Raw genomic sequence first — 115,343 nt, 5'->3', positions numbered from 1 at the left:
GCGCGTCGGAGATTTCACCCAGCGTGGCGCGAACGCGGGCGGCGTTGACGGCAGCAGCCAGCAGGTTTTCATTATGCTGCGCGGCGTGGGTCAGTGCCGTGAGCGCGGCTTTAACGGCATCGTTGTCGCGGGTGGTGCGGATATGCTGCAGCGAGGCAATCTGCTCGTTGCGCACCTTCACGTTGTCGATCTCCAGTACCGACGTCTCGTCTTCTTTATCCAGCTTGTACTTATTGACGCCGACAATAACGCGCTTACCCTGGTCGATCAGCGACTGTTCACGCGCGGAAGCTTCTTCGATCATCCGTTTAGGGAGCCCGGCTTCGATCGCTTTCGCCATGCCGCCTGCCTCGTCAATCTGTTTGATGATCGTGCGTGCCTGCTTCACAATTTGATCGGTGAGTGACTCGACGTAATACGATCCGGCCAGCGGATCAACGGTGCGGCAGATCTCTGATTCTTCCTGAATGATGATTTGCGTATTACGCGCAATACGGGCGGAGAAATCGGTGGGCAGACCGAGCGCTTCATCAAAGGCGTTGGTATGCAGCGACTGGGTGCCGCCAAGCGTAGCGCCGAGTGCTTCAATAGTGGTTCGTACCACGTTGTTATATGGATCCTGCTCGGTCAGGCTCCAGCCAGACGTCTGGCAGTGGGTACGCAGAGCGAGAGATTTCGGGTTGGTCGCGCCAAAGCTGCTGACCGCTTCACTCCACAAATAGCGCGCCGCGCGCAGCATGGCGACGTTCATAAACAGATCCATGCCGATACCGAAGAAGAACGACAGGCGCGGGGCGAAGTCATCAATTTTCAGTCCGGCGGAGAGTGCAGCTTTGATGTATTCAATACCGTCTGCCAGCGTAAACGCTACCTGCTGCACGCAGTTCGCTCCGGCTTCACCCATGTGATAGCCGCTGATGCTGATGGTGTTAAAGCGCGGCATGTTGCCGGAGCACCAGGCGATGATGTCGGCGATAATGCGCATGGACGGTTTTGGTGGATAAATGTAGGTGTTGCGGCACAGGTACTCTTTCAGAATATCGTTCTGAATGGTCCCGGTGAGTTGTTCCGGCGTTACGCCTTGTTCTTCTGCAGCGACGATATAAAACGCCAGCACAGGTAGAACCGCGCCGTTCATGGTCATCGATACTGACATCTTATCCAGCGGGATCTGGTCGAACAGTATCTTCATATCTTCGACGGTATCGATCGCCACGCCCGCTTTGCCGACGTCACCCGCCACGCGCGGGTTGTCAGAGTCGTAGCCACGATGGGTGGCAAGGTCAAAGGCGACGGAAAGCCCTTTTTGCCCGGCGGCGAGGTTGCGGCGGTAAAAGGCGTTGGACTCTTTGGCGGTAGAGAAACCAGCGTACTGACGAATGGTCCACGGCTGCGCGGTATACATGGTGGCGCGCGGGCCACGCACGTAAGGCGGCAGGCCGGGAAGGGTGCCCGTGACTTCCAGATTATCGAGGTCTTCTTCGGTGTACAGCGGCTTGATGGCAATCCCTTCCGCCGTCTGTCTTTCCAGCGACTCGACGGTTTTTTCCCGTCGACTGAGTTCTTTATTGGCGAGTGTTTGCCACTCCTGCACGTTTGCCATTTTTTGCTCCGTATTACGCAATAAGTTGAATCTTTGCGAATACGGTGAGCTTTTTCATTTGGCTTGTCGCCAGCAAAAAATAGCCAACAGGGCGTCGTTTTTTGCCGCGTGGCGTGTTTGATTTTGTGATTTATTTCAAAGACGTGGCGGGAATAGCATGAAAAGAGGGTAAAAGGCTTGTTGGCCGGATAGGGCGTTACGCCACCATCCGGCACTCTGAGGTTATGAGCGGTTTAATCCTGACGCAGTACGTTGTGACCATAGGCCAGCAGCGCATCGGTGACGTTGCGCATCATGCGGCTTTCCGGTGCAAAACGGTGCCAGTACAGCATCCGGCGCTGGAACAGGCCCGGTGTTAAGTCGATAAGCTCGCCGCTTTCCAGTTCTTTCTCAATCTGCAAGTGGGGGATCATGCAGCAGGTCGTTCCCTGACGCGCCAATTGAACAAAGGCTTCAGACGAGTTAACGATATGGCACGGCACGCTGCCCGGTGGCAGGTCGAAGTTTTGTTGCAGGAACGCCTGGTGCATATCATCAAGATGGTCAAACGCTACCGCTGGGGCTTTCAGCAGGGCCGAGCGGGTGACGCCGTTAGGGAAATAGCGCTCGGCGAAAGGTTTAGAGCCAACAAACAGGTAGTCCAGCGCGCCGAGTTTATCCACCAGACAGCTTGGCAGCGCCTGATGCTGAATACTCACCGCACCGACCACCTCACCACGACGTAGACGCTCCTGAGTGCGCGTTTCATCCTCAACCTGCAGGTTCAGCCGAATCGGCGAATTGGCCAGTACCGGAGCCAGCGCAGGAAGTAACCAGGTCGCCAGACTGTCGGCGTTCACCGCCAGTGAGAGCAGCAGTGGCGTCGAGCCGGTTTGTTCATCACCCAGCCACTCGTCTTCCAGCAGTTCAACCTGACGCAAAAGCGCCAGTAGTTTCTGCCCCTGTTCGGTTGGGCGTGGTGGTACGGTACGCACCAGCAGCGGTTGTCCGAACATATTCTCAAGCTGTTTTATGCGCTGTGAAACCGCGGATTGCGTGATGCACAGCTTTTGCGCCGCGCGCTCAAATCCTCGTTCACGAATAACCGCATCCAGTGCTTGTAGTGTTCTGTAGTCCGGACGTTTCATTGCTTTGACGCACTCCTGAAAATTTTGCTTGTTCTGCACTATGACACAAATTTAGGTTGGGTAAAGACGAAATCCGCCGCTTGCGAGCGGGTGTGGGGACATTTTTCTGCACAATGTTCTATAATGCGCGTGAATTTTCCCACCATATTCACACCACAGGCGAAACGATCATGACGCAGGATGAACTGAAAAAAGCAGTAGGATGGGCGGCACTTCAGTATGTACAGCCCGGTACCATTGTGGGCGTAGGTACAGGTTCAACAGCCGCACACTTTATTGATGCGCTGGGCACAATGAAAGGTCAGATTGAAGGTGCGGTATCCAGTTCGGACGCTTCAACCGAAAAACTCAAAAGCCTCGGTATCCACGTGTTCGATCTTAACGAAGTGGACAGCCTCGGCGTATACGTTGACGGCGCGGATGAAATCAACGGCCACATGCAGATGATCAAGGGCGGCGGCGCAGCGTTGACCCGTGAAAAAATTATTGCTTCCGTGGCGAAGAAATTTATCTGCATTGCCGACGCGTCCAAAGAAGTCGATATTCTCGGTAACTTCCCGCTGCCGGTTGAAGTGATCCCAATGGCGCGCAGCGCTGTGGCTCGCCAGTTGGTGAAGCTGGGCGGTCGTCCTGAATACCGTCAGGGCGTAGTGACGGACAATGGTAACGTGATCCTTGATGTACACGGTCTGGAGATCCTCGATGCCATCGCGATGGAAAACGCCATCAATGCGATTCCGGGCGTGGTAACCGTCGGTCTGTTTGCCAACCGTGGTGCGGATGTTGCGCTGATCGGTACGCCAGACGGCGTGAAAACTATCGTAAAATGATCTGACGGGAGTGTCTTCTCCCGTTAAAAAAATTTTGGCAGGGCAAATTTGGTGACTTGTGTCACGTTTATAATATTGTCCTGCCGATCTCTCCAAAGAAAAAGTTATCGCCAGTATTTTCCTCTGACATTTCTCTCTGAATGACATTTCTTCAGCACGGCGACGCAAACGTTCATATTGCCGCAATATTATTTTTTGATATGTTGAAGAGACGGATGAAAATCCCACACACAACACATCAGTTTGAACAAAAAAAGACAGGGTCGGGGAAATGGCAAAGGTATCACTGGAGAAAGATAAGATTAAATTTCTGCTGGTTGAAGGCGTGCATCAAAAAGCGCTCGAAAGCCTTCGTGCAGCAGGTTATACCAACATCGAGTTTCATAAAGGCGCTCTGGACACTGAACAACTGAAAGAGTCCATCCGTGATGCCCACTTCATTGGCCTGCGATCCCGTACCCATCTGACTGAAGATGTGATTGACGCCGCAGAGAAACTGGTCGCGATTGGCTGCTTCTGTATCGGCACCAACCAGGTTGATCTCAGCGCTGCGGCAAAGCGCGGTATCCCCGTGTTTAACGCACCATTCTCTAACACGCGTTCCGTTGCGGAACTGGTGATTGGCGAACTGCTGCTGCTGCTACGCGGCGTACCCGAAGCTAACGCCAAAGCACACCGCGGCGTGTGGAATAAACTGGCTACCGGCTCGTTTGAAGCGCGTGGCAAAAAACTGGGGATCATCGGTTATGGTCACATTGGTACTCAGCTAGGCATTCTGGCGGAATCGCTGGGGATGCACGTCTATTTCTATGATATTGAAAATAAACTCCCGCTCGGCAACGCCACGCAGGTGCAGCATCTTTCCGACCTGCTCAATATGAGCGACGTGGTCAGTTTGCACGTACCGGAAAATGCCTCCACCAAAAATCTGATGGGCGCGCGTGAGATTGCGTTGATGAAACCAGGCGCGCTGCTGATTAACGCCGCACGCGGTACAGTTGTTGATATTCCTGCGCTGTGCGACGCGTTAGCGACCAAGCACCTGGCAGGGGCAGCAATCGACGTATTCCCAACCGAGCCGGCAACCAACAGCGATCCTTTCACTTCGCCGCTGTGTGATTTCGACAACGTGATCCTGACGCCGCACATTGGTGGTTCAACGCTGGAAGCACAGGAAAACATCGGTCTGGAAGTGGCTGGGAAACTGACCAAGTATTCCGACAACGGCTCTACGCTGTCTGCTGTTAACTTCCCGGAAGTTTCGCTGCCGCTGCACGGCGGTCGTCGTCTGATGCACATTCACGAAAACCGTCCGGGCGTACTGACTGCGCTGAACCAGATTTTTGCCGAGCAGGGCGTCAACATTGCCGCGCAGTATCTGCAGACTTCCGCACAGGTAGGTTACGTGGTTATTGATATTGAAGCGGATGAAGATGTGGCAGAGAAAGCGCTGCTGGCGATGAAAGCCCTTCCGGGAACCATTCGCGCTCGTCTGCTGTACTGATTTCCTCTACATGGGCAGGCGATGACCTGCCCATCTTTCCTCTGATTTCCCGGCCTCAAAATCTCTTCCTGTCACGCATACATTCTGTTTTCGAGCCTTGCCGCAATTGGTAAAAAAGCTACCACTCCCAGATTTTGGACGGCGTCACCACCGCAGGCAGCGGGATATCCCATTCTTCGACAGGTAGCTTTTCCACTCGCTGACAATCGTGCGCGTAGCCTACGGGCTGGATCTTATGCTGCTGCCAGTTTTGAAGCGTCCGATCGTAAAATCCGCCGCCCATACCCAGGCGTTGCCCGACCTCATCAAACGCCACTAACGGCGTAATCAGTACATCCAGCTGTGAGAGCGGCAATACGTCACGTACATCAAGTCGTGGTTCCTGGATCTTTAAGCGATTGGTTACCAGGTCGCTGTGCGGATGATAATGCAGGAACAGCAGGTTGCCAGGGCTGAAGGGATGAAGAACCGGAAGATAGACGCGCTTGCCCGCTCGCCACAGCTGATCTATTAGCGGCTGGGTATCGAGTTCGCCATCGAACGAGAGGAATACCGCCACGGTATGAGCGAGTACAACAGGGGGAAAGCTGAGCATTCGGGTTGCGGCTTGCTGACCGTATTGTCGTTGCTGTTCGGAGGTAAGCGCGCGACGACGCTGCCGAATCAGTTGACGGATTTCATGCCGGGATAAAGGGAGTTCTGAAAGTAATGTCATGGCTGTTGCCAGGTAGAAGGGAATCTCCGAGATGCCGCCGCAGGCTGTAACCCTTGAACCCTTGGTTCAAGGTGAATGCGTCGTCACAGTTTTAAGGCTTCTCGGACGGGCCGAGCATGCTCACCAACCGTGGAGCGCCACATTCTTGTGGTATGAAATATCGGCTCAGGGGACTGGCCCGCTTGCAAACATCTCAGAGAAATTTTGTCTTCACGGTCACTCTACCACAGTAAACCGAAAAGTGTTATTCAAAGTTTTGGCCCGTTTTTTCGGTTATGCGACCCTGATCAAGCAACGCCTGTTCGATGGTCTGTTGTAGCATCCGAATACGTTGTTCCATGCTCGCCGCGTACTCACGCGTCTTCGCTTTTTCCTGAGTTAATTCATAGCTGATGTTCAACGCGGCGATGAAAACCAACTGCTCAGTATTTGTGACTCTAGTGCGAACTTTCAGATCTTGCAATCGCTGATTGAGATCGTCCGCAGCCTGATTCAACGCATCCCTTTGTTCAGGCGGGCAATTCACTCGCAGTGAACGGCCAAATATTTGGATATCGACGGGTTGTGCAGACATGCCACCTTCCTGCTGATTGACTGCGCTGCCTTCGTCTCCAGACCGTGGGTCCGCGAAGGGGCGACACTATAGCTACCCTGGTATCAAGATACAAGCCCTTTTCTGGTCCACCAGGGTCCAAAGTGGTAGCATACCATGAATATTCCTCCCTTTGATGACGAATGCTTATGTCTATACAGAACGAAATGCCTGGTTACAACGAAGTTAGCCAGTTTTTGAACCAACAAGGGGCTGGATTAACCCCGGCCGAAATGCACGGCTTGATAAGCGGAATGATTTGCGGCGGAAACAACGACAGCTCATGGCAGCCGCTGCTGCACGACCTGACGAACGAAGGTCTGGCCTTTGGTCACGAGCTGGCTCAGGCGCTGCTGAAAATGCACTCTGCCACCAGTGATGCCCTCGAAGACGACGGCTTCCTTTTTCAGCTTTATCTGCCTGAAGGGGATGACGTCAGCGTGTTCGATCGCGCCGATGCGCTGGCGGGATGGGTAAACCACTTTTTACTGGGCCTTGGCGTCACGCAGCCGAAGCTCGACAAAGTGACCGGCGAAACCGGGGAAGCGATTGACGACCTGCGCAATATCGCTCAGTTGGGATATGACGAAGACGAAGATCAGGAAGAGCTGGAAATGTCGCTCGAAGAGATCATCGAATACGTGCGCGTAGCCGCCTTGCTGTGCCATGACACGTTTACGCGTCAGCAGCCGACCGCGCCGGAAGTCCGTAAACCGACTCTGCACTAAGAACGAAACGCAAAGGAGAGTGTGATGAGCGAGATATCTCAGCAAGAATTCCAGCGTCGTCGCCAGGCTTTACTGGCACAAATGCAGCCCGGCAGCGCCGCGCTGATTTTTGCCGCACCGGAAGCGACGCGTAGTGCGGACAGTGAATACCCTTACCGCCAAAGCAGTGATTTCTGGTACTTCACCGGTTTTAACGAACCTGAAGCCGTGCTGGTGCTGATTAAAAGTGATGACACTCATAACCACAGCGTTTTGTTCAATCGGGTTCGCGATCTGACGGCGGAGATCTGGTTTGGCCGCCGTCTGGGCCAGGATGCTGCCCCGGCAAAACTTGGCGTTGACCGGGCGCTGGCCTTCAGTGAAATCAATCAACAGCTGTATTTGCTGCTCAATGGTCTGGACGCGGTATACCACGCCCAGGGCGAGTATGCCTGGGCCGACGAGATTGTGTGCACGGCGCTGGATAAACTGCGCAAAGGCTCCAGACAAAATCTGCACGCGCCTGCCGCGATTATCGACTGGCGTCCGATGGTGCATGAAATGCGCCTGTTCAAATCACCGGAAGAAATTGCGGTCATGCGTCGTGCCGGAGAAATCACCGCACTGGCGCATACCCGCGCGATGGAAAAATGCCGTCCAGGAATGTTTGAATACCAGTTAGAAGGGGAGATTCACCATGAATTTACCCGTCATGGCGCGCGTTATCCGTCCTATAACACGATTGTCGGCAGCGGTGAAAACGGCTGTATCCTGCATTACACCGAAAATGAAAGTGAAATGCGCGATGGCGATCTGGTGCTAATCGACGCTGGATGCGAATACAAAGGCTATGCGGGTGACATTACGCGTACCTTCCCGGTAAACGGTAAATTTACCCCAGCGCAGCGTGAAATCTACGATATCGTACTGGAATCCTTAGAGACCAGCCTGCGTCTGTATCGTCCCGGAACGTCCATTCAGGAAGTCACTGGCGAAGTGGTGCGTATCATGATTACGGGCCTGGTGAAGCTTGGCATTCTGCACGGTGATGTCGATCAGTTGATTACCGAAAATGCGCACCGCCCATTCTTTATGCATGGTCTAAGTCACTGGCTGGGTCTGGATGTGCACGACGTCGGCGTTTATGGTCAGGACCGCTCACGTATTCTTGAGCCGGGAATGGTACTCACCGTCGAACCGGGACTGTATATCGCACCGGATGCCGATGTACCACCGGCCTATCGTGGTATCGGTATTCGTATTGAGGATGACATCCTCATCACCGAGGACGGCAATGAAAACCTGACCGCCAGCGTAGTGAAGAAAGCTGATGACATTGAAGCCTTAATGGCTGCGGCGCGACTGCAATGAGCGTGATTATCGTTGGTGGTGGTATGGTTGGCGCGACGCTGGCGCTGGCCATTTCCCAGCTCAGTCATGGGACTCTGCCGGTTCATCTGATAGAAGCGAGCGAACCTGAAACTGACCGCCATCCCGGGTTTGACGCCCGGGCGATCGCGCTGGCGGCAGGTACCTGCCAACAGCTGGCGCGAATTGGCGTATGGCAGGCGATTGCCGATTGCGCAACGGCCATTAAAACGGTTCACGTCAGCGATCGCGGCCATGCCGGATTTGTGACGCTGGATGCGCAGGAATACCGTATTCCGGCTCTGGGCCAGGTGGTAGAACTGCACGACGTCGGGCTGCGTCTGTTTGCGCTGCTGCGCAAAGCACCGGGCGTCACATTGCACTGCCCCGACCGCGTAGCCAGCGTGTCGCGCACGCAGGAGCACGTTGAAGTGACGCTGGAGAATGGCGAGATGATTACCGGTCGCCTGCTGGTGGCTGCTGACGGCACGCGTTCCGCACTGGCGACTGCCTGCGGTGTTGACTGGCTGCAACAGCCTTATGAGCAACTGGCGGTGATTGCCAACGTCACGACCTCTGTACCGCACGATGGGCGAGCGTTTGAACGCTTCACGCAATATGGCCCGCTGGCAATGCTGCCAATGTCTGACGGTCGCTGCTCGCTGGTGTGGTGCCATCCGCTGGAGCAGCGTGATGAGATCATGGCCTGGTCCGACGAACAGTTTTGCCGTGAACTGCAAACCGCATTTGGCTGGCGACTGGGACGTATTACCCAGGCTGGTAAACGCAGCGCTTATCCGCTTTCGTTAACTACGGCGCTGAAAGCGATTACCCATCGTACCGTGCTGGTAGGGAACGCCGCCCAGACGCTGCATCCCATTGCCGGGCAAGGTTTCAACCTTGGCCTGCGCGATGTAATGAGCCTTGCTGAGACGTTGACGCAGGCGCAGAACGGCACGGAAGATGTGGGTGATTATGCGGTGCTGGCACGCTATCAGCAGCGCCGCGAGCGCGATCGCGAGACGACGATTGGTGTGACCAACAATTTAGTGTATTTGTTTGCCAATCACTGGGCCCCGCTGGTTGTTGGGCGCAATGTCGGGTTGATGGCGATGGAATTATTCACCCCTGCGCGCGATGCGCTGGCGGAGCGGACCCTGGGTTGGGTTGCACGATAAATATGACCTGTAGGCCGGATAAGGCAACGCCGACATCCGGCAAGGGTCCCCGCAAAAATGCCTGATGGCGCTGCGCTTATCAGGCCTACGGATTACAGGTTTCGAGGTACAAACAGTGCAAAGTGTTGATGTAGCAATTGTTGGTGGCGGCATGGTGGGGCTGGCGGTTGCCTGCGGCCTGCAGGGCAGTGGGTTGCGCATTGCTGTATTAGAACAACATGTTCCGCAGCCGTTGGCGGCGGATGCACCTCCTCAGCTTCGCGTTTCGGCCATTAATGCAGCCAGCGAAAAACTGCTTACCCGTCTTGGCGTCTGGTCCGACATTGTTGCTCGTCGCGCTTGCTGCTACCACGGCATGGAAGTCTGGGACAAAGACAGCTTTGGACGTATTGCGTTTGATGACCAGAGCATGGGCTACAGCCATTTGGGTCACATCGTTGAAAACTCAGAAATCCATTATGCGCTGTGGCAAAAGGCGCAGCGTTCAGCGGATATTACGCTGATGGCGCCAGCTGAAATTCAGCAGGTGGCCTGGGGCGAGAACGAGGCATTTCTGAGCCTCAAAGATGGCGCAATGCTGACGGCGCGTCTGGTCGTCGGTGCCGATGGTGCTAATTCCTGGCTGCGCAATAAAGCGGACATTCCGCTCACCTTCTGGGACTACCGTCATCATGCGCTGGTGGCGACTATCCGTACGCAGGAAGCTCACGGTGCGGTTGCGCGTCAGGCGTTTCATGGCGAGGGGATCCTGGCATTCCTGCCACTTAGCGATCCACACCTGTGTTCTATCGTCTGGTCGCTCTCGCCGCAGGAAGCAGAACGTATGCAGCAGGCAAGCGTTGACGAGTTTAATCAGGCGCTGAATATCGCTTTTGATAATCGTCTGGGGCTGTGCAGCCTTGAAAGCGAACGTCAGGCGTTTCCGCTGACGGGACGTTATGCTCGCCAGTTCGCGGCCCATCGTCTGGCGCTGGTGGGGGATGCGGCGCATACCATCCACCCGCTGGCGGGTCAGGGGGTTAACCTGGGCTTTATGGATGCGGCAGAGCTGATCGATGAACTTAAGCGGCTACAGCGTCAGGGCAAAGATATTGGGCAGTATCTCTATTTACGCCGCTACGAGCGCAGCCGTAAGCACAGCGCAGCGCTGATGCTGGCGGGGATGCAGGGTTTCCGTGAACTGTTTGCAGGCGAGAATCCGGCGAAAAAACTGCTACGCGATATTGGGCTGAAACTGGCCGATACCCTCCCGGGCGTAAAACCACAACTCATCCGTCAGGCGATGGGACTGAACGATCTTCCCGAGTGGTTACGTTAGTGTCCGTAAGGACAATCTTAAGAGTTTGAGACCCGTCACACTTTCCTCTCCCGGCCTTCGCGCCGGGGTGCTTCTCTCATTTGAAATAATCTAATTCCACGCCTTTTTTCGCATTAGTTTTTCTAATATTACGTTTTTTTCATAACGCCATTTTTGACATTTTTTCCACATTTAATGTGGATTGTTGCTGTATTTTTGCGCTTATATTTGTTTGTTGTTCTGATTGATTGCTATATGTATGGAGTTTTATTCTGTTGGCGATCTTGCTGTTTTTCGCCATAAGCTAATGTGATGGTTAATTTTGACTTATGGTTTAGCGTCTGTTTCGGTGGTAAGTTCAGGACAAAGAGAACGTTTGCGTCGTAGCCCCTGGAGCGGCTGCGGTGCTGGGTTTCGTGGCGAAAATTTCACCGCGAAAGAGTTGGTAGCCCCGCTTATTCAACGAGGAAAAGATGGCTCAACAGACTCCTTTGTACGAACAACACACGCTATGTGGCGCGCGCATGGTCGATTTCCATGGCTGGATGATGCCACTGCATTACGGTTCTCAGCTCGATGAACACCATGCTGTTCGCACCGACGCCGGAATGTTTGATGTGTCGCATATGACCATCGTCGACCTACGCGGTAGCCGCACCCGGGAGTTCTTGCGTTATCTGCTGGCAAACGACGTTGCGAAGCTAACGAAATCGGGTAAAGCCCTCTACTCCGGGATGCTCAACGCTTCGGGCGGCGTGATAGATGACCTGATTGTCTACTACTTCACTGAAGATTTCTTCCGCCTCGTTGTAAACTCCGCCACCCGCGAAAAAGACCTATCCTGGATTACCCAACACGCTGAACCTTACGCCATCGACATCACCGTTCGTGACGACCTGTCGCTGATTGCGGTGCAGGGGCCAAACGCGCAGGAAAAAGCAGCCACGTTGTTTACTGACGAACAGCGCCATGCGGTAGAAGGTATGAAGCCGTTCTTTGGCGTTCAGGCGGGTGATTTGTTTATCGCAACCACCGGTTATACCGGCGAAGCAGGCTATGAAATCGCCATGCCGAATGAAAAAGCGGCTGATTTCTGGCGTGCGCTGGTACAAGCAGGCGTCAAACCTTGTGGTCTCGGCGCGCGCGACACCCTGCGTCTGGAAGCGGGTATGAACCTGTATGGCCAGGAGATGGACGAAGGTATTTCTCCGCTGGCGGCCAACATGGGCTGGACCATCGCGTGGGAACCGGCTGACCGCGACTTTATTGGTCGTGAAGCGCTGGAAATGCAGCGTGAAAAAGGCCACGAACAGCTGGTCGGGCTGGTGATGACTGAGAAGGGCGTGCTGCGTAATGAACTGCCGGTGCGTTTCACCGATGCTTCTGGCAACCAGCATGAAGGCATTATCACCAGTGGCACATTCTCCCCAACCCTGGGTTACAGCATCGCGTTGGCGCGCGTGCCTGCGGGTATCGGTGAGACAGCGATCGTACAGATCCGTAACCGTGAAATGCCGGTAAAAGTGACTAAACCTGTTTTTGTGCGTAACGGCAAAGCCGTCGCGTAATTCATCCTTTTTTGGAGATTGATTGATGAGCAACGTACCTGCAGAACTGAAATACAGCAAAGAACACGAATGGCTGCGCAAAGAAGCTGACGGCTCTTACACCGTTGGTATCACCGAACACGCTCAGGAGCTGTTAGGTGACATGGTTTTCGTTGACCTGCCAGAAGTTGGCGCCACCGTCAGCGCGGGCGATGATTGCGCCGTTGCGGAGTCCGTAAAAGCGGCATCCGATATCTATGCGCCAGTAGGCGGTGAGATTGTTGCGGTTAACGATGCGCTCAGCGACTCCCCGGAACTGGTCAACAGCGAACCGTATGCGGGCGGCTGGATTTTCAAAATCAAAGCCAGCGATGAAAGCGAAATTGAATCGCTGTTGGATGCCACTGCGTACGAGGCATTACTGGAAGACGAATAAGATTGTGCCGGATGGCACTGCGTTTATCCGGCCTACGGTTTTATGTAGGCCCGGTAAGCGTCAGCGCCACCGGGCAATTGAGTTAGAGACAATCACGATTCACTGCACGTTTCAGGAACCATCGCCCATGACACAGACGTTAAGCCAGCTTGAAAACAGCGGCGCTTTCATTGAACGCCACATCGGACCGGACGCCGCGCAGCAGCAAGAGATGCTGAATGCGGTTGGCGCCGAGTCGTTAAACGCGCTGATCGGCCAGATTGTGCCGAAAGACATTCAGCTCGCAACCCCGCCACAGGTTGGCGAGGCGGCGACCGAATACGCTGCGCTGGCTGAATTAAAAGCCATCGCCGGGCGTAACAAGCGCTTCACGTCCTACATTGGCATGGGCTACACCGCCGTGCAGTTGCCACCGGTTATTCTGCGTAACATGCTGGAAAACCCAGGCTGGTACACCGCATATACGCCGTATCAGCCGGAAGTCTCCCAGGGACGACTGGAAGCTCTTCTGAACTTCCAACAGGTCACACTGGACCTGACGGGGCTGGATATGGCTTCCGCTTCTCTGCTGGATGAAGCCACTGCGGCTGCTGAAGCCATGGCGATGGCCAAACGTGTCAGCAAACTGAAAAATGCCAACCGTTTCTTTGTGGCGGCTGATGTTCACCCGCAAACGCTGGACGTGGTTCGCACCCGTGCAGAAACCTTTGGCTTTGACGTCATTGTTGATGACGCGGCGAAAGCACTGGATCACCAGGATGTGTTTGGCGTGCTGTTGCAGCAGGTTGGCACCACCGGTGAAGTGCACGACTACAGCAAACTGATTGCCGAGCTGAAATCCCGTAAAGTTGTGGTCAGTGTCGCTGCCGACTTTATGGCGCTGGTACTGCTGACTGCACCGGGCAAACAGGGCGCGGATATTGTTTTCGGCTCTGCGCAACGCTTCGGCGTACCGATGGGTTACGGCGGCCCACACGCGGCATTCTTCGCCGCTAAAGACGAATTCAAACGCTCCATGCCAGGCCGTATTATCGGCGTATCGAAAGATGCGGCGGGCAATACCGCACTGCGCATGGCGATGCAGACTCGCGAGCAGCATATCCGCCGTGAGAAAGCGAACTCCAACATTTGTACCTCGCAGGTTCTGCTGGCCAACATCGCCAGCCTGTATGCCGTTTATCATGGTCCGGTTGGCCTGAAACGTATCGCTAATCGCATCCACCGCCTGACTGATATTCTGGCGGCCGGTTTGCAGCAGAAAGGGCTGAAGCTGCGCCATGCGCACTACTTCGACACTCTGTGTGTTGAAGTGGCCGACAAAGCGGCTGTTCTGGCGCGTGCCGAAGCGGCAGAAATCAACCTGCGTAGCGATATCCATAACGCGGTAGGTATTACGCTCGATGAAACCACCACCCGTGAAAACGTGGTGCAGTTGTTCAATGTTCTGCTGGGCGACAGCCACGGTTTGAATATCGATACGCTGGATAAAGATGTGGCGCTCGACAGCCGTTCCATTCAGGACAGCATGCTGCGTGACGATGCGATCCTCAGCCATCCGGTGTTTAATCGCTATCACAGCGAAACCGAGATGATGCGCTACATGCACTCGCTGGAGCGCAAAGATCTGGCGCTGAACCAGGCAATGATCCCGCTGGGTTCTTGCACCATGAAGCTGAATGCTGCCGCCGAGATGATCCCTATCACCTGGCCGGAATTCGCTGAACTTCACCCGTTCTGCCCGCCAGAGCAGGCAGAAGGTTATCACCAGATGATCGGCCAGCTTTCCGAGTGGCTGGTAAAACTGACCGGTTATGACGCCGTCTGCATGCAGCCGAACTCTGGCGCGCAGGGCGAGTATGCGGGTCTGCTGGCGATTCGTCACTATCACGAAAGCCGTAACGAAGGCCATCGCGATATCTGTCTGATCCCGGCTTCTGCCCACGGTACCAACCCGGCATCCGCACAGATGGCGGGGATGCAGGTTGTGGTTGTCGCGTGTGATAAGAACGGCAACATCGACCTGGACGATCTGCGAGCAAAAGCAGAACAACATGCTGCGAATCTCTCCTGCATCATGGTGACCTATCCGTCTACTCACGGCGTGTATGAAGAAACGATCCGTGAAGTGTGCGACGTTGTGCACCAGTTTGGCGGCCAGGTTTACCTCGATGGCGCGAACATGAACGCTCAGGTTGGGATCACTACGCCGGGCTTTATCGGCGCAGATGTCTCGCACCTCAACCTGCATAAAACATTCTGCATTCCGCACGGCGGCGGCGGCCCAGGTATGGGACCGATTGGCGTCAAATCACATCTGGCACCGTTCGTACCGGGTCACAGCGTAGTGCAGATTGAAGGAATGCTCACCCGTCAGGGCGCAGTTTCTGCGGCGCCGTTCGGTAGTGCATCCATTCTGCCGATCAGCTGGATGTACATCCGTATGATGGGTGCAGAAGGTCTGAAGCAGGCAAGCCAGGTGGCTATCCTTAACGCTAACTACATTGCCAGCCGTCTGAAAGATGCTTATCCGGTGCTGTATACCGGTCGCGACGGTCGCGTGGCGCATGAATGCATTCTCGATATTCGCCCACTGAAAGAAGAGACTGGCATCAGCGAACTGGATATTGCCAAGCGTCTGATCGATTACGGTTTCCATGCGCCGACCATGTCATTCCCGGTCGCGGGTACCCTGATGGTTGAACCGACTGAATCTGAAAGCAAAGTGGAACTTGATCGCTTTATCAATGCGATGCTGGCAATCCGCGCTGAAATCGATCGCGTGAAAGCCGGTGAATGGTCACTGGAAGATAACCCGCTGGTTAACTCACCGCACACGCAAAACGAGCTGGTCGCGGAGTGGAATCACGGTTATAGCCGCGAAATCGCCGTCTTCCCGGCTGGTGTGGCGAACAAATACTGGCCGACCGTGAAACGCCTTGATGATGTTTACGGTGACCGTAACCTGTTCTGCTCCTGCGTGCCGATGAGCGAATATCAGTAACTTTTCCGCGCAGTAAAGCTTTTGTAGGCCGGGTAAGGCGAAGTCGCCTCCCGGCTTTTTCATATCTGGAGGTATCCATGGGAATCGCACTGGTTACTGGCGGCAGTCGCGGCATCGGGCGGGCAACCGCGCTGCAGTTAGCGCAAGAGGGTTACACGGTTGCGGTTAACTTTCATCACAATATCCGTGCGGCAACGGAGGGGGTGAATACTATTGTCGCTGCCGGGGGAAAGGCGTTTGCTCTACGGGCTGATATCAGCAATGAAAGCCAGGTTGTGGCAATGTTTGAATGCATTGACCGCGAAGGGGAACCACTGACCGCGTTAGTGAATAATGCCGGGATTTTGTTTGAACAGAGCACGGTGGAAAGCTTAACCGCCGAAAGAATTAACCGCGTGCTGGCGACCAATGTTACCGGCTATTTTTTGTGTTGTCGGGAAGCGGTAAAGCGCATGTCGTTCAAACACGGAGGGCAAGGCGGGGCGATTGTGAATGTGTCTTCGGCGGCATCGCGGCTTGGTGCGCCATTCGAATATGTTGATTACGCGGCCTCAAAAGGCGCTGTGGACACGCTCACCACCGGCCTTGCGCTGGAGGTTGCGGCGCAAGGGATCCGCGTAAACTGCGTGCGACCTGGTCTTATCTACACTGAAATGCACGCTTCAGGCGGCGAGCCGGGAAGGGTCGATCGCGTGAAATCGATGTTGCCTATGCAGCGCGGAGGACAACCGGAGGAGGTCGCGCAGGCGATTACCTGGCTGCTGAGCGAGAAGGCGTCGTACGTAACGGGCAGTTTTCTGGAACTGGCTGGCGGGAAGTAGGATTTAATCGCCGGATGGCGCTATGCTTATCCGGCCTACGGGAATTTAATCTGTAGGCTGGATAAGGCGTATACGCCGCCATCCGGCAAAAAATCAAAGTTTCTCGCCGTTGCTGGCAATCACCGCTTTGTACCAGTTAAAACTTTTCTTGCGTGAACGCGACATATCGCCGGTGCCGTCGTCGTGTTTGTTCACGTAGATAAAGCCGTAGCGCTTGCTGTACTGACCGGTGGTGAACGAGACACAGTCGATGCAGCCCCACGGCGTGTAGCCCATCAGGTCTACGCCATCATAGGTTACCGCTTTCATCATCTCTTCAACGTGGGCGCGCAAATAGTCGATGCGATAGTCGTCGTTGATGCTGCCGTCTTCTTCCACTTTGTCGTAGGCACCAAATCCGTTTTCTACGATAAATAGCGGTTTCTGATAGCGCTCATACAGTTCGCATAAGGCGTAACGCAGACCGACCGGATCAATCTGCCAGCCCCAGTCGGACGCTTTTACGTGCGGGTTCGGTACGCTGCCCTCAAAACCAGAAATGGCATCGCCGCTGCCGCCTTCCGCTTTTACCGCGTTGGTCATGTAGTAACTGAATCCGAGATAGTCACAGGTGCCTTCACGCAGGATTTGCTCATCTCCAGCTTCCATTCGGATGTTGAATTCGCGGCGTACCCACTCGTTCAGTACATATGATGGATAGTAGCCGCGCAGTTGAACGTCGGTGAAAACGTAGCGCTCACGCATCGATTCCTGCGCGAACATCACATCTTCAGGCTTACAGGAGAACGGGTACAGCGGCACCATCGCCAGCATGCAGCCGACTTTCATTTCCGGGTTGATGCGACGTGCGGCTTTCACTGCCAGAGCGCTGGCCACGAACTGGTGATGCAGCACCTGGTACATGGTTTCTTCCGGGTTTTCATGCTCGGTATACACCACGCCGGAGCAGCAATAACCAAACAGCGGTGCGCGCCAGTTGCGCTGGTTGTTGATCTCGTTAAAGGTCATCCAGTATTTGACCTTGTGCTTGTAGCGCTCAAAAACGACTTCAGCAAATCGGACAAAGAAATCGACGACTTTACGATTGGTCCAGCTACCGTATTGTTGAACCAGGTGCAGCGGCATTTCAAAGTGGGAAAGGGTGATAACCGGTTCGATGTTGTACTTCAGCAGTTCATCGAACATGTCGTCGTAGAACTTTAGCCCTTCTTCATTCGGCTGGCTTTCGTCCCCTTTGGGGAAGATACGGGTCCAGGCGATTGAGGTACGGAAGCATTTGAAGCCCATCTCGGCAAACAGCTTGATGTCTTCTTTGTAATGACCGTAAAAATCGACGGCTTCGTGGTTGGGGTAGTACTTACCGGGCTCAACTTCCTGAGTGATTTCTCGCGGAACGCCGTGCGCACCACCGGTCAGTACATCGCAAATGCTGGGGCCTTTGCCACCTTTGTTCCAGCCGCCTTCAACCTGGTGCGCCGCAACCGCGCCACCCCATAAAAAATCTTTCGGTAAGGTAAGTTTTTTCATCTGCGCTCAGTCTCAAATTAATACAATCTGATTTTGAGTCTAACAAAGGAAAGATAAATGTCACGATATAACAAAATAGCGCTAATGTGATTTGTTACATCCCAAAAACAGATTGTTTTTTTACGCTATTCTTTTCGCCAACTTGCGGCCGAGTGATTCCAGAATATAAATAACAGGGATCTGCGTGGTTATATCGTATACCCCGGCAATGCGTGTCTGTGGAACGTGCCAGGAGAGATTAAAGTCAGCCAATTTGGCCAGCCGCGAATGTTCATGACTGGTGACAGACAGAACCTTACAGTTATGCAGGCTGAACTGGCTGGCAAAGCGCAGGATCTCTTCTGTTTCACCGGAAACAGAAAGCACGATCGCCAGCGCGTTTCTGGCCATGTCATTCGTTACCGGGAAATAAGGATCATCAATGTGATTACTGAATTTTCCAACGTTTGAGAAAAAACGTGCGCCATATTTGGCTAAGGCTCCGGATGTTCCCGCTCCGACGAATATAATACGTTCGGAAGATAATATAATATCAACAGCCTGATCGAGCAGGTTATCGAACTCATCATTATTAACGCCTTTAAAGAAGCTGATAATTTCGCTGGCACCGAAATTAGCCTGTTGCGGTTCATTCTGCTCTAAATATAATTTGAAGCGCACGCGAAATTCTGAGTAACCTTCACACTTAAGCTTGCGGCAAAAGCGCAGTACGGTGGTAGTGGAAACACCCACGGCATCGGCCAGTTCGCGAATGGTCATGTACATGACTTTGTCACGGTTTTTGATGACATAGTTGTAGACCAGCATCTCAAGATTGTTGAGACTGGCGATGGCAGCGTGGGAGAACATACTCACAATGGCAAAACTCACTCATCAGACTTCATCTACAGGGAATAATAACATGCAGCCAAATGACATCACTTTTTTTCAGCGTTTCCAGGATGACATTCTGGCCGGACGCAAGACCATCACTATTCGTGACGAGTCTGAATCACACTTCAAAGCCGGGGACATTTTACGGGTTGGGCGCTTCGAAGATGACGGTTACTTCTGCACGATTGAGGTTGTTGGCACCTCAACCGTCACGCTGGATACGCTGACGGATAAACATGCCCAGCAGGAAAACATGACGCTTGAAGAACTTAAACGTGTCATTGCCGAGATTTACCCGGATCAGACGCAATTTTATGTGATTGATTTTAAATGTCTTTGATTTTAATGGTACGCATGTTAGCTGAAATTTAAAAACTAACACCATGATTTTTATTGATAAATATTTATCTGGTAATTATTTTAGCTAACAGGTGTTCACTGGAACCATTCTCAGTTACGCTAGAGGAGCAATCACGATAGTGTTCGTTTCTCGGGAGTAAGTTATGGTTCAGAAGCCATTAATCGCGCAGGGATATTCGCTGGCAGAGGAAATAGCCAACAGCATCAGTCACGGTATCGGGCTGGTGTTTGGGATTGTCGGACTGGTGTTGTTGCTGGTTCAGGCAGTGGATACCAATGCCAGCGCTATGGCGATTACCAGCTATAGCCTGTACGGCGGCAGCATGATCCTGCTGTTCCTCGCCTCAACCTTGTATCACGCGATCCCCCATCAGAGAGCGAAAGCCTGGCTGAAAAAATTCGACCACTGTGCGATTTATCTGCTGATTGCCGGGACCTATACGCCATTTCTGCTGGTGGGGCTTGATTCGCCGCTGGCTCGTGGGTTGATGATTGTTATCTGGAGCCTGGCGCTGCTCGGTATTTTATTCAAACTGACCATCGCACACCGGTTTAAAATTCTGTCGCTGGTGACTTACCTGACAATGGGCTGGCTTTCGCTGATTGTGGTGTATCAACTGGCGGTGAAGTTGGCGGCGGGAGGCGTGACGTTGCTGGCTGTTGGCGGTGTGGTGTATTCGCTGGGCGTAATTTTCTACGTCTGTAAGCGTATTCCTTATAACCATGCGATCTGGCACGGTTTTGTGCTGGGCGGCAGCGTTTGCCACTTCCTGGCGATCTATCTGTACGTGGGGCAACACGCATAGATTCAGTGCAACCCCGGGGGCGGCGTAAACGCCTCGCCCGGGCTGTATTTTGTTGGCCGGACGAGGCAATGCCGCAATCCGGCGGCCTGTGCCGAATGGCCTAATGGCGCTGCGCTTATCAGGCCTACCAATTACTCTTCGTTTAACGAATATGGCAGCGGTACGATACGCAGCGTTTTTGCGTCGTCACGGACGCGGAACACGCTGTCGGCCTCCATGTCGTTATTCATCACAACCTGCACCAGTACCTGACCATCGGCCAGTTGTACTGCGGCAAGTACGGTACCAGTACGACGCCAGTTCTCGCCCATTTTTAATTCAAGGTCTTCGCCAGCTTCCGGTACTCGACCGGCGGCACCCGCCAAAGTCCACATGGCGCGTTTGTTGGCTCCGCGGAATTTTGCACGAGCCACCATTTCCTGACCGGTGTAGCAGCCTTTTTTAAAGCTGATCCCGCCCAGAGCCTGCAGATTGGTAGCCTGTGGAATAAACTGTGCACTGTTGGCTGTATCAATAACGGGGATACCCGCTTCGATATCCAGCGCCAGCCACTGCTGGCTGTTATTTAACTCTGCTTCGCCACGCAGCTTTTCAACCAAGGTTTCTGCTGTGGTGGCATCAACGATCAGCAGAAAACGTTCGGCAGGGTGTTCGAACCACAATACCGTGGAGGCACCTTCGGTAATGACCTGCTTATCACTGTTCGGTAATTCGCTGAAGATATTGGCCAGCGCTGCACGTGCCTGGAATCCCGCTACGCCCAGCAGGACGCGCTCGTCGTCTGGGGCGATCGCCACCTTCGAGAAGACCGCGTATTTTTTCAGCTCAGTGAGCTGCGCATCACGCAGGCTACGGCGCTCAAGCCATGCAAAACCGTCACCCTGGCGGAACAGACGCAGGTTGCTCCACATTTTACCTTTGGCGTCACAATGTGCAGCCAACAGGTGCTGATGCTCGGTCATCTGGCTGACATCCGCCGTGACCTGACCCTGAATATACTTCTCACTGTCGACACCGGTGATGGTGGCGAGCGCCCAGTCATCGAGCGTCATTAGCGTCAGAGGTAAACGCGTTGACGCAAAAGGCTGGCGAGGAGGAAAAGATGTAAAAGCCATAATAATGTCCTGATTTGCTTAACGCAGTGATGATGACTAATGGTAAAAGAGCTATGGCCCATTGCAAGCGGTTTAAACAGGCTATTTGTGCCATATATTGCGCTTTGCGAGGAGACATCCAAAATTGGTGAATCCTTTGGCTTAATAAGGTTTTATTTAGCGAGCGAGCTTCAGTTTACTGATATTCCCGTAAAAAGAGCGGGAAAAACACGTTACAATAGCGGGATACTTCGTTTTCGCGAGACAGGGAGAAGAACATGGATATTAACAACAAAGCACGTATTCATTGGGCATGCCGCCGCGGTATGCGCGAGCTGGACATCTCGATCATGCCGTTTTTTGAACATGAATATGACAGCTTAAGTGACGAAGAAAAACGTATCTTTATCCGTCTGCTAGAATGTGATGATCCAGATTTATTTAACTGGTTGATGAATCATGGGAAACCAGCTGATGAGCAGCTGGAACAGATGGTGCGACTTATCCAGACACGGAATCGGGAACGTGGTCCAGTGGCAATCTGATTTACGCGTATCATGGCGCGCGCAGTGGCTTTCACTGCTAATTCATGGGCTGGTCGCGGTGTTTATTTTATTGATGCCCTGGCCATTGAGCTACACCCCATTATGGCTGGTTTTACTCTCTCTGGTAGTGTTCGATAGCGTTCGCAGTCAGCGTCGAATCAACGCCTGTCAGGGTGAGATTCGGCTATTGATGGATGGCCGTCTGCGCTGGCAAGGGCAAGAGTGGTCTATCGTTAACGCCCCCTGGATGGTTAAAACAGGCATGATGCTGCGTTTGCGATCTGATGCCGGAAAACGTCAACATTTGTGGCTGGCAGTAGACAGTATGGATGATGCAGAGTGGCGGGATTTACGGCGGTTGATGCTGCAAAAGGCGAAGCAAGGGTAACGCATGACACATGCCTGATGGCGCGCAGCTTGAAGGCCTACAGTTAGGTGCGTCATGCAGGCCGGATAACGCATTTACGCCGTCATCCGGCAAATCGGTTATCAGGACCAGTGCTCGGCCATTTCCCCAAGAATTTGCTCGCACCAGGCCTGAATGCGTTCATCGCTGAGATCGTACTGGTTTGTCTCATCCAGCGCCAGGCCAACAAACAGTTGTCCATCAGCAATGACGGGTTTATCGCTGGTGAATTCGTAGCCTTCGGTGGGCCAGTAGCCGACAAACTTTACACCTTTGGTGATCAGTTTATCGTGCAGCATACCCAACGCATCCAGGAACCATTCGCCGTATCCCAACTGATCGCCCATACCGTAAAGTGCGACAATCTTGCCTTCCAGGTTGAGGTCGTCCAGTTGCTCCCAGACCGCTTCCCAGTCCTCCTGAATTTCACCGAAATCCCAGGTTGGGATGCCCAAAATGAGCACGTCATATTGCTCCATTAGGGTCGGGGAATCGTCTTTGAGGTTGTGCAGTGTCACCAGTTCGGGACCCAGGATATCGCGGATTTTTTCTGCTGCCATTTCGGTGTAGCAGGTGCTGGAACCGTAAAAAAGACCCATGTTCATGACGTAAACATCTCAATTCTGCTGTAGCGTTGCGGGTAGTGTAACAGAATCGCCGCATTCACGGCACAATGAGGCATAATGCATCAAAAATGAGAGTGGAATAAGGGGCGCGAGTGGAACAGGATCTGGCGCGCATCGAGCAGTTTCTTGATGCCCTGTGGCTGGAACGAAATCTGGCGGAAAACACATTAAGTGCGTATCGTCGCGATCTGATCATGCTTGTGGAATGGTTACATCACCGCGGCGCTTCGCTTGCGACCGCGCAAAGTGATGATCTGCAAGCCTTGCTGGCTGAGCGGATGGATGGAGGGTATAAAGCCACCAGTTCCGCACGTTTGCTCAGTGCGACGCGACGTTTTTTTCAGCATCTGTACCGCGAAAAATATCGCGAAGATGACCCCAGCGCCTCGCTTGCATCACCTAAACTTCCGCAGCGCCTGCCTAAAGATCTCAGCGAAGCGCAGGTTGAGCGGCTGCTACAAGCGCCGCTTATTGAGCAACCGCTGGAGCTACGCGACAAAGCCATGCTGGAAGTGCTGTATGCAACAGGCCTGCGCGTGTCTGAACTGGTAGGACTGACGATGAGTGACGTCAGCCTGCGTCAGGGTGTGGTACGGGTGATCGGTAAAGGTAACAAAGAGCGCCTTGTCCCGTTGGGTGAGGAGGCAGTGTACTGGCTGGAAACGTATCTGGAGCACGGGCGTCCATGGTTGCTCAACGGCGTATCGATTGATGTGCTGTTTCCTAGTCAGCGGGCGCAACAGATGACCCGTCAGACCTTCTGGCATCGTATCAAACACTATGCTGTGTTGGCGGGAATCGACAGCGAAAAGCTGTCACCGCACGTCCTGCGGCACGCGTTTGCCACGCATCTGCTCAACCATGGCGCAGACCTGCGCGTGGTGCAGATGCTACTGGGGCATAGCGATCTCTCGACAACGCAAATTTATACTCATGTCGCAACGGAGCGCTTGCGGCAACTACATCAACAGCATCACCCGCGAGCGTGAGTGCTGACAGGATAGGATAGGCTATGAAAAAAAGTTTTATGATGTTCACCCTGCTGGCGACGGCGTTTTCCGGCATGGTACATGCAGACGACGCGGCAATTCGTCAGTCATTAGCAAAGCTGGGTGTGCAGAGCACCGAGATTCAACCTGCTCCGGTTGCGGGCATGAAAACCGTACTGACCAATAGCGGCGTGCTGTACGTTACCGAAGACGGTAAACATATTATCCAGGGACCGATGTACGACGTGAGCGGCGCAAGTCCGGTGAATGTCACCAACCAACTGCTGATGAAGCATCTGAACGCGCTGGAAAAAGAGATGATCATCTACAAAGCGCCGCAGGAAAAACACGTCATTACCGTTTTCACCGACATCACTTGTGGTTACTGCCACAAGCTGCATGAAGAGATGAAAGATTACAATGCGTTGGGGATCACCGTACGTTATCTGGCCTTCCCACGTCAGGGGCTGGACAGTCAGGCTGAGCAGGACATGAAGTCTATCTGGTGTGCTAAGGACAAAAACAAAGCCTTTGACGACGCGATGACTGGCAAGGGCGTGAAAGCGGCGACCTGTGATGTGGATATCGCTAACCACTATGCGCTGGGCGTACAGTTTGGCGTCAGCGGTACACCGGCGATTGTGCTGAGCAATGGCTATGTCGTACCTGGTTATCAGGGCCCGAAAGAGATGAAAGAATTCCTCGACGCACATGCAAAACAGACCAGCGGTAAATAATTCGCGTGAAACAACAGATACAACTTCGTCGGCGTGAGGCCGACGAGACAGCCGAGTTACCTGCCGACTTGCCGCCACTGCTGCGCCGTTTATACGCCAGTCGCGGCGTGCGCAGCGCGCAGGAGCTTGAGCGTAGCGTCAAAGGAATGCTGCCGTGGCAGCATTTAAACGGTGTCGAAAAGGCGGTTGAGATCCTCTACAACGCCTTTCGTGCGGGAACTCGCATCATCGTTGTTGGCGATTTCGATGCCGATGGCGCGACCAGCACGGCGCTAAGCATCCTGGCGATGCGCGCGTTGGGCTGCAGTAACGTTGACTACCTGGTGCCAAATCGTTTTGAGGACGGTTATGGTTTAAGCCCGGAAGTCGTTGATCAGGCCCATGCCCGTGGTGCTCAGCTGATTGTCACCGTAGACAACGGCATCTCGTCTCACGCGGGTGTCGAACATGCCAGAACGTTGGGGATCCCGGTCGTTGTAACCGATCACCACCTGCCAGGGGATACGCTGCCGGGCGCAGAGGCGATTATCAATCCTAACCTGCACGACTGTGAGTTCCCGTCGAAATCGCTGGCAGGCGTTGGTGTAGCCTTCTATCTGATGCTGGCGCTGCGCACTTTCCTGCGTGACAAAGGCTGGTTTGATGAGCGAGGCATTGCACCGCCGAACCTGGCGGATTTGCTCGATCTGGTTGCGCTTGGCACGGTGGCGGACGTGGTACCGCTGGATGCCAATAACCGCATTCTGACGTGGCAAGGCTTATGCCGTATCCGTGCTGGAAAATGCCGCCCTGGTATTAAAGCGCTGCTGGAGATTTCCAATCGCGACCCCCTAAAGCTGGCAGCCAGTGATTTAGGTTTTGCCCTCGGGCCACGGCTGAATGCGGCGGGGCGTCTGGACGATATGTCCGTTGGCGTAGCGCTGTTGCTGTGCGACAACATTGGTGAAGCGCGCGTGCTGGCCAATGAGCTGGACGCACTCAACCAGACGCGCAAAGAGATTGAGCAGGGTATGCAGGCCGAAGCGCTGACCCTGTGTGAAAAGCTGGAACGCAGTAGCGATACGCTTCCGGGCGGCCTGGCAATGTATCATCCCGAGTGGCATCAGGGCGTTGTGGGGATTCTGGCATCGCGCATTAAAGAGCGATTCCATCGTCCGGTGATAGCGTTTGCCCCGGCAGGTGATGGTACTCTCAAAGGCTCCGGGCGTTCGATTCAGGGGCTGCACATGCGTGATGCGCTGGAGCGCCTGGACACCCTTCATCCGGGCATGATCATCAAGTTTGGCGGTCACGCCATGGCGGCGGGGTTATCGCTTGAAGAGGCGCAGTTTGAGCGTTTCCAGCAGCGTTTTGGCGAACTGGTTACCGAGTGGCTGGATCCCGCCTTACTGCAAGGTGAAGTGGTGTCGGATGGCCCACTGAGCGCAGCGGAGATGACCATGGAGGTCGCACAAATGCTTCGCGATGCCGGACCGTGGGGACAAATGTTCCCGGAACCGCTGTTTGACGGGCATTTCCGTTTGCTCCAGCAGCGTCTGGTCGGTGAGCGTCATCTGAAGGTGATGGTCGAGCCCGTAGGCGGTGGTCCGCTGCTGGACGGCATTGCGTTTAACGTCGATACCACCTGCTGGCCGGACAACGGCGTGCGCGAAGTTCAGCTTGCCTACAAACTGGATATTAACGAGTTTCGCGGCAACCGTAGTTTGCAGATTATAATCGACAATATCTGGCCACTTTAGCGTCACTAATCGCTATAAAAAAGGGCGTGGATTAGTTACAATCCCGCTCTTATCACCGCATTTTGACTAGTCCAATAAAAGAAATCAGACAATGTTTGAAATTAATCCGGTAAATAACCGCATTCAGGACCTCACGGAGCGCTCTGACGTTCTTAGGGGGTATCTTTGACTATGATGCCAAGAAAGAGCGTCTGGAAGAAGTAAACGCCGAGCTGGAACAGCCGGATGTATGGAACGAACCCGAACGCGCGCAGGCGCTGGGTAAAGAGCGTTCTTCTCTTGAAGCCATCGTTGATACGCTCGATCAGATGAGCCAGGGCCTGGAAGATGTCTCCGGCCTGCTGGAACTGGCTGTAGAAGCCGACGACGAAGAAACCTTTAACGAAGCCGTAGCAGAACTCGACACGCTGGAAGATAAGCTGGCCCAGCTGGAATTCCGTCGTATGTTCTCCGGTGAATATGACAGCGCAGATTGCTATCTCGATATTCAGGCAGGTTCTGGCGGTACGGAAGCGCAGGACTGGGCAAGCATGCTGATGCGCATGTATCTGCGTTGGGCTGAAGCGCGCGGCTTTAAGACTGAAATTATTGAAGAGTCTGAAGGTGAAGTGGCGGGTATTAAATCCGTAACCATCAGAATTGCTGGCGAATATGCGTACGGTTGGCTGCGTACTGAAACCGGCGTACACCGTCTGGTTCGTAAGAGTCCGTTCGACTCCGGCGGACGTCGCCATACGTCGTTCAGTTCTGCGTTTGTTTATCCGGAAGTTGATGATGATATTGATATCGATATCAACCCGGCGGATCTGCGTATTGACGTTTACCGTGCCTCCGGTGCGGGTGGTCAGCACGTTAACCGTACGGAATCTGCGGTGCGTATTACCCACATCCCGACTGGGATTGTGACGCAGTGTCAGAACGACCGTTCCCAGCACAAGAACAAAGACCAGGCCATGAAGCAGATGAAAGCGAAGCTTTATGAACTGGAAATGCAGAAGAAGAATGCCGAGAAACAGGCGATGGAAGACAACAAGTCAGATATCGGCTGGGGTAGCCAGATTCGTTCTTATGTCCTTGATGACTCCCGCATCAAAGATCTGCGTACCGGGGTTGAAACCCGTAACACGCAGGCGGTGCTGGATGGCAGCCTGGATCAATTTATCGAAGCAAGTTTGAAAGCAGGGTTATGAGGAACCAACATGTCTGAACAACACGTACAGGGCGCTGACGCGGTAGCCGACCTTAACAATGAACTGAAAACGCGCCGTGAGAAGCTGGCGAGCCTGCGTGAGCAGGGGATCCCGTTCCCGAACGATTTCCGTCGCGATCATACCTCAGACCAACTGCATGCTGACTTCGACGCGAAAGAAAACGAAGAGCTGGAAGCGCTGAACATTGAGGTATCCGTTGCTGGCCGTATGATGACCCGTCGTATTATGGGTAAAGCATCATTCGTTACGCTGCAGGACGTTGGCGGCCGTATTCAGCTGTACGTAGCTCGCGATGACCTGCCGGAAGGCGTCTACAACGAGCAGTTCAAAAAATGGGATCTGGGCGATATCCTCGGCGCGAAAGGTAAGTTGTTCAAGACCAAGACCGGTGAGTTGTCTATTCACTGCACCGAACTGCGTCTGCTGACCAAAGCGCTGCGCCCGCTGCCGGACAAATTCCACGGTCTGCAGGATCAGGAAGCGCGCTATCGTCAACGTTACCTGGATCTCATCTCTAACGATGAATCCCGCAATACCTTTAAAGTGCGTTCACAGATTATGGCTGGCATCCGTCAGTTCATGGTTGCTCGTGGCTTTATGGAAGTAGAAACCCCGATGATGCAGGTGATCCCTGGCGGTGCGGCAGCGCGTCCGTTTATCACTCATCATAACGCGCTGGATCTGGACATGTACCTGCGTATCGCGCCGGAACTGTACCTCAAGCGTCTGGTGGTTGGCGGCTTCGAACGCGTATTCGAAATTAACCGTAACTTCCGTAACGAAGGCATCTCTGTTCGCCATAACCCAGAGTTCACCATGATGGAACTCTACATGGCTTATGCGGACTACAAAGATCTGATCGAACTGACCGAATCGCTGTTCCGTACGCTGGCGCAGAACGTTCTGGGAACGACTGAAGTGCCTTACGGTGAAGAAGTCTTCGACTTCGGTAAGCCGTTCGAAAAACTGACCATGCGCGAAGCGATTCAGAAATACCGTCCGGAAACTAACATGGCCGATCTGGATAACTTCGACTCTGCAAAAGCGATTGCTGAATCTATCGGCATCAAAGTTGAGAAGAGCTGGGGTCTGGGCCGTATTGTGACCGAGATCTTTGAAGAAGTTGCGGAAGCGCACCTGATTCAACCGACCTTCATTACCGAGTACCCGGCAGAAGTTTCTCCGCTGGCGCGTCGTAATGACGAAAACCCGGAAATCACTGACCGCTTCGAATTCTTCATCGGCGGGCGTGAAATCGGTAACGGTTTCAGCGAGCTGAACGATGCGGAAGATCAGGCGCAGCGTTTCCAGGATCAGGTTAACGCTAAAGATGCGGGTGATGACGAAGCAATGTTCTATGACGAAGACTACGTTACCGCTCTGGAACACGGTCTGCCGCCGACTGCGGGTCTGGGCATTGGTATCGACCGTATGGTTATGCTGTTCACCAACAGCCACACTATCCGCGACGTGATCCTGTTCCCGGCGATGCGCCCGGTTAAGTAAGATGTGAAATGCCGGATGGCGGCTGACGCCTTATCCGGCCTACGATTCGTTATGTAGGCCAGATAAGCGTAGCGCCATCAGGCAATAATTTGTTGGCAGTAATTCCGCAACAGCGCACGCGCTTCTTTGTCTGCAACCTGCATTACCATCCACGGGCTAAAAGCCCACGGCGTCGCGTCAATCCCGCTTAAGACATCCTCAAGACTGCTCCACTGGCAATCCATCACTTCATCTGGGTTTAGCTGTAGCGGACTCACGATATGTGCGGCATAAACCGGGCACACTTCGTTTTCCACAATTCCACTCGGGTCTGTAGCGCGATAACGAAAGTCAGCATACACGGGGCTGAGCGAGTCGATGTCTGCACCCAGTTCGAAGCGAGCCCGGCGGACAATAGCGGCTTCGTGGGTTTCACCCAACTGCGGGTGACCACAGACAGAGTTGGTCCAGACGCCAGGCCAGGCTTTTTTGTGCAGCGAGCGGCGGGTGACCAGCAGTTGGCCCAGCTCGTTAAATATCCAGCACGAGAAAGCGGAATGCAGGGGGGTTGTGGCGGTATGCGCCGCATATTTTTCCAGCGTTCCGCAGGGTTGGTCCTGCTCATTCAATAAAATGACATGTTCCTGTCGCATAGCGTCCACCATCAATCTTAAGCATCCATATTATATGCTTAATTAAGTCAGATTGATTAACAGAGGGTGTGAAATGCCAGGGCCGACGGTTCGTTGCGCGATATGATTTGGCATCCGGTTTCTGGCTGCTATGATAAAGCGTCTGAAAATGTTGCGAGGTATTGTTTTGAGTGCAGGACGCCTGAAGAAAAATGGCCTGGGTATCGTGATGTTGCTGTGCGTCGGTCTGCTGTTAGCAGGGTGTTCCGGGAGCAAGTCGTCTGATACAGGAAGTTATTCCGGCTCCGTGTATACCGTGAAGCGGGGGGATACGCTATACCGTATTTCGCGCGCTACCGGGACCAGCGTGAAAGAGATCGCCCGCCTGAATAATATTTCACCGCCCTATACCATTGAAGTAGGGCAAAAACTGAAGGTCAGCGGTGGCGCGAAAACCAGTTCTAACTCTGGCAAAACAACCAAGAAATCCTCAACCAAAACGGCAGCTGTCAGACCGTCTTCGTCCGTACCGCAGTCTTCCTGGCCTCCGGTAGGGCAACGTTGCTGGCTGTGGCCTGCCAGCGGTAAGGTGATCCTGCCTTATTCAACCGCGGACGGCGGCAACAAGGGCATTGATATCTCGGCTGCGCGCGGTACACCGATTTATGCCGCCGGCGCCGGGAAGGTGGTTTACGTCGGTAATCAGCTACGGGGCTATGGTAATCTCATCATGATTAAGCACAGTGAGGACTACATCACTGCGTATGCGCATAATGACACCATGCTGGTGAACAACGGTCAAAACGTGAAGGCCGGGCAGAAAATCGCGACGATGGGCAGCTCGGATGCGACTACGGTGCGGCTGCATTTCCAAATCCGCTACCGGGCGACGGCTATCGATCCGCTGCGTTATTTGCCGCCGCAGGGCAGTAAGCCAAAATGCTGACGGTGATTTAATCGCCAGTCAGTCGGTTAGTCCCTTGCCAAGAAGAGCGTAAGGTTTATAATCCCTTACGCACTTCGATGCGGGCGTAGTTCAATGGTAGAACGAGAGCTTCCCAAGCTCTATACGAGGGTTCGATTCCCTTCGCCCGCTCCAAAAATTCTCTCCCTGTAGTTAATCCTTAAAAACGTTAGATAGCGACACCGGAATCCGGTGGCAGCGTGCTGTTACCTTCACCCAGATTACGTTGTAGCAATACCGTGTCGAGCCATAGCCCATGTTTGAAGCCAATGTTTTTCAGTGTGCCGATTTGCGTAAATCCGGCCTGCTGATGGACTTTTAACGATCCCTGATTATTGCTGTCGCCGACGATGGCAATCAGTTGCCGATAACCCTGTGCTTCAGCCCAGCCAATCACATGACGCAGTAAGGCTTTTCCTACACCCTGACGCTGAGCCGTTGGAGCAATATAAATCGAATCCTCAAGGGTATAGCGGTAGGCATAGCGCTCGCGGTAGCGGGTGAGGTAGCAATACCCGATGACCTTATCTTCCTGCAGAGCGACGACCCACGGCAGCCCGAGGCTGCGGATTTTTTCCAGACGAGCAAGCATCTCGTGTGCATCCGGCGGGTCGGTTTCAAAGCTGCCGGTACCGTGAAGAACATGATGTGCATAGATATCGCGTATGGCGGGGATGTGCTTTTCTTCTGCATTAACGATTTTCATTGACCGGCTCCCATTGGCGTCTTTGCCCAGATTACCTGAAAGTCTGAGGGGAAGGTAAGTGCAAAAAATTATGCTTCTATCAGTTGCTTGTAATGCAAATAGGCTTGCATATTGTAAGGGGAAATAATTGATTGTGGTTGATATTGTCAATAGTACGCAAGGTTGGTAAATATATTAACAGGTAGAGTAATACACAATTATTCACGCACGTATTTGATTGAGTTTCCAAATACCAATTATGGTAGGTTTCGAAAAATGATAAATAAAGTTGTTTGATTTCAACGCATTGTTACTGTATCTAATTCTTCTTGCGCCTGTACCCTTATTTTCATTTCATTGGCCCTGTTTGAGCCCTAAAAATTAAGTTATATTTTGTTGTTAGCAGAGAGCCTATTATCAGATTTTTCTCTATTCACCTCTCAAAATAGTTACCATGCAAACAGTTGCGCGGTGTAGCTATGCTAACCAGCAATAGTAAGCATCGTCACATGATGTCACCGGGCAAACTTTGTTTAAATCCAGAATTCAATCCCAAGAGTATTAGGATTATTTAGTCTAAAATACTTTTTTGCCTAAGACTTTTCTTATTGCGTAGCCACGAACTACATGGAGTGATAAAATTCCCGAGTTTATGCCTCCTGTCCAACGATTAGAGGACGCGGTGCGGGTAGTCAATAAGACGAAAGAATTAATTGCTTCATAACCCTATTACGAAATAAGCGGCAGTGCATCTTACATGGTCGGCAACTGTCAGGGATTGATCGTAACTTATTGAAAACGCTTATTTTTACTCTGGTGTAAGATATAAGGGCAGATATGTTCAGTATGCGTCGACATGCCAACTTCATTAAACGTTTTAAGTCTGTAAGCTGTTTATTTACGGCAAGCATTCTTTTCCCTATGCAAATCTCTGCTGCGGTATCAGATTATGATGCTTTGGTTATTGAAGCGCGGGGGGGGAATAGTGCGCCACTATTGCGCTACCTTGAGGATCAGGGAAAGAAAAGTGCGCTAACGCCAAATCAGGTTGCCGACTGGCTGCAAGTTTCTGGTTGGGTTGAGAACAACGATAAAACAACCATTCAAATCTGGCAGCGGTATCGTGGGCAGATGGATGTGCCTGCGCGCGGCAAAGTCGCCGCTGCACGTGCGTACCGTAACCAGAAAAACTGGAATGATTCATTGGCAGTGTGGGAAAGCGTTTTACAGGAAGAGCCTGATAACGTGGATGTACGCACCGGCTGGATAATGACGTTGGCGGATGCGCGCTACAACCAACAAGCCCTTACTGAAGCGAATAAATGGGCGCAGGCGCATCCGGGCGCAGACTCCGACGCACTGCTTGCCTACGTATATCATTCTCAGGGGAAAAACTGGGATGCACTGTTGGTTGCCAGCCAGGCGGATGATGTTGATCCAGGCAACAAAAATGCAAAATCCACGCTGCTATCTGCGCTGTCGGCGAACCGCGTTTCCGGACCCGCTTTAAATATGGCGGAGGTCGTTCCCACTGCTGATCCAGTGAAGCGCCGTCTTGAGCTTGATGCGGCGGCTGAAATGGTACGCTCCTCCTATACGTCCGCACGTAATGAAGAAGAACGGTTTATCGTGGCCGATAAAGCGCTGGCCCGTTATGACCAGTTGCTGGCGGCCTGGAAAGATGAGCCGTCTGCGCAGAATGATGTCCGTCGGGCGAGAATTGACCGTATGGGTGCCTTGTTGGTGCGTAAGCGTACTGCCGAAGTGATTGATGAGTATGAGTCCCTTTCTGCAAGCGGCGAAGTACCAAACTATGCAAAACGCTGGGTGGCATCAGCATGGTTAAGCGAACGTCAGCCGGAAAAAACCGAAGCGATGCTGGCGAGCATTTACTACCCGAATGGACCTATCCCGGTGACGCCGCTCAGTCCTGAGGATCAACAAGATCTGTTCTACGCGCACATTGATAATGAAAACTTCGATGCTGCCAAAAAACAAGTTGATGATTTGATCAAAGAGAGTCCGTATCTGCGGCGTATCTATGGCTCGCCAACGCCGCAGCCTAACGATAACTGGCTGCTCGGACAGTCGCTACTGACGCAATATCATATCGCTGCCAATGAACTGCCAGAGGCAGAAAAGCTCGCAGAGCATCTGGCACGAACAGGCTCTGGTAACCAGGGATTGCGCATATCTTATGCCTCTGTGCTTGAAGCGCGTGGATTGCCGCATGCGGCGGAGAAAGAGCTTAAGCTGGCGGAAGTCATTGAGCCAAGCAACCTGGAGCTGGAACGTCAGCAGGCTTACGTTGCACTGGATCTTCAGGAGTGGAAACAGGCAGATGAACTGACGGATGACGTTATTGCCCGTAGCCCGGATGATGAAGCGACGCTGCGCCTCGCGCGTATTCGTGATGTCCACAAAATGTCGGAAGTGCGCATTAGCGGTACGCAGGGGATCTCGTCCGATAGCCCGGTCAGCGGTAAGAATGACTTCAACATCAACACGGCTATTTACAGTCCGCCAATTAATGACAACTGGCGACTGTTTACCGGATTCAACTTTGCTACTGGTGAATTTGAGGAAGGGAAGGGCATCAGCCGCGATCTGGCGGCGGGTGCAGAATGGACTTCCCGCGATTACTGGGCGGAAATGGAAGTGTCTGGCCGAAATTATGGCGATGGTCAGAAGATTGGCGGGCGTCTATCCGGCTGGCATGACTTTAATGACAACTGGCGCGTTGGTGGGTCGGCCGAGCGCCTCTCTCGCAATACCCCGTTGCGCGCGCTGCGTAGTGGCGTGTATGCCAACGGCGGCGATATGTTTGTTCGCTGGTATCAAAACGAACGACGTGAATATCAACTGTCGTTTGCCGCATCACATTTCTCGGACGGTAACGATCGCATCGAATACGGACTCAGCGGAAAAGAGCGCATGTGGACCACGCCGCGCTTCACGCTGGACTTTACACCGGGTATCGGCGGGAGCACCAACACCAAAGAAAATGTTCCGTATTACAACCCGAAGAGTGATTTTTCCGTTGTCCCTGGCTTGAGCGCGGAGCAGGTTCTTTACCGCCACTATGATACCGTCTGGACGCAGCAAGGTCTGGCTGGCGTAGGTGGCTACTGGCAGCAAGGTGAAGATGCAGGCGCTATCGTCCAGGTGGGATACGGCCAACGGCTTAAATGGAACAACGTCGTAGACGGCGGGGTGATGCTGATTTGGGATAAACGCCCCTATGACGGTAAACGTGAGCGGAATATCTCCCTCGCTTTCGATTTAAATGTCAGGTTTTAAGGATTGTTCATGCTGAAAAGATGCCTGTGGCTTAGCGCATTAATCGCTGGCTGGTTGATGATTACCGCGTGCAGCAGCGCGCACAATACAACGCCTCGCTATGTTCCTCCCGCAGAGAGAACGCCGCTGACGGCGGATCATCCGTGGCCGAAAAATAGCTTTCTGGTGCTCGGCTACCATGATGTGGAGGATGGTGCAGCCGACCAGCGCTACCTCTCTGTGCGTACCAGCGCGTTGAGCGACCAAATGGCCTGGCTGCGTGATAATGGCTATCAACCGATCAGCGTGCAGCAAATTCTGGACGCCCATGACGGTAAAATTGTACTGCCGGAAAAAGCGGTACTGCTCACCTTTGACGATGGATATAGCAGTTTTTATACCCGCGTCTGGCCGCTACTGAAAGCCTACAACTGGCCTGCGCTCTGGGCGCCAGTAGGCAGTTGGGTAGATGCGCCAGCCAACAAAAAAGTCGATTTTGGCGGCTTAATGACCGCGCGAGACAAATTCGCCACCTGGAAAATGGTCGAAGAAATGGGCAAGTCGCCGTTGGTAGAAGTCGGTGCGCACACCTGGAACTCGCACTTTGGCGCTGAGGCCAACCCGCAGGGGAGTAAAGAGCCCGCTGTGGCGAACCGCCTGTATGATAAGAAAACCGGCACTTACGAAACGGACGAACAGTACACGCGACGTATAAACACGGATATCTCTCTGATCACTAACAAGATCAAAGCGGTGACCGGCAAATCGCCGCGCGCGTGGGTATGGCCTTACGGCGCAGCCAACGGTACAACGTTAAACCTGGCCAAAGAGCATGGCTATAAGATGGCCTTTACGCTTAATGAAGGGTTGGCAAATGCCGCGTTTCTCGATGATATTCCGCGCGTGCTGATTTCTGATAACCCATCCCTTAAGCGCTTTGCCAGTCAGGTCGCTCAGGTCCGTGAACCACAGACGATGCGCGTGATGCATGTCGATCTGGATTACGTGTATGACAAAGACCCTGCTCAGCAGAAGCGAAATATCGATAAGCTGATCCAGCGCGTTTATGACATGCGTATTTCTCATGTCTTCCTGCAGGCGTACGCCGATCCGCAGGGCGACGGGAATATTCGCGAACTCTATTTCCCCAACCGCTGGCTGCCGATGCGTGCCGATCTCTTTAACTATATCTCCTGGCAGTTACAAACGCGGGCAGGGGTGACGGTGTATGCCTGGATGCCGGTTCTGGCTTTCGATCTCGACGCGTCCATTCCACGCGTAACCGCATGGGATCCGAAAACGGGACGCACTGCTATCAATCACGAGAACTATGTTCGTCTCTCGCCCTGGGACAGCGAAGCGCGCAAACGCATCACTGAAATCTATGAAGACCTGGCGAAGCACGCCAGCTTCAAAGGTATTTTGTTCCATGACGATGCTTTCCTGACGGATTTTGAAGATGCGTCACCGGAGGCGTTAGCCGCCTACCGTGCCGCAGGGCTTTCGGGCAGTATCGAGCAAATACGTAATAATCCTCAGGCGTTCGAGCGCTGGACTCGCCTGAAAAGTAAGATGCTGATTGACTTCACCAAACAACTGACCCGGACGGTGCGTAATATTCGCGGTCCACAGGTGCAAACTGCGCGCAATATTTACGCCATGCCGGTACTGGAGCCTGAAAGTGAAGCCTGGTTTGCACAAAACCTGAATGATTTCCTCAATACCTATGACTGGACGGCGCCGATGGCGATGCCATTCATGGAACAGATCCCGGCCAATGATGCCAACGCATGGCTTGACCGACTGGTGAATGCCGTTGCACAAACCCCTGGGGCGCTGGATAAAACCGTGTTTGAACTGCAGGCACGAGACTGGCGTAAATCCGGGGATCAGGCTGAAATCAGCGGAAAACAAATAGCCGAATGGATGCGCCAGCTGAAATTAAGCGGTGCAGGTAACTACGGCTATTACCCGGATGATTTCATCAGCGACAAACCTGAGATGTCAGAGATTCGCTCGACGTTCTCCTCATACTGGTATCCGCAAAAATGACCGATCGCATTATTGCTTTCCTGATACTTTGCCTGATGTTCAGCCTGCCGTTTGGTGTGGCTGTCATCTTTACAGGTGAAGTGATGTTGAACTTCGTCTTCTTCTGGCCTTTATTCATGTCTGGCTTATGGATAAGCGGCGGAGTCTATTTCTGGTTTTACCGTGAACGTCACTGGAAATGGGGAGATGACACTCCACCACCGACATTGCAGGGGAATCCACTGGTTTCCATTCTGATCCCCTGTTTTAACGAAGGGATCAATGCGCGTGAAACCATTGAGGCAGCACTGGCCCAGCGATATAAGAATATCGAAGTGATCGCCATCAACGATGGTTCGACGGATGACACTCACGACGTGCTGGAACAACTGGCAGTGGAATACCCCAGCCTGCGGGTGATTCATCTGGCTGAAAACCAGGGCAAAGCGCTGGCGCTCAAGACCGGTGCGGCCGCGGCGCGCAGCGATTATCTGGTGTGTATTGATGGCGATGCGTTACTGGAACGCGATGCCGTCGCTTATATGGTGGCTCCGCTGATCCAGTTCCCGCGCGTTGGTGCAGTGACGGGGAACCCGCGAATTCGAACCCGCTCTACGTTAATCGGTCGTGTGCAGGTCGGTGAGTTCACTTCCATTATCGGCTTGATTAAGCGTACTCAGCGAGTCTATGGGCAGATCTTTAGTGTCTCAGGTGTGGTTGCGGCGTTTCGTCGTCGCGCGCTGGCCGAGGTCGGTTACTGGAGCCCGGACATGATCACCGAAGATATCGATATCAGCTGGAAGCTGCAATTGCGCCACTGGTCGGTATTCTTTGAGCCGCGCGCACTGTGCTGGATCCTGATGCCTGAAACCTTAAGAGGGCTGTGGAAGCAGCGTTTGCGCTGGGCGCAGGGTGGTGCAGAGGTGTTTATCGTTAACATGCGTCGTCTGTGGTCGTGGGAGTTCCGCCGCATGTGGCCGCTGTTTCTTGAGTTCTGTTTTTCTACCGCCTGGGCATTTGCCTATGCGATCAGTATCGTGCTGTTCCTTTTAGGACTGATGATCCCGATGCCGGACTCGCTGTATGTACAGCATCTGTTCCCACCGGCCTTTACCGGGCTTATCCTCGGCGTGGTGTGCTTGCTGCAGTTTGCGGTGAGCCTGATGATTGAACGACGCTATGAAAAAAATATTGGCGCTTCATTGTTCTGGATTATCTGGTTCCCGGTGGTGTACTGGATGCTAAGCCTGTTCACCACGCTGGTGTCATTCCCGAAAGTGATGCTCAAACGCAAACGTGGCAGAGCGCGTTGGGTGAGTCCTGACCGCGGTATTGGGAGGATCGAATCATGAACCAGCCACTGATCTTCACGGAGCGGCGTTTGCTGCCGCGCATCATCGATGTGTTGTTGACGGCCATCGCCTGGGTTGGATTTATCTATTTAATCTATAAAGGGCTGATCACAGCCCTGGCGCATTCACCGTATATGGGGGTGCGACCCTTTTTCACCACGCTGGATACGGTCACGTTTTATATCCTTGTCGCCCTGGTCAACGGCCTGGTGCTGATTGGCTGGGCGAAGTACAACCAGTTTCGTTTTCGGGTCGAACGCCGCAGTCGCAGACCCGGGCTTGAAGACCATGAGCTGGCAGAAAGTTTGCGTATTACCCGGGAGCTGGTTACGGAACTGAACAAGGCGAGGGTGCTGACGGTCCACCATCATGAGAATGGCGAAATCAGTCATATCGATGTGGACAGGGATATTGCCGATAACCGCCTCCCGCCGCCGACGCCTGCGATGTTGGAGTATTTGCCGCCAGAGCCGCAGCCGTCGATACAGAAAAAGCCTGAATGATATTTCTGATTTCAGCCGCTTCCTTCAGCCTCGCATAGGTCTATGATTAAACCAGACAATAAAAAAATGTGAGGCAATGTCGTGGATAAGGAACTACTGGATGCAGGTTACCGGGCCTATACCGGCGAGAAGATTGACGTCTACTTCAACACGGCGATGTGTCAGCATTCGGGCAATTGCGTGCGGGGAAGCGCGAAGCTGTTTAACCTGAAACGTAAACCGTGGATTATTCCGGATGAAGTGGACGTTGCCACGGTCATCAAGGTCATCGATACCTGTCCGAGCGGTGCTCTGAAATATCGCCAAAAATGAGTGAGGGAAGCATGGAAATTCTTGCAGGCCACAACAAATTTTATGTCAACGATGCCGAAGGCAATCAGGTTGCCGAGATTGTCTTTGTGCCGACGGGCGAGCATCTGAGTATCATTGAACATACCGATGTTGACCCCAGTCTGAAAGGTCAGGGCGTCGGCAAACTGCTGGTGGCGAAAGTGGTAGAGAAGATGCGCGCTGAAAACCGCAAAGTGATTCCGCTGTGCCCGTTTGCCAAACATGAATTTGATAAAACCCGCGAGTACGACGATATCCGCGCCTGATTATCTTATATGCACTGGAAGGTATAACGGCCATCCGGTGCATCACGCCCGATGCAGTAAATCCTGATAAATCCCCGTCAGTATCCCTTGCGGGCCAAACTCTTTTTTAATCCACTGAGTGACACGACCGGTTGCCGAATGCTGGGTTGCCAACAGCATTCGTGAATCCTGACGTGGGTTGTGGATCTGCCGTGTCACCAGCAACGACTTTTCCATCGCCTCGCGCACCATATAGTCTGGCAGAAAACCGATGCCCTCCCCCAGGATCTGGCACTGGCACTTGGTATTAAAATCGGGAACCAGAATCGACTCTTGACCGTGTAACAGCCAACCGACTTTTTTGTTGATGGTGTGTGCGGTGTCTTCCACCATGATGTTCGGGTACAGGCGCAGTTGGCTTTCAGAGATGGGTTCAGGCATAAACGCCAGCGGATGATCCGGGGCAATCGCGAACGACCAACGGATCGCGCCGATCTCGGTGTAATCAATTCCGCCGCCGTCCAGTAATGTATCGGGCGCGCCAATCGCGATATTGGCCAGGTTATTGATGATCGAATCCCAGACGCCGTTATACACCTCTGTAGTGACGGTTATCTGGCAGGTTGGAAACTGTTTCTTGAGTACCTGCAGCAGCCGCGCCGTATGTTGAGGGGTATACAACAGTTGGTTAATGCAGATGCGCACCCGAGCCTCAATTCCCTGAGCGATGGTATCAATGCTGCGCTTGATTGCGTGGAAATCGTTGAGCAGGTCGGTCGCCTTGCGAAACAGATAGCGTCCGGACTCGGTCAGCTCAATGCTGCGAGTACTGCGGGTAAACAGCACCACGTCGAGACCCATTTCCATGCGCTTAATGGTGTAACTAATTGCCGATGTGGTTAAGCCAAGCTCCTCCGCTGCCTTGCTGAAACTGCTATAGCGGGCAGCCATCGTAAATGCCAGTAGGTTTTCCTCGGTAAATATTGAATTCATCTTTCTCCCCTCCGGCGACAATGCGCATCCGCACCACGATGATTGTTGAATGTATTTGTAATCCTTATACAGAGCAATCAGTTTTGAACAGAATTTAACACTAGTTTTACATTTGATTTGAAGGCAATCACACTTCTGTATTTTAATTGCAGGCCGCTATCCGTGCAGCATACCGCCTGATTTTCCGGACTACTGATTAGTGGCTAAAAGGGCCCCAGCCATAAGGGAAACATTGCACTACAGCACGTTTTGCTCTCATTGTTAAAATTGATTCAATAATCGATGCGCTAACGATGAATGAAATTTAAGCGGATGTTATTCTCTGCACTCTATTGCTATTCTCAGGTTATCGGATATTTAAAAAGTCTAAAAAACTGCAGGAGAGCGATTATGTCAGAGAAAGAACTCATTACTGAATTTCTGCTGGCGGCAGAGCAGGGCAATGCCGATGGATTAAAATCCTGTCTGGCAAAAAATGTGGATATTAACGCCACCAACCGCCAGGGGCGTACTGCCATTATTATTGCCAGCCTGAATAAACATTATGACTGTGTTTCTTTATTGATTGCTGCGGGTGCCGATATTAATAAACAAGATCAAACTTGTTTTAATCCCTTCCTGATTAGCTGCCTGACTAATGATTTAACGCTGTTGCGTACGGTATTACCGGCTGACCCCGACCTCAATTGCCTGAGCCGTTTTGGCGGCGTTGGTATTACACCTGCCAGCGAAAAAGGTCATGTCGAGATCGTGCGCGAACTACTGCTGCGTACCGATATCAATGTCAACCATACTAATTTTGTTGGCTGGACGCCGCTCCTGGAAGCCATCGTGCTAAATGACGGCGGTGCGAAGCAGCAGGAGATCGTTAAGCTGCTGCTCGACCATGGCGCAAACCCGCACATGACGGATAAATACGGTAAAACCCCGCTGGAACTGGCGCGAGAGAAAGGGTACCACGAAATTGCCGAGCTGCTGATTGCGGCCGTAGCCTGACACAGGAGCGCCATTATCGCTACGCCATCACGGCGATGCGTACGGGCGCTAACCGCAGACAGCGCGTTTCTCACTTTCCGGGGAACGGGACGGGTTGAACAGGTTTTTTCCCACGCGGTAAACCTGTTGATACCCGAACAGCAGCGGCTGCTGACGTTACTGAGTGAAGATTGTGATAACGCACCTAACAGCTGTCGGTTGGCGCTGACGCATTGTGAAGACCTGTTTCACCCCGGTGAGCGGGTCAATTTTAGCGGGTCGGGAATAGTTGTTGGCAATGATAAATGGATAGAAACCGCCGGTTGCCAGCTGTGGCGAATACCACGGTGGACATCTGATGCAGCAAGCCTTGCCGCAGTCGGCTGGCAGCACTGGGAAGAGGTTATCCGCCAACAGCTAAGAAGCGACGACACATTATTTCTGTACCGGGGTGACAATCCGTTTTATCAGGAAATCACCCGTCAATTACTCAACCGCCGACAAACATTACTGACGGCGTTGCGTACAGGAGAAAATATTAATACGGCGGTCAGCCATTTAATTGGTTTGGGGATAGGGCTGACGCCCTCATCGGATGATTATTTAGTAGGCTTAAGCACCATTTTATTTATTCCCGGACATCCGCTGAGGAAATATAGAGATGATTTTTTAGCGGCATTGCAACGTGCAGGAAATAATACAACGCTACTTAGCCAAATAACGCTAGAGGAAGCATTTAATCAGCGTTATCGGGAAAGCATCGGACGGCTGCTGAACCAATTTATTACTGAGCAACAACTCGTTTCTACGCAATATATTACTGACATTAAAAATATCGGTTCAAGTTCTGGCTGCGACATGCTGTATGGCATGGCGGATGCCTGCGCCCTGAGCCACAGGTCCGGAGGGAATTATGTCGATCAGGATAGTTGTTAAAAAGAACACGTATTTTGATTCTGTCTCACTGATGTCTATCTCCACGCGCGCAAATAAGCTCGATGGCGTTGAGCAGGCGTTTGTGGCTATGGCGACAGAGATGAATAAGGGCGTGCTGAAGAATCTCGGCCTGCTGACGCCTGAACTGGAAGAGGCGAAAAGTGGCGATCTGATGATTGTCATTAAAGGCGCGAGCGACGAAGCAAACGCGCAAACGCTGGTGGCTATCGATGAACTGTTTACGCATAAAGAGCAGGGGGGTCAGCACGAAGCGCGCTATGCCACGCTTGCCAGCGCGAAAAAGCATGTGCCTGACAGCAATCTGGCGGTGATCTCGGTCAATGGCCTGTTTGCCGCGCGTGAAGCGCGTCAGGCGCTGCAAAATAACCTCAATGTGATGCTGTTCTCTGACAATGTCTCTCTTGAGGACGAGCTGGCGCTTAAGCAGCTGGCGCATGAAAAAGGGCTGTTGATGATGGGACCAGATTGTGGAACCGCCATTATTAACGGCGCGGCGCTGTGTTTTGGCAACGCGGTGCGTCGCGGCAACATCGGCATTATTGGTGCCTCCGGTACCGGTAGCCAGGAACTGAGCGTACGCATTCACGAGTTTGGCGGCGGGATTTCCCAGCTGATTGGCACAGGTGGACGCGATCTGAGCGAAAAGATTGGTGGCCTGATGATGCTTGACGCGATTGGCATGCTGGAGGCCGATCCGCAAACTGAGATCATCGCACTTATCTCCAAACCGCCTGCGCCAGCGGTGGCGCGCAAGGTGCTGGAACGTGCGCGCGCCTGTCATAAGCCCGTGGTGGTGTGTTTCCTCGGACGTGAAGCCGCGCCTGCGGATGAAAAAGGCCTACAGTTTGCCCGCGGTACTAAAGAGGCGGCGTTGAAAGCGGTACTGCTGACCGGCGTGAAAAAAGAGAGTCTGGATCTGCATCCGCTCAACTGGCCGCTGATTGAAGAGGTTCGCGCCCGTCTGACTCCACAGCAAAAGTACATCCGCGGCTTGTTCTGCGGCGGCACGTTGTGCGATGAGGCGATGTTTGCTGCCATGGAAAAACATGCCGAAGTTTACAGCAACATTCATCCGGATCCGGCATTCCGCCTGAAAGATCTCAACCGCAGCGTGGCGCATACCTTCCTCGATTTCGGTGATGACGATTTTACCAATGGCAAACCGCACCCGATGATCGATCCCACCAACCGCATTAGTCGTCTGTTACAGGAAGCGCGCGATCCTGAAGTTGGCGTGATCGTGATGGACTTCGTCCTTGGATTTGGATCGCATGAAGATCCGGTTGGCGTGATGCTCGATGCGATCGTTGAAGCCAAAGCGATCGCCACCGCAGACGGTCGTCCGCTTGAGATCCTCGGCTATGTGCTGGGAACCGATCTTGATACGCCGTCGCTGGAAAAACAGTGTCAGATGCTGACCGACGCCGGGGTTATCTGGGCGAGCAGTAGCACCAACACCGGATTGCTGGCGCGTGAATTTATCTGTAAAGGGGAGGAAGCCTGATGAGCCAGACACTGTTTAACCAGCCGCTGAACGTGATTAACGTTGGAATCGCAATGTTCAGCGATGACCTGAAAAAGCAGAACGTACCGGTGACCCAGCTCGACTGGACGCCGCCGGGCCAGGGCAACATGCAGGTGGTAGCGGCACTGGACGACATTGCCGATTCACCGCTGGCAGACAAAATCGCGGCCGCTAACCAGCAGGCGCTGGAACGCATTATCCAGTCGCATCCGGTGCTGATTGGCTATGACCAGGCGATCAACGTCGTGCCGGGCATGACCCGTAATACCATCCTGCACGCCGGGCCGCCAATCCGCTGGGAAAAAATGTGCGGCGCAATGAAGGGGGCGGTAACCGGGGCGCTGGTCTTTGAAGGGCTGGCGAAAGATCTGGATGAAGCCGCGGAACTGGCCGCCTCGGGTGAAATCATCTTCTCTCCGTGCCACGAGCATGACTGTGTCGGCTCGATGGCGGGCGTGACGTCGGCATCGATGTTTATGCACATCGTCGAGAACAAAACCTATGGCAACCGCGCATATACCAATATGAGCGAGCAGATGGCGAAGATCCTGCGTATGGGCGCGAACGATCAGAGCGTTATCGATCGTTTGAACTGGATGCGCGATGTGCTGGGACCGATGCTGCGCGACGCTATGAAACTGGCGGGCGAAATCGATCTGCGCCTGATGCTGGCGCAGGCATTGCACATGGGTGATGAGTGCCATAACCGCAACAACGCCGGGACGGCGCTGCTGATTCAGGCGCTGACGCCGTGGATTATTCAGACCGGCTATCCGGTTGAGCAGCAACGTGAGGTGTTCGAGTTCGTCCTCAGTAGTGATTACTTCTCCGGACCGACCTGGATGGCGATGTGTAAAGCCGCAATGGACGCTGCACACGGTATTGAATACAGCACCGTGGTGACGACGATGGCGCGCAATGGCGTTGAGTTCGGTCTGCGCATTAGTGGCTTACCGGGCCAGTGGTTTACCGGTCCGGCGCAGCAGGTGATTGGGCCGATGTTTGCGGGCTATAAGCCGGAAGATTCCGGACGTGATATCGGCGATAGCGCGATCACCGAAACCTACGGCATTGGCGGTTTCGCGATGGCGACGGCACCGGCCATCGTAGCGCTGGTGGGCGGTACGGTCGAAGAGGCCGTTGATTTCTCTCGCCAGATGCGAGAAATCACTCTCGGCGAAAACCCCAACGTCACCATTCCGCTGCTTGGTTTTATGGGCGTACCGACTGCTATTGATATTACGCGCGTAGGCAGCACCGGCATTCTGCCGGTGATCAACACCGCTATTGCGCACAAAGACGCGGGGATCGGCATGATCGGCGCCGGAATAGTTCACCCGCCGTTCGCCTGTTTTGAAAAGGCGATCCTCAACTGGCGCGACCGCTACTGCCAATAACAATAACCGGGGCTAACGCGGTTAGCCCCACAGTAGCGAAGCGAAAAACGTTGCTTACCTGCAGGGCCGGGCGATCTCCGCGATCGCAAATGATGCTTAACCTGTTAAGGATATTCCATGAACAGCATAAAACTAGAATGGAAACGTGGTGACTGGGCGGCTTACTTTGGGCTGATGACCAACAACCTGACTAACCTGCTGACAATGATGGGGCTGCTCATTTTTGTCGTCGGGATCCCTACCGAAATTGTCTACGGTCGTATTGCGCCTGCCTTTGGTCTGGCGGTGCTGGTGGCCAGCGTCTGCTACGCCTGGTTTGGCCTGCAGATGGCAAAGCACACCGGGCGTAACGACGTAACGGCGCTGCCGTCCGGACCGAGTGCACCGTCAATCTTCACCGTGACCTTCCTGGTGCTGATGCCGGTTTATCAGCAAACCAAAGATGCCAACTTCGCTATCCAGATAGCCCTGGTGTGGTGCTTTGTCGAAGCGTTGATCCTGGTCGGCGGCTCCTTCCTGGGCGAGACCATCCGCAAGATGATCCCGCGTACGGTACTGCTTTCTTGTCTGTCCGGCCTGGGGCTGTTGCTGCTGGCGATGAACCCGATGCTGCAGGCATTCGAAGCGCCGACGGTTTCTTTCATCGTCCTGTTGCTGATCTTCATTAACTGGTTCGGTAAGAAGCCGATTTTTGCCCGTATTCCTACCGGTTTGCTGCTGCTGATTGCCGGTACGGCCCTGGCGTGGATCTCCGGTTTACAAAGCCCGGAAGCCATTAAAGCGTCGATGTCTTCCTTTGGCTTCAACCCGCCGGAAATTCATGTCGACAGCTTCCTGCAAGGTTTACCGCACGCACTGCCGTATCTGGCTTCTGCAGTTCCTTTGGGCCTGGCGAACTATATTTTTGACCTTGAGAACATTGAAAGTGCGCACGCGGCGGGCGATGAGTACAACACCCGTAAGGTCATGATGGCGAACGGCTTTGCCTCCATGCTCGGCTGCATGCTGGGTAACCCGTTCCCGGTGACCGTATATGTTGGGCATGCGGGCTGGAAAGCGATGGGCGCCAGCATCGGCTATACCCTCGCTTCAGGCATCACCATGTTCCTGGTGCCGCTGTTTGGGCTGGGCGCGTTTATGCTCGCCATTATTCCGATGACCGCGATAGTGCCGATTCTGGTGTTTATCGGCGTGGTGACCGCCAACCAGGTGGTGCGAGAAACGCCCAAAGTCGAGGTTCCCGTTATCTTCATCTGTCTGTTCCCGTGGATCGCCAACTGGGCATTGACCATCGTCAACAGCGTGATGGGTGCCGCCGGAACATCCGCGGGGAAACTGGGTAGTGACTTGCTGCACAGCAAAGGTGTCTATTACGACGGACTGGTGCATCTGGGAAGCGGCGCACCGCTGGCCAGCATGCTGTGGGGCTGCGTCGCTATCTTCGCCATTATGAACAAGCCGTTACGCGGCGCGATTGCCGCAGCCTTTGGCGCGCTGTTATCGCTGTTTGGCGTGATTCACTCCCCGGCGGTTGGCTTTGCGGAAGGCAGCTCGATGATGTTTGTTGTGGCCTACCTGATGATGAGTGGCATGTTTGTCCTCAAGCATGTTCTTGATAGCCGTGAAGCGGTGACTGCGCCTGAGCAGGAACCAACGAAAACGACCTGAATTGCCTGCAAGCGGAAGATAACACTATGAAAGAACTTGTGGTCGTTGCCATTGGCGGCAACAGCATTATCAAAGATAACGCCAGCCAGTCGATTGAACACCAGGCTGAAGCGGTGAAAGCGGTAGCGGATACGGTGCTGGAGATGCTGGCATCGGACTACAACATTGTGCTGACGCACGGTAACGGGCCACAGGTAGGGCTGGATCTGCGGCGTGCGGAAATCGCGCACGAGCGTGAAGGGCTGCCGCTTACCCCGCTGGCAAACTGCGTTGCCGATACGCAGGGCGGTATCGGTTACCTGATCCAACAGGCGCTGAATAACCGTCTGGCGCGGCGCGGTGAGCAGAGGGCAGTTACGGTGGTCACGCAGGTGGAGGTCGACAAAAACGATCCGGGCTTCGCTAATCCGACCAAGCCCATTGGAGCGTTCTTTAGCGAAGTGCAGCGTGATGAACTGCAGCGGGTCAATCCGGGCTGGCGCTTTGTTGAGGATTCGGGGCGCGGCTACCGTCGGGTAGTCGCCTCTCCACAACCGAAGCGCATTGTCGAGGCGGAGGCGATCAAAACGCTGACCCAGCAAGGCTTTGTGGTTATTGGCGCGGGTGGCGGCGGGATCCCGGTGGTGCGTAGCGATCAAGGGGATTACCAGAGCGTGGACGCGGTGATTGATAAAGATCTCTCCACGGCGCTACTGGCGCAGGAGATCCGCGCCGACATTTTGGTGATCACCACCGGCGTCGAGCAGGTCTGTATTCATTTTGGCAAACCCAACCAGCAGGCGCTGGATACGGTGGATGTTGCAACGATGACCCGTTACATGCAGGAGGGTCATTTCCCGCCTGGCAGCATGTTACCCAAGATCGTTGCCAGCCTGGCGTTTCTGGAGCGTGGCGGTAAACGAGTAATCATCACCACGCCGGAATGCCTGCCTGCCGCACTGCGCGGCGAAACGGGCACCCATATTGTCCATTCCTGAGAGGAGACGTGAATGAAGGAAAGTAACAGCCGCCGTGAATTTTTAAGCCAGAGCGGAAAAATGGTGACCGCTGCCGCGCTGTTTGGCGCGGTCGCTCCGGTCGCGTATGCTGCTAATCCTGTCGGGAACACCTGCGGGTCGAAGAGCACAATGACGATTAACGATAAACACTATTACCTGGATAACGTCCTGCTGGAAGCGGGCTTTGATTACGAAAACTCGGTGGTGGTGCACACCCGTACCGCGCTGCAAACCGTTGAAATCAAAGACGGAAAAATCGTTGCGCTGCGCGAGAATAAGCAGCATCCGGATGCGACGCTGCCTCACTATGATGCGGGTGGAAAGCTGATGCTGCCCGCCATGCGCGACATGCACATCCATCTGGATAAAACCTTTTACGGCGGTCCCTGGCGTTCGCTGAACCGTCCGGCTGGCACCACTATTCAGGATATGATCCGCCTGGAACAAAAGCTGCTGCCTGAACTCCAGCCTTATACGCAGGAGCGTGCGGAAAAGCTGATCGATCTGCTGCAATCAAAAGGCACCTCGATCGCCCGCAGCCACTGCAACATAGAACCGGTTTCCGGGCTGAAAAATCTCGAAAACCTGCAGGCGGTACTGGCGCGTCGTCAGCCGGGTTTTGCCTGTGAAATCGTGGCATTTCCGCAGCATGGCCTGCTGTTATCAAAATCTGAACCGCTGATGCGTGAAGCGATGCAGGCGGGAGCGCATTACGTCGGCGGTCTGGACCCAACCAGCGTCGATGGGGCGATGGAAAAATCCCTCGACACCATGTTCCAGATTGCGCTGGATTACGATAAAGGCGTAGATATCCATCTGCATGAAACCAGCCCGGCGGGCGTGGCGGCGGTGAATTACATGGTGGAAACGGTGGAGAAAACGCCGCAATTAAAGGGCAAACTGACCATCAGCCACGCGTTTGCGCTGGCAACGCTGAACGAACAGCAGGTGGATGCGGGCAGCACAGCAGATTACCATTGCCTCGACGGTGCCGATCGGCACCTTGCACATGCCGCTCAAGCAGTTGCGTGATAAAGGCGTGGAAGTGATTACCGGAACCGACAGCGTAATTGATCACTGGTCGCCGTACGGGCTGGGCGACATGCTGGAGAAGGCGAATCTGTACGCCCAGCTCTATATTCGCCCCAATGAGCTTAACCTGTCGCGTGCGCTGTTTCTTGCCACCGGCGATGTGCTGCCGCTAAACGATAAAGGTGAGCGCGTGTGGCCGAAAGCGCAGGATGAAGCCAGTTTTGTGCTGGTGGATGCCTCTTGTTCGGCAGAAGCGGTCGCGCGAATTTCTCCACGCACCGCGACCTTCCATAAAGGGCAACTGGTGTGGGGGAATGTCGCAAGCTAGCCAGGTTTTACGCGCAGCGGCAATCGCTGCTGCGCTCTCTTGGTGTTAACCGACGATCCCCATATAGCCGTGAATCCCCATATATAAGCCGACCATCGCAATGAGCACACTGGAAAAATAGGGTGCTTTGCGGGCCATCGTGTTAAATCCGCTCCAGCGTTTGGCCGCCTGCTGCACGCTGATTGCCGCTCCCACGCCCACCGTTACCAGCGTCAGCGCCAGCCCGAGGCTGAAGCACAGCACCATGGTCGCGCCCAGCGTGAAGGCTTTGAGCTGGATGCAAATCAGCAGCACCGTAATGGCGGCAGGGCAGGGGATTAACCCGCCGGTCAAACCAAATAGTAATATTTGGCCGTTGGTGACCTCTTTGCCCGCAAAGCGGCGCTGAATATCGGTGGCATGCGCCCGTTCGTGGGCATCCTGATACTCTTTCGATCCTTCGGTGAGTCCTGCCAGTGCGGCATGGTCGTGATTATGCTCGTGTTCGTGATGATGATGATCGTCATCGTGGTCATGATGGTGGTGATGGTCATCATCATCATGGTGGTGATGGTCATCATGATCATGGTGGTGGTGATGCTCGTGATTGTGGTCGTGATGCGTCTGGGCCAGCCAGTTCTGCTCTCCCTGCCAGGTTCGCCAGAACATCCAGAATGCGGTCCCGAGAATAATAATCGCCGAGACAAACTGCAGCCAGGGCTCAACGGCCTGGGCAGTAAACGCTTTGCTGATATACATCCCGCCGAGCGCAATCAGCCATACCACGGCGGTATGCGACAGCGTTGCTGCCAGCCCCAGCATCACCGCCTGTTTGATGGTCCCCTTAATGGCAATAATAAAGGCCGCCATCATCGTCTTGGAATGCCCCGGCTCCAGGCCGTGTAACACACCCAATAGAATCGCGCTGGGAATGAAAAACCAGGCGTTACCTTGCTGAAGAAGCGTAGAAAACTCACCCATGAGAATGATTCTTAGTTGTTTAATTTCGCCTGATTCTACTCCCCCCCAGTATCAAATACTACCCCCCAGTAGAATGTCGATGGTATTGTCCCTACAGCCAGACGTTAAAAAGGTAAAGTTATGTCACATACGATCCGCGACAAACAAAAGCTGAAAGCCCGAACCAGCAAGATTCAGGGGCAGGTAGCGGCGTTGAAAACCATGCTGGATGAACCGCATGAATGCGCGGCAGTATTGCAGCAAATAGCGGCGATCCGCGGGGCAGTAAACGGATTAATGCGTGAAGTGATTAAAGGTCATCTGACCGAGCACATTGTGCATCAGGGCGATGAAATTAAGCGCGAAGAGGATTTGGATGTGGTCCTGAAAGTGCTGGATTCGTACATCAAATAAGTCAGTTTAACGGCTCATCCGCTTACTGGAATGAGCCGCTAAACAACACGTTCTAGCCAAAAAACATCACAGATACGCACAGCAGACCGACAATCAGGGTGATCAGATTACCCACTGAACGGTATGGCTTCAGCGCCGGGATCAGATAGGTAGACAATGTCGGCATGATAAACAGAATCATGGCAATCAGCGGGCCGCTTATCGCGTAAATCATTGAAATAGCATTAGGATTAATGCAGCAGATGATAAACGTGATAGCCGAGACAAGCATGATGGACAGAGCGCGGTTAAAGGCCCGGCTTTTCTTCACACCCACCTGATGCAACGACGTTTTTACTACCTCCGTTGCCCCTTCAATCACGCCAAAGTAGGTGCCGAGGAACGATTTTGACATCGCGACAACGGCAACGATGATCCCGGAAATCGACAGCCATGCCGGTGCGTTTGGCATCATCGACAGCGCGGAAAGAATCGTCACGCCTTCATTTTTCGCGTCTTCGATATAGTTTGTCGGAATCGAAAGCAAGCAGCTGAAGACGAAAAACAGTACGCTCAGGCAGATGATGACGTAGGCTACCTTCATGATTTTTTTGCATTTACCCATGGCCTGCTCGCCGTATTTCTCTCGTCTGTCGATGGCGAACGTAGAGATAATTGGCGTATGGCTAAAAGCGAAAACCATCACGGGAATAGATATCCAAACCTGATGAAGCGTGTGCTGATCGAAAGACATCTGGCCGGTGAGTAGCGTTGGCTGCCAGCTTCCGGTCAGGTAGAGCGAAAGGAACAAAAAGTACGCGATGAGCGGGAACACCAAAAAGCCCATGACCCGAATAGTGGCTTGCCGGCCCATCAGAAAAATCAGGTTCAGCACCAGCACCACGCCAAGGCTGACCAACATGCGGATCCGCAGATCGATAGTGATATGTTTTGCCAGCTGTTCAGTGAGTGAATTGGTTATCGCTACGGCGTAGATCAGCACCACCACAAAGAAGGCAATAAAATAGAGGGTGGTGATCAGGCTGCCAATCTTCTTGCCGTAGTAGTGGGTAACCGCGCCAGTGATCCCTTCACCAGCCGACGTTTTTGAGGACAGGATAAACTGACACAGCGCCTTGTGCGGCCAGTAGGTTAAAGGCCAGGCGACGAGTGCGGTGATAAACAATACCACCGCGCCTGCAGAACCCAGCTGTATGGGTAGGAATAGGGTTCCTGCGCCGACGGCAGTCCCATATAGTGCGAAGCTCCAGAGAGTCTCTTCTTTTGACCAAAATTTCGACATTATTTGAACGTATCAACTATAAAATAAACAAAAAGAAGCGCAATTTACCACAAATGGCAGGGGCTGGGGGAGGTGTGAACAAGCGGGCGAGTGAATGGGACAATAGCCGGAACCGAGAAGATTCCGACTATTATTTTAATTATCAGGCAGTAACGCGCTGCTGGCGGCGCTTCATAACGCGCTCGCGTAACGTGTCATAAGCCCAGTTATAGAACATGGTGTACGGCAGGAAGAACAGGAAGAAACCTATTTCCAGCGTGAATGCCTGAACCAGGCTGACGTTCAGCACATACGCCACGATGCTCACCCCGATCACAATAAAACCGCTCTCGAAGCCTAAGGCGTGAAATGCTCGCACTTTCGCCGTACGTTTTACCAGGTGTGACGGCCACAAACGGTCAAACAGGGCGTTATAAATGATATTCCAGATCATCGCTGTGGTGGCGAGAAGAATGGTCAGTCCGCCCATTTCCAGCACCGAGCGCTGCATCAACCATGCGGTGGTTGGTGCGAGGATCGCGGTGGCAATGCCTTCAAAGCAGACGGCATGAAAAATACGCTCCACTAACGAGCGGCGTTGGACAGTATCGTGTTGCATAACCTAAAACCTTCTTTGATGCCCGGATAACGGAATGGTGGCAATTTTATCGTTTTATGTGATATCTAAAAGATAGTATCCATCGATAAAGTAGATAGTTCATGCGCTATTCTCCTGAAGCATTAACGGCATTTGTGGAGACCGTTTCCTGCGGTTCATTTTCTGCGGCGGCCCGACGGCTGCGTAAAAGCCAGTCCACTATCAGTACGGCCATTGCGCATCTGGAAGCCGATCTTGGTTTTGCGCTGTTTGACCGCTCATCCCGCCAGCCAACGCTGACCGAGGAAGGTAAGCGGGTGTTGGGCTATGTGCAGGCTATTCTGACGGCCAGCGAACGTCTCGATGAGGCGGCGATCTCGCTGTCGGGTGAAACTGAGGCGCGTCTGACCTTTGTGCTGTCTGACACGCTGCATCCGGATGTGCTGGAAGAGTTGATGGTGCAGTTTGATCGCAAGTTTCCCCATACCGAGTTTGAATGCCTGATTGGTGAAGATGAAGACGTGATCGATCTGCTGCAAAAAGGACGTGCTCAGGTGGGGTTGATCGAGGCGCGGGAAGATTACCCAACCGACATGGGCGTTACGCGTCTGCCGATGCAAACCTGGATGGGATTATACGTTGCAGCGTCGCATCCGCTCGCGGCTCAAGAAAAACTGCAGTGGGAGCAGCTACACACCTGGCGCGAGCTGCGTTTGAATACCTATCTGGAAAGCGGCACCAACGTGGCGCGCGGCCCCGTCTGGTCTGCTCCTAACTATCTGTTATTGCTAAGTATGGCTGTTCAGGGATTCGGCTGGTGCGCGCTCCCTTGTGCGCTGGTGGAGGAGTTTGCGGCAGAAAAACCACTGGTGCAATTAAAGATGCCTGGCTGGCCAAAGGCTATCTCTATCGATCTGTTGTGGAATAAGAAATCACCGCCTGGTGTGGCAGGAAGCTGGTTGCGTGACCATTTACAGCAGAGTGGCGTTCAAATGACCAATAAGTGATACGAATTTCCTTTGTGATAAAAATCACCGTTTTTAAACAACCTTGATAACTATTTTTAACAATCATCTACTATTGCGGTGTTATTTTGCGCTGAGGTAGTGATGAAAGAGGTTGTGATCGTCGGGGCTTTAAGGACACCGATTGGCTGCTTCCAGGGGACGCTGGCGCGCCACTCTGCCGTTGAGTTAGGCAGCATGGTGGTCAAGGCGTTACTGGAACGCACGGGCGTGGACGTTCACGCTGTGGATGAAGTGATCCTCGGACAGGTGCTTACCGCAGGTGCCGGGCAGAACCCTGCGCGTCAGTCTGCCATCAATGGTGGGCTACCCAATACCGTTTCCGCCATCACCATTAACGATGTCTGTGGCTCGGGTCTGAAAGCGCTGCATCTGGCGACCCAGGCTATCCAGTGTGGCGAAGCCGACATTGTGATTGCGGGCGGGCAAGAGAATATGAGCCGTGCACCGCATGTCCTTACCGATAGCCGCACTGGCGCACAGCTGGGGAACAGCCAACTGGTCGACAGCCTGGTACATGACGGTCTGTGGGATGCCTTCAACGATTATCACATGGGCGTTACCGCAGAAAACCTGGCGCGAGAATACGGAATCAGCCGCGAATTGCAGGATGCCTACGCGCTGCACTCGCAGCACAAAGCGCGGATGGCAATTGATGCCGGACGCTTTAAAGATGAAATCGTGCCGGTGGTAACACAGCGTAATGGGCAATCGTTCGTGGTGGACACCGACGAACAACCGCGTACCGATGCCAGCGCCGAGGGGCTGGCGCGTCTGGATCCTACCTTTGACAGACTCGGTTCGGTAACGGCGGGTAACGCGTCATCCATCAACGACGGTGCCGCTGCGGTGATGATGATGAGCGAGGCCAAGGCGCAGGAACTTAACTTACCTGTGTTGGCCCGTATTCGCGCCTTTGCCAGCGTCGGAGTCGACCCTGCGCTTATGGGGATTGCGCCAGTGTATGCAACACGCCGCTGCCTTGAGCGCGTGGGCTGGCAACTGGCTGATGTTGATCTTATCGAAGCTAATGAAGCCTTCGCCGCGCAGGCATTATCCGTTGGGAAAATGCTGGAGTGGGATGAACGGCGGGTGAATGTGAACGGCGGGGCCATTGCGCTCGGCCATCCGATTGGCGCTTCTGGCTGTCGTATTCTGGTTTCGCTGGTACATGAAATGGTGAAGCGTCGGGCGCACAAAGGACTGGCAACGCTGTGTATTGGTGGTGGTCAGGGGGTGGCGCTCGCTATCGAACGAGACTAATCCCCGTCATACTTCAAGCTGCATGTGCGTTGGCTTTACTCGCTCACCCCAGTCACGTACTTATGTACGCTCCGGGGAATTCGCTGCGTCGCCGCGTGATTCGGCCTTACGGCCTCACCCCTTCGGGGCCAGCGCAAGCGCTGTTCAAAACGGCCGGGAAGTTTTGTCCTGCAACTCGAATTATTTAGGGTATATATTTTTCTTCTCGAACAGTTTTCTGCCGTGTTATCTCTTCCTCTATAAAAAAGCCCTCCAACAGGAGGGCAAGGCCAGTTACAGAAACATACACTCTAAACCCTGCCAACATATCAAAACGTTGTTTCATTTCATGTGATTGATAGCGCACTTTGTTAGAAAAGGTGTGTGAATGACGTATGAGCCTGGCTGTATTTTCAATATCTTATCCCTGCCACTAGTGATCTACTTTTTTGTGTTTTTATATATCTAATTGTTTTAAATGATTTTATTTAAACAAATTTTGCGATTTATATGCGCTAGCGTGATCGCACTTACACTTTTGATAATAAGATGCGGAAAAAGTGAAACATCGTTTTAGTTATAATTGAAAACACATTCAGGGAGGGATATCATGAGCGCATAAGATAAAACGGAACAGCGTTTTGCTATTCGTTTAAGCATTCACGGTCAATTTATCACTGGAGGTAAATGTGGACGTAAGACAAAGCATCCATAGTGCGCATGCGAAAACCCTGGACACTCAGGGGCTGCGTAATGAGTTTTTGGTCGAAGAAGTGTTTGTCGCAGATGAATACACCATGGTCTACAGCCACATCGACCGCATCATTGTTGGCGGCATTATGCCAGTGGCCAAAACCGTCTCTGTGGGTGGCGAAGTCGGCAAACAGCTGGGCGTAACCTATTTCCTCGAACGTCGTGAGCTGGGTGTGATCAATATCGGCGGCCCGGGCACGATTACCGTTGACGGCCAGTGCTATGAAATTGGTCATCGCGACGCGCTGTACGTCGGAAAAGGGGCAAAAGAAGTGGTATTCGCCAGTATTGATACGGCGAAACCGGCGAAGTTTTACTACAACTGCGCGCCGGCACACACGACTTACCCAACTAAGAAAGTCACGCCTGCAGACGTTGCGCCAGTGACGCTGGGCGATAACCTCACCAGTAACCGTCGTACCATCAACAAATACTTTGTGCCGGATGTTCTGGAAACCTGCCAGTTGAGCATGGGTCTGACTGAACTGGCACCGGGTAACCTGTGGAACACCATGCCGTGTCATACCCATGAACGTCGTATGGAAGTCTATTTCTACTTCAATATGGAAGAAGATACCTGCGTCTTCCACATGATGGGTCAGCCTCAGGAAACGCGTCATATTGTGATGCACAACGAGCAGGCGGTGATTTCTCCAAGCTGGTCTATTCACTCCGGCGTCGGCACAAAAGCTTATACGTTCATTTGGGGCATGGTCGGCGAAAACCAGGTCTTTGATGATATGGACCATGTTGCAGTAAAAGATCTGCGCTAGTTGCGGGCGACAGCCGTGCCTGCTGCGGCGGGCATTATAAAAAATTAAGGATTTACAATGATTTTGAATGCATTCTCTCTTGAAGGTAAAGTCGCCGTTGTGACCGGTTGTGACACAGGTTTGGGTCAGGGTATGGCGCTGGGTCTGGCTGAAGCGGGCTGCGATATCGTCGGTATCAACATTGTTGAACCGACAGAAACCATCGAACGCGTGACCGCACTGGGCCGCCGTTTTTTAAGCCTGACCGCCGATCTGCGTCAAATCGATGGTATTCCGGCGCTGCTGGAGCGCGCAGTGGCAGAATTCGGCCATATTGATATTCTGGTCAACAACGCGGGTCTTATCCGTCGTGACGATGCGATCGATTTCAGCGAAAAAGACTGGGACGACGTGATGAACCTGAACATTAAGAGCGTGTTCTTTATGTCTCAGGCTGCGGCGAAGCATTTTATCGCTCAGGGTAACGGCGGCAAAATTATCAATATCGCCTCTATGCTTTCCTTCCAGGGCGGGATCCGCGTGCCGTCTTACACCGCATCTAAAAGCGGCGTAATGGGTGTTACCCGTCTGATGGCGAACGAGTGGGCAAAACATAACATCAACGTCAACGCGATTGCACCAGGTTACATGGCGACGAATAACACCCAACAGCTGCGTGCTGATGAGCAACGTAGCGCAGAGATCCTCGATCGTATCCCGGCGGGTCGTTGGGGTTTACCGAGCGACCTGATGGGGCCTGTCGTGTTCCTGGCGTCCAGCGCATCTGACTATATCAACGGCTATACCGTTGCAGTAGATGGCGGCTGGCTGGCACGTTAATTCACTTTCCAGAACCGTTAAACCCTGCCCTCTGGCAGGGTTTTTTTATATTCGGATTAATAAAATCCATATTGTGGTTATAAATTATTCCATATTAAATTTCATACGTATAAATTTATTGTTTTTAATATCCTTTAATATCAACAAATTAAATTTAATTGAGTGATTGTCGGTAAATTTTAAAATTGGAATATCCATCACATAACCATGTGGTGTAGCTATTTAATCCATATTTTTGCCGTTTCCCGCCTGACGCTTCCTGCAAGGGATCCCTTACTTTCAATGGCATGGTTACTCTGTATCTGGCAGGAAAAAATGGTCTCAATAAATAATGATGCTGCTTTAGCGCCGCGCCCAGTGCGCGATACGCGACGTATGAATATGTTTGTTTCTATCTCTGCGGCTGTCGCAGGGTTGTTATTCGGCCTGGATATTGGCGTGATAGCTGGCGCATTGCCTTTTATCACCGATCACTTTGTGTTGACCAGCCGCCTGCAGGAGTGGGTGGTAAGCAGCATGATGCTGGGTGCGGCAATTGGTGCGCTGTTTAACGGTTGGTTGTCATTCCGCCTGGGGCGCAAATACAGCCTGATGGCGGGCGCGATCCTTTTCGTCGTCGGATCTCTGGGCTCGGCGTTTGCCTCCAGCGTAGAAATGCTCATTTTTGCTCGCGTGGTGTTGGGCGTAGCGGTGGGGATCGCGTCTTACACCGCACCACTCTATCTCTCTGAAATGGCCAGCGAAAATGTGCGTGGCAAGATGATCAGTATGTATCAGCTGATGGTGACGCTGGGCATCGTTCTGGCCTTTTTGTCCGATACCGCGTTCAGCTACAGCGGTAACTGGCGCGCTATGCTTGGCGTGCTGGCGCTTCCGGCTGTATTGCTGATTATTCTGGTTGTTTTCTTGCCCAACAGCCCGCGCTGGCTGGCGGAGAAAGGTCGCCACATCGAAGCTGAAGAAGTACTGCGCATGTTGCGCGATACGTCAGAAAAAGCCCGCGATGAGCTGAACGAAATCCGTGAAAGCCTGAAGCTGAAGCAAGGTGGTTGGGCGCTGTTTAAAATTAACCGTAACGTGCGTCGTGCGGTTTTCCTCGGAATGTTACTGCAGGCGATGCAGCAGTTCACCGGGATGAACATCATCATGTATTACGCGCCGCGCATTTTTAAAATGGCGGGTTTTACCACCACAGAGCAGCAGATGATTGCCACGCTGGTAGTTGGCTTAACGTTTATGTTCGCCACCTTTATTGCCGTCTTCACGGTCGACAAAGCAGGACGTAAACCGGCGCTGAAAATTGGTTTCAGCGTAATGGCCATCGGGACGCTGGTGCTCGGATATTGCCTGATGCAGTTTGATAATGGCACGGCTTCCAGTGGGCTATCCTGGCTGTCAGTTGGCATGACGATGATGTGTATTGCAGGCTATGCAATGAGCGCCGCGCCGGTGGTGTGGATTCTGTGTTCGGAAATTCAGCCGCTGAAATGCCGTGATTTTGGTATTACCTGCTCCACCACCACCAACTGGGTGTCGAACATGATCATTGGCGCAACGTTCCTGACGCTGCTCGACAGCATTGGCGCCGCCGGTACGTTCTGGCTTTATACCGCGCTGAACGTTGTGTTTATCGGTATTACGTTCTGGCTGATTCCAGAAACCAAAAACGTCACGCTGGAGCATATCGAACGTAAGCTGATGGCGGGCGAGAAGTTAAGAGATATTGGGGTGTAAGTCAGACAAGCATGCCGGATAGCGATTCAGCCTTGTCCGGCCGGCGAGTGGAGTCTCTTACAGGCCGGGAAAGCGTCAACGCGACCCGGTTTTTTTATTTAGCGCCTTACCCGTGCAGAAAATCTTCGCGAATTGGGGTAAAGGTATCCAGCAGCGTTCCCGGTTTTAAGCAGACGCAGCCATGCATAATGTTGGGCTGTTTATACAGGGTATCGCCCGCCCTAACGATATGCTTTTCTTCGCCGATGGTAAATTCAAACTCACCGGACAACACGTAAGTCAGCTGCTCGTGCGGATGATTGTGCATCGGGCCGATTGCGCCTTGCTCGAAGTTCACCTCAACCGCCATCATGTTACCGTCGTGAGCAAGAATACGCCGGGTAACGCCATTGCCCAGATCGTCAAGCGTGGTCTCTTTATGAAAAATAAACATCCGGCCTTCCTGTAATTAATTAAAACAATGTTTCATTAAAGCTATATCAGAAAATTAAAAAAAGAAATGCACGCCAACAGATGTGGAAAGTTGATCACATCTTTGGTTCACTGGAGAGACAACAACGAGTCAGGGGAAATGATGAAAACGATCGGTCTGTTAGGCGGTATGAGCTGGGAATCTACCATTCCTTATTATCGACTCATTAATGAAGGCATAAAACAGCGTCTGGGCGGTCTGCATTCTGCGCAGATTCTGTTGCACAGCGTGGATTTTCACGAGATTGAAGTCTGCCAGTCAAGCGGTGACTGGCAGCGAGCCGGTGAGATCCTCGCGCAGGCCGCCACAGGGCTACAGCAAGCCGGGGCGCAAGGAATTGTGCTGTGTACCAACACCATGCACAAAGTTGCTGAGGCGATTGAAAGCGCCTGTGACGTGCCGTTTCTGCATATTGCTGACGCGACGGGTCGGGCGATACAAAAGCAGCAGATGAACAACGTGGCGCTACTGGGTACGCGTTACACCATGGAGCAGGATTTTTACCGCGGGCGTTTACAGACTGAATTCGGCATTAGCACGTTGATCCCTGAAGCTGATGATCGTCAGAAAATAAACCAGATTATTTTCGATGAGCTGTGTCTCGGTGAATTCAGCGAGGCTTCCCGCGATTATTACCTGGGCGTCATCGACCAACTGGCGAAACAGGGGGCGCAAGGGGTGATCTTTGGCTGTACCGAGATTGGTCTGCTGGTTCCCACCGAGCTAAGCCCACTACCGGTTTTCGACACCGCGGCAATCCATGCGCAAGATGCGGTGGCGTTTATGCTTTCGGCTGTGGATGCAAAATAGCCTCCAGCGGGTCAATAAGCCTCGGTAGATGGGCCTGCAGATGCGCCGTAAAAGCATCAACCAGCGCCGAGGCGGGGCGATGAAGCGGGTGAATCAGGCTGACTGTAAAGGGTACCGAAATACTGAAGCGGCGGATAACGACTCCGCTGCTGGCGTAATCCAGCGCGGTAAGTGGGTTCACCACCGAGATCCCCACGCCTGCCCGTACCATTGCACAAATTGAAGCGGCGCTATGGGTTTCAATCACCATGCGGCGCTTCACCTGGTGCTCATTAAACAGGGTATCCAGTAGCTGACGGTAGCTGTCGGTGCGCGACAGGCTGATGTAGTTTTCTCCCTGAAAATCCTGCGGCGTTAACACCGCTTTCTTAGTCAGCGGATGGCCCTGCGGCAGCACGCACACTTCATCCAGCGCCAGCAATTCGGTGCGTTTCGTTCCGGCAGGCGTATGCAGCGTTTCCGTTAACCCCAGATCGTGGCGCTGCGCCGACAGCCACTCTTCCAGCAGCGGTGACTCCTGCGGCACTATCTGAATATTGACTTGTGGATAGCGTGCGAGGAATGGCTGCAGCAGCGGCGGTAAAAAAGACTGTGAGAATACCGGCAGGCAAACAATCGACAATTCGCCCTGGCGAAACTCGCGCAGGCTTTCGGCGGCGCTCACAATTCTGTCCAGGCCATACCACGAACGTTGCACCTCTTCAAACAGACGTAACCCTTGCACGGTTGGGTGCAGTCGGCCACGCGTACGTTCAAACAGCGTTAATCCCAGCACTTTCTCGAATCGGGCCAGTTCCCGGCTGACGGTGGGCTGCGAGGTATGTAGCATGCGCGCGGCTTCTGTCAGATTGCCTGCCGTCATGATGGCGTGAAAAATTTCGATGTGTCGCAGGTTAACGGCGGGCATGGGCAATCCTCAAATGAATCAATCCATATCATTTTTGCATAGACTCACGATAAAACGATATTTTTTATTCTTTTCGGGCTGTGGCGTAATCATAAAAAAGCCAATACCGGAGCACACCATGCCACGCCCACTCAATAGTACTGACACTGACCTGACCGCCGACAACCTGCTGCGCCTGCCTGCCGAATTCGGCTGCCCGGTGTGGGTCTATGATGCGCAGATTATCCGCGCGCAGATTGCCAAATTGAGTCAGTTTGACGTGGTGCGTTTCGCCCAGAAGGCATGTTCGAATATTCATATTTTGCGCCTGATGCGCGAGCAGGGCGTGAAGGTTGATTCCGTCTCGCTTGGCGAAATTGAACGTGCGTTGGCGGCAGGCTTCGTACCGGGGAAAGATGAAATCGTCTTTACCGCCGATATGATTGATGAAGCGACGCTCGCGCGGGTGCATGAATTGAGCATTCCGGTAAATGCGGGGTCGGTGGATATGTTGGAACAACTGGGCCAGGTCTCGCCGGGCCATCGCGTGTGGCTACGCGTAAACCCTGGCTTTGGGCATGGGCACAGTCAGAAAACCAATACCGGCGGCGAAAACAGCAAGCACGGGATCTGGTATAGCGATCTTCCCGCGGCGCTGGAGGTGATTCAGCGCTATAAGCTGAAGCTGGTGGGGATTCATATGCATATCGGCTCCGGCGTGGACTATGCGCATCTGGAGCAGGTGTGCGGTGCGATGGTGCGCCAGGTGGTTGAATTTGGCCAGGATCTGGAGGCGATCTCCGCAGGTGGCGGTTTATCAATCCCGTATCACGAAGGCGAAGAGGCGATCGATACCGATCACTACTTTGGATTGTGGAACGCTGCGCGTGAACAGATTGCTAAACACCTGGGTCACCCGGTCGCGCTTGAGATAGAGCCAGGTCGTTTTCTGGTCGCGGAAGCTGGCGTGTTAGTGGCGCAGGTGCGTAGCGTTAAAGAGATGGGTAGCCGCCACTTTGTGCTGATCGATGCGGGCTTCAACGATCTAATGCGCCCGGCCATGTACGGTAGTTATCACCATATCTCCGCGCTGGCAGGGGATGGTCGCTCTCTGGAACACACCCCACATCGGGAAACCGTGGTAGCCGGGCCGCTGTGCGAATCTGGCGACGTGTTTACCCAGCAGGAGGGCGGAAATGTGGAAACCCGTCTGTTGCCTGCGGTGGTGCCGGGCGATTATCTGGTGCTGCATGATACCGGGGCGTACGGCGCGTCAATGTCGTCAAACTACAATAGCCGTCCGCTGCTGCCGGAGGTTTTGTTTGATAACGGCGTGGCGCGGCTAATTCGCCGTCGCCAGACCATTGATGAGCTGTTAGCGCTGGAATTAATCTGATTACAGCGTTGTGAAATGCCGGATGACGCTACGCTTATCCGGCCTACGAGATTAACTGCGGGGCCTGTAGGCCGGATAAGGCGCTTGCGCCGCCATCCGGCATTTGATTACTTAAAGTATGGCCCGAGCGTTACTGAGTCACGTAGTACCAGTTTGCCGGTAAACGGTGGGATTGGCTCGACGCTCTCGCCGTTGGCCAGCCGAATAGCCTGGTCGATTGCCGTGGTTATCATGGTATCAATCGGTAGATAAACGGTAGACAGCCCCGGCTCCAGCCATTTGGCGCTGGGCGCATCATCAAAACCAAACAGTGAGACGTCCGTTGGGATCCTCAGCCCGGCCTGATGTAACGCTTTTGATGCGCCTAATGCCATGTCATCGTTACAGGCGAACAGGGCGCTAAATTTTACCCCTTCCTCCAGCAGTTCACGGCAGGCCTCATAGCCTCGCGTCATCGTGGAGTCGCCGTATTTGACCTTATCGGGATCCCAGGGAATACCGTTTTTTTCCAGCGCCTTACGATACCCCATCAGGCGGGATTTACCGGTAGGCGTATGACCAGGCACAGTGATACAAGCAATATCGCTATGGCCCTGGGAGATCAGGTAATTGACCGCCTGATAGGCCGCGTCTTCCTGTTCAAAGAAAATTGCGCGATCGCGGGCCTGGCTGACATCACGGTTGATGACCAGCAAGGGCATAGCAATGCTGTTCATCAACGACATAATCGCCTTTTCACTCATATAGCGTGTATAGAGAATAATGGCGTCGCACTGCCTGTCCGCCAGCATTTGCACGGCTTCCTGCTCACGCTCTGGTGTGTCGTGTCCGTCGGTGACGATCAACTGCTTGCCGTGAGATTCCGTCTGGCGTGAAGCCTGTTGCAGCAGGCGGCCAAAGTAGAATCCATCAAATGTGGAAACTACCAGACCAATGCTGTTGCTGGTGCGGTTTGCCAAAGAGCGCGCTAAAAAATTAGGCCGATAATCAAGTGCCTGCATGGCCTTAAACACTTTCTGGCGCGTGCTCTCTTTTACCTGACCCGTGCCATTCAGTACGCGCGAAACGGTCGCTTTTGAGACGCCTGCGTGTCGTGAAACGTCCAACATCGTAGTCATAACGCTATCCTGGTTATTCGTTTGACGATGAATTCCCCGGCTCTGTCAGCGTCGAAACGGAATGGCGACGCACCAGAGTTGGGTTAAAAACGTGGGTAATTTCAGGCACGGGACGCTTCTCCGCCAGCGCGAGCGCCAGTTCGGCAGCCTGGGTTGCCATCGTCACGATCGGGTAGCGCACCGTGGTCAGACGCGGGCGCACGTAGCGGGAAACCAGCACATCATCAAAACCAATCAGCGAGATTTCTCCCGGCACATCAATGCCGTTATCATTCAATACGCCCATGGCACCAGCCGCCATTGAGTCGTTGTAGCAGGCTACCGCAGTGAAGTTTTTGCCACGGCCAAGTAACTCGGTCATGGCCTGCTCACCGCCGCTTTCATCTGGTTCACCAAACGTTACCAGTCGATCGCTGACAGGAATATTGCTCTCTGCCAGCGCGTCGTAATAGCCTTGCAGACGATCTTCCGCATCTGAAATCGTGTGATTGGAGCACAGATAGCCAATGCGCGTATGGCCCTGCTGAATGAGGTGTCGGGTCGCGAGCCAGGCGCCGAAACGGTCATCAAGGGCAACGCAACGTTGTTCGAATCCCGGCAGAATTCGGTTAATCAATACCATGCCGGGGATTTGCTTCATGAGTGATGCCAGCTCAGCATCCGGGATAATTTTTGCGTGGACAACAAGGGCTGCGCAGCGGTGGCGAATGAGCTGTTCAATCGCCTGTCGTTCCTTCTGTTCATTATGGTAGCCGTTACCAATCAGTAAAAAATTACCGGTGTTATACGCCACCTGCTCGACAGCTTTAACCATTGCCCCAAAAAATGGATCGGACACATCACCTACCACCAGACCGATGGTTTCAGTGGATTGTTGTGCCAGCGCACGCGCATTGGCGTTGGGGTGGTAGCTGAGTGATTCCATTGCACTCGTTACGGCCAGGCGCGATGCTTCGCTGGCTTTAGGGGAATCATTAATCACTCGAGAAACGGTGGCGACTGATACACCAGCTAGTCGGGCTACATCCTTTATGGTCGCCATGATAGTACCTGTTGTGGGTAAACGCTTACATTCCGTCAGTGTTACGGAAAATGGCTGGCTGTTCAAGCAGATTGCCCGTCAGAACGTCGCAAATGTGAGCGCACACGAGCGAAGTAAGACAGAAAATAGAAAATGCTAATTTTTGCTTACACTTTGCGATGTGCTGTTGCGATTGTTCGCTGGTGAGGGAACTGAGCAGATTGCTAGAGTTGAGCTCCCAGAGGTATTGATAGGTGAAATCAACTTTCGGGTTGATCACTAGAATTACACCAGCCTGCGCAGATGCGCAGGTTTTTTTTTACCTTCAGCCTATCTGTAACAGTAACCGATAATTTACACAACTCGTTGCATTTGGGTTCATTCCTTTGCGTTTTCGCACTGGCGTATCTGGCTGCTGACGACCACAATCAAGATCCCAGAGGTATTGATTGGTGAGATTATTCGGTACGCACTTCGTACCTGTCTCTTGCACCAACCTGCGCGGATGCGCAGGTTTTTTTTCGGATTGTATTTACCAGTTACCTGTCGCGCCCATTCCCCAACTCGTATACTCTCCCACCATTGATGTTTATATAATTAATGGCACAGGGAGTTGAGATGCTATTTGGCTTTTTTCGTAATCTGTTTCGCGTGCTTTTCCGCGTTCGCGTCACGGGCGATGTCAGCGCGCTACAGGGAGAACGCGTTCTAATCACTCCCAACCATGTCTCATTTATAGACGGCATCCTGTTGGCGCTCTTTTTACCGATTCGTCCCGTCTTCGCTGTTTACACCTCGATCAGCCAGCAATGGTATATGCGCTGGCTAACCCCGTTGATTGATTTCGTACCGTTAGATCCAACCAAACCGATGTCGATTAAACATCTGGTTCGTCTGGTCGAACAGGGCCGTCCGGTGGTTATTTTCCCGGAAGGACGTATTTCGACGTCCGGTTCGTTAATGAAAATTTATGACGGCGCGGGGTTTGTTGCCGCAAAGTCTGGGGCGACGGTCGTTCCTGTGCGCATTGAAGGCGCGGAGCTTTCCCGCTTTAGCCGCCTGAAAGGTTTGGTTAAACAGCGATTCTTCCCGCGCATCCGCTTACATATCCTACCGCCGACACAACTGCCGATGCCGGAAGCACCGCGTGCTCGCGATCGCCGCAAAATTGCCGGAGAGATGCTGCATCAAATTATGATGGAAGCACGCATGGCGGTTCGTCCGCGTGAAACGCTATACGAGTCGCTGCTGGCAGCGAAATACCGTTTTGGCGCAGGCAAAAACTGCATTGAAGATGTTAACTTTACCCCGGACAGCTACCGCAAACTGCTGACAAAGACGCTCTTTGTGGCCCGTATTCTGGAAAAATACAGCGTCGAAGGTGAAAAAATCGGCCTGATGCTGCCAAACGCGGGGATCAGCGCGGCGGTTATTTTTGGCGCCATTGCGCGTCGACGCATTCCGGCCATGATGAACTACACCGCGGGCGTGAAAGGATTAACCAGCGCCATTACTGCGTCTGAAATTAAAACGATCTTCACATCCCGACAGTTTCTCGATAAAGGCAAACTCTGGCATTTACCGGAACAGCTCACCCAGGTGCGTTGGGTTTATCTGGAAGACTTAAAAGCTGATGTGACCTTCAGCGATAAGCTGTGGATTTTCTCACATCTGCTGGCACCGCATCTGGCGCAGGTGAAGCAGCAGCCGGAAGACGCTGCGGTGATCCTCTTTACTTCTGGCTCAGAAGGCCATCCGAAAGGTGTGGTTCACAGTCATAAAAGCATTCTGGCGAACGTTGAGCAGATCAAAACGATTGCCGATTTCACCGCCGATGACCGTTTTATGTCGGCGCTGCCGCTGTTCCACTCCTTTGGCCTGACGGTGGGATTATTCACGCCGCTACTGACTGGCGCAGAAGTGTTTCTTTATCCCAGCCCGCTGCATTACCGCATTGTGCCAGAGCTGGTATACGACCGGAACTGCACCGTGTTGTTTGGTACTTCAACGTTCCTCGGCAACTACGCGCGTTTTGCGCATCCGTACGATTTCCACCGCCTGCGCTATGTGGTGGCGGGAGCGGAAAAACTTCAGGACAGCACAAAGCAGCTGTGGCAGGAGAAATTTGGCCTGCGCGTTCTTGAAGGCTATGGCGTGACGGAATGTGCGCCGGTTGTGTCGATTAACGTACCAATGGCGGCAAAATCGGGAACGGTAGGGCGCATCTTGCCTGGTATGGATGCTCGACTGTTGGCCGTTCCGGGAATTGAGGACGGTGGGCGTTTACAGCTGAAAGGTCCTAATATTATGAGCGGCTATTTGCGCGTCGAAAAACCTGGCGTGCTGGAAGTGCCGACAGCAGAGAATGCGCAAGGTGAGATTGAGCGCGGCTGGTATGACACCGGAGACATCGTGCGCTTTGATGAAAACGGCTTTGTACTGATTCAGGGGCGCGCTAAGCGTTTCGCTAAAATTGCCGGAGAGATGGTTTCGCTGGAAATGGTTGAGCAACTGGCGTTGGCGGTATCCGCAGACAAAATGCACGCCACAGCGATCAAGAGTGATGCCAGCAAAGGTGAGGCGCTGGTGCTGTTCACTACCGACAGCGAGCTGACACGTGAAAAACTACAGCAGTATGCGCGGGCGCACGGTGTACCTGAACTTGCCGTACCGCGTGATATTCGCCATCTGAAGCAACTCCCCTTACTCGGCAGCGGTAAGCCGGATTTTGTTACGCTGAAAAGCTGGGTCGATGAGCCGGAAAAACAACATGAGTGAGTCAGTGCACACTAACACTTCAATCTGGTCCAAAGGGATGATGTCCGTTATCGCCGCGCAGTTTCTGTCGGCGTTTGGCGATAATGCGTTGCTGTTTGCTACGCTGGCGTTGCTGAAAGAACAATTCTATCCGGACTGGAGTCAGCCAATCCTGCAAATGGTGTTTGTGGGCGCTTACATTCTGTTTGCTCCCTTTGTGGGACAGGTGGCGGATAGCTTTGCCAAAGGCAGAGTGATGATGTTCGCGAACGCTCTGAAACTGCTGGGCGCGGCGAGTATTTGCTTCGGTATTAATCCGTTTCTTGGGTATACGCTGGTGGGGATCGGCGCGGCGGCATATTCACCGGCCAAGTACGGCATTCTCGGTGAACTGACTACCGGCGACAAACTGGTGAAGGCTAACGGCCTGATGGAAGCCTCCACCATTGCCGCGATTTTGCTCGGTTCTGTCGCCGGCGGCGTTCTGGCCGACTGGCACGTGATTGCCGCGCTTTCTGCCTGTGCCCTGGCCTATGCTGGCGCCGTGGTGGCTAACCTGTATATCCCGAAACTGGCCGCGGCTCGTCCTGGCCAGTCCTGGAATCTGGGGAAAATGACGCGCAGTTTCTTCTGTGCGGCTTCATCGTTGTGGCGCAACGGTGAAACACGCTTCTCGTTGGTGGGAACCAGCCTTTTTTGGGGAGCGGGCGTTACGCTGCGTTTTCTGCTGGTGCTGTGGGTCCCGGTGGCGCTCGGCATCACCGATAACGCCACACCGACCTACCTCAATGCCATGGTAGCGATCGGGATTGTGGTCGGTGCGGGTGCGGCAGCGAAGCTGGTAACGCTGGAAACCGTGTCGCGCTGTATGCCTGCGGGGATCCTGATTGGCGTCGTGGTGCTGATTTTCTCTCTTCAACATTCGCTGTTTCCGGCCTACGCATTGCTGATGCTTATCGGCGTGTCGGGTGGCTTCTTTGTGGTACCGCTGAATGCGTTGCTGCAGGAACGGGGTAAGAAAAGCGTCGGCGCGGGTAATGCGATAGCGGTGCAAAACCTGGGCGAAAACAGCGCGATGCTGTTGATGCTCGGTATTTACTCACTGGCGGTGCTGGTGGGGATCCCGGCTGTTGCGATTGGTATTGGATTTGGTGCGCTGTTTGCGCTGGCGATTGCGGCGCTGTGGATTTGGCAGCGCCGCCATTAGTCTGTTGTATGCTGTTGCCGGATGGCGGCGTTGCCTTATCCGGCCTACAGGACGCTCACTTTGTAGGCCTGATAAGCGTAGCGCCATCAGGCGCTAATCGTCGCGGTGCGAGATAAGTATGCTATGAATGTGCCGGATGGCGGCGTTACCGTAAACGGCCTACAGGGCGTTCACTTTGTAGGCCTGATAAGCGTAGCGCCATCAGGCGCTAACTGTTACGGTGCAGGATAGGTATACACCTGATGCACCGCTTCAATCTCTGCCAGTACTTCTTCGCTCAACTCCAGATGCAGGCTTTCAACGTTGGTTTTTAGCTGCTCCATCGTCGTGGCGCCCAGCAAAGTGCTGGCGACAAACGGCTGACGACGCACGAATGCCAGCGCCATTTGCGCAGGATCCAGATTATGGCGTTTCGCGATATCTACATAGGCCGCAACGGCTTTCTGCGTCTGCTCGCCGCTGTAGCGCGTGAAACGACTAAACAACGTATTGCGTGCACCGGCAGGTTTCGCGCCGTTCAGGTATTTCCCGGTTAACGTACCGAAGCCCAGGCAAGAGTAAGCCAGCAGCTCAACGCCTTCATACTGGCTCACTTCAGCCAGTCCAACCTCAAAGCTGCGGTTCAGCAGGCTGTAGGGGTTCTGGATGGTGGCGATGCGTGGCAGATCGTGTTTGTCCGCTAGGTGCAGATAGCGCATCACGCCAAACGCGGTTTCATTAGAAACGCCGATGTAGCGAATTTTCCCGGCGCGCTGAAACTCGGCCAGTGCGTCCAGCGTATCGAGAAGGGAAACGACCGGCGCGGAGTCTGTCCAGCTGTAGCCTAACTTACCAAAACAGTTAGTCGGGCGCTGCGGCCAGTGAACCTGATACAGATCCAGATAATCGGTTTTCAGTCTTTTCAGGCTGTCGTGCAGCGCTTCACGGATATTTTTACGGTCCAGCGCCTGATTCGGTCGAATGCCGCTGTCGTTGTTACGTGATGGTCCGCTGACCTTAGACGCAACGATCAGCTTTTCGCGGCTGCCGTGTTTGGCGAGCCAGTTACCTACGTAGGTTTCGGTGAGACCCTGGGTTTCAGGACGCGGCGGTACCGGATACATCTCGGCAACGTCGATCAAATTAATGCCCTGTGCTACGGCATAATCGAGCTGTGCATGTGCGTCGGCTTCGCTGTTTTGTTCACCAAACGTCATTGTGCCCAGCCCCAGTGTACTGACTTCCAGCGAGCTGTGGGGTATACGGTGATATTGCATAGCCGTTTCCTTTTTATAATCACGACATAAGGATTATAAAAATGGCTGAGGGAAGAGAAAAAGGGAAGTAAAATTGTTAAGGCCAGCGCGCTGCTGACCTCAACCATCAGCGTTCAATGATTTGAGACACATCATCGCGGTTAATCTGCATCGCATTGCCCTGCTGGTCGTGATAGCTCACCAGACCGGTATCATCGTCAATTTCTGGTTTTCCATCGGTCAGGATCATTCGACCATCTTTTGTCGCCATTACATAATCGCTGCTGCATCCGGAAACGGCAAAAGCCAGTCCTACGGCGGAAATCAAAACTGCCCATTTTTTCATCTGCTTATCCTCACATGGCCTGCGTCTGACAATAGTTTAGTAATAACGCGAAGTTGTGCAGGGTGAAAGCAGTAAAATCTTAAACTGTGAGAAGGGGTAGGTGTGGCTGGCATTCGCTCCCCTTGCGGGGAGCGATGGATTTCATCAGAGCGGATTTTTTTTATTACGCCACAGGTTCAGGGTCTCTACCGCGATAGAGAAGAACATGGCGAAATAGATATATCCTTTCGGAACGTGGACGTCGAAACTTTCCAGAATCAGCGTAAAACCGACCAGAATCAGAAACGAGAGCGCCAGCATTTTTACCGAAGGGTGGCGATCGACAAACTCACCAATCGGGCGAGCAGCAAACATCATCACGCCTACGGCAATCACCACCGCCGCCATCATGATAAACAGATGATCGGACAAACCAACCGCAGTAATCACGGAATCCAGACTGAAGATAATGTCTAACAACATGATCTGCACAATCGCGCCCAGGAAAGAAGATACGCGGGTTTTTAACCCCTCTTCCTCACCTTCAATGGATTCGTGGATCTCTTTACTGGCTTTCCAGATCAGGAACAATCCCCCCAGCAGAAGGATCAGGTCGCGTGCTGATATCGCCTCGCCAAACAGCTCGAATAACGGGTTTGTCAGCCGCGTTACCCAGGCGATAGAAGCCAGCAGTGCCAGACGCATGATCATCGCCGCCGCCAGCCCAATACGTCGGGCATGATTGCGTTGCGCTGTCGGGAGTTTGGCTACAACCAGAGAAAGGAAAATAATATTGTCGATCCCAAGAACGATCTCCAGCAGCGTCAGCGTACCGAGCGCAAGCCAGGCGTTAGGATCGGTTATCCATGCAAATAACATCGAACAAAGTCCTGCCAAAAAAAAGAAGCGGTAATTATAGGCCCGTAACGCGGCGGGTGAAAGGCCGGACGGTGCCTATTGCGCCTGGAACAAGAAATGTCGCTCAAGCAATGCGCGGGTGAAGTTCTTTTTCAGGTAAAAGCCGCGTGGCAGGGTCAGGATGGGTTCGCCGTTGGCGCCAATGGCCTCGGTAAGCGCGCGGGCGTTGGCGGCTTTAGGACGCAGTTGCAGTACTTCCCCATGGCGAGCGGTGATGCGTTCGACATGTCCTAACACAATCATGTCCATTAACTCTTCCCAGTCCAGACGCAATTGCCGGTCTTCTTCTTCATTCGGGCTCCACAGCAGGGGAGAGCCGACGCGGCGCTCAGCCAGAGGGATGCTGCGTTCGCCTTCTACCGGGATCCACAGAACACGTTTGAGTTTGTGCCGTACATGGCTGGTTTCCCAGGTGACGCCGGTATTGCCGGTTAACGGCGCCACACACACAAAGGTGGTTTCCAGCGGTCTGCCAAGACTGTCCACAGGGATCGTTTTCAGCTCCACGCCCAGCGCCGCAAAATCCTGCTCTGGTTTACTGCCCGCGCTGGCACCGAGCCAGATTTCCAGCAGGACGCCAATCCAGCCTTTATCGCGCTTAAGATCCTTCGGCGTAACGATTCCCGCCATTGCCGCTAATTCTCCTAACGCGTAGCCCGAAAGCTGCCGTGCCTGGCTCAGCAACTGGGCTTCAGATTCAGGGGGAGAAAGTAACGGACGGAGTTCTGGCATCGGGTTAACCCTTAGGTGAAAAAATGAGCAATGATTTTATACCGTGTGGACAGAGTTTATCTTTTTCCACATGCTTTATTCAATTCTATGATTTATATTGGTTTTTAGATTTACGTTCGCAGAGTTGCGCAACAGCGAAGCGGGTTTTCCAATTCTGGTCACTGACAATGAACAGGATCTTACACCATGTTATCCACAGAAAGATGGGATAACTGTGAAAAACCCCCACTACTGTTTCAATTTACAGCCTTGACGTGCGACGAAAATCGAATTTTCACACAAATTGTGCCTAACTTATTGGCATAATCTGTGGATAAAACCAACGCTGGTCGATCTTTCATCAGCGTGAAGATCTTATGCGTGATGCACATCACATTTCTGTGTGTTTATCTGCGTGGATCGGTTTTAACTTTATGAATGTATAAGAGTATTTTTGATATGTGACGAATGTCTTATTCGGACTGTTCTGGGTTTTCCCATAGTAATTCCGTACTTCTTCACAACTATATCCACAGAAAAGGTGAATAAAATCGCCTTGCTTGCCCTTCTTCTGTTTATAACTCGGCCTTTAACTGTGAGTTATTCAATTGTTATTAGAATATCGCACCCTTAACAGAGTGGTTTACCGCCCCTCAGGAGTGTGAAACAATCGTTTGTATATAAGGTTTATGTTGAGGTAGTCCGGTGATTGATGACGATGGCTACCGCCCGAATGTAGGGATAGTAATTTGTAACCGCCAGGGGCAGGTCATGTGGGCCCGGCGATTTGGTCAGCACTCCTGGCAATTCCCACAAGGTGGGATCAATGCAGGAGAGACAGCAGAGCAGGCGATGTACCGGGAACTCTTTGAAGAAGTGGGTCTCAGTCGTAAAGATGTACGGATCCTTGCTTCTACTCGTAACTGGTTGCGTTACAAGTTACCGAAACGTTTGGTGCGTTGGGACACAAAGCCGGTTTGTATCGGCCAGAAACAAAAATGGTTTCTTCTGCAATTGGTCAGCAGCGATGCTGAAATCAATATGCAAACCAGCAGTACACCTGAGTTCGACGGCTGGCGCTGGGTGAGTTACTGGTATCCGGTTCGACAGGTGGTGTCATTTAAACGCGATGTCTATCGCAGGGTGATGAAAGAATTCGCAAGTGTTGTCATGGCGCTTCAGGAGAGCACTCCTAAACCGCAAAGCGCACCTGCGTACAGACGTAAAAGAGGTTAAGCTACGCAAATTATGCTCACCCGCCTGCGCGAAATAGTCGAAAAGGTGGCCAGTGCTCCGCGTCTGAACGAAGCGCTGAATATACTGGTTACCGACATCTGTCTTGCGATGGATACAGAGGTCTGTTCGGTTTATCTGGCCGATCACGATCGACGTTGTTATTACCTCATGGCGACCCGGGGACTAAAAAAACCACGTGGTCGCACTGTCGCACTCGCGTTTGATGAAGGTATCGTTGGCCTGGTTGGCAGGCTGGCGGAACCTATCAACCTCGCCGATGCGCAAAAACATCCCAGCTTCAAATACATTCCTTCGGTAAAAGAAGAGCGTTTTCGTGCATTCTTAGGCGTACCGATCATTCAGCGTCGCCAGCTTTTAGGTGTGCTGGTGGTGCAGCAGCGTGAACTGCGTCAGTACGATGAAAGTGAAGAGTCTTTCCTCGTCACGCTCGCCACGCAAATGGCGGCCATACTTTCGCAGTCGCAGCTAAACGCGCTGTTCGGCCAGTACCGTCAAACGCGCATCCGTGCGCTGCCTGCCGCTCCTGGTGTGGCAATAGCCGAAGGTTGGCAGGATGCGACGCTGCCGTTGATGGAACAGGTCTACCAGGCTTCAACGCTGGATCCTGTGCTTGAACGCGAGCGACTGACCGGTGCGCTGGAAGAGGCGGCGAACGAATTCCGCCGCTACAGCAAGCGTTTTACCGCTGGGGCGCAGAAAGAAACGGCGGCGATCTTTGATCTTTACTCGCACTTGCTTTCCGATACCCGTCTGCGCCGCGAGCTGTTTGCGGAAGTGGATAACGGTTCGGTGGCCGAGTGGGCGGTTAAAACGATCATTGAAAAGTTTGCCGAACAGTTCGCCGCGCTGAGCGATAACTACCTCAAAGAGCGGGCCGGAGATTTACGCGCGCTGGGCCAGCGCCTGCTGTTCCACCTTGATGACTCTATCCAGGGGCCGAATGCCTGGCCGGAACGCTTTGTGCTGGTGGCGGATGAACTTTCAGCAACCACGCTGGCGGAGCTTCCTCAGGACCGGTTAGTTGGCGTGGTTGTCCGGGACGGCGCAGCCAACTCTCATGCGGCAATTATGGTGCGTGCGCTGGGTATCCCTACCGTCATGGGGGCCGATATCCAGCCGTCGGTGCTGCATCGCCGTACGCTGGTGGTGGACGGTTATCGCGGTGAACTGCTGGTCGATCCGGAACCGGTATTGATCCAGGAATACCAGCGTCTTATCAGTGAAGAAATTGAGCTGAGCCGCCTGGCGGAAGACGACGTCAACCAGCCAGCACAGCTGAAAAGCGGCGAGCGCGTGAAGGTGATGCTCAATGCGGGCCTCAGCCCGGAACATGAAGAAAAGCTGGGTAGCCGAATCGACGGCATTGGCCTCTATCGCACCGAAATCCCGTTCATGCTGCAAAGCGGATTTCCTTCGGAAGAAGAACAGGTTGCGCAGTATCAGGGTATGCTGCAAATGTTTAACGACAAGCCGGTGACCCTGCGTACGCTGGATGTCGGCGCCGATAAACAGCTGCCCTACATGCCGATCAGTGAAGAGAACCCGTGCCTTGGCTGGCGAGGGATCCGCATAACGCTCGATCAGCCGGAGATCTTTTTGATCCAGGTTCGCGCTATGCTGCGTGCGAATGCGGCAACCGGAAACCTGAGCATTTTGCTGCCGATGGTAACCAGCATCGATGAAGTGGACGAAGCGCGACGTTTGATTGAACGCGCCGGACGCGAAGTGGAGGAGATGATCGGTTACGAGATCCCGAAACCGCGCATTGGCATCATGCTGGAAGTTCCGTCGATGGTGTTCATGCTGCCGCATCTGACAAACCGGATAGACTTTATCTCGGTCGGAACCAACGACCTTACCCAGTACATACTGGCCGTCGATCGTAACAACACACGGGTAGCCAGCATTTATGACAGCCTGCATCCGGGGATGTTGCGTGCGCTGGCGATGATTGCGCAGGAAGCCGAAAGAAGCGGTATCGATTTGCGCCTGTGTGGTGAAATGGCGGGCGACCCGATGTGCGTGGCTATTCTGATCGGTCTCGGTTTCCGTCATTTGTCGATGAACGGTCGTTCTGTCGCTCGCGTAAAATATCTGCTGCGTCATATCGATTTTGATGAGGCGCAAACGCTGGCGCAGCGCAGCCTGGAGGCACAGATGGCAACGGAAGTACGCCATCAGGTAGCGGCCTTCATGGAGCGTCGTGGCATGGGGGGCTTGATTCGCGGGGGATTGTAGGCCTGATAAGCGTAGCGCTATCAGGTATTACGGGGGATAGAGATTACCTATACAGATCTTTTACATCTTCCCGGCATCCGCTTCTAACCCCTTGTGCTATCATTCGCACCTTTGGAGCGCCTGCATTATGCAGGCGCGCTTATCAATTGCTGTCTGACTTCAGCGAAATAACAAGAACTTGTGGTGACAGATGACCAGTAGCTATCTGCATTTTCCGGATTTCGATCCGGTCATTTTCTCAATCGGACCCGTCGCGCTTCACTGGTACGGCTTAATGTATTTGGTGGGGTTTATTTTCGCGATGTGGCTGGCGACGCGCCGCGCGAATCGTCCGGGCAGTGGCTGGACCAAAAATGAAGTAGAAAACTTACTGTATGCGGGCTTCCTCGGGGTTTTCCTCGGTGGGCGTATTGGTTACGTACTGTTCTATAACTTCCCGTTATTCCTCGATAATCCCCTGTATCTGTTCCGCGTCTGGGACGGCGGTATGTCCTTCCACGGTGGACTTATCGGTGTGATCCTGGTGATGATCATCTTCGCCAAACGCACTAAGCGTTCGTTCTTCCAGGTTTCTGATTTCATTGCCCCGCTGATTCCGTTTGGCCTGGGTGCAGGGCGTCTGGGCAACTTTATCAACGGTGAGCTGTGGGGACGCGTTGACCCGAACTTCAAGTACGCCATGCTGTTCCCGGGCTCCCGTACCGAAGATATTTTACTGCTGCAAACTAACCCGCAATGGCAGTCTATTTTTGATACCTACGGCTCGCTGCCACGCCACGCCTCACAGCTTTATGAGATGGCGTTGGAAGGCGTTGTGCTGTTTATCATTCTGAACTTGTACATTCGCAAACCGCGCCCGATGGGTTCGGTATCCGGTCTGTTCCTGATTGGTTATGGCGCGTTTCGTATTATTGTTGAATTCTTCCGCCAGCCGGATGCGCAGTTTACCGGCACCTGGGTACAGTACATCAGCATGGGGCAGATCCTCTCTATCCCGATGATTGTCGCAGGCATTATTATGATGGTTTGGGCGTACCGCCGCAGCCCACAGCAACACGTTTCCTGAGGAACCATGAAACAGTATTTAGAACTGATGCAAAAAGTGCTGGATGAAGGCACACAGAAAAACGACCGTACCGGAACCGGAACGCTTTCCATTTTTGGTCATCAGATGCGTTTTAATCTGCAGGAAGGGTTCCCGCTGGTTACGACTAAACGCTGCCATTTACGCTCGATCATTCATGAGCTGCTGTGGTTCTTGCAGGGCGATACTAACGTTGCCTACCTGCATGAAAACAACGTCTCAATCTGGGACGAATGGGCGGATGAAAACGGTAATTTAGGCCCGGTTTATGGCAAACAATGGCGCGCGTGGCCTACGCCAGATGGTCGCCATATCGACCAGATCACCACCGTGCTAAACCAGCTGAAAAATGATCCGGACTCTCGCCGCATCATCGTTTCCGCATGGAACGTCGGTGAGCTGGATAAAATGGCGCTGGCACCGTGCCATGCGTTCTTCCAGTTCTACGTGGCGGATGGCAAGCTCTCCTGCCAGCTGTATCAGCGTTCGTGCGATGTGTTCCTCGGCCTGCCGTTTAACATTGCCAGCTACGCTTTGCTGGTACACATGATGGCGCAGCAGTGCGATCTGGAAGTGGGTGATTTTGTCTGGACCGGCGGCGACACGCACCTGTACAGCAACCATATGGATCAAACGCATCTGCAGCTTAGCCGTGAACCTCGCGCGCTGCCGAAACTGGTTATCAAACGTAAGCCTGAATCAATCTTTGACTATCGCTTCGAAGACTTCGAAATTGAAGGCTACGATCCGCACCCGGGTATTAAAGCACCGGTAGCTATCTAACCTGTTTCATGCTGTCACAACCGACGCCCATGTGCGTCGGTTTTTTTTGTCTCAAATCGCGTTCTTCGGCGCGGATTCCTGAAATATTGCAACGGCCTGTAACGCGCTAAATATTCCCCATAGCTCGCCGTAGAAACCGAATTTCCCGCTCGTTATTCATTTTCCTCACGCCATACTGGCGACATGAAAAAACAACAAGGTTACACGCTTCTCGAAACCCTGATTGCGATGCTGATTGTCGCAGCGCTTGGTGCATCTGGGCTGTATGGTTGGCAGCGCTGGCAGCAGCAACAGCGGCTGTGGCAGACCGCCTGCCAGGTGCGGGACTACCTGCTGCAACTGCGTGAAGATGCTAACTGGCGTAACCGCGATCATGTGATAAGCGTGATTCGGGATGGCACATCATGGTGTTTTGTCAGCTCTGCGGCTTCGCAAACCACGTGCCGACCCGTTTCGTCTTTGGTTTTTACACCGCCCTGGGACGACGTCGAAATGGCAGAGATAACACCTTCACTGGCCTTTTTTGGACTGCGCAATACGGCATGGGCCGGACATATACGCCTGAAAAATGCGACTGGGGAATGGCGCGTGGTGGTTTCTGGCTGGGGGCGAATCAGGCTTTGCGAGCGTGATGAGGCCAGATTATGTCAGTAAATGAACGGGGATTTTCACTGCTGGAGATGCTCATTGCCATGGCGATTAGCAGTATTTTATTGCTTAGCTCAGCACGATTTTTACCGGCGCTACAGCGAGAGATTCTGCGTAACACGCGCCAGTTAGTACTGGAAGATGAAATATGGCAGCGGGTCTACACCGTGGCGAAGCATCTTCAGCGGGCGGGGTATTGCCGGGGAAACTGTGTCGGAGAGGGACTGGTGATATCGGCTAAGGGAGACTGTGTTATTGCCCGCTGGGATGCCAACAGCAATGGCGTTTGGGAAAGCAGTCCCGTGAAAGAGGCTGATTCTATTGGGTTTCGTTTACAGGACAAGGTGTTGGAAACCGTGCGTGGAGCCACTGGCTGCACTGGCAAAGGATGGGACAAAATGACCGATCCGGCCACGATGCAGATTGAGGTATTCCAGGTTGAAAGGCTGAATTTCAGCGGATATTCCCCGCTTCTTACGCTGCGTTTGCGTGGAGTGAGCAATGACGAACCACAAAAAGTTGTTGAAGCGGTCTACAGCGTTACGGGATTCAACCTGTGAACCGTGAGCGAGGCGTATCTTCTCTGGCAATGGTCCTGTTGCTGCTGGTGCTCGGTAGTCTGCTGCTGCAAGGCGTTAGCAGACAGGAGGCCAGTTTTGCTGCGCGTGTGGTCACACAAAGTCAGGCGCTGCAGCGTCAGGCGGTAGTGCAATCCGCGATAGAATGGGGGCGTACGCAGCCCTGGCGCTTACAACCCGCCGTACAGTGTCGGCGCGATCCCACGCAGGATGCCGCGGTTTGCCTGCGCCGGCTTACCAATAATTTTGTTCTGCTTATTGCCCACTATGAAGGGATATCGTTATGGCGTCAGGGGGTGGTTATTGATGGCAACATAGAATTCTCGGCGCGTGGTTGGAGCGATTTTTGTCCGCTAAAGGAGCAGACGTTATGCCAGATCCCTTGAACAGACAGCGTGGCTTTAGTCTGCCGGAAGTGATGCTGGCAATGGTACTAATGATCATGATTGTGACCGCGTTGTCAGGATACCAGCGGGTGCTAATGAACAGCTTTATCATCAGAAACCAGTATCAGCAACTCTGGCGCCACGCCTGGCAGCAAACCCAGCTGTACCCGTTTTCATCGCCTGTGAACTGGCAGGCTAACCGAATGCAGACAACGAGAGCGGGATGTGTCAGCATCAACGTTATAATTTCTTCACCCCTCGGCAGGCAGGGTCAGATGACGCGTCTGCATTGCCCGAATCGTCAGTAGTCAGGAGTCGCTATGTTAAGGGTCTACCACTCCAACCGTCTGGATGTGCTGGAAGCGTTAATGGAATTTATCGTTGAGCGCGAGCGGCTGGACGACCCCTTTGAGCCTGAGATGATCCTGGTTCAAAGTACCGGTATGGCGCAGTGGCTACAAATGACTCTTGCACAGAAGTTTAGTATTGCCGCCAATATCGATTTTCCGCTGCCCGCGAGTTTTATCTGGGATATGTTTGTGCGCGTGCTGCCGGATATCCCGAAAGAGAGTGCGTTCAGCAAACAGAGCATGAGCTGGAAGTTGATGACGCTGTTGCCACAATTGCTGGATAGCGATGACTTCGCATTGCTACGACACTATCTGACGGACGACACTGATAAACGTAAGCTTTTTCAGCTTTCCTCGCGCGCGGCTGACCTTTTCGACCAGTATTTAGTCTACCGCCCTGAATGGTTGACCCAGTGGGAAGCGGGGCGACAGGTTGAGGGACTTGGCGAGTCTCAGGCCTGGCAGGCACCGTTGTGGAAAGCGCTGGTGGAATACACCGCGGAATTGGGCCAGCCGCGCTGGCATCGTGCCAATTTATACCAACGATTTATTCAGACGTTGGAAAACGCGTCCGAGTGCCCACAGGGACTGCCTTCTCGGGTCTTTATTTGCGGTATTTCGGCGCTGCCGCCGGTTTATTTGCAGGCATTGCAGGCGCTAGGTAAGCACATTGATATTCATCTGCTGTTTACCAACCCTTGTCGCTACTACTGGGGGGATATTAAAGATCCGGCCTGGCTGGCGAAGCTGATGGCTCGTCAGCGTCGGCACAGCTTTGAAGAACGGCATCTGCCGCTGTTTCGTGATAATCAGAAAGCCGAAGGATTATTTAACAGCGATGGCGAACAGGATGTGGGCAACCCGATGCTGGCCTCGTGGGGCAAGCTGGGGCGTGATTACATTTATTTGCTTTCGGAGCTGGAAAACAGTCAGGAACTGGACGCGTTTGTCGACATTACGCCTGACAACCTTTTGCATAATATTCAATCGGATATTCTGGAACTTGAAAGTCATGCCGTGGCGGGCGTTACGCTGGAAGAATATTCCCGTAGCGACAATAAACGCCGGCTTGAGCTGAACGACACCAGCGTGACTTTCCATGTCTGCCATAGCCCACAGCGCGAGGTGGAAATTCTTCATGACCGGCTTTTGGCCATGCTGGAAGCGGACCCAACGCTGACACCGCGCGATATTATCGTGATGGTGGCGGACATCGACAGCTACAGCCCATTCATTCAGTCGGTCTTTGGTAGCGCGCCAGCCGAGCGTTACTTACCTTATGCAATATCTGACCGTCGGGCACGCCAGTCTCATCCCGTCTTACAGGCCTTTATCAGCCTGCTGTCGCTGCCGGATAGCCGTTTTGTCTCAGAGGATGTCCTGGCGTTACTGGATGTTCCCGTGCTGGCGGCGCGTTTCAACATTGATGAAGAAGGGTTGCGCTATCTTCGCTTATGGGTCAATGAATCCGGGATTCGTTGGGGAATTGACGACGATAACGTGCGTGAACTGGAACTTCCACCTACAGGTCAGCATACATGGCAATTTGGTTTAACGCGTATGCTGCTCGGCTACGCGATGGAAAGCTCGCAGGGCGAGTGGCAATCGGTATTGCCTTACGATGAGTCCAGCGGCCTGATTGCCGAGCTGGTAGGGCATCTGGCCTCGTTGCTGATGCAGCTTAATCTCTGGCGTAGAGGGTTAGCGCAGGAACGTCCGCTGGAAGAGTGGCTACCCGTTTGTCGGGAAATGCTTAATGATTTCTTCCTACCGGACGCGGACACCGAAGCGGCAATGACGCTGATTGAACAGCAGTGGCAGGCCATTATTACCGAAGGTTTAGGGGCTGAGTACGGCGATGCTATACCGCTCTCTCTGTTGCGTGATGAGCTAGCCCAGCGCCTTGACCAGGAACGCATCAGCCAGCGCTTCCTGGCGGGGCCCGTTAACATTTGTACGCTGATGCCGATGCGCTCCATTCCGTTCAAAGTGGTGTGCCTGCTGGGTATGAACGATGGGGTTTATCCGCGTCAGCTTGCGCCGCTGGGCTTTGATTTAATGAGCCAAAAACCGATGCGGGGTGACCGCAGTCGTCGCGATGATGACCGCTATTTGTTCCTCGAAGCATTAATCTCGGCACAGCAGACGCTCTACATCAGCTACATTGGCCGCTCTATTCAGGATAACAGCGAGCGCTTCCCGTCGGTGCTGGTGCAAGAACTGATGGACTACATTGGACAAAGCCATTATCTGCCGGGCGATGAATCGTTGACCTGTGATCAAAGCGAGGCAAGGGTAAAAGCGCATATAACCCGTTTGCATACCCGTATGCCCTTTGATGCACAAAACTATTTGCCGGGCGAACAGCAAAGCTATGCCCGGGAATGGCTGCCTGCGGCGAGTCTGTCAGGAAAAGCGCACACGGATTTTGTGCAGCCTCTTCCCTTTGAAATGCCAGAAACGCTAACGCTGGAAACGCTGCAGCGATTTTGGGCACATCCGGTACGCGCCTTTTTCCAGATGCGTTTAAGGGTCAACTTCCGCTCTGAAGAGAGTGAGATCCCGGATACGGAACCTTTCACTCTTGAAGGGTTAACCCGCTACCAGCTTAATCAGCAATTGCTTAATACGCTGGTTGAAGAGAACGATGCTGAACGACTGTTCCGCCGTTTTCGTGCGGCGGGCGCGCTACCCTATGGGCCGTTTGGCGAAATTCTGTGGGATACGCAGCGTCAGGAAATGCAGTCGCTGGCTGAACGCATTATCGCCTGTCGTCAGCCCTGTCAGAGCATGGAAATCGATCTTAACTGTCACGGCGTGCAAATCACCGGTTGGCTGCCGCAGGTGCAAGAGGACGGTTTGTTGCGCTGGCGCCCATCTTTGATAAGCATTGCGCAGGGTGTGCAACTTTGGCTGGAACATCTTGTCTATTGTGCCAGTGGCGGTAGGGGAGAGAGCCGATTGTTCCTGCGTAAAGACGGAGAATGGCGTTTTCCGCCGCTGGATGCAGAACAGGCGCTGCTGTACCTGTCGCAACTCATTGAGGGGTATCGGGAAGGCATGTCGTCACCGTTGCTGGTATTGCCCGAAAGCGGTGGTGCATGGATAAAAACCTGTTATGACGCCGCAAATGATGCCATGTTAGATGACGATGCCACGTTGCAAAAAGCGCGCAGTAAGTTTCTGCAAGCCTATGAAGGCAACATGATGGTACGTGGCGAAGGTGATGATATCTGGTATCAGCGTCTTTGGCGTCAACTGGATGCTGATACGCAGGAGGCTATTGTTTTACAGTCTCAGCGCTACCTGTTACCGATTTTTCGCTTTAATCAGTCATGATGATTGTATAAAAATTGCGCAATTCGATGGCTTCCACTATGATGCGCATTCTGTCACGGACTGATTCTTACAAAGAGAAGATGCTGGCTCGTTCAGCACATAGTCTTGCCCTGTTCAGATCATGTATTTATGCGTGGTTTGTAGTGAACAGGTGAATTCGTTAATGATGAGGTTTGTGAATGCCCCGCAGCACCTGGTTCAGCGCATTACTGTTGTTCGTCGCCCTTTGGGTTCCCGTAAGTCAGGCAGATACCGGTTGGCAGCCTTTAGCTGAAACCATCCGTAAAAGCGATAAAGACACCCGTCAGTATCAGGCTGTGCGCCTTGATAACGGCATGGTTGTGCTGCTGGTATCCGATCCTCAGGCCGTGAAATCCCTTTCTGCACTGGTAGTCCCCGTGGGCTCGCTGGAAGATCCGGACGATCATCAGGGACTGGCGCACTATCTCGAACACATGTGTCTGATGGGCTCGAAAAAATACCCACAGCCGGACAGCCTGGCTGAATTCCTGAAAATGCACGGCGGTAGCCACAATGCCAGCACTGCGCCTTATCGTACGGCCTTCTATCTTGAAGTCGAGAACGACGCGCTGGTGGGGGCGGTGGATCGCCTGGCGGATGCTATTGCCGATCCATTGCTGGATAAAAAATATGCCGACCGCGAGCGTAACGCGGTTAACTCCGAGCTGACACTAGCGCGTACCCGAGACGGGATGCGTATGGCGCAGGTGAGCGCTGAGACGATCAACCCGGCGCACCCAGGTTCGCGTTTCTCTGGCGGGAATCTTGAGACATTAAGCGATAAACCGGGCAACCCGGTGCTGCAAGCATTACAAAAATTTCATGAAAAGTACTACTCTGCGAACCTGATGAAGGCGGTGATTTATAGCAATAAACCGCTGCCAGAGCTGGCGCGGATAGCGGCTGACACCTTTGGGCGCGTACCGAACAGGAATATCGCAAAGCCTGAGATTAGCGTCCCGGTCGTCACTGATGCGCAAAAGGGCATCATCATCCACTATGTTCCGGCAATGCCGCGTAAAGTGCTGCGCGTCGAGTTTCGTATCGATAACAACAGCGCGCAGTTCCGCAGTAAAACCGATGAACTGGTGACCTACCTGATTGGCAATCGTAGCCCGGGCACGTTGTCTGACTGGCTGCAAAAGCAGGGCCTGGTTGAAGGTATTCGCGCAGACTCCGATCCGGTGGTCAACGGGAACAGCGGCGTATTAGCCATTTCCGCGACGTTAACCGACAAGGGGCTGGCGAACCGCGATGAAGTTGTCGCGGCAATCTTTAGCTACCTCAATTTGTTACGCGAGAAAGGTGTCGATAAACGCTATTTTGACGAGCTGGCGCACGTGCTGGATCTCGATTTCCGTTATCCCTCCATCACCCGTGATATGGACTACGTGGAATGGCTGGCTGATACCATGATCCGCGTTCCCGTCGAGCATACGCTGGATGCGGTGAATATTGCTGACCAGTACGATGCGAAAGCCGTTGAGCAACGTCTGGCAATGATGACGCCGCAGAATGCGCGTATCTGGTATATCAGCGCGAAAGAGCCGCATAATAAAACCGCTTATTTTGTCGATGCGCCTTACCAGGTGGATAAAATCAGCGACAAAACCTTTGCCGACTGGCAGCAAAAAGCGCAGGGCATTGCGCTGTCGTTACCGGAGTTGAACCCCTACATTCCGGATGATTTCACGCTGATTAAGACGGATAAAAAATACGCTCACCCAGAGCTGATCGTTGATGAGCCGGATTTACGTGTGGTGTATGCCCCGAGCCAGTATTTTGCCAGCGAGCCGAAGGCTGACGTCAGCGTGATCCTGCGTAACCCGAAAGCCATGGACAGCGCCCGCAACCAGGTCTTATTCGCACTTAACGATTACCTGGCAGGGATTGCGCTCGATCAGTTAAGTAACCAGGCATCGGTAGGTGGAATTGGTTTCTCTACCAACGCTAACAATGGGTTGATGCTTAACGCCAACGGCTACACCCAACGTTTGCCGCAGCTTTTTCAGGCGCTGCTGAGCGGCTATTTCAGCTATACCTCAACGGACGAACAGCTGGAACAGGCGAAATCCTGGTATGCCCAGATGATGGATTCCGCAGAAAAGGGTAAAGCTTACGATCAGGCTATTATGCCGGTGCAGATGCTTTCTCAGGTGCCGTACTTCTCCCGCGACGAGCGACGTAAGCTGCTGCCTTCCATCACCCTGAAAGAGGTGATGACCTACCGCGACGCCTTAAAAACCGGTGCGCGACCTGAATTCCTGGTCATTGGCAATATGAGCGAAGCTCAGACGACGAGCATGGCGCGGGATATCCAAAAACAGCTTGGTGCGAACGGATCACAGTGGTGTCGCAACAAAGATGTGGTTGTGGACAAGAAGCAGTCCGTCATCTTTGAAAAAGCAGGCAGCAGCACGGATTCAGCGCTGGCCGCGGTATTTGTGCCAACCGGATACGATGAATACGCCAGTTCAGCCTACAGCGCTATGTTAGGTCAGATTGTTCAGCCGTGGTTCTACAATCAGCTGCGTACTGAAGAACAGTTAGGCTACGCCGTATTTGCTTTCCCGATGAGCGTTGGCCGTCAGTGGGGAATGGGGTTCCTGCTGCAAAGCAGTGATAAGCAGCCGTCTTACCTCTGGGAGCGTTATAAAGCGTTCTTCCCGACGGCGGAAGCGAAGCTGCGGGCGATGAAACCTGAAGAGTTCGCGCAAATTCAGCAGGCGATTATTGCGCAAATGCTGCAGGCGCCGCAAACGCTGGGGGCAGAAGCCTCACAGTTAAGCAAAGATTTTGATCGCGGCAATATGCGCTTCGATTCACGTGATAAAATAGTGGCTCAGATTAAACTGCTGACGCCGCAAAAACTTGCCGACTTCTTCCATCAGGCGGTGGTTGAGCCGCAAGGCATGGCGATATTGTCACAGGTTTCCGGCAGTCAGAATGGGAAAGCAGAATATGTGCACCCGGTAGGCTGGAAAGTGTGGCAGACCGTCAGCGCGTTGCAGCAAACCTTACCCCTGATGAGTGATAAGAATGAATGATGCCGCTGAGTCCCTTGATCCACTGCGCTTGCCTCTGACGGGCGAGCGCCTGATTGAAGCCTCTGCGGGCACCGGTAAAACCTTTACCATCGCCGCCCTATATTTACGTTTACTGCTTGGACTGGGCGGCTCTGCCGCCTTTCCTCGTCCTCTGACCGTCGAAGAACTGCTGGTGGTCACCTTCACCGAGGCGGCTACCGAAGAGCTGCGCGGTCGAATTCGTAGCAATATTCATGAACTGCGAATTGCCTGCCTGCGTGAAACCACCGACAACCCGCTATATGCCCGTTTGTTAGATGAAATTGCCGATAAAAAACAGGCCGCGCAGTGGCTGCTATTGGCTGAAAGACAGATGGATGAAGCGGCGGTGTTTACCATCCACGGCTTTTGTCAGCGTATGCTCAGTCTTAATGCCTTTGAGTCAGGCATGCTGTTCGAACAGCAGCTGATAGAAGATGAATCGCTGCTGCGCTATCAGGCCTGCGCGGACTTCTGGCGTCGGCACTGCTACCCGCTGCCCCGCGACATTGCGCAGGTGGTTTTTGAAACGTGGAAAGGACCGCAAGCGCTGCTGAGAGATATCGATCGCTATCTGCAGGGGGAAGCGCCGGTTATCAAGGCGCCACCGTCTGATGACGAAACGCTGGCCTCCCGGCATGAACAAATTCTCGCACGCATTAACCAGATCAAGCAGCAATGGTGTGATTCTGTTGATGAGCTGGATGGCCTGATGGAAGCCTCCGGAATTGACCGGCGTAAATTTAATCGCGGTAATCAGGGCAAGTGGATCGAAAAGATCAGCGCGTGGGCGCAGGAAGAAACACAAAGTTACCAGCTTCCTGACGCGCTGGAGAAATTCTCACAGCGTTTTCTGGAAGAGCGAACCAAAGCGGGCGGGATAACCCCTCAGCACCCGCTGTTTGTCGCTATTGATGAACTGCTTAGCGAACCGTTAACTCTCCGCGATCTGGTGATCACCCGGGCGCTGGCGGAGATCCGCTCGGCAGTTGCCGAGGAAAAACGTCGCCGCGGCGAGCTGGGTTTTGACGATATGCTCAGCCGTCTGGATGCGGCGTTGTGCAGTGAAAGCGGCGATGCGCTGGCGACGGCTATTCGTACTCGTTTCCCGGTCGCCATGATCGATGAATTCCAGGATACCGATCCACAGCAGTACCGTATTTTTCGTCGGATCTGGCAGCATCAGCCGGATACCGCACTGCTGCTAATTGGTGATCCGAAACAGGCAATTTACGCGTTTCGCGGCGCGGATATCTTCACCTATATGAAGGCGCGCAGCGAAGTCAGCGCACACTATACGCTTGATACCAACTGGCGTTCGGCCCCCGGCATGGTCAATAGCGTGAATACGCTTTTCAGCCAGATGGACGACGCCTTTATGTTCCGCGAAATCCCTTTCAGCCCGGTAAAATCCGCAGAAAAAAACCAGGCGTTACGGTTTGTTTTGCACGGCGAAACGCAGCCAGCTATGAGTATGTGGCTGATGGAAGGAGAAAGTTGCGGCGTAGGCGATTATCAGAGCTATATGGCCCAGGTGTGCGCCACACAAATTCGCGACTGGCTTAAGGCCGGGCATTCTGGCGCAGCGCAACTGGTAAGTGGCAAAGCATCCAGCCCGGTACGCGCGTCAGATATCAGCGTACTGGTGCGAAGCCGCCAGGAGGCGGCGCTGGTCCGTGATGCGCTGACGCAACTGGCCATTCCCTCTGTCTACCTCTCCAACCGTGACAGCGTATTTGAAACACTGGAAGCGCAGGAGTTGCTGTGGGTGCTGCAGGCGGTGATGACGCCGGAACGTGAGAACACGTTGCGTAGCGCGCTGGCGACCTCAATGATGGGTCTGAATGCGCAGGATATTGAAGCGTTAAATACCGACGAGAATGCCTGGGATGCGGTGGTCGAAGAATTCGACGGCTATCGTCAGATCTGGCATAAACGCGGCGTGATGCCGATGCTACGTGCGCTGATGACGGCTCGCCAGATTGCAGAGAACCTGCTGGCGACGGCGGGAGGCGAACGTCGACTGACCGACATTTTACATATCAGCGAACTGTTGCAGGAAGCGGGCTCGCAGCTGGAAAGCGAGCATGCGCTGGTGCGCTGGTTGTCCCAGCATATTCTTGAACCCGACAGCAACGCGTCCAGCCAGCAGCTCAGGCTGGAAAGCGACAAGCATCTGGTCAAAATCGTCACCATCCATAAATCGAAAGGGCTGGAGTATCCACTGGTCTGGCTGCCGTTTATCACCAATTTCCGCGTTCAGGATCAGGCTTTCTACCACGATCGTAGCTCTTTTGAAGCCGTGCTGGATCTCAGCGATGCTGAGGAGAGCGTTGAGCTGGCCGAAGCAGAGCGTCTGGCGGAAGATCTGCGTTTGCTGTATGTCGCGCTAACCCGTTCGGTATGGCATTGCAGCCTTGGCGTTGCGCCGTTGGTACGACGTCGGGGCGATAAAAAAGGGGATACCGATGTGCATCAGAGCGCACTTGGTCGCCTGTTGCAAAAAGGTGAGCCGATGGATGCCGTGGGTCTGCGTAGCGCGATTGAAGCGCTTTGTAGCAACGATATTGCTTGCCAGACTCCCGCGCAGCCTGACGGTGAACCCTGGCAGGTTGCGCAGGCTGTTAGCAGCGAACTGAGTGCGAAAATACTGCAGCGTAAGCCCGGCGATAGCTGGCGCGTGACCAGTTATTCCGGTCTGCAACAGCGTGGACAGGGTATCGCGCAGGATCTGATCCCACGACTGGATATCGATGCCACAGGCGTCGGTGAGGTTATTGAAGAGTCAGGACTTACACCGCATCAGTTCCCGCGCGGCGCTTCGCCGGGTACGTTCTTGCATAGCCTGTTTGAAAATCTCGATTTTACGCAACCGGTGGATCCGCATTGGGTCGAGGAGCAACTGGCGTTGGGCGGTTATGACGCACACTGGACGCCGGTTTTGACCGAATGGCTGGACGCCATTTTGCAGGCGCCTCTCAACGAGACGGGCGTGAGTTTGAGCCAGCTATCCGCGCGTGAAAAACAGGTGGAGATGGAGTTTTATCTGCCGATTTCGCAGCCGTTGATGGCCAACCAGCTTGATGCGTTAATTCGCCAATACGATCCGCTCTCGGCGGGGTGCCCTGCGTTGGACTTTATGCAGGTTCGCGGCATGCTGAAAGGTTTTATTGACCTGGTATTCCGCCACCAGGGGCGTTATTACCTGCTCGATTACAAATCGAACTGGCTGGGCGAAGACAGCTCCGCCTATACGCAGCAGGCGATGGCCTCTGCCATGCAGGCGCATCGCTACGACCTTCAATACCAACTTTATACCCTCGCGCTGCATCGCTACTTACGCCATCGCATTGCTGATTACGATTATGAACGCCATTTTGGCGGCGTTATCTATCTCTTCCTGCGCGGCGTTGACAGTGAAAATCCGCAGCAGGGAATTTACGCGACCCGACCTGACGGAGAGTTGATTGCGTTGATGGACGAGATGTTTGCCGGTGCGGTGCAGGAGACGATGCTATGACAATCCAGAAACGATTTCTGGAGGCTGTTGAGCAAAAACAGCTCCGGCCTCTGGATGCTCAGTTCGCGCTGGCGGTTGCCGGAAGTGACAACCCTGCCGTTGCGCTGGCTGCGGCGTTGCTCAGTCGTGAAGCGGGAGAAGGGCACGTTTGCTTACCGCTTTCACGGTTATCTCTGAGCGAGGACGCGCATCCTCTGTTAAGCGCCTGGCTCGCTGAAACGGGCGAACCAGAAGACTGGGCGGAATGTCTGCTGGCTTCCAGTGCGGTAAGCCGTGGCGAGCAACCCACGCCGCTGGTGCTGTACGGCGATCGCTTGTATCTGAACCGGATGTGGCACAACGAACGTACGGTAGCTCGCTTTTTCAGTGAAGTGAACCACGCCATTGAAGTGGATGAACAACGGTTGACCCACACGCTGGCGGCGCTGTTTCCGCTATCGGAGGGGGTTAACTGGCAAAAAGTAGCCGCTGCTGTCGCGCTCACCCGCCGGATATCGGTGATCTCCGGCGGACCGGGGACGGGAAAAACGACAACGGTCGCAAGGCTGCTGGCGGCGTTGATTCAAATGGCCGACGGTGAGCGCTGTCGTATTCGACTGGCGGCGCCAACGGGAAAAGCGGCTGCGCGCCTGACCGCCTCACTGGGAGCGGCGCTACGAGAGCTACCGCTAACCGATGAGCAAAAGAAACGCATCCCCGATGACGCCAGTACGCTGCATCGATTATTAGGCGCTCAGCCTAGCAGTCAGCGCCTGCGTCATCATGCGGGAAACCCGTTGCATTTGGATGTGCTGGTGGTGGATGAAGCCTCGATGATTGATTTGCCGATGATGTCGCGCCTTATCGATGCGCTGCCGCCGCACGGACGGGTGATTTTTCTGGGCGATCGCGACCAGCTCGCTTCCGTCGAAGCGGGGGCCGTGCTGGGGGATATCTGTGCTTTCGTCGGTGACGGGTTTACCCCGGAACGCGCCCGCCAGCTCAGTCGCCTGACCGGGAGCGCTATTCCTGCCGGGTCGGGAATTCAGGCAGCAGCGTTGCGCGACAGTCTGTGCCTGCTGCAAAAAAGCTACCGTTTCGGCAGCGATTCCGGAATCGGTCAGTTGGCTGCGGTGATTAATCGCGGCGACAAAACTGCGATAAAAACGGTGTTCCAGCAGGGATTTAGCGACATCGAAAAACGCACGCTACACAGCAGCGAGGATTATGCCGCGATGCTGGATGAGGCGCTGGCGGGATATGGGCACTACCTGGATTTGTTGCACGAGGGTGCCGAGCCGGGGGCTGTCATTCAGGCCTTCAATGAGTATCAGCTGCTATGCGCCCTGCGGGAAGGTCCGTTTGGCGTTAGTGGTTTGAATGAACGCATTGAGCAGGTGATGGCGCAAAAACGTAAAATTCATCGTTCGACCCATAGCCGCTGGTATGAGGGAAGGCCGGTGATGATCGCGCGCAATGACAGTTCGCTGGGATTATTTAACGGTGATATCGGCATTGCCCTCGACCGTGGACAGGGCCTGAGGGTGTGGTTTGCGCTGCCGGATGGTTCTATCAAATCGGTGCAGCCCAGCCGCTTGCCTGAACATGAAACCACCTGGGCGATGACGGTGCACAAATCGCAGGGATCTGAGTTTGACCACGCGGCGTTGATTTTACCCAGCCAGCATTCACCCGTGGTTACCCGCGAGCTGGTCTATACCGCCGTTACCCGCGCGCGTCGCCGCCTGTCGCTGTATGCCGATGAGCGGATATTGAGCCGCGCCATTGCCACCCGTACCGAACGTCGCAGCGGACTGTCAGCATTATTTAATGACGGCATGATGTAGATGTAGGCCGGATAAGCGTCAGCGCCATCCGGCCTAAAAAAGATGTGCCAGCGATGTAGGCCGGATAAGGCAGTTATGCCGCATCCGGCAACCACTCTTACCCCAAATCCGCCATCAGCACTTTTGACCGCCGCTGATAGTTGTACATCTCTTTCTTGCTTTCCGGCAGCAGGTCGATATCCACCGGCGTGAAGCCGCGCTCCTGGAACCAGTGGATGCTGCGTGTGGTTAACACAAACAGCTTGCTCAGCCCCATTTGCCGGGCCTGCGCGGCGATTCGTTCCAGCAACACTTCCCCGCGTGACGAGCTACGGTAGTCCGGATGCACTGCTACACACGCCATTTCACCAATTCTCTCTTCCGGGAAAGGGTACAGAGCGGCACAGGCGATGGTCAGGTTATCACGCTGAATAATCGTGAATTTGTCGATCTCCATTTCCAACTGCTCGCGCGAGCGGCGCACCAGAATACCTTGCTGCTCCAGCGGGCGGATAAGCTCCAGAATCCCGCCGATATCGTTAATGGTAGCGCGACGGATCTGCTCGGCGCTTTCCATTACGATCTGCGTACCGATCCCGTCGCGGGAGAACAGTTCCTGCAGCAATGCACCATCTTCCTGATAGCTGATCAGATGGCAACGGCGTACGCCACTGCGACAGGCCTTCACTGCCCCACGCAGGAAGCGCACCGTGCCGGAGCTGTAATCGCCTTTCTCTTCCTGCAACTCAACGCGAGCCTGAGCTTCGTTAGGAAACAGCTCGGAAATAATATCGCCGTCATCGTTGGTGACACCCTGAGAGGAGCAAAAGCCGATCATTTTCTCGGCCTTCAGTTTGATAGCCAACTGCGTGGCGACCTCTTCTGAGGTCAGGTTAAAGCTCTCACCGGTGACGGAAACGGCGACCGGGCCCATCAGCACAATTGCGCCGCTGTCTAACTGGCAGTGAATGGCATCTTCATCAATACGACGAATACGCCCGCTATGGCAGTAATCTACGCCGTCATCAACGCCCAGCGGCTGAGAGATAATAAAATTACCGCTGACCACATTGATGTGAGCACCCTGCAATGGCGTATTATTCAGGCTCATCGACAGGCGGGCGGTAATATCAAGCTGAAGTAAACCCGCAGCCTGTTTGACCAGCTCCAGCGTTTTAGCGTCGGTAACGCGCGTATTTTTGTGGTACACCGGCTCATGATGATGCGCCGCAAGATTGGCATCAATCTGCGGTCGTGCGCCATAGACCACGACCAGGCGGATGCCGAGGCTATGAAGAAGACCAATGTCATTGACGATACTGGAAAAGTTTTCATGCTCGATGGCTTCGCCGCCCAGCATAATGACAAACGTTTTTCCCCGATGGGTATTGATATAGGGAACAGAATGGCGGAATCCCTGTACCAGTTCGGTTCTACGCTCCTTCACCACGGCACACCCTCATTGCATGATTATTCGTAATTTCTGTATTTTTATTCTGTTTTGGCGCTGTGCGCAAGCGTAATTTTTACCCATGCCGAAGATTTTTCTCAGTAATGCCGTGAATATAAAAAGAATGTTTACCCTTTTATAGATGACAGATTATGCGTCATTCGCTAAAGTTTCCGGTCAATTCGGACGTTTTACGTATTACCTCTTAAAAAGATTTCTTTTGCTCGGGAGAAGCATGTCGGGATCCAATTCAGCAATCAGTCGCCGCCGTTTATTGAAAGGTGCGGGTGCTATGTGGCTTTTGAGCGTCAGCCAGGTGGGTCTGGCGGCCGTGAGTCAGGTCGTTGCCGTACGTATCTGGCCTGCGTCCAGCTACACTCGCGTCACGGTAGAATCTAACCGTCTGCTGAAATACAAACAGTTTGCCCTGAGTAATCCTGAGCGTGTGGTTGTGGATATTGAAGACGTTAATTTGAACTCGGTGCTCAAGGGCATTGGGACGCAGATTCGTCCTGACGATCCGTATATTAAGTCGGCGCGCGTTGGCCAGTTTGATCCAAAGACCGTGCGGATGGTGTTCGAGCTGAAACAGAATGTGAAGCCGCAACTTTTTGCTCTGGCTCCGGTGGCAGGCTTTAAAGAACGTCTGGTGATGGATCTCTATCCCGCGAATGCCCAGGACGTTCAGGATCCGCTGCTGGCATTGCTGGAAGATTACAACAAGGGCGATCTGGATAAACAGGTGCCACCTGCACAAAGTGGCCCGCAGCCGGGTAAAGCGGGGCGCGATCGTCCCATTGTCATTATGCTGGATCCAGGCCACGGCGGAGAAGACTCCGGTGCGGTGGGGAAATACAAGACGCGTGAAAAGGATGTGGTGCTGCAGATTGCCCGCCGCCTGCGAGCCCTCATAGAGAAAGAGGGCAACATGAAGGTCTTTATGACACGAAATGAAGATATTTTCATTCCGCTTAAAGTCCGCGTGGCGAAAGCGCAGAAGCAGCGTGCTGACCTGTTTGTCTCTATTCACGCTGATGCCTTTACCAGTCGACAACCCAGCGGTTCGTCGGTGTTTGCGCTCTCGACCAAAGGTGCGACCAGTACCGCCGCGAAATATCTGGCGCAGACCCAGAACGCCTCGGATCTCATTGGTGGCGTCAGTAAGAGCGGTGACCGCTACGTCGACCACACCATGTTCGACATGGTGCAGTCGCTGACCATCGCCGACAGCCTGAAGTTTGGTAAAGCGGTATTGAACAAGCTTGGCAAAATCAACAATCTGCATAAGAACCAGGTTGAACAGGCCGGGTTTGCGGTGCTAAAAGCGCCGGATATCCCGTCTATTCTGGTCGAAACGGCATTTATCAGTAACGTTGAGGAAGAGCGCAAACTCAAAACGGCGACCTTCCAGCAGGAAGTTGCAGAGTCGATTCTGGCAGGGATTAAAGCCTACTTTGCCGATGGGGCGACGCTGGCGAGAAGGGGATAACAAAAAAGCGCTGAAAAGCGCTTTTTTTATGGGCGACAGAAACAAAAAAACACCCGTTAAGGTGTTTAATGTGTTGGTTGCGGGGGCCGGATTTGAACCGACGACCTTCGGGTTATGAGCCCGACGAGCTACCAGGCTGCTCCACCCCGCGTCACCGTACTGCTTATATTTTATCAAATTTGATTGGTTGCGGGGGCCGGATTTGAACCGACGACCTTCGGGTTATGAGCCCGACGAGCTACCAGGCTGCTCCACCCCGCGTCCGTCTTTTTGCTTCGTATTTCAAACCACATCAGCGTTGGCTTTCCTCGTTCACCTCAGTCACTTACTGGAGTAAGCTCCTAAGGATTCACTGCGTCGCCGCCTTGCTGTGATTCGAACTACTTTGCAAAAATCTTACATCAAATTTTAATTGGTTGCGGGGGCCAGATTTGAACTGACGACCTTCGGGTTATGAGCCCGACGAGCTACCAGGCTGCTCCACCCCGCGTCCGTGGATGCGCACTATACTCTGCTCGCATTTTCATGCAACCCTTTTTTCACCTTGATCACGTTTTTAGGGTGAAAATGAACAAAAACAACGCATTCTGGATTATTTTTTGCTCAAAATTTGCGTTCGGGTATGTATACGCATTTCATTAGGTTCGGGGGTTTGTTATCTTCGTCTCGCATTCAGGCAACATAAGACGAGAACAATGAAAGGACGTTGGGCAAAATATCTTCTGGCGGGAGCTGTAGTCGCGATGCTCGCCGCGTGTTCCTCAAAACCCACCGATCGTGGGCAGCAGTATAAAGACGGGAAATTTACCCAGCCTTTCTCACTGGTGAACCAGCCTGATGCGGTTGGCGCGCCAATCAATGCCGGTGATTTCGCCGAGCAGGTTAATCAAATTCGCAGCGCTTCGCCACGTTTGTACGGCAACCAGAGCGACGTCTACAACGCTATCCAGCAATGGTTACGTGCGGGCGGTGATACGCGCAGTATGCGCCAGTTTGGTATTGATGCCTGGCAAATGGAAGGGGCGGACAACTACGGTAACGTCCAGTTTACCGGTTACTACACACCGGTTATCCAGGCGCGCCATACGCGCCAGGGCGAGTTTCAGTATCCTATCTATCGCATGCCGCCAAAACGTGGGCGCTTACCCTCTCGTGCCGAGATCTACGCGGGCGCGCTAAGCGACAATTATATTCTGGCATACAGCAACTCCCTGATGGATAACTTCATTATGGATGTTCAGGGCAGTGGTTACATCGATTTTGGCGATGGCAGCCCGCTCAACTTCTTTAGCTATGCCGGGAAAAACGGCCACGCCTATCGCAGTATCGGTAAAGTGCTTATCGACCGTGGCGAAGTGAAAAAAGAAGATATGTCGATGCAGGCTATTCGCCACTGGGGTGAAACGCACAGCGAAGCCGAAGTGCGTGAGCTGCTGGAGCAGAACCCATCGTTTGTCTTCTTTAAACCGCAATCTTTTGCTCCGGTGAAAGGGGCCAGCGCGGTGCCGCTGATTGGCCGCGCGTCCGTAGCTTCTGACCGTAGTATCATTCCTGCGGGCACAACGTTACTGGCGGAAGTCCCGTTACTGGACAATAACGGCAAGTTTACCGGCCAGTACGAACTGCGCCTGATGGTGGCGTTAGATGTGGGTGGGGCTATTAAAGGGCAACACTTCGACATCTATCAGGGTATTGGCGCTGACGCCGGACACCGTGCCGGGTGGTATAATCACTACGGTCGCGTATGGGTACTAAAAACAGCGCCGGGTGCGGGTAACGTGTTCAGCGGTTAATTGCCGGATGGCGCTTCGCTTATCAAGCCTACATTATTGAGTAGGCCTGATAAGGCGTAGCCGACATCAGGCAGTCAGACTGCTCGGTATTAATGAATTTGAGGTTCTATGTCTGTGGTTATTAGCGATGCCTGGCGCCAACGTTTTGGCGGTACGGCACGTCTGTATGGCGAAAATGCGTTGCAGCTGTTTGCCCAATCGCACGTTTGCGTGGTTGGGATTGGCGGAGTAGGGTCATGGGCGGCGGAAGCGCTGGCGAGAACCGGTATTGGCGCTATCACACTCATTGATATGGATGATGTGTGCGTCACCAATACAAACCGCCAGATCCATGCGCTGCGTGATAACGTCGGTCTGGCAAAAGCTGAAGTGATGGCGGAGCGTATCCGACAGATTAACCCGGAGTGCCGGGTGAACGTGGTCGATGATTTTGTTACGCCAGATAACGTTGCTGAATATATGAATGCGGGATTTTCGTACGTCATCGATGCGATTGATAGCGTGCGCCCAAAAGCGGCACTGATCGCGTACTGTCGGCGTAACAAAATTCCGCTGGTGACCACCGGTGGTGCGGGCGGACAGATCGATCCTACGCAGATTCAGGTCGTTGATTTGGCAAAAACCATCCAGGATCCGCTGGCGGCCAAGCTACGTGAGCGGCTGAAAAGCGATTTTGGCGTGGTGAAAAACAGTAAAGGCAAGCTGGGCGTGGACTGCGTGTTCTCGACCGAAGCGCTGGTTTACCCGCAGGCGGATGGCTCGGTGTGTGCGATGAAAGCGACGGCGGAAGGGCCGAAGCGTATGGATTGCGCGTCCGGGTTTGGCGCGGCCACCATGGTGACAGCCACCTTTGGCTTTGTTGCTGTCTCCCATGCGCTGAAGAAGATGATGGCGAAGGCCGCGCGTCAGGCCTGATTGTGTCGGATGTCGCTATGCTTATCCGACCTACGGTTCGTGCAGTGTTGTAGGCCGGATAAGACGTATCAGCGTCGTCATCCGGCTTTCTGGGCCGCCTCGAGAATCGCCTCGTTCAGAGCATGTAGTCCCTGGCTACGCGAGGCGCTGAGCTGAGCGCGTAAACCCAGTTCGTCAAATAACGCCATCGGCGCACGCGCCAGTAATTCGGCTGCCGTTTTACCTTCGACCGCGGTGAGTAATACCGCCAACAGTCCACGTACTATTCGACCTTCGCTGTCGCCGTAGAAATGCAGAGTGCCATTCTCATGAAGAGTATGCCCCAGCCAGACGCGGTTTTCGCAGCCCGCAATTTCTTTGGCCTGCGCCTTTAGCGCATCCGGGAGCGCCGGCAACTGCTTACCCAGCAGAATCAGCTGGCGATATTTATCTTCCCACTGAGTAAGCGGGATAAAGGTATTGCGTAACGTCTCTTCGGTTACGGTTGTGCCAAACGGGTGTCCGGCGAACAGAGGGCTTGTCATTAATCCACCAATATTTCCAGCGCGCGGTCGACGGCTGCGACCAACGCATCCACATCGCTTTGGGTATTATAAGGGGCAAATGAGGCGCGTAGTGTTCCGGATACGCCAAGCTCCGCCAGCAGCGGTTGTGCGCAGTGTTGCCCCGCGCGCAGCGCAATGCCATATTCGGCCAATAGAGTGACCATATCGCTGTGATGAACACCCGCGAAATCAAAGGCTAACAGACTGGAGTCCTGGCAGCGGAAGGAACGAAAGCCAGGGCGTTTCGCCAGGGCATCTTCTGCCAGCGTCGCCAGACCCCGGCTCCAGTTTTCGGCCTGCGCAACGTCGACGTCCGCCAGCCATTCGAGCGCCGCGCTTAGCCCGATAACGCCTGCAACGTTAGGCGTACCGGCTTCCAGCTTCCATGGTGCGGGCTTAGTGGTGAAACCGTCAAAACTGACTTCGCTAATCATCTTACCGCCCCCAAGCCAGGGAGACATGGCTTCCAGCAGTTCCGGCTTACCGTACAGCACGCCAATTCCGGTGGGGCCATATAGCTTGTGGCCTGAAAACGCATAGAAATCAATATCCAACTGCTGTACATCGGCAGGGTAATGCACAATCCCCTGGGCACCATCAACCATCACCACCATGCCAGCCGCATGGGCGAGCGTAATGGCGCGGACCAGATCCGGGCAGCCACCGGTGACGTTCGACATTTGCCCGAGCGCCAGAATGCGGCTGCGCGGGGTGATGAGCTGCGTGAGGCGCTCAACGTCTGGCAATAAATGGGGGGTGAGTGGGAGTTTGACAACCTTAGCCCCCGTTTGCTCCGCGACCATCAGCCAGGGAACGAGGTTGGCGTGATGTTCCGCTGCGCTAACGATAATCTCATCACCCGGTTGAAGGCGTGGACGCGCATAGCTTTGGGCAACCATGTTGATCGCTTCCGTTGTGCCGCGGGTCCAGACGATGGTTTTGTCATCCGACGCATTAATCAGGTGTGCGACTTTTTCCCGCGCGGCTTCATAGCGTGCGGTCAGGCGCTGGGCTGCAGCAAACTGGCTGCGATGGACGTTCCCGGCACTCAGGCTATAAAACTGATGGGTAGCTTCAATGACCGCCTGTGGCTTCAGCGCCGTAGCAGCACTGTCGAGATAGACGCCAGCATCGTTGAGTGCGGGAAATTGTGCGCGAAACTGCGCGGGGTTAAAAGCGTTCATGGTATTCCTCAGTTCAGTAAACCGATCGTGGCGCAAAAAGGGCATTGATACAAGGGTTGTGCTAACCATCGGAATACTCTGGATATCCTGGCAAAGCCCGTTCAGTGTCTTATGCTAAATAGCGTTAGGCGAACAATTTTGCCTGTTACGGAGTATGTTTTTAATAGCATAAATCGCTTTAAGGAGAAGAAGATGAAAAAGACTGCCGCCATTATTTCTGCCTGTATGCTGACTTTTGCCCTGAGCGCCTGTTCTGGTTCGAATTACGTGATGCACACCAATGATGGTCGATCAATCGTAGCTGATGGTAAACCACAGACCGATAATGAGACGGGGATGATTTCGTATAAAGACGCTAACGGCAACAAACAGCAGATTAACCGCACTGACGTGAAAGAGATGGTAGAACTGGAGCAATAATAGCCGGTCGGCCATCGACGAAACGTGGACAAAAAAAAGCACCGCAATTTGGCGGTGCTACATTAATCACTATGGACAGACAGGGTAAATGTACAGGAAGTGAAAAAGGGTAGCTTTGCTACCATGGTCTGAATCGCAGACCAATTGCAAACACAACAACACAACATCACAACCGTAAGCCAAAAGCCCACCAGAACACGCATTCCGATAAAACTTTTCGTTCCGGCTTCAGGAAGTGCCGCCACTATAGGTATTTGCTGGTAGAACCTCAACGGACAATTTATAATGGCTCAGATAAAAAAAACTAATAGGTTACAGCCTGTTAGCTAATTGTTAAATTCATTTAACATCAAAGCCTAAAAGTCATGTCAAAACGATTACCACCCTTAAATGCGTTACGTGTTTTTGATGCTGCAGCGCGTCATTTAAGCTTTACTCGCGCAGCAGAAGAGCTTTTTGTGACGCAGGCCGCAGTAAGTCACCAAATCAAGTCACTTGAGGATTTTTTGGGGCTAAAACTGTTTCGTCGACGCAATCGATCTTTGCTGTTAACGGAAGAAGGTCAAAGCTACTTTCTCGACATTAAAGAGATTTTTTCGCAATTAACCGACGCGACGCGTAAACTTCAGGCACGCAGTGCAAAAGGTGCGCTTACAGTTAGTTTATTGCCCAGTTTTGCGATCCAATGGCTGGTGCCCAGACTCTCTAGCTTTAACTCAGCTTATCCGGGAATCGATGTCAGGATCCAGGCGGTAGACCGTCAGGAAGACAAACTGGCTGATGATGTTGATGTGGCGATTTTCTACGGACGCGGCAACTGGCCGGGTCTGCGCGTTGAAAAATTGTACGCAGAATATTTATTGCCGGTCTGCTCTCCGCTGTTGCTTACCGGTGATAAACCGCTAAAGACACCGGACGACCTGGCAAAACACACGTTATTGCATGATGCGTCGCGACGAGACTGGCAAGCCTATACGCGCCAGCTTGGCCTGAATCATATCAACGTACAGCAGGGACCTATCTTCAGCCATAGCGCCATGGTGCTACAGGCTGCAATCCATGGACAGGGGATCGCGCTGGCTAACAACGTCATGGCGCAGTCCGAAATTGAAGCCGGACGTCTGGTCTGTCCGTTTAACGATGTTCTGGTCAGCAAAAACGCATTTTATCTGGTTTGTCATGACAGTCAGGCAGAACTGGGTAAAATAGCCGCCTTCCGTCAGTGGATTCTGGCGAAAGCGGCCACGGAACAAGAAAAATTCCGCTTTCGTTATGAACAATAATTTACGTAGGGTATTCAAATGACCAGCCGTTTTATGCTGATTTTTGCCGCCGTAAGTGGCTTTATCTTTGTGGCGTTGGGCGCCTTTGGGGCACATGTTCTGAGCAAAACCCTCGGTGTTGTTGAAATGGGGTGGATTCAGACCGGCCTTGAGTATCAGGCGTTTCATACGCTGGCTATCTTTGGCCTGGCCGTCGCCATGCAACGGCGCATTAGTATTTGGTTTTACTGGAGTAGCGTGTTTCTGGCATTAGGTACAGTGCTGTTTAGCGGCAGCCTGTATTGTCTCGCGCTCTCTCATTTACGCCTGTGGGCGTTTGTTACCCCTGTCGGCGGCTTCAGCTTCCTCGTAGGCTGGGCGCTGATGTTAGTGGGCGCTATTCGATTGAAACGTAAGGGCGTTAGCCATGAATAAGGTTGTATTGTTGTGTCGCCCAGGTTTTGAAAAAGAGTGCGCCGCAGAAATTACGGATAAAGCAGGACGCCGGGAAATCTTCGGTTTTGCCCGCGTGAAAGACAATGCGGGTTACGTCATCTTCGAATGCTATCAGCAGGACGATGCTGAAAAGTTAGTGAAAGAGCTGCCGTTTAGTTCGCTGATTTTTGCGCGTCAAATGTTTGTGGTGGGCGAGCTGCTGCAATACTTACCGCCGGAAGATCGTATTACACCGATCGTTGGCATGTTGCAGGGCGTGGTGGAAAAGGGTGGCGATCTGCGAGTAGAAGTTGCCGACACCAATGAAAGCAAAGAGCTGGTTAAATTTTGCCGTAAATTTACCGTACCGTTGCGTGCAGCGCTGCGCGAAGCGGGCGTACTGGCAAAGTATGAAACGCCAAAGCGTCCGGTGGTTCACGTCTTCTTTATCGCCCCTGGCTGTTGTTATACCGGCTATTCCTGGCCTGACAATAACTCACCGTTTTACATGGGGATTCCGCGTCTGAAGTTTCCAGCCGATGCGCCGAGCCGTTCAACGCTCAAGCTGGAAGAAGCGCTGCACGTGTTTATCCCTGCCGATGAATGGGATGAGCGTCTGGCGAACGGAATGTATGCGGTGGATTTAGGCGCCTGCCCTGGCGGATGGACCTATCAACTGGTTAAACGCAATATGTGGGTTTACTCCGTGGATAACGGTCCGATGGCGCAAAGCCTGATGGATACCGGGCAGGTCACCTGGCTACGTGAAGACGGATTTAAGTACCGTCCGAATCGCAACAACATTTCGTGGATGGTCTGTGACATGGTGGAGAAGCCGGCGAAGGTTGCCGCGCTGATGGCGCAATGGCTGGTTAACGGCTGGTGTCGTGAGACGATCTTCAACCTCAAGCTGCCGATGAAAAAACGCTACGAAGAGGTATCACAGAACCTGGCTTACATTCAGGCCCAGCTTGATGAACATGGTGTAAATGCCCAGATTCAGGCGCGTCAGCTGTATCATGACCGTGAAGAAGTAACTGTTCACGTACGTCGTCTGTGGGCTGCCGTCGGCGGTCGTCGCGACGAGCGATAAGGCTACAATCCTGGCCGGATGGCGGCGTAATCGCCCTATTCGGCCTGGATTGCTTCAATCAGCTGTGTATCTGAAACAATATGCGTCACATCATCCAGATGCCCAATTCTGGCCTCTCCCGAACGATTAAATTTACTTTTATCGATCAGTAATAAAGACTGCGATGCACGCTTAAGCAGAATGGATTTGAAGTCTGCGTTGGTTGCATTTGAGTCCCAGAGCGCACCGTCGCTGTCGATCCCTTCGCAGGAAAAAATAAACAGGTCAATCTCGAGTGGTTTTAGCTGCGAGATAAGCGAGGGATTAACGTAGCAACCGTATTTGCGCTCAAGGCGACCGCCGGAGCTGATAAGCTGAATATGTTCACGTTTAGCCAATTCCTGGCAGATGGGCTGGCTGTTGGTAAAAACGTGAATGTTGATGTCCGGTAACTGTCGCGCCAGATACCAGCAGGTAGAGCTGGCGTCTAAGGCAATCACCATACCTTCTTCGATCCATGCCAACGCTTCACGGGCAATATCCGCTTTGTGTGCATAGTGGCTTTTGAGTCGAATATGAAATGGGTCACCGCTGTCCTGATTTTCCCGGTGAATAACTTTGGCCCGACCGTGGTTGCGTAACACTTTTCCCTGGGTCTGTAACTCGCTGAGATCGCGGCGGATGGTCTCTTTGCTGACGTTAAGCTGCAAAGCCAGGGCTTCGGTTGTCAGGCTTTTGTGGTTAGTAAGCAGATCTACGATTGCCTGCTGGCGCGCCGCTTTCATGTTCTGATCCTCATCTAATGATGAATGCCCGTACCTGACGGGCATTCTGACCAGAGATTACGGCGTTACCCCTTTTTTTAAAAGAATATTCCCGTACTTTGCCCGCTCTCCTGTGATAACGATCGCAAACGCCTTTTGTGCTCGTTCGTAAAAGGCATAGCGGTCAATACGCGTGATGTCCGGGCAGGGGGTCTGTAATGTAAGCGCCTGACGATAGCGAGTCTCAACGTCAGGATCGAGAGTGTCACCTTCAACCGCAGCCATCATCACCAGCGGTGGGGCGTAGCTGTCCAGTTCAAATAGCGGAATAAGCGCCTGCAGCAGATCGCTGACCAGCAGACCGTCAGCGCGGATGACCTGTGGCCCCATGCTGTTGGCCGGGAAGTGGGCATCGGAAAAGATAATCTCATCGCCGTGTCCCATTTCGGCCAGCACTTTCAGTAAGTCGGGGGAAATTAAGGGAGATATCGTTTTAAGCATGTTACTCGACTCCTGTGAGTTCGGATTCGGTTTGCGGATAGAAGTAACGGTACTGATAGCGCACCTGTTCGCGCGCCTGCTCCGGGGAGGTAAATTCCCCGATGCCTGACCAGGCAAACATTGCGGCGCCTGCCACGGTGGTTTCGGCATCATCCAGAACTTTGACAGGGATCCCGAGAACGTTCGCTTTGATTTGGTTCCACAAGATGTTGCGGCTGCCCCCGCCAACTAATAGCAGTTCAGAGGCCTGGAAATGGCCGATTTTTTCCAGCGTTTGCAGATTCCGCTGCAGCTGTTCTGTCAGTCCTTCCAGCGCGGCGCGATAAAAGTGCCCACGGGTAGTATTGAGGGTAACCCCTTGCCAGCCCGCATTCTGACAGGCCAGCAGGTCGCAGTGCATCTTCACCCCTTCGGCACCAGCGGGAATATCCCGAGCTTCATCAATCAACGTTTGCCAGGGCGTGTCCGCGGTCCATAACAGCTTACGAACCCATTCAAGCACACCGGAGGCCAGCCACTGCATACCGGGATTGTTAAGCCCAGCCTGACTATCCAGCTCACAGGTGGAGCCCGCATAATGACTGAGCAGGGAGGTGTTTACCTGCGCACTGCGTACCATCAGAATTTCCCATGTGCCGGAAGAGAGTACCGGTTCATCCTGTTGGGCTCCTGCGCCAAATAGCGCAAACTGTGTGTCGTGTCCGGCAGAGATGACTGGAATACCCTCTGGAAGTCCGAGCTGGCTGGCGGCCTCGCGTTGCAGTACCCCAATTTGTTCGCCTGCTTCAACCAGGCGCGGAAACAGGCGACGCGGTATGCCTGTTGCCTGCAAAATGTCCTGGCTGAAATCACGTTGCTGGATATCCAGCATCTGGCTGGTTCCCGCCATGGTGATGTCAGTTGTGAACTCGCCGGTTAAACGTTGGTTGATAAGCGACGAGATAAACAGCCAGGCGTGCGCCTGTTCCAGTAATTGCGGGTGGTTCTCTTTCAGCCACACCAGTTTGTACAGCGTATTGAAGCTAAACGCCCCAACGCCGGAGATTTCCTGCAGTTGCTGCGGTGACATGTAGCGATGGATATTCTCCATTACCGCTGCGGTACGTGGGCATTTCCAGCTGATCACCGGATACAGTTGTTTGCCGTTCTTATCCACCAGCGCGCCATCCACGCCGAAGGTGGTGACGGCGATCCCGCGAATTTGGCAGGCGGCCAATTGTGAGGAAAGCCGCTGACAGCAGTCGGCAAAGCGCTGCAGAATGGCCTCCAGCGACCATTGGTGCCAGGCACTGTTTTCTGCGGCGATGTCACTGGCGTTCGGGGTCGCTGCGCGGGCGACAATCTTTCCCTGTCGGTCAACGGCAATGGCCCGTACGTTGGTCGCGCCACAGTCGAGAACCAGAATAACCTCTTGTTTCATAATTGCTCCTGGGAGATTACCTATTGCCGGATGGCGGCTTCGCCTTATCCGGCCTACAAAACCGTGTGCTTCGTAGGCCGCGCCGCCATCAGGCAATCGCTCGATGTTTAACGCTTATACAGCGGACCGTAGTTCTGACAAGCGCGGTAATCCTGACCTTCCGTATCCATACCGTGGGCGGCCCAGGAGGAAGGACGATAAATTTTCTCGTCTTCCACGTTGTGCATGCACACCGGGATACGCAGCATGGCAGCCAGAGTGATAAAGTCCGCACCTACGTGACCAATCGTCAGCACCCCGTGGTTAGCGCCCCAGTTAGCCATGACGGAATAGACGTCGCTGAACGGGCCCTTGCCGGTTAAGCGCGGAGCAAACCAGGTGGTTGGCCATGTGGAGTTGGTACGCGCATCAAGCTGGTCGTGCATATCTTTCGGCAACTCCACGCTCCAGCCTTCCGCGATTTGCAGCACCGGTCCCAACCCTTTGATGATGTTGATACGGCTCATGGTGAACGGCACACCGCCTTCAGTCAGGAAGCGAGATGAGTAACCGCCCCCGCGGAAGTATTCGTGAATAGCCGGGCACCATTCGGTTGCCGCTAGGCATTCATCCGCCTCTTTCTGCGAGATTTCCCAGTGTGGTTTCATGGTCGGTTTACCTTCGCTGTCGCGCTGTTTGCAGGAACCGTCCAGTGCCGCAGAACCGGAGTTAATCAAGTGAATGATGCCGTGCTCAGCAAGGCCGGTCAGCGGTTTACCCGTCACGCGTTCAACCGCCTCTGGCGACCAGTAGGTGCGCACATCGGCAAAGACCTGGGCCGTGCCGGTGAGTTGATGGCCGAACAGCATCGCCACGCCGTTCAGGCTGTCGTTTTCGGTTGCGACAACGAACGGTTCACGAACGCCATTCCAGTCAAAGGAACTGTTGAGCAACGCTTCGGCGGTATCGCCATTTGGGTATTGATCGGTCCAGTGACGCTGGCCCTGGAAGCCTGCGGCGATCGCGTTATAGCCCAGGGATTCTTCGACCAGACCTTTGTCTGCCAGCTTTTTGTTACCCTGCATCATGTCGCGAATGCACATAGCCATCAGCAGGCTTTCTTTCAGCACTGCGCGGCTTTGTTCAGCGTTACGCTTATATTGCTGCGCGTTCTGATCTTCGCCGTAGCGGAAGTTTTTGTCCGCCCACGCCAGCGCCATTTCCAGCTCGGTTTCATCATAGATTTTCTGGTCAATGCGACGACGCAGCTCGGTCATATCAACCGCCTGCACCTTCATACCCAGCCAGGATTCAAAGAAGTTATGGTCGACGATAGAACCGGCGATGCCCATTGATACACCACCGACAGACAGGTAGCTTTTCCCTTTCATACTGGCGACCGCTAAGCCGGCACGGGCAAAGCGCAGCAGTTTTTCTTCAACATCGGCAGGGATAGATGTGTCGTCTGCATCCTGTACGTCATGACCATAGATGGAGAAGGCAGGAAGGCCTTTTTGGCTGTGAGCTGCCAGTGCGGCGGCCAGGTAAACCGCCCCCGGACGTTCCGTGCCGTTGAAGCCCCAGATCGCTTTCGGGCGCATCGGATCCATGTCGATAGTTTCACTGCCGTAGCACCAACATGGGGTAACGGTAATCGTCACGCCAACATTCTGGCTGCTGAATTTTTCTTCACAGGCTGCGGATTCCGCCATGCCGGCGATACAGGTATCGGCAATCACACATTCAATTTGTGCGCCGCAGGCATGACGAAGTTTTTCAGTGATAAGCGCTGCGGTAGCTTTAGCCATATTCATGGTTTGCTCTTCGAGCGACTCACGTACACCCATACGACGTCCGTCAATAACCGGGCGAATACCAATTTTTGGTAAGCTGATTTTTTTCATCACAGATTCCTCACGTTATTCGGATAAATATTCAGTTGGCTGCCGTTTGTGAACGGAAGCGGGCAAAAATAAAGATGATGGCGAAGCAAAGCGCCGGGACCAGTTCAGCGGTCGGGATATTGCCAGCGGCATCGCTGACAAAGCCCATCACCGGGGTCACAATGCCGCCGCCAATGATTGTCATGACGATAAAAGACGAGCCGTATTTGGTGTCTTGTCCCAGATTTTTGATCCCCAGAGAAAAAATGGTTGGGTACTGAATCGACATAAATGCGCTGCACAACGTCAGGGCCAGCAGGCCGATCTGGCCACCGGTGAAGGCGGAAATCAGGCACAGAATCATGGCAAGCAGGGCATATGCGGCCAGCACTTTATGCGGCGCAAAACGACTGATAAGCCAGGTGCCGGAGAAACGACCGATAAAGAAGCACACCATGGTGCCGGTCAGGTAGTTGGCGGCGAAACCTGGCGTCATGCCTGGGATCTCTTCGATTGCGTAGCGAATCAGGTAGCTCCAGCAGGCAGTTTGTGCACCGACGTAGCAGAACTGCGCCAGTACCGCCCAACGCCAGTGGCGAATGCGCACCAGGCGGGAAAGGGACGCGGAGAATGAACTCTGAGCGTTGTCACTGTGATCGTCACTTTGCAGGGTCGGAAACTTGGTAAACATGATCAGCAGGGCGACCAGCAAAACGACCGCGACGATGATCATATAAGGGGTTTGAACCGATAACACCAGGCTGTGCTTGTAGGCGCTTAGCTGTTCTGGCGCCATCTTATCGAGTACGTCTTGAGATTGATGTGGCACATTAGACAAAATAAGACTTTGCCCAAAAACAACCGCAATAATGGCACCAAATGAGTTAAAAGTTTGCGCGAGATTTAATCGGAAGTGACCGCCGCTTTCCGGGCCCAGTACGGTTACAAAGGGGTTGGCAGCCGTTTCCAGACAACCTAAGCCCGCCGCAATAATAAATAGGCCAATCAGGAATAAGGTGTAATTCATTACCTCAGCCGCTGGCCAGAATAATGCTGCACCGATGGCATATAAGAATAATCCGGTAATAATGCCTGCTTTATAACTTAGTTTTTTCATCAGGATCCCGGCTGGGATTGGAATGACGAAATAACCAAAATAAAAAGCAGATTGAATCAGACCAGCCTGAAAGTTTGTTAATGTAAAAGCTTGCTGAAATTGTGGTAATAAAATGTCATTAAGATTATTGGCAACCGCCCAAAGAAAAAACAGTGAACAGAGTAACGCGAAGGGAATGACATAATTTTTTGTCTGCCCCCGCTCTACCGCATGAAAACTTTGTGTTTGTATTGATGTGTTTCCCATAGCATCCTCATCAGTTCATAAGCATGTTCAACAGCTTAAGAGTACGATTGGTGATTTTTACCAACCTGCTAATCCAGGTGAGTTCCGGTAACCTGCCAGATAAAATTGGCCTTCATGAATGAACTCATGAATTCATTTTCAAATAAAAACCGGCCATTAATATGATGGTGGTCACATTTATGCTCAGGGTGTGGGTTTATGTGATTATCATCACTTTAATTTCTTTAAAACAATGACCGTTTGAGAAAAATAAATTAAAAAGCCACAGGGATAATGCCCGAATTAATTAGTTAAGTGGAAAACGGGCAATGGTAACAATTTATTCGCAAATGACCGTTTTACAATGGTTTTATTAAGAACGGACATTTTGCAATTGTAATATTATGCCTGCATGTTTTTATTCAGCGTTATTAGTTGATGAACATCACAAAATCCAGTGCTAAAAATTCCCTTCTCTTTATTCAGCATGATGATAGTTAGCAAATACCCGCTTAAATCAACAGAGCGTCGAGGTATTAGCAATGTTCTGTTGTCGCATTTTGACTCACTGAGAGAGGTAAGTAATGGAACGAAATACGCTGGCACGGCAGATTATCAATACCTGCCTGGAAATGACCCGTCTGGGGTTGAATCAGGGGACTGCGGGTAATGTAAGTGTGCGTTACCAGGACGGGATGTTAATTACCCCGACGGGTATTCCGTATGACAAACTCACCGAATCCCACATTGTGTACATCAACGCTGAGGGGCAGCACGAAGAAGGGAAATTACCTTCCAGCGAGTGGCGGTTCCATATGGCCGCTTATCAGACGCGTCCCGATGCTCAGGCGGTGGTCCATAATCATGCCGTGCATTGTACTGCTGTTTCTATTCTCAATCGGCCAATCCCGGCAATCCATTACATGATTGCGGCGGCTGGCGGTAACTCAATTCCCTGTGCGCCATATGCGACGTTTGGTACGCGTGAGCTTTCCGAGCACGTTGCGGTAGCGCTGAAAAACCGAAAAGCAACGCTGTTGCAGCATCATGGGCTGATCGCCTGCGAGGAAAATCTGGAAAAAGCCCTGTGGTTAGCGCATGAAGTGGAAGTGCTGGCGCAGCTTTATCTCAGCACGCTGGCGATTACCGATCCGGTTCCGGTACTGGACGATGAGGCTATCGCTATTGTGCTGGAAAAATTCAAAACATATGGATTGCGTATTGAGGAATAGGAGATAAAACGATGGCGAACAGAATGATTCTGAACGAAACGGCATGGTTTGGCCGGGGAGCTGTTGGCGCATTAACCGATGAAGTTATTCGTCGTGGTTATTGCAAAGCATTGATTGTGACTGATAAAAATCTGGTGCAGTGCGGCATTGTTGAGAAGGTGACTTCCCGAATGGATGCTGCAGGTCTGGCATGGGAAATCTATTCAGGCGTTATTCCTAATCCAACCATTGCGGTAGTGCAGGAAGGATTGAGTGTCTTTCAGCAAAGCGGCGCAGACTATCTGGTCGCCATTGGCGGTGGCTCCCCGCAGGACACCTGTAAAGCGATTGGCATTATTAACAATAACCCGGAGTTTGCGGATGTACGCAGCCTTGAAGGGTTATCGCCGACACGCTTCCCGAGCGTGCCAGTTATGGCTATACCAACCACTGCGGGAACGGCGGCGGAAGTGACCATTAACTACGTGATCACTGACGAAGAGAATCGGCGTAAGTTTGTTTGTGTCGATCCACATGACATCCCGCAGGTGGCGTTCATTGATGCTGACATGATGGACGGCATGCCTGCTGCATTAAAAGCGGCTACTGGCGTAGATGCACTGACTCATGCCATTGAAGGCTACATCACGCGGGCTGCGTGGGCGCTTACCGATGCGCTGCACATTAAAGCCATCGAAATTATTGCCGGGTCATTACGCGGTTCCGTTGCGGGCGACAGCCAGGCGGGGGAAGCGATGGCTCTGGGCCAGTACGTTGCCGGGATGGGTTTCTCCAACGTAGGTCTGGGATTAGTGCATGGCATGGCACACCCGTTAGGCGCGTTCTACAACACGCCGCACGGCGTCGCGAATGCCATTTTGCTGCCGCACGTGATGCACTATAACGCCGAATTCACTGGGGAAAAATTCCGCGATATCGCCCGGGTAATGGGGGTTAAGGTTGAAGGACTGACGCTGGCAGAGGCACGCAAAGCGGCGGTGAATGCCGTCTTCGCCCTTAATCGCGATGTAGGTATCCCACTGCATCTACGCGATGTTGGCGTCCGTAAAGAGGATATTCCTGCGCTGGCGCAAGCCGCATTTGACGATGTTTGTACCGGGGGAAATCCGCGTGAAGCGAGCCTTGGGGATATCGTTGAGCTGTACCATACCGCCTGGTAATCACCTGGCGCTTATCTGGCCTACAGGGTTGTACGGTAAGTAGGCCGGATAAGCGCAGCGCCATCCGGAAATAAGGCTACCGCGCAAGCCGTAGCTGCTGTAGGTTTCCGTCGATATGTAAGTCTGTTTGCAGCCGCGCGATATCGCGGCACAAAAAAGCCATCTCCCGATGTTCTTCGAGTTTCTTGCGCCATTTCTCCGGTACATCATCCAGGTGTTCATACAGCGCTTCCAGCGTTGGAAACTGTGCCAGCAGTTGTGTGGCACTTTTAGGACCAATACCGGCAACCCCCGGTATTTTAGAACTGCTGATCCCGGCCAGTCCCCAGTAATCAGGCAATTGTTGCGGCAGTACGCCGAACTCTTTCTCGATAAACGGCGCATCCAGCCAGCGTTTCTGGAAATAATCGCGAATCCGCAGCGTTGGGGAGAGTAGCTGACAGTAGCCTTTATCGGTTGAGACGATAGTCGCCTGGTGTCCCGCCTGGCTAACTTTCACCGCCAGAGAGGCGGCTAAATCATCGGCTTCATTCCCGCTGGATACCCAGCAGCAGACGCCGCGCTGTTCAAAAGCGGCGCGTAAGGCGGGCATTTCCTGGTGTAAATCGTCAGGCATCGGCGGGCGACCGGCTTTGTAGTCAGGTAACCGTTGGTGACGCCAGCCGCTGTTACGCGCTTCGTCATCAAATACCGCCACGGCGTGCGTGGGCTGACTGTGCACAATCAGCTGATCGAGCGCGTGCTGGCATGTCTCCACGCAGGGGGAGCCCTGTACGGCGTGAATACGGCGGATGAGATTCAGTGCATCAACAATGAGCAGGTGGACGGCCACGGTGTTCTCCCTAACAAATTAGTCTGTAGGGTAACATTCACGACGAGTGGAGACGAGCATTGCGAAAGAGCGCTATCCGTAAGCCTGATAAGCGAAGCGCCATCAGGCAATAAAAGCCGGATGCGGCGAGCGCCTTATCCGGCCTACAGATACGAAAATGTGCTGAGAATTAATCGCAGGTGACAATCTTCATCGCCAGACCACCACGAGAGGTTTCGCGGTATTTGGCGTTCATGTCTTTACCGGTTTCGTACATGGTCTCGATAACTTTATCGAGGCACACGCGTGGTTCACTGGTACGGCGCAGCGCCATACGTGCAGCGTTCACTGCTTTAACCGAAGCAATGGCATTACGCTCAATGCACGGTACCTGAACCTGGCCGGCAACCGGGTCGCAGGTCAGACCCAGGTTGTGTTCCATACCGATTTCTGCCGCGATGCACACCTGCATTGGGCTACCACCCAGCAGTTCAGCCAGACCAGCCGCTGCCATGGAGCAGGCGACGCCAACTTCACCCTGACAGCCGACTTCGGCACCAGAGATAGAGGCGTTCATCTTGTACAGTGAACCAATGGCGCTCGCGACCAGCATGTAGCGTGCCAGCGAGTTAGCGTTCACTTCACGGATAAACTTGTCGTAATACGCCAGTACGGCAGGAACAATCCCGCATGCACCGTTGGTTGGTGCAGTCACCACGCGTCCACCGGCTGCGTTTTCTTCGTTCACGGCCAGCGCGAACATGTTGATCCAGTCAACAACCGCCATCGGGTCGGTGGTGGTTTTGTCGCTGCTGACCAGCATGCGACGCAGCGCAGCAGCACGACGCGGAACGCGCAGTTTGCCCGGCAATACACCTTCGGTGGTGATGCCGCGTTCAATCCCGCTACGCATCACTTCCCAGACGTTAGCAAAGTGCTGTTCCAGCTCTTCTTTGCTGTGCAGCGCCAGTTCGTTTTGCATCATCAGACCGGAAAGCGACAGGCCGGTTTCCTGGCAATGACGTTGCAAATCAGCTGCAGATTTATACGGATATGGCACGTTTACCGGAGAGTTGTTCGGTAAACCAAAATGTTCTTCATCAACGATGAACCCACCGCCAATGGAATAGTAAGTCTGGCTGTAAATAGCCTTTTCGCCCGCCAGTGCGGTAATGCGCATCCCGTTTTCGTGCAGGGACAGATTGTCCGCATGGAAATTCATGCACTTGTCGACCGGGAACTCGACCTCATGTTGACCGTCTGCCAGCAGCAAACGCCCATGAGTATTCACATCCTGGATAAAGGACGGAATGGCATCAATGTCTACGGTATCCGGCAGATTACCCGCCAGGCCCATAATTATCGCGATGTCGGTATGGTGACCTTTCCCCGTCAGAGATAAAGAGCCATAGACATCAACCACTACGCGGGTTACGTCAGTGAGAATTCCGCGTGCAATCAGGTCATCCGTGAATTGTTTGCCTGCTTTCATCGGGCCAACAGTGTGGGAGCTGGAAGGGCCAATGCCGATTTTGAAAATATCGAATACGCTAATCATGAGGCGTCCATTGTGTATCGAGGTGCGCCGCCCCGAGGAGCGGCGCAGGGGAATTAACTGAACAGAGAGTAGAAAATAGCGGAGATAGCGATCAGGCCCATAATCACAACGAAGACGTTGCTGATATGGCCGCTGTACTTACGCATTGCCGGTACTTTCTGAATGGCATACATCGGCATCAGGAACAGAATCATCGCGATGATTGGGCCACCCAGGGTCTCAATCATGCCGAGGATGCTTGGGTTCAGCGTCGCCACAATCCAAGTGGTTACCAGCATGAACAGCGCAGTGATTTTGTTCAGTTTGTTGATTTCGATGGATTTGCCTTTGCCACGCAGAGACTTAATCACCATACCATTGAAGCCTTCACGTGCGCCCAGGTAGTGGCCCAGGAAGGATTTGGTGATAGCGATAATCGCGATGATCGGTGCCATCCAGGCAATAATCGGCGCGTTAAAGTGGTTCGCCAGGTAAGACAGAATCGAGATGTTCTGCTCTTTCGCTGCTGCCAGGTCCGCCGGAGTCAGGCTGAACACGCAGCTGAAGACGAAGAACATAACGGTCAGTACCATCATGATGTGAGCGAATGCCAGAATCTTGGAGCATTTTTTCTCTGCTTCATCACCGTACTCTTCACGCTTCGCCACGGCGAAGGAGGAGATGATCGGGGAGTGGTTGAAGGAGAACACCATTACCGGAATTGCCAGCCACAGGGTCAGCAGCAGGCCGTTGCCGGTGGTTGCCGCAGAGTCAAATGACATGGTTTCCAGAATCGCACCGCTCCACTGAGGGATCAGGTACAGCGCCAGCAGCATCAGAGCCGCAACAAACGGGAATACCAGGATGCTCATCGCCTTAACGATCATCTGCTCACCGAAGCGCACGATGGTCATCATGCCGACAATCAGGATCAGTGACAGGATTGCGCGCGGCGGCGGCGTAATCGCCAACTGGTGGGTCAGGAAGCTTTCAACCGTGTTGGTGATTGCTACGCTGTAAACCAACAGAATCGGGTAGATAGCGAAGAAGTAGAGCAGGGTAATCAGTTTACCTGCACCAACACCAAAGTGTTCTTCTACAACTTCGGTGATGTCTTCACCCGGATTTTTACCGGACAGCACAAAGCGAGTCAGACCGCGGTGTGCAAAGAAGGTCATTGGGAAGGCAAGGATCGCCATGATGATCAGCGGGATCATGCCGCCTACGCCTGCGTTAATCGGCAGGAACAATACACCCGCCCCAATCGCCGTGCCGTAAAGGCCCAGCATCCACATGGTGTCTGTTTTGCGCCATGCGCTGCGGGTCTGGCCCGTAACGATAGTGCTGGTTTGAGTGTTTTCCATCTATTTCTCCTGGAGGAAGCTTAAAAAGTCGGGTTTGGGGTCAATCCAATGAGAAAGTACCCGACTGTAAATCGAAATTCGTTGAGCGATTTTTATATAATTTTTCGCCGTAATAATTTTCGGGCGGAAAGATACATTTTAGTAATGAATGTATCAGTGATCGGGATCCCAAATGCAATAATCCACCTTTTATGTGGATAAATTTGGGCCATTAATCTGTTAAAAAATAGTCAAAGCGAATTTACGGGCGCGAAGGCTAACATTAACGACATATCTCATGAAAGCGAAGGCGCGAAGATAGGCGTGTTCAGCTGTAAAAACTGTTGTTTTTAGATGATTTCGGCGACTAATAATAATTTTCTAAGATAAATCACGGTTGGTTTTTCAAGGTAATCGTTTGCGTGACGCGCTGTTTTTAATGAATCATCACTGGTATTTATATGATTGTCGGGGCTATGTGACTGGTATCACTAAAAAAAGCCGGGAGGCAAGTGCGCCAAACCCGGCTTTGATATGGACAAAACTGTCACCGCTATAGCGCTGCTAGCGGGTGTTGAAGGTCAGGCGCAGATCTCGTAGCAAGGGATGTACGCGGAGCCTGGCAACTTCATGCGATGTTGTGCAACAAAGCCCTGCAGGAGATCGTCCATGCGGCGCATCATTTCGCGGTCACCGTGGATTTTGTACGGGCCAAACTCTTCGATGGCGCGAATGCCGACCTCCTTCACGTTACCGGCCACAATACCCGAGAATGCACGACGCAGGTCGGCGGCCAATACTTCAACGGGTTGATCCGGGTACAGCTTAAGGTTGGCCATGTTTTCATGGGACGGCTCGAACGGCATCTGCAGATCGGGCGCGATACGAATCGACCAGTTAAAGCTGTAAGCATCTCCTGTGTCGCGACGGTTTTCTTTCACCAGCGGCATCGCTTTTTTCATCAGACGTGCCACTTCTGCCGCATCGTCAATGATAATGCGATAGTGGCGACGCGCATCTTCCCCCAGCGTGTGCACGATAAATTCGTCCAACACGCGGAAGTAATCCGCACTCTCTTTTGGTCCGGTCAGGATCAGCGGCAGCACTTGATCTTTGTTGGCCGGATTCATCAGGATCCCTAGCAGATACAGCAGCTCTTCTGCTGTCCCTACGCCACCCGGGAATATGATAATACCGTGGGCGATACGCACGAACGCTTCCAGACGTTTTTCAATGTCCGGCATGATGATCAGTTCGTTTACCAGCGGGTTAGGCGGTTCAGCGGCGATGATTGACGGTTCGGTCATGCCAATAAAGCGGCTGTCTTTGTATCGCTGCTGGGCGTGGCCGACCGCAGCGCCTTTCATTGGCGCTTCCATCGCCCCCGGACCGCAGCCGGTACAGATGTTCAGTTCGCGCAGACCCAGTTGGGTGCCGACGCGACGGGCATACAGGTACTCATTTTCGTTGATTGAGTGACCGCCCCAGCAGACGACCATGTTCGGCGCTTCACCGACGTGCAGCGCCCGGGCATTACGCAGGATCGAGAATACGAGGTTGGTAATATGCACCGAGCTTTCGAGATCCAGATGCTGAAAACGACCGGCGTTATGGATCTGTCCATTTACGAACAGAATGTCGCGCAGTACGGCAAACAGGTTAGCCTGTAGCGCACGAATAATGCGTCCATCAACAAACGCATCTTCAGGTGGGTTGATCAGTTCCAGCTTCACGCCCCGTTCGCGGCGCAGTACGTTAATATCGAAACTTTCAAAGCGGGACAGCAGTTCTTTACTGTTGTCGGTCAAACTGCCGGAGTTCAGAACGGCAAGCGAACAGTTACGAAACAGTTGATACAGGTCGCTGCTGGCCGTGCGTTTAAGCATATCGACTTCCAGCTGCGACAACATGTCCATTGAGCCAAGCGGGCTAATATGTGTAATCAAGTAAACTCCTTATGGGACGCAACACGTCATTCCCTATTGATTACAATAGCCCTGGCTTATGACCTTTCACAACCTTGCGCGCGGAATCCGGCACGCAAAATTGAGAAAAAAGATTACTGACGTACCAGACGACCGGTTGCCGGAGTGAAATCGGTGTTGGTGCGCCATGGGTTAATGTCCAGACCACCACGTCGCGTGTAGCGTGCGTAGACGCTCAGTTTCTCTGGCTGGCAGAAGCGCAGAATGTCATTGAAAATACGTTCCACGCACTGCTCATGAAATTCATTATGGTGGCGGAAGGAGACCAGATAACGCAGCAGCATCTCTCTGTCGATTTTCCGTCCACAATACTGA

Annotated in this window: 98 protein-coding genes, 4 tRNA genes, 1 other RNA gene and 1 pseudogene (2 of these 104 cut by a window edge); 65 read left to right on the top strand and 39 right to left on the bottom strand. The window is 53.3% G+C overall.

Going from position 1 to position 115,343, the window contains the following annotated elements:
• A protein-coding gene (gene scpA / locus OGX90_RS19380) for a methylmalonyl-CoA mutase (RefSeq protein WP_198801770.1) crosses the window boundary here: on the bottom strand, positions 1-1,603 show its 5' portion. It extends 542 nt beyond the left edge of the window; only the first 1,603 of its 2,145 coding nucleotides appear in the window; the start codon lies at positions 1,601-1,603; its stop codon lies off the left edge, out of view.
• A 233-nt stretch (positions 1,604-1,836) separates the two neighbouring features.
• A complete protein-coding gene (gene argP, locus OGX90_RS19375; protein ID WP_003825477.1) occupies positions 1,837-2,730 on the bottom strand; it encodes a DNA-binding transcriptional regulator ArgP in 894 nt (297 codons plus the stop codon).
• A 170-nt stretch (positions 2,731-2,900) separates the two neighbouring features.
• On the opposite strand from argP, the gene rpiA reads away from it, so the two are divergent.
• Both rpiA and serA read left to right on the top strand, forming a co-directional pair.
• Entirely contained in the window at positions 2,901-3,560 is a 660-nt protein-coding gene (gene rpiA, locus OGX90_RS19370; RefSeq protein ID WP_003825479.1) for a ribose-5-phosphate isomerase RpiA, read from the top strand.
• Between the two features lie 271 nt (positions 3,561-3,831).
• Positions 3,832-5,064, top strand: a complete 1,233-nt coding sequence (gene serA, locus OGX90_RS19365) for a phosphoglycerate dehydrogenase (RefSeq protein WP_003825480.1) — start codon at positions 3,832-3,834, stop codon at positions 5,062-5,064.
• 118 nt (positions 5,065-5,182) lie between these two features.
• Here serA and OGX90_RS19360 read toward each other — a convergent pair whose 3' ends face one another.
• From OGX90_RS19360 to zapA, 3 genes are all read right to left on the bottom strand, one after another.
• Positions 5,183-5,779, bottom strand: coding sequence for a 5-formyltetrahydrofolate cyclo-ligase (locus OGX90_RS19360; RefSeq protein ID WP_100271935.1), 597 nt, complete (start codon positions 5,777-5,779; stop codon positions 5,183-5,185).
• 19 nt (positions 5,780-5,798) lie between these two features.
• Positions 5,799-5,982, bottom strand: a non-coding RNA gene (gene ssrS, locus OGX90_RS19355) — 6S RNA.
• A 41-nt stretch (positions 5,983-6,023) separates the two neighbouring features.
• On the bottom strand, positions 6,024-6,353 hold the full coding sequence (gene zapA / locus OGX90_RS19350) for a cell division protein ZapA (protein ID WP_003026980.1): 330 nt from the start codon (positions 6,351-6,353) through the stop codon (positions 6,024-6,026).
• A 167-nt stretch (positions 6,354-6,520) separates the two neighbouring features.
• On the opposite strand from zapA, the gene OGX90_RS19345 reads away from it, so the two are divergent.
• From OGX90_RS19345 to OGX90_RS19310, 8 genes are all read left to right on the top strand, one after another.
• On the top strand, positions 6,521-7,099 hold the full coding sequence (locus tag OGX90_RS19345) for a YecA/YgfB family protein (protein WP_003026978.1): 579 nt from the start codon (positions 6,521-6,523) through the stop codon (positions 7,097-7,099).
• A 24-nt stretch (positions 7,100-7,123) separates the two neighbouring features.
• Positions 7,124-8,449 (top strand): Xaa-Pro aminopeptidase, encoded by a 1,326-nt coding sequence (gene pepP / locus OGX90_RS19340; RefSeq protein ID WP_048215582.1) that lies wholly within the window; start codon positions 7,124-7,126, stop codon positions 8,447-8,449.
• Positions 8,446-9,624, top strand: coding sequence for a 2-octaprenyl-6-methoxyphenyl hydroxylase (gene ubiH / locus OGX90_RS19335; protein ID WP_174771099.1), 1,179 nt, complete (start codon positions 8,446-8,448; stop codon positions 9,622-9,624). Before pepP ends, ubiH begins: the two co-directional genes overlap by 4 nt.
• Positions 9,625-9,739: 115 nt before the next feature.
• Complete coding sequence (ubiI, locus tag OGX90_RS19330; RefSeq protein WP_167820650.1) at positions 9,740-10,942, top strand: FAD-dependent 2-octaprenylphenol hydroxylase; 1,203 nt, start codon at positions 9,740-9,742, stop codon at positions 10,940-10,942.
• Positions 10,943-11,394: 452 nt separating this feature from the next.
• On the top strand, positions 11,395-12,489 hold the full coding sequence (gene gcvT, locus OGX90_RS19325; protein WP_057067556.1) for a glycine cleavage system aminomethyltransferase GcvT: 1,095 nt from the start codon (positions 11,395-11,397) through the stop codon (positions 12,487-12,489).
• Positions 12,490-12,514: 25 nt separating this feature from the next.
• On the top strand, positions 12,515-12,904 hold the full coding sequence (gene gcvH / locus OGX90_RS19320) for a glycine cleavage system protein GcvH (RefSeq protein WP_003026965.1): 390 nt from the start codon (positions 12,515-12,517) through the stop codon (positions 12,902-12,904).
• A 127-nt stretch (positions 12,905-13,031) separates the two neighbouring features.
• Positions 13,032-15,905 (top strand): aminomethyl-transferring glycine dehydrogenase, encoded by a 2,874-nt coding sequence (gcvP, locus tag OGX90_RS19315; protein WP_003825499.1) that lies wholly within the window; start codon positions 13,032-13,034, stop codon positions 15,903-15,905.
• A 77-nt stretch (positions 15,906-15,982) separates the two neighbouring features.
• Positions 15,983-16,726: an SDR family oxidoreductase gene (locus OGX90_RS19310; protein WP_234692664.1), complete on the top strand. Its 744-nt coding sequence runs from the start codon at positions 15,983-15,985 to the stop codon at positions 16,724-16,726.
• A gap of 93 nt (positions 16,727-16,819) precedes the next feature.
• On the opposite strand, the gene bglA is transcribed toward OGX90_RS19310, so the two are convergent.
• Both bglA and OGX90_RS19300 read right to left on the bottom strand, forming a co-directional pair.
• The gene (bglA, locus tag OGX90_RS19305) at positions 16,820-18,253 is read right to left on the bottom strand and encodes a 6-phospho-beta-glucosidase BglA (protein WP_234692663.1); all 1,434 of its coding nucleotides are present in this window, start codon (positions 18,251-18,253) and stop codon (positions 16,820-16,822) included.
• Between the two features lie 120 nt (positions 18,254-18,373).
• Positions 18,374-19,102: a MurR/RpiR family transcriptional regulator gene (locus OGX90_RS19300; RefSeq protein WP_008785744.1), complete on the bottom strand. Its 729-nt coding sequence runs from the start codon at positions 19,100-19,102 to the stop codon at positions 18,374-18,376.
• A 52-nt stretch (positions 19,103-19,154) separates the two neighbouring features.
• Here OGX90_RS19300 and yqfB point away from each other — a divergent pair, with 52 nt between their 5' ends.
• Positions 19,155-19,466: a N(4)-acetylcytidine aminohydrolase gene (gene yqfB, locus OGX90_RS19295; protein WP_008785743.1), complete on the top strand. Its 312-nt coding sequence runs from the start codon at positions 19,155-19,157 to the stop codon at positions 19,464-19,466.
• Between the two features lie 163 nt (positions 19,467-19,629).
• Positions 19,630-20,292, top strand: coding sequence for a PAQR family membrane homeostasis protein TrhA (gene trhA, locus OGX90_RS19290; RefSeq protein WP_234692662.1), 663 nt, complete (start codon positions 19,630-19,632; stop codon positions 20,290-20,292).
• 131 nt (positions 20,293-20,423) lie between these two features.
• Here the strand turns inward: trhA and ygfZ are convergent, their stop codons facing one another.
• The gene (gene ygfZ, locus OGX90_RS19285) at positions 20,424-21,407 is read right to left on the bottom strand and encodes a tRNA-modifying protein YgfZ (RefSeq protein WP_234692661.1); all 984 of its coding nucleotides are present in this window, start codon (positions 21,405-21,407) and stop codon (positions 20,424-20,426) included.
• A 257-nt stretch (positions 21,408-21,664) separates the two neighbouring features.
• On the opposite strand from ygfZ, the gene sdhE reads away from it, so the two are divergent.
• Both sdhE and OGX90_RS19275 read left to right on the top strand, forming a co-directional pair.
• Positions 21,665-21,931 carry an FAD assembly factor SdhE gene (gene sdhE, locus OGX90_RS19280; protein WP_003825514.1) on the top strand — a complete coding sequence of 89 codons (267 nt, stop codon included), beginning with the start codon at positions 21,665-21,667 and terminating at the stop codon, positions 21,929-21,931.
• Positions 21,912-22,319: a protein YgfX gene (locus OGX90_RS19275; RefSeq protein WP_234692660.1), complete on the top strand. Its 408-nt coding sequence runs from the start codon at positions 21,912-21,914 to the stop codon at positions 22,317-22,319. Before sdhE ends, OGX90_RS19275 begins: the two co-directional genes overlap by 20 nt.
• Before the next feature lie 101 nt (positions 22,320-22,420).
• Here the strand turns inward: OGX90_RS19275 and fldB are convergent, their stop codons facing one another.
• Positions 22,421-22,942, bottom strand: a complete 522-nt coding sequence (gene fldB, locus OGX90_RS19270; protein ID WP_003026933.1) for a flavodoxin FldB — start codon at positions 22,940-22,942, stop codon at positions 22,421-22,423.
• A 113-nt stretch (positions 22,943-23,055) separates the two neighbouring features.
• Between fldB and xerD the strand changes: the two genes are divergently transcribed.
• From xerD to lysS, 5 genes are all read left to right on the top strand, one after another.
• Positions 23,056-23,952: a site-specific tyrosine recombinase XerD gene (xerD, locus tag OGX90_RS19265; protein ID WP_286573857.1), complete on the top strand. Its 897-nt coding sequence runs from the start codon at positions 23,056-23,058 to the stop codon at positions 23,950-23,952.
• Between the two features lie 23 nt (positions 23,953-23,975).
• Positions 23,976-24,689 carry a bifunctional protein-disulfide isomerase/oxidoreductase DsbC gene (dsbC, locus tag OGX90_RS19260; protein ID WP_234692658.1) on the top strand — a complete coding sequence of 238 codons (714 nt, stop codon included), beginning with the start codon at positions 23,976-23,978 and terminating at the stop codon, positions 24,687-24,689.
• Positions 24,690-24,694: 5 nt separating this feature from the next.
• Entirely contained in the window at positions 24,695-26,428 is a 1,734-nt protein-coding gene (gene recJ / locus OGX90_RS19255; protein WP_234692657.1) for a single-stranded-DNA-specific exonuclease RecJ, read from the top strand.
• Positions 26,429-26,519: 91 nt separating this feature from the next.
• A protein-coding gene (gene prfB / locus OGX90_RS19250; RefSeq protein ID WP_100194817.1) for a peptide chain release factor 2 occupies positions 26,520-27,618 on the top strand; the annotation gives its coding sequence in 2 pieces (ribosomal slippage) (positions 26,520-26,594 and positions 26,596-27,618; 1,098 coding nt in all).
• A 9-nt stretch (positions 27,619-27,627) separates the two neighbouring features.
• Positions 27,628-29,145 (top strand): lysine--tRNA ligase, encoded by a 1,518-nt coding sequence (gene lysS, locus OGX90_RS19245; protein WP_003026911.1) that lies wholly within the window; start codon positions 27,628-27,630, stop codon positions 29,143-29,145.
• Between the two features lie 77 nt (positions 29,146-29,222).
• Here the strand turns inward: lysS and idi are convergent, their stop codons facing one another.
• On the bottom strand, positions 29,223-29,777 hold the full coding sequence (gene idi, locus OGX90_RS19240) for an isopentenyl-diphosphate Delta-isomerase (RefSeq protein WP_048215592.1): 555 nt from the start codon (positions 29,775-29,777) through the stop codon (positions 29,223-29,225).
• Between the two features lie 166 nt (positions 29,778-29,943).
• On the opposite strand from idi, the gene actS reads away from it, so the two are divergent.
• Positions 29,944-30,702 carry an amidase activator ActS gene (gene actS, locus OGX90_RS19235; protein WP_020996306.1) on the top strand — a complete coding sequence of 253 codons (759 nt, stop codon included), beginning with the start codon at positions 29,944-29,946 and terminating at the stop codon, positions 30,700-30,702.
• Positions 30,703-30,781: 79 nt separating this feature from the next.
• Positions 30,782-30,855: transfer RNA gene (locus OGX90_RS19230), tRNA-Gly, on the top strand.
• A 34-nt stretch (positions 30,856-30,889) separates the two neighbouring features.
• On the opposite strand, the gene OGX90_RS19225 is transcribed toward OGX90_RS19230, so the two are convergent.
• Positions 30,890-31,426 (bottom strand): GNAT family N-acetyltransferase, encoded by a 537-nt coding sequence (locus tag OGX90_RS19225; RefSeq protein ID WP_057067440.1) that lies wholly within the window; start codon positions 31,424-31,426, stop codon positions 30,890-30,892.
• A gap of 816 nt (positions 31,427-32,242) precedes the next feature.
• Between OGX90_RS19225 and pgaA the strand changes: the two genes are divergently transcribed.
• The 6 genes from pgaA (at position 32,243) to OGX90_RS19195 (ending at position 39,166) form a co-directional block, all read left to right on the top strand.
• Positions 32,243-34,705, top strand: coding sequence for a poly-beta-1,6 N-acetyl-D-glucosamine export porin PgaA (pgaA, locus tag OGX90_RS19220; protein WP_057067439.1), 2,463 nt, complete (start codon positions 32,243-32,245; stop codon positions 34,703-34,705).
• A 9-nt stretch (positions 34,706-34,714) separates the two neighbouring features.
• The gene (gene pgaB, locus OGX90_RS19215; protein WP_286624527.1) at positions 34,715-36,736 is read left to right on the top strand and encodes a poly-beta-1,6-N-acetyl-D-glucosamine N-deacetylase PgaB; all 2,022 of its coding nucleotides are present in this window, start codon (positions 34,715-34,717) and stop codon (positions 36,734-36,736) included.
• The gene (gene pgaC, locus OGX90_RS19210; protein ID WP_048236716.1) at positions 36,733-38,067 is read left to right on the top strand and encodes a poly-beta-1,6-N-acetyl-D-glucosamine synthase; all 1,335 of its coding nucleotides are present in this window, start codon (positions 36,733-36,735) and stop codon (positions 38,065-38,067) included. The genes pgaB and pgaC overlap by 4 nt, the downstream gene beginning before the upstream one ends.
• Positions 38,064-38,570 carry a poly-beta-1,6-N-acetyl-D-glucosamine biosynthesis protein PgaD gene (pgaD, locus tag OGX90_RS19205; RefSeq protein WP_003825542.1) on the top strand — a complete coding sequence of 169 codons (507 nt, stop codon included), beginning with the start codon at positions 38,064-38,066 and terminating at the stop codon, positions 38,568-38,570. The genes pgaC and pgaD overlap by 4 nt, the downstream gene beginning before the upstream one ends.
• 81 nt (positions 38,571-38,651) lie before the next feature.
• Entirely contained in the window at positions 38,652-38,882 is a 231-nt protein-coding gene (yjdI, locus tag OGX90_RS19200; protein WP_003825544.1) for a 4Fe-4S mono-cluster protein YjdI, read from the top strand.
• Between the two features lie 11 nt (positions 38,883-38,893).
• Positions 38,894-39,166, top strand: a complete 273-nt coding sequence (locus tag OGX90_RS19195) for a GNAT family N-acetyltransferase (protein ID WP_016157396.1) — start codon at positions 38,894-38,896, stop codon at positions 39,164-39,166.
• A 42-nt stretch (positions 39,167-39,208) separates the two neighbouring features.
• Here the strand turns inward: OGX90_RS19195 and OGX90_RS19190 are convergent, their stop codons facing one another.
• Positions 39,209-40,138 (bottom strand): LysR substrate-binding domain-containing protein, encoded by a 930-nt coding sequence (locus tag OGX90_RS19190; protein ID WP_003825551.1) that lies wholly within the window; start codon positions 40,136-40,138, stop codon positions 39,209-39,211.
• 390 nt (positions 40,139-40,528) lie between these two features.
• Here OGX90_RS19190 and OGX90_RS19185 point away from each other — a divergent pair, with 390 nt between their 5' ends.
• The 7 genes and pseudogenes from OGX90_RS19185 (at position 40,529) to OGX90_RS19155 (ending at position 49,018) form a co-directional block, all read left to right on the top strand.
• Positions 40,529-41,134: an ankyrin repeat domain-containing protein gene (locus tag OGX90_RS19185; protein ID WP_186413021.1), complete on the top strand. Its 606-nt coding sequence runs from the start codon at positions 40,529-40,531 to the stop codon at positions 41,132-41,134.
• Between the two features lie 15 nt (positions 41,135-41,149).
• Complete coding sequence (locus OGX90_RS19180; RefSeq protein WP_502872850.1) at positions 41,150-42,049, top strand: oxamate carbamoyltransferase subunit AllH family protein; 900 nt, start codon at positions 41,150-41,152, stop codon at positions 42,047-42,049.
• Positions 42,027-43,574, top strand: coding sequence for an acyl-CoA synthetase FdrA (fdrA, locus tag OGX90_RS19175; protein ID WP_286573853.1), 1,548 nt, complete (start codon positions 42,027-42,029; stop codon positions 43,572-43,574). Before OGX90_RS19180 ends, fdrA begins: the two co-directional genes overlap by 23 nt.
• Positions 43,574-44,992, top strand: coding sequence for a YlbE family protein (locus tag OGX90_RS19170; RefSeq protein ID WP_008785728.1), 1,419 nt, complete (start codon positions 43,574-43,576; stop codon positions 44,990-44,992). Before fdrA ends, OGX90_RS19170 begins: the two co-directional genes overlap by 1 nt.
• 117 nt (positions 44,993-45,109) lie before the next feature.
• Complete coding sequence (locus OGX90_RS19165; RefSeq protein WP_003825560.1) at positions 45,110-46,660, top strand: hypothetical protein; 1,551 nt, start codon at positions 45,110-45,112, stop codon at positions 46,658-46,660.
• A gap of 26 nt (positions 46,661-46,686) precedes the next feature.
• Entirely contained in the window at positions 46,687-47,637 is a 951-nt protein-coding gene (locus tag OGX90_RS19160) for a carbamate kinase family protein (RefSeq protein WP_008785727.1), read from the top strand.
• A gap of 12 nt (positions 47,638-47,649) precedes the next feature.
• A pseudogene (locus OGX90_RS19155) lies at positions 47,650-49,018 on the top strand (amidohydrolase family protein).
• 45 nt (positions 49,019-49,063) lie between these two features.
• Here the strand turns inward: OGX90_RS19155 and OGX90_RS19150 are convergent.
• Positions 49,064-49,978: a nickel/cobalt efflux protein RcnA gene (locus OGX90_RS19150; RefSeq protein ID WP_286624523.1), complete on the bottom strand. Its 915-nt coding sequence runs from the start codon at positions 49,976-49,978 to the stop codon at positions 49,064-49,066.
• Positions 49,979-50,098: 120 nt separating this feature from the next.
• Between OGX90_RS19150 and rcnR the strand changes: the two genes are divergently transcribed.
• The gene (gene rcnR / locus OGX90_RS19145) at positions 50,099-50,371 is read left to right on the top strand and encodes a Ni(II)/Co(II)-binding transcriptional repressor RcnR (RefSeq protein ID WP_003825567.1); all 273 of its coding nucleotides are present in this window, start codon (positions 50,099-50,101) and stop codon (positions 50,369-50,371) included.
• A 52-nt stretch (positions 50,372-50,423) separates the two neighbouring features.
• Here rcnR and OGX90_RS19140 read toward each other — a convergent pair whose 3' ends face one another.
• A complete protein-coding gene (locus OGX90_RS19140; protein WP_008785724.1) occupies positions 50,424-51,653 on the bottom strand; it encodes an amino acid permease in 1,230 nt (409 codons plus the stop codon).
• Positions 51,654-51,795: 142 nt separating this feature from the next.
• The gene (locus OGX90_RS19135) at positions 51,796-52,251 is read right to left on the bottom strand and encodes a multidrug/biocide efflux PACE transporter (protein WP_008785723.1); all 456 of its coding nucleotides are present in this window, start codon (positions 52,249-52,251) and stop codon (positions 51,796-51,798) included.
• A gap of 101 nt (positions 52,252-52,352) precedes the next feature.
• Here OGX90_RS19135 and OGX90_RS19130 point away from each other — a divergent pair, with 101 nt between their 5' ends.
• The 5 genes from OGX90_RS19130 (at position 52,353) to araE (ending at position 58,576) form a co-directional block, all read left to right on the top strand.
• Entirely contained in the window at positions 52,353-53,237 is an 885-nt protein-coding gene (locus OGX90_RS19130; RefSeq protein ID WP_008785722.1) for a LysR family transcriptional regulator, read from the top strand.
• Positions 53,238-53,339: 102 nt separating this feature from the next.
• Positions 53,340-54,518 (top strand): acetyl-CoA C-acetyltransferase, encoded by a 1,179-nt coding sequence (locus tag OGX90_RS19125; RefSeq protein WP_032944867.1) that lies wholly within the window; start codon positions 53,340-53,342, stop codon positions 54,516-54,518.
• Between the two features lie 668 nt (positions 54,519-55,186).
• Positions 55,187-56,023 (top strand): 5-dehydro-4-deoxy-D-glucuronate isomerase, encoded by an 837-nt coding sequence (gene kduI / locus OGX90_RS19120; protein ID WP_008785720.1) that lies wholly within the window; start codon positions 55,187-55,189, stop codon positions 56,021-56,023.
• A gap of 57 nt (positions 56,024-56,080) precedes the next feature.
• On the top strand, positions 56,081-56,842 hold the full coding sequence (kduD, locus tag OGX90_RS19115) for a 2-dehydro-3-deoxy-D-gluconate 5-dehydrogenase KduD (RefSeq protein WP_003033923.1): 762 nt from the start codon (positions 56,081-56,083) through the stop codon (positions 56,840-56,842).
• Between the two features lie 315 nt (positions 56,843-57,157).
• On the top strand, positions 57,158-58,576 hold the full coding sequence (gene araE / locus OGX90_RS19110; protein WP_003033926.1) for an arabinose-proton symporter AraE: 1,419 nt from the start codon (positions 57,158-57,160) through the stop codon (positions 58,574-58,576).
• 106 nt (positions 58,577-58,682) lie between these two features.
• On the opposite strand, the gene OGX90_RS19105 is transcribed toward araE, so the two are convergent.
• The gene (locus OGX90_RS19105) at positions 58,683-59,009 is read right to left on the bottom strand and encodes a cupin domain-containing protein (RefSeq protein WP_048225407.1); all 327 of its coding nucleotides are present in this window, start codon (positions 59,007-59,009) and stop codon (positions 58,683-58,685) included.
• 141 nt (positions 59,010-59,150) lie between these two features.
• On the opposite strand from OGX90_RS19105, the gene OGX90_RS19100 reads away from it, so the two are divergent.
• Complete coding sequence (locus tag OGX90_RS19100; protein WP_048236705.1) at positions 59,151-59,858, top strand: aspartate/glutamate racemase; 708 nt, start codon at positions 59,151-59,153, stop codon at positions 59,856-59,858.
• Here the strand turns inward: OGX90_RS19100 and OGX90_RS19095 are convergent.
• Entirely contained in the window at positions 59,830-60,765 is a 936-nt protein-coding gene (locus OGX90_RS19095) for a LysR family transcriptional regulator (protein WP_008785717.1), read from the bottom strand. The two genes, OGX90_RS19100 and OGX90_RS19095, sit on opposite strands and share 29 nt — an antisense overlap.
• Before the next feature lie 118 nt (positions 60,766-60,883).
• Here OGX90_RS19095 and lysA point away from each other — a divergent pair, with 118 nt between their 5' ends.
• Positions 60,884-62,140 carry a diaminopimelate decarboxylase gene (gene lysA / locus OGX90_RS19090; protein WP_286573850.1) on the top strand — a complete coding sequence of 419 codons (1,257 nt, stop codon included), beginning with the start codon at positions 60,884-60,886 and terminating at the stop codon, positions 62,138-62,140.
• 107 nt (positions 62,141-62,247) lie between these two features.
• Here the strand turns inward: lysA and OGX90_RS19085 are convergent, their stop codons facing one another.
• Positions 62,248-63,258 carry a LacI family DNA-binding transcriptional regulator gene (locus OGX90_RS19085; protein ID WP_008785715.1) on the bottom strand — a complete coding sequence of 337 codons (1,011 nt, stop codon included), beginning with the start codon at positions 63,256-63,258 and terminating at the stop codon, positions 62,248-62,250.
• Positions 63,259-63,271: 13 nt separating this feature from the next.
• Positions 63,272-64,300 (bottom strand): HTH-type transcriptional regulator GalR, encoded by a 1,029-nt coding sequence (galR, locus tag OGX90_RS19080; RefSeq protein ID WP_048215625.1) that lies wholly within the window; start codon positions 64,298-64,300, stop codon positions 63,272-63,274.
• 597 nt (positions 64,301-64,897) lie between these two features.
• Between galR and aas the strand changes: the two genes are divergently transcribed.
• Entirely contained in the window at positions 64,898-67,057 is a 2,160-nt protein-coding gene (gene aas / locus OGX90_RS19075; RefSeq protein ID WP_286624521.1) for a bifunctional acyl-ACP--phospholipid O-acyltransferase/long-chain-fatty-acid--ACP ligase, read from the top strand.
• Positions 67,050-68,243 (top strand): lysophospholipid transporter LplT, encoded by a 1,194-nt coding sequence (gene lplT, locus OGX90_RS19070; RefSeq protein ID WP_234096531.1) that lies wholly within the window; start codon positions 67,050-67,052, stop codon positions 68,241-68,243. Before aas ends, lplT begins: the two co-directional genes overlap by 8 nt.
• Positions 68,244-68,458: 215 nt before the next feature.
• On the opposite strand, the gene OGX90_RS19065 is transcribed toward lplT, so the two are convergent.
• From OGX90_RS19065 to mutH, 4 genes are all read right to left on the bottom strand, one after another.
• Complete coding sequence (locus OGX90_RS19065) at positions 68,459-69,499, bottom strand: NADP(H)-dependent aldo-keto reductase (protein WP_003825597.1); 1,041 nt, start codon at positions 69,497-69,499, stop codon at positions 68,459-68,461.
• A 106-nt stretch (positions 69,500-69,605) separates the two neighbouring features.
• Entirely contained in the window at positions 69,606-69,824 is a 219-nt protein-coding gene (gene ygdR, locus OGX90_RS19060; RefSeq protein WP_000758660.1) for a lipoprotein YgdR, read from the bottom strand.
• A 144-nt stretch (positions 69,825-69,968) separates the two neighbouring features.
• Positions 69,969-70,682 carry a TerC family protein gene (locus tag OGX90_RS19055; protein ID WP_003033961.1) on the bottom strand — a complete coding sequence of 238 codons (714 nt, stop codon included), beginning with the start codon at positions 70,680-70,682 and terminating at the stop codon, positions 69,969-69,971.
• Positions 70,683-70,757: 75 nt separating this feature from the next.
• Positions 70,758-71,453, bottom strand: a complete 696-nt coding sequence (mutH, locus tag OGX90_RS19050) for a DNA mismatch repair endonuclease MutH (protein WP_003033965.1) — start codon at positions 71,451-71,453, stop codon at positions 70,758-70,760.
• Between the two features lie 684 nt (positions 71,454-72,137).
• On the opposite strand from mutH, the gene rppH reads away from it, so the two are divergent.
• The 12 genes from rppH to recD all read left to right on the top strand — a co-directional run bounded on the left by rppH (position 72,138) and on the right by recD (position 90,527).
• Positions 72,138-72,668 carry an RNA pyrophosphohydrolase gene (rppH, locus tag OGX90_RS19045; RefSeq protein ID WP_003825602.1) on the top strand — a complete coding sequence of 177 codons (531 nt, stop codon included), beginning with the start codon at positions 72,138-72,140 and terminating at the stop codon, positions 72,666-72,668.
• Positions 72,669-72,680: 12 nt separating this feature from the next.
• Complete coding sequence (ptsP, locus tag OGX90_RS19040; RefSeq protein WP_003825604.1) at positions 72,681-74,927, top strand: phosphoenolpyruvate--protein phosphotransferase; 2,247 nt, start codon at positions 72,681-72,683, stop codon at positions 74,925-74,927.
• A 190-nt stretch (positions 74,928-75,117) separates the two neighbouring features.
• Positions 75,118-75,993 (top strand): prolipoprotein diacylglyceryl transferase, encoded by an 876-nt coding sequence (gene lgt, locus OGX90_RS19035; protein WP_003825606.1) that lies wholly within the window; start codon positions 75,118-75,120, stop codon positions 75,991-75,993.
• Positions 75,994-75,999: 6 nt separating this feature from the next.
• Positions 76,000-76,794, top strand: a complete 795-nt coding sequence (thyA, locus tag OGX90_RS19030; protein ID WP_003033990.1) for a thymidylate synthase — start codon at positions 76,000-76,002, stop codon at positions 76,792-76,794.
• A gap of 183 nt (positions 76,795-76,977) precedes the next feature.
• Entirely contained in the window at positions 76,978-77,448 is a 471-nt protein-coding gene (locus OGX90_RS19025; RefSeq protein WP_060683297.1) for a prepilin peptidase-dependent protein, read from the top strand.
• Positions 77,439-78,002, top strand: coding sequence for a prepilin peptidase-dependent protein (locus OGX90_RS19020; RefSeq protein WP_234692772.1), 564 nt, complete (start codon positions 77,439-77,441; stop codon positions 78,000-78,002). Before OGX90_RS19025 ends, OGX90_RS19020 begins: the two co-directional genes overlap by 10 nt.
• On the top strand, positions 77,999-78,406 hold the full coding sequence (locus OGX90_RS19015; RefSeq protein WP_048236699.1) for a DUF2509 family protein: 408 nt from the start codon (positions 77,999-78,001) through the stop codon (positions 78,404-78,406). The genes OGX90_RS19020 and OGX90_RS19015 overlap by 4 nt, the downstream gene beginning before the upstream one ends.
• Positions 78,391-78,714 carry a prepilin-type N-terminal cleavage/methylation domain-containing protein gene (locus tag OGX90_RS19010; RefSeq protein ID WP_048236697.1) on the top strand — a complete coding sequence of 108 codons (324 nt, stop codon included), beginning with the start codon at positions 78,391-78,393 and terminating at the stop codon, positions 78,712-78,714. The genes OGX90_RS19015 and OGX90_RS19010 overlap by 16 nt, the downstream gene beginning before the upstream one ends.
• Positions 78,715-78,726: 12 nt before the next feature.
• A complete protein-coding gene (gene recC, locus OGX90_RS19005) occupies positions 78,727-82,095 on the top strand; it encodes an exodeoxyribonuclease V subunit gamma (RefSeq protein ID WP_234692771.1) in 3,369 nt (1,122 codons plus the stop codon).
• Positions 82,096-82,274: 179 nt separating this feature from the next.
• The gene (gene ptrA / locus OGX90_RS19000) at positions 82,275-85,163 is read left to right on the top strand and encodes a pitrilysin (RefSeq protein WP_234692770.1); all 2,889 of its coding nucleotides are present in this window, start codon (positions 82,275-82,277) and stop codon (positions 85,161-85,163) included.
• Positions 85,156-88,701, top strand: coding sequence for an exodeoxyribonuclease V subunit beta (gene recB / locus OGX90_RS18995; protein WP_286624515.1), 3,546 nt, complete (start codon positions 85,156-85,158; stop codon positions 88,699-88,701). Before ptrA ends, recB begins: the two co-directional genes overlap by 8 nt.
• The gene (recD, locus tag OGX90_RS18990) at positions 88,698-90,527 is read left to right on the top strand and encodes an exodeoxyribonuclease V subunit alpha (RefSeq protein WP_286624513.1); all 1,830 of its coding nucleotides are present in this window, start codon (positions 88,698-88,700) and stop codon (positions 90,525-90,527) included. Before recB ends, recD begins: the two co-directional genes overlap by 4 nt.
• 97 nt (positions 90,528-90,624) lie before the next feature.
• On the opposite strand, the gene argA is transcribed toward recD, so the two are convergent.
• A complete protein-coding gene (argA, locus tag OGX90_RS18985; RefSeq protein WP_286624512.1) occupies positions 90,625-91,956 on the bottom strand; it encodes an amino-acid N-acetyltransferase in 1,332 nt (443 codons plus the stop codon).
• A gap of 235 nt (positions 91,957-92,191) precedes the next feature.
• Between argA and amiC the strand changes: the two genes are divergently transcribed.
• Positions 92,192-93,445: an N-acetylmuramoyl-L-alanine amidase AmiC gene (amiC, locus tag OGX90_RS18980; protein ID WP_003034016.1), complete on the top strand. Its 1,254-nt coding sequence runs from the start codon at positions 92,192-92,194 to the stop codon at positions 93,443-93,445.
• Between the two features lie 74 nt (positions 93,446-93,519).
• Here amiC and OGX90_RS18975 read toward each other — a convergent pair.
• From OGX90_RS18975 to OGX90_RS18965, 3 genes are all read right to left on the bottom strand, one after another.
• Positions 93,520-93,596: transfer RNA gene (locus OGX90_RS18975), tRNA-Met, on the bottom strand.
• A 33-nt stretch (positions 93,597-93,629) separates the two neighbouring features.
• Positions 93,630-93,706 (bottom strand) — tRNA-Met (locus tag OGX90_RS18970).
• 152 nt (positions 93,707-93,858) lie between these two features.
• Positions 93,859-93,935: transfer RNA gene (locus tag OGX90_RS18965), tRNA-Met, on the bottom strand.
• A gap of 205 nt (positions 93,936-94,140) precedes the next feature.
• Between OGX90_RS18965 and mltA the strand changes: the two genes are divergently transcribed.
• Positions 94,141-95,238, top strand: a complete 1,098-nt coding sequence (gene mltA, locus OGX90_RS18960) for a murein transglycosylase A (RefSeq protein WP_008785702.1) — start codon at positions 94,141-94,143, stop codon at positions 95,236-95,238.
• Between the two features lie 108 nt (positions 95,239-95,346).
• Positions 95,347-96,153 carry a tRNA cyclic N6-threonylcarbamoyladenosine(37) synthase TcdA gene (tcdA, locus tag OGX90_RS18955; RefSeq protein WP_003825630.1) on the top strand — a complete coding sequence of 269 codons (807 nt, stop codon included), beginning with the start codon at positions 95,347-95,349 and terminating at the stop codon, positions 96,151-96,153.
• A 77-nt stretch (positions 96,154-96,230) separates the two neighbouring features.
• Here the strand turns inward: tcdA and csdE are convergent, their stop codons facing one another.
• Positions 96,231-96,677 (bottom strand): cysteine desulfurase sulfur acceptor subunit CsdE, encoded by a 447-nt coding sequence (csdE, locus tag OGX90_RS18950; protein WP_234692767.1) that lies wholly within the window; start codon positions 96,675-96,677, stop codon positions 96,231-96,233.
• On the bottom strand, positions 96,677-97,882 hold the full coding sequence (csdA, locus tag OGX90_RS18945) for a cysteine desulfurase CsdA (RefSeq protein ID WP_167820628.1): 1,206 nt from the start codon (positions 97,880-97,882) through the stop codon (positions 96,677-96,679). The genes csdE and csdA overlap by 1 nt, the downstream gene beginning before the upstream one ends.
• A gap of 192 nt (positions 97,883-98,074) precedes the next feature.
• Here csdA and OGX90_RS18940 point away from each other — a divergent pair, with 192 nt between their 5' ends.
• The 4 genes from OGX90_RS18940 (at position 98,075) to rlmM (ending at position 101,092) form a co-directional block, all read left to right on the top strand.
• On the top strand, positions 98,075-98,302 hold the full coding sequence (locus tag OGX90_RS18940) for a YgdI/YgdR family lipoprotein (protein WP_003825635.1): 228 nt from the start codon (positions 98,075-98,077) through the stop codon (positions 98,300-98,302).
• Between the two features lie 365 nt (positions 98,303-98,667).
• Entirely contained in the window at positions 98,668-99,585 is a 918-nt protein-coding gene (gene gcvA, locus OGX90_RS18935) for a glycine cleavage system transcriptional regulator GcvA (RefSeq protein ID WP_003034035.1), read from the top strand.
• Positions 99,586-99,603: 18 nt separating this feature from the next.
• Entirely contained in the window at positions 99,604-99,999 is a 396-nt protein-coding gene (locus tag OGX90_RS18930) for a DUF423 domain-containing protein (RefSeq protein WP_003034037.1), read from the top strand.
• Complete coding sequence (gene rlmM, locus OGX90_RS18925; RefSeq protein ID WP_003034040.1) at positions 99,992-101,092, top strand: 23S rRNA (cytidine(2498)-2'-O)-methyltransferase RlmM; 1,101 nt, start codon at positions 99,992-99,994, stop codon at positions 101,090-101,092. Before OGX90_RS18930 ends, rlmM begins: the two co-directional genes overlap by 8 nt.
• Before the next feature lie 35 nt (positions 101,093-101,127).
• On the opposite strand, the gene fucR is transcribed toward rlmM, so the two are convergent.
• The 5 genes from fucR to fucP all read right to left on the bottom strand — a co-directional run bounded on the left by fucR (position 101,128) and on the right by fucP (position 106,981).
• A complete protein-coding gene (gene fucR, locus OGX90_RS18920) occupies positions 101,128-101,856 on the bottom strand; it encodes an L-fucose operon activator (protein WP_003825642.1) in 729 nt (242 codons plus the stop codon).
• A gap of 57 nt (positions 101,857-101,913) precedes the next feature.
• Positions 101,914-102,336, bottom strand: coding sequence for an L-fucose mutarotase (fucU, locus tag OGX90_RS18915; RefSeq protein WP_234692766.1), 423 nt, complete (start codon positions 102,334-102,336; stop codon positions 101,914-101,916).
• A 1-nt stretch (position 102,337) separates the two neighbouring features.
• On the bottom strand, positions 102,338-103,756 hold the full coding sequence (fucK, locus tag OGX90_RS18910; protein WP_204191819.1) for an L-fuculokinase: 1,419 nt from the start codon (positions 103,754-103,756) through the stop codon (positions 102,338-102,340).
• A gap of 107 nt (positions 103,757-103,863) precedes the next feature.
• Positions 103,864-105,639 carry an L-fucose isomerase gene (gene fucI / locus OGX90_RS18905; protein ID WP_003825648.1) on the bottom strand — a complete coding sequence of 592 codons (1,776 nt, stop codon included), beginning with the start codon at positions 105,637-105,639 and terminating at the stop codon, positions 103,864-103,866.
• A gap of 31 nt (positions 105,640-105,670) precedes the next feature.
• Positions 105,671-106,981: an L-fucose:H+ symporter permease gene (fucP, locus tag OGX90_RS18900; protein WP_008785696.1), complete on the bottom strand. Its 1,311-nt coding sequence runs from the start codon at positions 106,979-106,981 to the stop codon at positions 105,671-105,673.
• 563 nt (positions 106,982-107,544) lie between these two features.
• Here fucP and fucA point away from each other — a divergent pair.
• Positions 107,545-108,192 (top strand): L-fuculose-phosphate aldolase, encoded by a 648-nt coding sequence (gene fucA / locus OGX90_RS18895; RefSeq protein ID WP_003825656.1) that lies wholly within the window; start codon positions 107,545-107,547, stop codon positions 108,190-108,192.
• An 11-nt stretch (positions 108,193-108,203) separates the two neighbouring features.
• Positions 108,204-109,352 (top strand): lactaldehyde reductase, encoded by a 1,149-nt coding sequence (gene fucO / locus OGX90_RS18890; protein WP_286624507.1) that lies wholly within the window; start codon positions 108,204-108,206, stop codon positions 109,350-109,352.
• Between the two features lie 76 nt (positions 109,353-109,428).
• Here fucO and xni read toward each other — a convergent pair whose 3' ends face one another.
• The 5 genes from xni to queF form a co-directional block, all read right to left on the bottom strand.
• Positions 109,429-110,184, bottom strand: a complete 756-nt coding sequence (gene xni, locus OGX90_RS18885) for a flap endonuclease Xni (protein WP_286624505.1) — start codon at positions 110,182-110,184, stop codon at positions 109,429-109,431.
• Positions 110,185-110,353: 169 nt separating this feature from the next.
• Positions 110,354-111,721: an L-serine ammonia-lyase gene (locus OGX90_RS18880; RefSeq protein WP_003034070.1), complete on the bottom strand. Its 1,368-nt coding sequence runs from the start codon at positions 111,719-111,721 to the stop codon at positions 110,354-110,356.
• 53 nt (positions 111,722-111,774) lie between these two features.
• Positions 111,775-113,064 carry an HAAAP family serine/threonine permease gene (locus OGX90_RS18875; RefSeq protein ID WP_003034073.1) on the bottom strand — a complete coding sequence of 430 codons (1,290 nt, stop codon included), beginning with the start codon at positions 113,062-113,064 and terminating at the stop codon, positions 111,775-111,777.
• A 560-nt stretch (positions 113,065-113,624) separates the two neighbouring features.
• The gene (gene ppnN, locus OGX90_RS18870) at positions 113,625-114,989 is read right to left on the bottom strand and encodes a nucleotide 5'-monophosphate nucleosidase PpnN (RefSeq protein WP_003840366.1); all 1,365 of its coding nucleotides are present in this window, start codon (positions 114,987-114,989) and stop codon (positions 113,625-113,627) included.
• A 113-nt stretch (positions 114,990-115,102) separates the two neighbouring features.
• Positions 115,103-115,343 carry the final stretch of an NADPH-dependent 7-cyano-7-deazaguanine reductase QueF gene (gene queF / locus OGX90_RS18865; protein WP_234692763.1) on the bottom strand. It continues 608 nt past the right edge of the window, so only the last 241 of its 849 coding nucleotides appear in the window; its start codon lies beyond the right edge, outside the window; it ends in the stop codon at positions 115,103-115,105.

Origin of the sequence: Citrobacter sp. Cpo012 (assembly GCF_030333015.1) — a bacterium.
Classification (GTDB): domain Bacteria; phylum Pseudomonadota; class Gammaproteobacteria; order Enterobacterales; family Enterobacteriaceae; genus Citrobacter; species Citrobacter portucalensis.
Note: the sequence above shows the minus strand (reverse complement) of the source record. Positions and strands in the feature narration are given on the sequence as shown.

Bases quoted from the DNA above. Each gene is read 5' to 3' on its own strand.
- amiC (WP_003034016.1), top strand. From the start codon at position 92,192: ATGTCGGGATCCAATTCAGCAATCAGTCGCCGCCGTTTATTGAAAGGT.
- ptsP (WP_003825604.1), top strand. From the start codon at position 72,681: ATGCTCACCCGCCTGCGCGAAATAGTCGAAAAGGTGGCCAGTGCTCCG.
- OGX90_RS19165 (WP_003825560.1), top strand. From the start codon at position 45,110: ATGAACAGCATAAAACTAGAATGGAAACGTGGTGACTGGGCGGCTTAC.
- bglA (WP_234692663.1), bottom strand. From the start codon at position 18,253: ATGAAAAAACTTACCTTACCGAAAGATTTTTTATGGGGTGGCGCGGTT.
- mltA (WP_008785702.1), top strand. From the start codon at position 94,141: ATGAAAGGACGTTGGGCAAAATATCTTCTGGCGGGAGCTGTAGTCGCG.
- pgaD (WP_003825542.1), top strand. From the start codon at position 38,064: ATGAACCAGCCACTGATCTTCACGGAGCGGCGTTTGCTGCCGCGCATC.
- OGX90_RS19150 (WP_286624523.1), bottom strand. From the start codon at position 49,978: ATGGGTGAGTTTTCTACGCTTCTTCAGCAAGGTAACGCCTGGTTTTTC.
- OGX90_RS18940 (WP_003825635.1), top strand. From the start codon at position 98,075: ATGAAAAAGACTGCCGCCATTATTTCTGCCTGTATGCTGACTTTTGCC.
- ubiH (WP_174771099.1), top strand. From the start codon at position 8,446: ATGAGCGTGATTATCGTTGGTGGTGGTATGGTTGGCGCGACGCTGGCG.
- ptrA (WP_234692770.1), top strand. From the start codon at position 82,275: ATGCCCCGCAGCACCTGGTTCAGCGCATTACTGTTGTTCGTCGCCCTT.
- gcvA (WP_003034035.1), top strand. From the start codon at position 98,668: ATGTCAAAACGATTACCACCCTTAAATGCGTTACGTGTTTTTGATGCT.
- fucK (WP_204191819.1), bottom strand. From the start codon at position 103,756: ATGAAACAAGAGGTTATTCTGGTTCTCGACTGTGGCGCGACCAACGTA.
- OGX90_RS19225 (WP_057067440.1), bottom strand. From the start codon at position 31,426: ATGAAAATCGTTAATGCAGAAGAAAAGCACATCCCCGCCATACGCGAT.
- pgaB (WP_286624527.1), top strand. From the start codon at position 34,715: ATGCTGAAAAGATGCCTGTGGCTTAGCGCATTAATCGCTGGCTGGTTG.
- OGX90_RS19105 (WP_048225407.1), bottom strand. From the start codon at position 59,009: ATGTTTATTTTTCATAAAGAGACCACGCTTGACGATCTGGGCAATGGC.
- OGX90_RS19010 (WP_048236697.1), top strand. From the start codon at position 78,391: ATGCCAGATCCCTTGAACAGACAGCGTGGCTTTAGTCTGCCGGAAGTG.
- csdA (WP_167820628.1), bottom strand. From the start codon at position 97,882: ATGAACGCTTTTAACCCCGCGCAGTTTCGCGCACAATTTCCCGCACTC.
- serA (WP_003825480.1), top strand. From the start codon at position 3,832: ATGGCAAAGGTATCACTGGAGAAAGATAAGATTAAATTTCTGCTGGTT.
- OGX90_RS19135 (WP_008785723.1), bottom strand. From the start codon at position 52,251: ATGCAACACGATACTGTCCAACGCCGCTCGTTAGTGGAGCGTATTTTT.
- OGX90_RS19100 (WP_048236705.1), top strand. From the start codon at position 59,151: ATGAAAACGATCGGTCTGTTAGGCGGTATGAGCTGGGAATCTACCATT.
- fucU (WP_234692766.1), bottom strand. From the start codon at position 102,336: ATGCTTAAAACGATATCTCCCTTAATTTCCCCCGACTTACTGAAAGTG.
- OGX90_RS19140 (WP_008785724.1), bottom strand. From the start codon at position 51,653: ATGTCGAAATTTTGGTCAAAAGAAGAGACTCTCTGGAGCTTCGCACTA.
- araE (WP_003033926.1), top strand. From the start codon at position 57,158: ATGGTCTCAATAAATAATGATGCTGCTTTAGCGCCGCGCCCAGTGCGC.
- fucR (WP_003825642.1), bottom strand. From the start codon at position 101,856: ATGAAAGCGGCGCGCCAGCAGGCAATCGTAGATCTGCTTACTAACCAC.
- OGX90_RS19095 (WP_008785717.1), bottom strand. From the start codon at position 60,765: ATGCCCGCCGTTAACCTGCGACACATCGAAATTTTTCACGCCATCATG.
- ygdR (WP_000758660.1), bottom strand. From the start codon at position 69,824: ATGAAAAAATGGGCAGTTTTGATTTCCGCCGTAGGACTGGCTTTTGCC.
- dsbC (WP_234692658.1), top strand. From the start codon at position 23,976: ATGAAAAAAAGTTTTATGATGTTCACCCTGCTGGCGACGGCGTTTTCC.
- OGX90_RS19160 (WP_008785727.1), top strand. From the start codon at position 46,687: ATGAAAGAACTTGTGGTCGTTGCCATTGGCGGCAACAGCATTATCAAA.
- OGX90_RS19085 (WP_008785715.1), bottom strand. From the start codon at position 63,258: ATGACTACGATGTTGGACGTTTCACGACACGCAGGCGTCTCAAAAGCG.
- ygfZ (WP_234692661.1), bottom strand. From the start codon at position 21,407: ATGGCTTTTACATCTTTTCCTCCTCGCCAGCCTTTTGCGTCAACGCGT.
- pepP (WP_048215582.1), top strand. From the start codon at position 7,124: ATGAGCGAGATATCTCAGCAAGAATTCCAGCGTCGTCGCCAGGCTTTA.
- fldB (WP_003026933.1), bottom strand. From the start codon at position 22,942: ATGAACATGGGTCTTTTTTACGGTTCCAGCACCTGCTACACCGAAATG.
- fucI (WP_003825648.1), bottom strand. From the start codon at position 105,639: ATGAAAAAAATCAGCTTACCAAAAATTGGTATTCGCCCGGTTATTGAC.
- fucP (WP_008785696.1), bottom strand. From the start codon at position 106,981: ATGGGAAACACATCAATACAAACACAAAGTTTTCATGCGGTAGAGCGG.
- zapA (WP_003026980.1), bottom strand. From the start codon at position 6,353: ATGTCTGCACAACCCGTCGATATCCAAATATTTGGCCGTTCACTGCGA.
- recB (WP_286624515.1), top strand. From the start codon at position 85,156: ATGAATGATGCCGCTGAGTCCCTTGATCCACTGCGCTTGCCTCTGACG.
- yqfB (WP_008785743.1), top strand. From the start codon at position 19,155: ATGCAGCCAAATGACATCACTTTTTTTCAGCGTTTCCAGGATGACATT.
- fucO (WP_286624507.1), top strand. From the start codon at position 108,204: ATGGCGAACAGAATGATTCTGAACGAAACGGCATGGTTTGGCCGGGGA.
- OGX90_RS19170 (WP_008785728.1), top strand. From the start codon at position 43,574: ATGAGCCAGACACTGTTTAACCAGCCGCTGAACGTGATTAACGTTGGA.
- gcvT (WP_057067556.1), top strand. From the start codon at position 11,395: ATGGCTCAACAGACTCCTTTGTACGAACAACACACGCTATGTGGCGCG.
- recD (WP_286624513.1), top strand. From the start codon at position 88,698: ATGACAATCCAGAAACGATTTCTGGAGGCTGTTGAGCAAAAACAGCTC.
- OGX90_RS18930 (WP_003034037.1), top strand. From the start codon at position 99,604: ATGACCAGCCGTTTTATGCTGATTTTTGCCGCCGTAAGTGGCTTTATC.
- lplT (WP_234096531.1), top strand. From the start codon at position 67,050: ATGAGTGAGTCAGTGCACACTAACACTTCAATCTGGTCCAAAGGGATG.
- OGX90_RS19065 (WP_003825597.1), bottom strand. From the start codon at position 69,499: ATGCAATATCACCGTATACCCCACAGCTCGCTGGAAGTCAGTACACTG.
- lgt (WP_003825606.1), top strand. From the start codon at position 75,118: ATGACCAGTAGCTATCTGCATTTTCCGGATTTCGATCCGGTCATTTTC.
- OGX90_RS19125 (WP_032944867.1), top strand. From the start codon at position 53,340: ATGAAAGAGGTTGTGATCGTCGGGGCTTTAAGGACACCGATTGGCTGC.
- rpiA (WP_003825479.1), top strand. From the start codon at position 2,901: ATGACGCAGGATGAACTGAAAAAAGCAGTAGGATGGGCGGCACTTCAG.
- argP (WP_003825477.1), bottom strand. From the start codon at position 2,730: ATGAAACGTCCGGACTACAGAACACTACAAGCACTGGATGCGGTTATT.
- OGX90_RS19190 (WP_003825551.1), bottom strand. From the start codon at position 40,138: ATGAATTCAATATTTACCGAGGAAAACCTACTGGCATTTACGATGGCT.
- OGX90_RS19185 (WP_186413021.1), top strand. From the start codon at position 40,529: ATGTCAGAGAAAGAACTCATTACTGAATTTCTGCTGGCGGCAGAGCAG.
- OGX90_RS18880 (WP_003034070.1), bottom strand. From the start codon at position 111,721: ATGATTAGCGTATTCGATATTTTCAAAATCGGCATTGGCCCTTCCAGC.
- pgaC (WP_048236716.1), top strand. From the start codon at position 36,733: ATGACCGATCGCATTATTGCTTTCCTGATACTTTGCCTGATGTTCAGC.
- mutH (WP_003033965.1), bottom strand. From the start codon at position 71,453: ATGCCAGAACTCCGTCCGTTACTTTCTCCCCCTGAATCTGAAGCCCAG.
- OGX90_RS19025 (WP_060683297.1), top strand. From the start codon at position 76,978: ATGAAAAAACAACAAGGTTACACGCTTCTCGAAACCCTGATTGCGATG.
- sdhE (WP_003825514.1), top strand. From the start codon at position 21,665: ATGGATATTAACAACAAAGCACGTATTCATTGGGCATGCCGCCGCGGT.
- rcnR (WP_003825567.1), top strand. From the start codon at position 50,099: ATGTCACATACGATCCGCGACAAACAAAAGCTGAAAGCCCGAACCAGC.
- rlmM (WP_003034040.1), top strand. From the start codon at position 99,992: ATGAATAAGGTTGTATTGTTGTGTCGCCCAGGTTTTGAAAAAGAGTGC.
- gcvH (WP_003026965.1), top strand. From the start codon at position 12,515: ATGAGCAACGTACCTGCAGAACTGAAATACAGCAAAGAACACGAATGG.
- OGX90_RS19195 (WP_016157396.1), top strand. From the start codon at position 38,894: ATGGAAATTCTTGCAGGCCACAACAAATTTTATGTCAACGATGCCGAA.
- trhA (WP_234692662.1), top strand. From the start codon at position 19,630: ATGGTTCAGAAGCCATTAATCGCGCAGGGATATTCGCTGGCAGAGGAA.
- pgaA (WP_057067439.1), top strand. From the start codon at position 32,243: ATGTTCAGTATGCGTCGACATGCCAACTTCATTAAACGTTTTAAGTCT.
- fdrA (WP_286573853.1), top strand. From the start codon at position 42,027: ATGTCGATCAGGATAGTTGTTAAAAAGAACACGTATTTTGATTCTGTC.
- aas (WP_286624521.1), top strand. From the start codon at position 64,898: ATGCTATTTGGCTTTTTTCGTAATCTGTTTCGCGTGCTTTTCCGCGTT.
- OGX90_RS19055 (WP_003033961.1), bottom strand. From the start codon at position 70,682: ATGTTATTTGCATGGATAACCGATCCTAACGCCTGGCTTGCGCTCGGT.
- OGX90_RS18875 (WP_003034073.1), bottom strand. From the start codon at position 113,064: ATGGAAAACACTCAAACCAGCACTATCGTTACGGGCCAGACCCGCAGC.
- fucA (WP_003825656.1), top strand. From the start codon at position 107,545: ATGGAACGAAATACGCTGGCACGGCAGATTATCAATACCTGCCTGGAA.
- OGX90_RS19345 (WP_003026978.1), top strand. From the start codon at position 6,521: ATGTCTATACAGAACGAAATGCCTGGTTACAACGAAGTTAGCCAGTTT.
- OGX90_RS19300 (WP_008785744.1), bottom strand. From the start codon at position 19,102: ATGTTCTCCCACGCTGCCATCGCCAGTCTCAACAATCTTGAGATGCTG.
- OGX90_RS19310 (WP_234692664.1), top strand. From the start codon at position 15,983: ATGGGAATCGCACTGGTTACTGGCGGCAGTCGCGGCATCGGGCGGGCA.
- lysS (WP_003026911.1), top strand. From the start codon at position 27,628: ATGTCTGAACAACACGTACAGGGCGCTGACGCGGTAGCCGACCTTAAC.
- thyA (WP_003033990.1), top strand. From the start codon at position 76,000: ATGAAACAGTATTTAGAACTGATGCAAAAAGTGCTGGATGAAGGCACA.
- gcvP (WP_003825499.1), top strand. From the start codon at position 13,032: ATGACACAGACGTTAAGCCAGCTTGAAAACAGCGGCGCTTTCATTGAA.
- kduD (WP_003033923.1), top strand. From the start codon at position 56,081: ATGATTTTGAATGCATTCTCTCTTGAAGGTAAAGTCGCCGTTGTGACC.
- OGX90_RS19020 (WP_234692772.1), top strand. From the start codon at position 77,439: ATGTCAGTAAATGAACGGGGATTTTCACTGCTGGAGATGCTCATTGCC.
- tcdA (WP_003825630.1), top strand. From the start codon at position 95,347: ATGTCTGTGGTTATTAGCGATGCCTGGCGCCAACGTTTTGGCGGTACG.
- OGX90_RS19130 (WP_008785722.1), top strand. From the start codon at position 52,353: ATGCGCTATTCTCCTGAAGCATTAACGGCATTTGTGGAGACCGTTTCC.
- OGX90_RS19360 (WP_100271935.1), bottom strand. From the start codon at position 5,779: ATGACATTACTTTCAGAACTCCCTTTATCCCGGCATGAAATCCGTCAA.
- galR (WP_048215625.1), bottom strand. From the start codon at position 64,300: ATGGCGACCATAAAGGATGTAGCCCGACTAGCTGGTGTATCAGTCGCC.
- idi (WP_048215592.1), bottom strand. From the start codon at position 29,777: ATGCGACAGGAACATGTCATTTTATTGAATGAGCAGGACCAACCCTGC.
- csdE (WP_234692767.1), bottom strand. From the start codon at position 96,677: ATGACAAGCCCTCTGTTCGCCGGACACCCGTTTGGCACAACCGTAACC.
- lysA (WP_286573850.1), top strand. From the start codon at position 60,884: ATGCCACGCCCACTCAATAGTACTGACACTGACCTGACCGCCGACAAC.
- recC (WP_234692771.1), top strand. From the start codon at position 78,727: ATGTTAAGGGTCTACCACTCCAACCGTCTGGATGTGCTGGAAGCGTTA.